The sequence below is a fragment of the Aliirhizobium sp. YIM B11859 genome, assembly GCF_057163345.1.
Window position 1 is genome coordinate 729,227 of sequence record NZ_JBXHAY010000003.1, and the last position, 106,124, is coordinate 835,350.

The 106,124-nt window shown below is 59.2% G+C and carries 126 protein-coding genes, 4 tRNA genes and 1 pseudogene (2 of these 131 running past the window's edge); 52 read left to right on the top strand and 79 right to left on the bottom strand.

Annotated features, from left to right (window positions below; translation table 11 throughout):
• From AC2GXZ_RS15755 to AC2GXZ_RS15780, 6 genes are all read left to right on the top strand, one after another.
• Window positions 1–137, top strand: partial view of a hypothetical protein gene (locus AC2GXZ_RS15755; RefSeq protein ID WP_483760097.1) — the 3' end only. Its footprint begins 172 nt before the window's first position; 137 of the gene's 309 nt are visible here — the last part of the coding sequence; the start codon falls outside the window, past its left edge; it ends in the stop codon at window positions 135–137.
• The gene (locus AC2GXZ_RS15760) at window positions 134–373 is read left to right on the top strand and encodes a hypothetical protein (RefSeq protein WP_483760098.1); all 240 of its coding nucleotides are present in this window, start codon (window positions 134–136) and stop codon (window positions 371–373) included. The genes AC2GXZ_RS15755 and AC2GXZ_RS15760 overlap by 4 nt, the downstream gene beginning before the upstream one ends.
• Window positions 374–731: 358 nt before the next feature.
• The gene (locus AC2GXZ_RS15765) at window positions 732–1,106 is read left to right on the top strand and encodes a hypothetical protein (RefSeq protein WP_483760099.1); all 375 of its coding nucleotides are present in this window, start codon (window positions 732–734) and stop codon (window positions 1,104–1,106) included.
• A gap of 6 nt (window positions 1,107–1,112) precedes the next feature.
• Window positions 1,113–1,964, top strand: coding sequence for a S1/P1 nuclease (locus AC2GXZ_RS15770; RefSeq protein ID WP_483760100.1), 852 nt, complete (start codon window positions 1,113–1,115; stop codon window positions 1,962–1,964).
• Window positions 1,965–1,970: 6 nt separating this feature from the next.
• The gene (locus tag AC2GXZ_RS15775) at window positions 1,971–2,846 is read left to right on the top strand and encodes a hypothetical protein (protein ID WP_483760101.1); all 876 of its coding nucleotides are present in this window, start codon (window positions 1,971–1,973) and stop codon (window positions 2,844–2,846) included.
• 95 nt (window positions 2,847–2,941) lie between these two features.
• Complete coding sequence (locus tag AC2GXZ_RS15780) at window positions 2,942–3,895, top strand: hypothetical protein (RefSeq protein WP_483760102.1); 954 nt, start codon at window positions 2,942–2,944, stop codon at window positions 3,893–3,895.
• A gap of 37 nt (window positions 3,896–3,932) precedes the next feature.
• On the opposite strand, the gene AC2GXZ_RS15785 is transcribed toward AC2GXZ_RS15780, so the two are convergent.
• Window positions 3,933–4,301 (bottom strand): hypothetical protein, encoded by a 369-nt coding sequence (locus AC2GXZ_RS15785; RefSeq protein WP_483760103.1) that lies wholly within the window; start codon window positions 4,299–4,301, stop codon window positions 3,933–3,935.
• A 134-nt stretch (window positions 4,302–4,435) separates the two neighbouring features.
• On the opposite strand from AC2GXZ_RS15785, the gene AC2GXZ_RS15790 reads away from it, so the two are divergent.
• The 3 genes from AC2GXZ_RS15790 to AC2GXZ_RS15800 are packed head-to-tail and all read left to right on the top strand — an operon-like array spanning window position 4,436 to window position 8,425.
• Window positions 4,436–5,383: a glycosyltransferase family 2 protein gene (locus AC2GXZ_RS15790; protein ID WP_483760104.1), complete on the top strand. Its 948-nt coding sequence runs from the start codon at window positions 4,436–4,438 to the stop codon at window positions 5,381–5,383.
• 22 nt (window positions 5,384–5,405) lie between these two features.
• Window positions 5,406–6,890: a stealth conserved region 3 domain-containing protein gene (locus tag AC2GXZ_RS15795; RefSeq protein WP_483760105.1), complete on the top strand. Its 1,485-nt coding sequence runs from the start codon at window positions 5,406–5,408 to the stop codon at window positions 6,888–6,890.
• Window positions 6,890–8,425: a hypothetical protein gene (locus AC2GXZ_RS15800; RefSeq protein WP_483760106.1), complete on the top strand. Its 1,536-nt coding sequence runs from the start codon at window positions 6,890–6,892 to the stop codon at window positions 8,423–8,425. Before AC2GXZ_RS15795 ends, AC2GXZ_RS15800 begins: the two co-directional genes overlap by 1 nt.
• A 969-nt stretch (window positions 8,426–9,394) precedes the next feature.
• Here AC2GXZ_RS15800 and AC2GXZ_RS15805 read toward each other — a convergent pair.
• A complete protein-coding gene (locus AC2GXZ_RS15805) occupies window positions 9,395–9,574 on the bottom strand; it encodes a hypothetical protein (RefSeq protein WP_483760107.1) in 180 nt (59 codons plus the stop codon).
• 530 nt (window positions 9,575–10,104) lie between these two features.
• Between AC2GXZ_RS15805 and AC2GXZ_RS15810 the strand changes: the two genes are divergently transcribed.
• Window positions 10,105–10,236, top strand: a complete 132-nt coding sequence (locus AC2GXZ_RS15810) for a hypothetical protein (protein ID WP_483760108.1) — start codon at window positions 10,105–10,107, stop codon at window positions 10,234–10,236.
• Window positions 10,237–10,261: 25 nt separating this feature from the next.
• Here the strand turns inward: AC2GXZ_RS15810 and AC2GXZ_RS15815 are convergent, their stop codons facing one another.
• The 11 genes from AC2GXZ_RS15815 to AC2GXZ_RS15865 form a co-directional block, all read right to left on the bottom strand.
• Window positions 10,262–11,626, bottom strand: a complete 1,365-nt coding sequence (locus AC2GXZ_RS15815) for an SGNH/GDSL hydrolase family protein (protein WP_483760109.1) — start codon at window positions 11,624–11,626, stop codon at window positions 10,262–10,264.
• Between the two features lie 225 nt (window positions 11,627–11,851).
• The gene (locus tag AC2GXZ_RS15820; RefSeq protein ID WP_483760110.1) at window positions 11,852–12,199 is read right to left on the bottom strand and encodes a hypothetical protein; all 348 of its coding nucleotides are present in this window, start codon (window positions 12,197–12,199) and stop codon (window positions 11,852–11,854) included.
• Between the two features lie 216 nt (window positions 12,200–12,415).
• On the bottom strand, window positions 12,416–12,799 hold the full coding sequence (locus AC2GXZ_RS15825) for a hypothetical protein (protein WP_483760111.1): 384 nt from the start codon (window positions 12,797–12,799) through the stop codon (window positions 12,416–12,418).
• Complete coding sequence (locus AC2GXZ_RS15830; protein WP_483760112.1) at window positions 12,796–13,413, bottom strand: lysozyme; 618 nt, start codon at window positions 13,411–13,413, stop codon at window positions 12,796–12,798. Before AC2GXZ_RS15830 ends, AC2GXZ_RS15825 begins: the two co-directional genes overlap by 4 nt.
• A complete protein-coding gene (locus tag AC2GXZ_RS15835) occupies window positions 13,349–13,582 on the bottom strand; it encodes a DUF7940 domain-containing protein (protein ID WP_483760113.1) in 234 nt (77 codons plus the stop codon). Before AC2GXZ_RS15835 ends, AC2GXZ_RS15830 begins: the two co-directional genes overlap by 65 nt.
• Before the next feature lie 195 nt (window positions 13,583–13,777).
• Window positions 13,778–16,366: an SGNH/GDSL hydrolase family protein gene (locus AC2GXZ_RS15840; RefSeq protein ID WP_483760114.1), complete on the bottom strand. Its 2,589-nt coding sequence runs from the start codon at window positions 16,364–16,366 to the stop codon at window positions 13,778–13,780.
• A 63-nt stretch (window positions 16,367–16,429) separates the two neighbouring features.
• Window positions 16,430–18,595, bottom strand: coding sequence for a phage tail protein (locus AC2GXZ_RS15845; protein WP_483760115.1), 2,166 nt, complete (start codon window positions 18,593–18,595; stop codon window positions 16,430–16,432).
• Entirely contained in the window at window positions 18,592–18,999 is a 408-nt protein-coding gene (locus tag AC2GXZ_RS15850; RefSeq protein ID WP_483760116.1) for a DUF6950 family protein, read from the bottom strand. The genes AC2GXZ_RS15845 and AC2GXZ_RS15850 overlap by 4 nt, the downstream gene beginning before the upstream one ends.
• Entirely contained in the window at window positions 19,000–19,599 is a 600-nt protein-coding gene (locus AC2GXZ_RS15855) for a hypothetical protein (protein WP_483760117.1), read from the bottom strand.
• Between the two features lie 15 nt (window positions 19,600–19,614).
• Window positions 19,615–20,331 (bottom strand): hypothetical protein, encoded by a 717-nt coding sequence (locus tag AC2GXZ_RS15860; RefSeq protein WP_483760118.1) that lies wholly within the window; start codon window positions 20,329–20,331, stop codon window positions 19,615–19,617.
• 2 nt (window positions 20,332–20,333) lie between these two features.
• Window positions 20,334–23,546: a phage tail length tape measure family protein gene (locus AC2GXZ_RS15865; RefSeq protein ID WP_483760119.1), complete on the bottom strand. Its 3,213-nt coding sequence runs from the start codon at window positions 23,544–23,546 to the stop codon at window positions 20,334–20,336.
• A gap of 54 nt (window positions 23,547–23,600) precedes the next feature.
• Here AC2GXZ_RS15865 and AC2GXZ_RS15870 point away from each other — a divergent pair, with 54 nt between their 5' ends.
• Window positions 23,601–23,795 (top strand): hypothetical protein, encoded by a 195-nt coding sequence (locus AC2GXZ_RS15870; RefSeq protein ID WP_483760120.1) that lies wholly within the window; start codon window positions 23,601–23,603, stop codon window positions 23,793–23,795.
• A gap of 4 nt (window positions 23,796–23,799) precedes the next feature.
• Here AC2GXZ_RS15870 and AC2GXZ_RS15875 read toward each other — a convergent pair.
• The 23 genes and pseudogenes from AC2GXZ_RS15875 to AC2GXZ_RS15985 all read right to left on the bottom strand — a co-directional run.
• A pseudogene (locus AC2GXZ_RS15875) lies at window positions 23,800–23,997 on the bottom strand (phage tail assembly chaperone); the annotation flags it as partial.
• A 26-nt stretch (window positions 23,998–24,023) separates the two neighbouring features.
• Window positions 24,024–24,383, bottom strand: coding sequence for a hypothetical protein (locus AC2GXZ_RS15880; protein ID WP_483760121.1), 360 nt, complete (start codon window positions 24,381–24,383; stop codon window positions 24,024–24,026).
• A 2-nt stretch (window positions 24,384–24,385) separates the two neighbouring features.
• Window positions 24,386–24,817 carry a phage tail tube protein gene (locus tag AC2GXZ_RS15885; RefSeq protein WP_483760122.1) on the bottom strand — a complete coding sequence of 144 codons (432 nt, stop codon included), beginning with the start codon at window positions 24,815–24,817 and terminating at the stop codon, window positions 24,386–24,388.
• A gap of 31 nt (window positions 24,818–24,848) precedes the next feature.
• Window positions 24,849–25,256: a DUF3168 domain-containing protein gene (locus tag AC2GXZ_RS15890; RefSeq protein ID WP_483760123.1), complete on the bottom strand. Its 408-nt coding sequence runs from the start codon at window positions 25,254–25,256 to the stop codon at window positions 24,849–24,851.
• Between the two features lie 7 nt (window positions 25,257–25,263).
• The gene (locus tag AC2GXZ_RS15895; RefSeq protein ID WP_483760124.1) at window positions 25,264–25,722 is read right to left on the bottom strand and encodes a hypothetical protein; all 459 of its coding nucleotides are present in this window, start codon (window positions 25,720–25,722) and stop codon (window positions 25,264–25,266) included.
• Between the two features lie 399 nt (window positions 25,723–26,121).
• Window positions 26,122–26,610 (bottom strand): HK97-gp10 family putative phage morphogenesis protein, encoded by a 489-nt coding sequence (locus tag AC2GXZ_RS15900; RefSeq protein WP_483760125.1) that lies wholly within the window; start codon window positions 26,608–26,610, stop codon window positions 26,122–26,124.
• On the bottom strand, window positions 26,607–26,951 hold the full coding sequence (locus AC2GXZ_RS15905; RefSeq protein ID WP_483760126.1) for a head-tail adaptor protein: 345 nt from the start codon (window positions 26,949–26,951) through the stop codon (window positions 26,607–26,609). The genes AC2GXZ_RS15900 and AC2GXZ_RS15905 overlap by 4 nt, the downstream gene beginning before the upstream one ends.
• Window positions 26,948–27,091 carry a hypothetical protein gene (locus tag AC2GXZ_RS15910; protein ID WP_483760127.1) on the bottom strand — a complete coding sequence of 48 codons (144 nt, stop codon included), beginning with the start codon at window positions 27,089–27,091 and terminating at the stop codon, window positions 26,948–26,950. The genes AC2GXZ_RS15905 and AC2GXZ_RS15910 overlap by 4 nt, the downstream gene beginning before the upstream one ends.
• A 175-nt stretch (window positions 27,092–27,266) precedes the next feature.
• Complete coding sequence (locus tag AC2GXZ_RS15915) at window positions 27,267–27,635, bottom strand: head-tail connector protein (RefSeq protein WP_483760128.1); 369 nt, start codon at window positions 27,633–27,635, stop codon at window positions 27,267–27,269.
• Window positions 27,635–27,973, bottom strand: coding sequence for a hypothetical protein (locus AC2GXZ_RS15920; RefSeq protein ID WP_483760129.1), 339 nt, complete (start codon window positions 27,971–27,973; stop codon window positions 27,635–27,637). The genes AC2GXZ_RS15915 and AC2GXZ_RS15920 overlap by 1 nt, the downstream gene beginning before the upstream one ends.
• Complete coding sequence (locus tag AC2GXZ_RS15925; RefSeq protein WP_483760130.1) at window positions 27,951–28,211, bottom strand: hypothetical protein; 261 nt, start codon at window positions 28,209–28,211, stop codon at window positions 27,951–27,953. The genes AC2GXZ_RS15920 and AC2GXZ_RS15925 overlap by 23 nt, the downstream gene beginning before the upstream one ends.
• 47 nt (window positions 28,212–28,258) lie before the next feature.
• Window positions 28,259–29,467, bottom strand: a complete 1,209-nt coding sequence (locus tag AC2GXZ_RS15930) for a phage major capsid protein (protein WP_483760131.1) — start codon at window positions 29,465–29,467, stop codon at window positions 28,259–28,261.
• A gap of 11 nt (window positions 29,468–29,478) precedes the next feature.
• Window positions 29,479–30,597, bottom strand: coding sequence for a S49 family peptidase (locus tag AC2GXZ_RS15935; RefSeq protein WP_483760132.1), 1,119 nt, complete (start codon window positions 30,595–30,597; stop codon window positions 29,479–29,481).
• A gap of 9 nt (window positions 30,598–30,606) precedes the next feature.
• Window positions 30,607–31,833, bottom strand: a complete 1,227-nt coding sequence (locus AC2GXZ_RS15940; protein WP_483760133.1) for a phage portal protein — start codon at window positions 31,831–31,833, stop codon at window positions 30,607–30,609.
• Between the two features lie 16 nt (window positions 31,834–31,849).
• On the bottom strand, window positions 31,850–33,439 hold the full coding sequence (locus tag AC2GXZ_RS15945) for a terminase large subunit (RefSeq protein ID WP_483760134.1): 1,590 nt from the start codon (window positions 33,437–33,439) through the stop codon (window positions 31,850–31,852).
• Between the two features lie 6 nt (window positions 33,440–33,445).
• A complete protein-coding gene (locus tag AC2GXZ_RS15950; RefSeq protein ID WP_483760135.1) occupies window positions 33,446–33,910 on the bottom strand; it encodes a terminase small subunit in 465 nt (154 codons plus the stop codon).
• A gap of 307 nt (window positions 33,911–34,217) precedes the next feature.
• Window positions 34,218–34,439: an HNH endonuclease gene (locus AC2GXZ_RS15955; RefSeq protein ID WP_483760136.1), complete on the bottom strand. Its 222-nt coding sequence runs from the start codon at window positions 34,437–34,439 to the stop codon at window positions 34,218–34,220.
• Between the two features lie 65 nt (window positions 34,440–34,504).
• A tRNA-Met gene (locus AC2GXZ_RS15960) sits at window positions 34,505–34,581 on the bottom strand.
• A 6-nt stretch (window positions 34,582–34,587) separates the two neighbouring features.
• Window positions 34,588–34,665: transfer RNA gene (locus AC2GXZ_RS15965), tRNA-Pro, on the bottom strand.
• A 5-nt stretch (window positions 34,666–34,670) separates the two neighbouring features.
• Window positions 34,671–34,746: transfer RNA gene (locus AC2GXZ_RS15970), tRNA-Thr, on the bottom strand.
• A 2-nt stretch (window positions 34,747–34,748) separates the two neighbouring features.
• Window positions 34,749–34,824 (bottom strand) — tRNA-Asn (locus tag AC2GXZ_RS15975).
• Between the two features lie 427 nt (window positions 34,825–35,251).
• The gene (locus AC2GXZ_RS15980; protein WP_483760137.1) at window positions 35,252–36,166 is read right to left on the bottom strand and encodes a hypothetical protein; all 915 of its coding nucleotides are present in this window, start codon (window positions 36,164–36,166) and stop codon (window positions 35,252–35,254) included.
• A gap of 37 nt (window positions 36,167–36,203) precedes the next feature.
• Window positions 36,204–36,674, bottom strand: a complete 471-nt coding sequence (locus AC2GXZ_RS15985; RefSeq protein ID WP_483760138.1) for a VRR-NUC domain-containing protein — start codon at window positions 36,672–36,674, stop codon at window positions 36,204–36,206.
• Window positions 36,675–37,027: 353 nt separating this feature from the next.
• Here AC2GXZ_RS15985 and AC2GXZ_RS15990 point away from each other — a divergent pair, with 353 nt between their 5' ends.
• Window positions 37,028–37,720, top strand: a complete 693-nt coding sequence (locus AC2GXZ_RS15990; protein WP_483760139.1) for an adenylate/guanylate cyclase domain-containing protein — start codon at window positions 37,028–37,030, stop codon at window positions 37,718–37,720.
• On the top strand, window positions 37,720–38,223 hold the full coding sequence (locus tag AC2GXZ_RS15995; protein ID WP_483760140.1) for a Pycsar system effector family protein: 504 nt from the start codon (window positions 37,720–37,722) through the stop codon (window positions 38,221–38,223). Before AC2GXZ_RS15990 ends, AC2GXZ_RS15995 begins: the two co-directional genes overlap by 1 nt.
• 113 nt (window positions 38,224–38,336) lie before the next feature.
• On the opposite strand, the gene AC2GXZ_RS16000 is transcribed toward AC2GXZ_RS15995, so the two are convergent.
• The 28 genes from AC2GXZ_RS16000 to AC2GXZ_RS16135 form a co-directional block, all read right to left on the bottom strand.
• Complete coding sequence (locus AC2GXZ_RS16000; protein WP_483760141.1) at window positions 38,337–38,804, bottom strand: PRC-barrel domain-containing protein; 468 nt, start codon at window positions 38,802–38,804, stop codon at window positions 38,337–38,339.
• Window positions 38,805–38,936: 132 nt separating this feature from the next.
• Window positions 38,937–39,140: a CsbD family protein gene (locus tag AC2GXZ_RS16005; RefSeq protein ID WP_483760142.1), complete on the bottom strand. Its 204-nt coding sequence runs from the start codon at window positions 39,138–39,140 to the stop codon at window positions 38,937–38,939.
• A 36-nt stretch (window positions 39,141–39,176) separates the two neighbouring features.
• Window positions 39,177–41,456: a bifunctional DNA primase/polymerase gene (locus AC2GXZ_RS16010; RefSeq protein WP_483760143.1), complete on the bottom strand. Its 2,280-nt coding sequence runs from the start codon at window positions 41,454–41,456 to the stop codon at window positions 39,177–39,179.
• A complete protein-coding gene (locus AC2GXZ_RS16015; RefSeq protein WP_483760144.1) occupies window positions 41,413–42,075 on the bottom strand; it encodes a hypothetical protein in 663 nt (220 codons plus the stop codon). The genes AC2GXZ_RS16010 and AC2GXZ_RS16015 overlap by 44 nt, the downstream gene beginning before the upstream one ends.
• 8 nt (window positions 42,076–42,083) lie before the next feature.
• Window positions 42,084–42,425 (bottom strand): DUF6511 domain-containing protein, encoded by a 342-nt coding sequence (locus tag AC2GXZ_RS16020; protein WP_483760145.1) that lies wholly within the window; start codon window positions 42,423–42,425, stop codon window positions 42,084–42,086.
• Entirely contained in the window at window positions 42,422–43,630 is a 1,209-nt protein-coding gene (locus tag AC2GXZ_RS16025) for a DNA-methyltransferase (protein ID WP_483760146.1), read from the bottom strand. The genes AC2GXZ_RS16020 and AC2GXZ_RS16025 overlap by 4 nt, the downstream gene beginning before the upstream one ends.
• 41 nt (window positions 43,631–43,671) lie before the next feature.
• Complete coding sequence (locus AC2GXZ_RS16030; RefSeq protein WP_483760147.1) at window positions 43,672–43,890, bottom strand: hypothetical protein; 219 nt, start codon at window positions 43,888–43,890, stop codon at window positions 43,672–43,674.
• Window positions 43,887–44,210: a hypothetical protein gene (locus AC2GXZ_RS16035; protein WP_483760148.1), complete on the bottom strand. Its 324-nt coding sequence runs from the start codon at window positions 44,208–44,210 to the stop codon at window positions 43,887–43,889. The genes AC2GXZ_RS16030 and AC2GXZ_RS16035 overlap by 4 nt, the downstream gene beginning before the upstream one ends.
• Entirely contained in the window at window positions 44,210–44,938 is a 729-nt protein-coding gene (locus tag AC2GXZ_RS16040; protein WP_483760149.1) for a hypothetical protein, read from the bottom strand. Before AC2GXZ_RS16040 ends, AC2GXZ_RS16035 begins: the two co-directional genes overlap by 1 nt.
• On the bottom strand, window positions 44,935–45,120 hold the full coding sequence (locus tag AC2GXZ_RS16045; protein ID WP_483760150.1) for a hypothetical protein: 186 nt from the start codon (window positions 45,118–45,120) through the stop codon (window positions 44,935–44,937). Before AC2GXZ_RS16045 ends, AC2GXZ_RS16040 begins: the two co-directional genes overlap by 4 nt.
• Window positions 45,121–45,193: 73 nt before the next feature.
• Window positions 45,194–46,597: a DEAD/DEAH box helicase gene (locus AC2GXZ_RS16050; RefSeq protein ID WP_483760151.1), complete on the bottom strand. Its 1,404-nt coding sequence runs from the start codon at window positions 46,595–46,597 to the stop codon at window positions 45,194–45,196.
• Window positions 46,598–46,653: 56 nt separating this feature from the next.
• On the bottom strand, window positions 46,654–46,971 hold the full coding sequence (locus AC2GXZ_RS16055; protein WP_483760152.1) for a DEAD/DEAH box helicase: 318 nt from the start codon (window positions 46,969–46,971) through the stop codon (window positions 46,654–46,656).
• The gene (locus AC2GXZ_RS16060) at window positions 46,971–47,513 is read right to left on the bottom strand and encodes a sigma-70 RNA polymerase sigma factor region 4 domain-containing protein (RefSeq protein ID WP_483760153.1); all 543 of its coding nucleotides are present in this window, start codon (window positions 47,511–47,513) and stop codon (window positions 46,971–46,973) included. The genes AC2GXZ_RS16055 and AC2GXZ_RS16060 overlap by 1 nt, the downstream gene beginning before the upstream one ends.
• A gap of 23 nt (window positions 47,514–47,536) precedes the next feature.
• A complete protein-coding gene (locus AC2GXZ_RS16065; protein ID WP_483760154.1) occupies window positions 47,537–48,466 on the bottom strand; it encodes a PDDEXK family nuclease in 930 nt (309 codons plus the stop codon).
• Window positions 48,466–48,762: a hypothetical protein gene (locus AC2GXZ_RS16070; protein ID WP_483760155.1), complete on the bottom strand. Its 297-nt coding sequence runs from the start codon at window positions 48,760–48,762 to the stop codon at window positions 48,466–48,468. Before AC2GXZ_RS16070 ends, AC2GXZ_RS16065 begins: the two co-directional genes overlap by 1 nt.
• 4 nt (window positions 48,763–48,766) lie before the next feature.
• Window positions 48,767–49,819, bottom strand: coding sequence for a DNA polymerase III subunit beta (gene dnaN / locus AC2GXZ_RS16075; RefSeq protein ID WP_483760156.1), 1,053 nt, complete (start codon window positions 49,817–49,819; stop codon window positions 48,767–48,769).
• A 58-nt stretch (window positions 49,820–49,877) separates the two neighbouring features.
• Entirely contained in the window at window positions 49,878–50,282 is a 405-nt protein-coding gene (locus tag AC2GXZ_RS16080) for a hypothetical protein (protein WP_483760157.1), read from the bottom strand.
• 57 nt (window positions 50,283–50,339) lie between these two features.
• The gene (locus AC2GXZ_RS16085) at window positions 50,340–50,909 is read right to left on the bottom strand and encodes a DUF669 domain-containing protein (protein ID WP_483760158.1); all 570 of its coding nucleotides are present in this window, start codon (window positions 50,907–50,909) and stop codon (window positions 50,340–50,342) included.
• 244 nt (window positions 50,910–51,153) lie between these two features.
• Window positions 51,154–51,927 (bottom strand): ATP-binding protein, encoded by a 774-nt coding sequence (locus AC2GXZ_RS16090; protein ID WP_483760159.1) that lies wholly within the window; start codon window positions 51,925–51,927, stop codon window positions 51,154–51,156.
• A 59-nt stretch (window positions 51,928–51,986) separates the two neighbouring features.
• Window positions 51,987–52,841 carry an SPFH domain-containing protein gene (locus AC2GXZ_RS16095; RefSeq protein WP_483760160.1) on the bottom strand — a complete coding sequence of 285 codons (855 nt, stop codon included), beginning with the start codon at window positions 52,839–52,841 and terminating at the stop codon, window positions 51,987–51,989.
• Between the two features lie 115 nt (window positions 52,842–52,956).
• Window positions 52,957–53,139 carry a hypothetical protein gene (locus tag AC2GXZ_RS16100; RefSeq protein WP_483760161.1) on the bottom strand — a complete coding sequence of 61 codons (183 nt, stop codon included), beginning with the start codon at window positions 53,137–53,139 and terminating at the stop codon, window positions 52,957–52,959.
• The gene (locus AC2GXZ_RS16105) at window positions 53,139–53,342 is read right to left on the bottom strand and encodes a hypothetical protein (RefSeq protein ID WP_483760162.1); all 204 of its coding nucleotides are present in this window, start codon (window positions 53,340–53,342) and stop codon (window positions 53,139–53,141) included. The genes AC2GXZ_RS16100 and AC2GXZ_RS16105 overlap by 1 nt, the downstream gene beginning before the upstream one ends.
• A complete protein-coding gene (locus AC2GXZ_RS16110) occupies window positions 53,339–53,479 on the bottom strand; it encodes a hypothetical protein (protein WP_483760163.1) in 141 nt (46 codons plus the stop codon). Before AC2GXZ_RS16110 ends, AC2GXZ_RS16105 begins: the two co-directional genes overlap by 4 nt.
• Window positions 53,476–53,784 (bottom strand): hypothetical protein, encoded by a 309-nt coding sequence (locus AC2GXZ_RS16115; protein WP_483760164.1) that lies wholly within the window; start codon window positions 53,782–53,784, stop codon window positions 53,476–53,478. The genes AC2GXZ_RS16110 and AC2GXZ_RS16115 overlap by 4 nt, the downstream gene beginning before the upstream one ends.
• Entirely contained in the window at window positions 53,781–53,984 is a 204-nt protein-coding gene (locus tag AC2GXZ_RS16120) for a hypothetical protein (protein WP_483760165.1), read from the bottom strand. The genes AC2GXZ_RS16115 and AC2GXZ_RS16120 overlap by 4 nt, the downstream gene beginning before the upstream one ends.
• A 61-nt stretch (window positions 53,985–54,045) precedes the next feature.
• On the bottom strand, window positions 54,046–55,224 hold the full coding sequence (locus AC2GXZ_RS16125; RefSeq protein WP_483760166.1) for a hypothetical protein: 1,179 nt from the start codon (window positions 55,222–55,224) through the stop codon (window positions 54,046–54,048).
• Window positions 55,221–55,505: a hypothetical protein gene (locus AC2GXZ_RS16130; protein ID WP_483760167.1), complete on the bottom strand. Its 285-nt coding sequence runs from the start codon at window positions 55,503–55,505 to the stop codon at window positions 55,221–55,223. Before AC2GXZ_RS16130 ends, AC2GXZ_RS16125 begins: the two co-directional genes overlap by 4 nt.
• Window positions 55,502–55,798, bottom strand: coding sequence for a hypothetical protein (locus AC2GXZ_RS16135; RefSeq protein WP_483760168.1), 297 nt, complete (start codon window positions 55,796–55,798; stop codon window positions 55,502–55,504). The genes AC2GXZ_RS16130 and AC2GXZ_RS16135 overlap by 4 nt, the downstream gene beginning before the upstream one ends.
• Before the next feature lie 683 nt (window positions 55,799–56,481).
• On the opposite strand from AC2GXZ_RS16135, the gene AC2GXZ_RS16140 reads away from it, so the two are divergent.
• The 13 genes from AC2GXZ_RS16140 to AC2GXZ_RS16200 all read left to right on the top strand — a co-directional run bounded on the left by AC2GXZ_RS16140 (window position 56,482) and on the right by AC2GXZ_RS16200 (window position 64,689).
• Window positions 56,482–57,261 carry a S24 family peptidase gene (locus AC2GXZ_RS16140; protein ID WP_483760169.1) on the top strand — a complete coding sequence of 260 codons (780 nt, stop codon included), beginning with the start codon at window positions 56,482–56,484 and terminating at the stop codon, window positions 57,259–57,261.
• 95 nt (window positions 57,262–57,356) lie between these two features.
• Window positions 57,357–57,686 (top strand): hypothetical protein, encoded by a 330-nt coding sequence (locus AC2GXZ_RS16145; RefSeq protein ID WP_483760170.1) that lies wholly within the window; start codon window positions 57,357–57,359, stop codon window positions 57,684–57,686.
• A 140-nt stretch (window positions 57,687–57,826) separates the two neighbouring features.
• A complete protein-coding gene (locus AC2GXZ_RS16150; RefSeq protein WP_483760171.1) occupies window positions 57,827–58,084 on the top strand; it encodes a hypothetical protein in 258 nt (85 codons plus the stop codon).
• 203 nt (window positions 58,085–58,287) lie between these two features.
• Entirely contained in the window at window positions 58,288–58,671 is a 384-nt protein-coding gene (locus AC2GXZ_RS16155; RefSeq protein ID WP_483760172.1) for a hypothetical protein, read from the top strand.
• Window positions 58,668–58,871: a hypothetical protein gene (locus tag AC2GXZ_RS16160; RefSeq protein ID WP_483760173.1), complete on the top strand. Its 204-nt coding sequence runs from the start codon at window positions 58,668–58,670 to the stop codon at window positions 58,869–58,871. Before AC2GXZ_RS16155 ends, AC2GXZ_RS16160 begins: the two co-directional genes overlap by 4 nt.
• A complete protein-coding gene (locus tag AC2GXZ_RS16165) occupies window positions 58,868–59,110 on the top strand; it encodes a helix-turn-helix transcriptional regulator (protein ID WP_483760174.1) in 243 nt (80 codons plus the stop codon). The genes AC2GXZ_RS16160 and AC2GXZ_RS16165 overlap by 4 nt, the downstream gene beginning before the upstream one ends.
• Window positions 59,100–60,173, top strand: coding sequence for a tyrosine-type recombinase/integrase (locus AC2GXZ_RS16170; RefSeq protein ID WP_483760175.1), 1,074 nt, complete (start codon window positions 59,100–59,102; stop codon window positions 60,171–60,173). Before AC2GXZ_RS16165 ends, AC2GXZ_RS16170 begins: the two co-directional genes overlap by 11 nt.
• On the top strand, window positions 60,170–60,430 hold the full coding sequence (locus AC2GXZ_RS16175; protein WP_483760176.1) for a hypothetical protein: 261 nt from the start codon (window positions 60,170–60,172) through the stop codon (window positions 60,428–60,430). The genes AC2GXZ_RS16170 and AC2GXZ_RS16175 overlap by 4 nt, the downstream gene beginning before the upstream one ends.
• A 426-nt stretch (window positions 60,431–60,856) precedes the next feature.
• The gene (locus AC2GXZ_RS16180) at window positions 60,857–60,982 is read left to right on the top strand and encodes a hypothetical protein (RefSeq protein ID WP_483760177.1); all 126 of its coding nucleotides are present in this window, start codon (window positions 60,857–60,859) and stop codon (window positions 60,980–60,982) included.
• Between the two features lie 82 nt (window positions 60,983–61,064).
• The gene (locus AC2GXZ_RS16185) at window positions 61,065–61,241 is read left to right on the top strand and encodes a hypothetical protein (protein WP_483760178.1); all 177 of its coding nucleotides are present in this window, start codon (window positions 61,065–61,067) and stop codon (window positions 61,239–61,241) included.
• A gap of 233 nt (window positions 61,242–61,474) precedes the next feature.
• A complete protein-coding gene (locus tag AC2GXZ_RS16190) occupies window positions 61,475–62,767 on the top strand; it encodes an efflux RND transporter periplasmic adaptor subunit (RefSeq protein WP_483760179.1) in 1,293 nt (430 codons plus the stop codon).
• Between the two features lie 10 nt (window positions 62,768–62,777).
• Window positions 62,778–63,494, top strand: a complete 717-nt coding sequence (locus AC2GXZ_RS16195) for an ABC transporter ATP-binding protein (protein WP_483760180.1) — start codon at window positions 62,778–62,780, stop codon at window positions 63,492–63,494.
• The gene (locus tag AC2GXZ_RS16200) at window positions 63,484–64,689 is read left to right on the top strand and encodes an ABC transporter permease (RefSeq protein WP_483760181.1); all 1,206 of its coding nucleotides are present in this window, start codon (window positions 63,484–63,486) and stop codon (window positions 64,687–64,689) included. Before AC2GXZ_RS16195 ends, AC2GXZ_RS16200 begins: the two co-directional genes overlap by 11 nt.
• Before the next feature lie 63 nt (window positions 64,690–64,752).
• Here AC2GXZ_RS16200 and AC2GXZ_RS16205 read toward each other — a convergent pair whose 3' ends face one another.
• Window positions 64,753–65,007 carry a DUF6074 family protein gene (locus AC2GXZ_RS16205; RefSeq protein ID WP_483760182.1) on the bottom strand — a complete coding sequence of 85 codons (255 nt, stop codon included), beginning with the start codon at window positions 65,005–65,007 and terminating at the stop codon, window positions 64,753–64,755.
• A 260-nt stretch (window positions 65,008–65,267) separates the two neighbouring features.
• Here AC2GXZ_RS16205 and AC2GXZ_RS16210 point away from each other — a divergent pair, with 260 nt between their 5' ends.
• The 10 genes from AC2GXZ_RS16210 (at window position 65,268) to AC2GXZ_RS16255 (ending at window position 74,652) form a co-directional block, all read left to right on the top strand.
• Entirely contained in the window at window positions 65,268–65,429 is a 162-nt protein-coding gene (locus AC2GXZ_RS16210) for a hypothetical protein (RefSeq protein ID WP_483760183.1), read from the top strand.
• A 29-nt stretch (window positions 65,430–65,458) separates the two neighbouring features.
• Window positions 65,459–65,671, top strand: a complete 213-nt coding sequence (locus AC2GXZ_RS16215; RefSeq protein ID WP_483760184.1) for a hypothetical protein — start codon at window positions 65,459–65,461, stop codon at window positions 65,669–65,671.
• Between the two features lie 65 nt (window positions 65,672–65,736).
• Window positions 65,737–66,084 carry a DMT family protein gene (locus AC2GXZ_RS16220; RefSeq protein WP_483760185.1) on the top strand — a complete coding sequence of 116 codons (348 nt, stop codon included), beginning with the start codon at window positions 65,737–65,739 and terminating at the stop codon, window positions 66,082–66,084.
• A 545-nt stretch (window positions 66,085–66,629) separates the two neighbouring features.
• A complete protein-coding gene (locus AC2GXZ_RS16225; RefSeq protein WP_483760186.1) occupies window positions 66,630–68,519 on the top strand; it encodes a peptidylprolyl isomerase in 1,890 nt (629 codons plus the stop codon).
• A 52-nt stretch (window positions 68,520–68,571) separates the two neighbouring features.
• Window positions 68,572–69,588, top strand: a complete 1,017-nt coding sequence (gene trpD / locus AC2GXZ_RS16230) for an anthranilate phosphoribosyltransferase (RefSeq protein ID WP_483760187.1) — start codon at window positions 68,572–68,574, stop codon at window positions 69,586–69,588.
• A 4-nt stretch (window positions 69,589–69,592) separates the two neighbouring features.
• A complete protein-coding gene (trpC, locus tag AC2GXZ_RS16235; protein WP_483760188.1) occupies window positions 69,593–70,423 on the top strand; it encodes an indole-3-glycerol phosphate synthase TrpC in 831 nt (276 codons plus the stop codon).
• Window positions 70,423–70,914: a cyclic pyranopterin monophosphate synthase MoaC gene (moaC, locus tag AC2GXZ_RS16240; RefSeq protein ID WP_483760189.1), complete on the top strand. Its 492-nt coding sequence runs from the start codon at window positions 70,423–70,425 to the stop codon at window positions 70,912–70,914. The genes trpC and moaC overlap by 1 nt, the downstream gene beginning before the upstream one ends.
• Before the next feature lie 11 nt (window positions 70,915–70,925).
• A complete protein-coding gene (locus tag AC2GXZ_RS16245) occupies window positions 70,926–72,146 on the top strand; it encodes a molybdopterin molybdotransferase MoeA (protein WP_483760190.1) in 1,221 nt (406 codons plus the stop codon).
• An 81-nt stretch (window positions 72,147–72,227) separates the two neighbouring features.
• Window positions 72,228–73,664, top strand: a complete 1,437-nt coding sequence (locus tag AC2GXZ_RS16250; RefSeq protein ID WP_483760191.1) for a cryptochrome/photolyase family protein — start codon at window positions 72,228–72,230, stop codon at window positions 73,662–73,664.
• Window positions 73,665–73,746: 82 nt separating this feature from the next.
• Complete coding sequence (locus AC2GXZ_RS16255) at window positions 73,747–74,652, top strand: 2-dehydropantoate 2-reductase (protein WP_483760192.1); 906 nt, start codon at window positions 73,747–73,749, stop codon at window positions 74,650–74,652.
• A gap of 108 nt (window positions 74,653–74,760) precedes the next feature.
• Here the strand turns inward: AC2GXZ_RS16255 and AC2GXZ_RS16260 are convergent, their stop codons facing one another.
• From AC2GXZ_RS16260 to AC2GXZ_RS16275, 4 genes are all read right to left on the bottom strand, one after another.
• Window positions 74,761–76,398, bottom strand: a complete 1,638-nt coding sequence (locus AC2GXZ_RS16260) for a CTP synthase (RefSeq protein WP_483760272.1) — start codon at window positions 76,396–76,398, stop codon at window positions 74,761–74,763.
• Window positions 76,399–76,525: 127 nt separating this feature from the next.
• Window positions 76,526–76,942: a preprotein translocase subunit SecG gene (gene secG, locus AC2GXZ_RS16265; protein ID WP_483760193.1), complete on the bottom strand. Its 417-nt coding sequence runs from the start codon at window positions 76,940–76,942 to the stop codon at window positions 76,526–76,528.
• Between the two features lie 83 nt (window positions 76,943–77,025).
• Entirely contained in the window at window positions 77,026–77,805 is a 780-nt protein-coding gene (gene tpiA, locus AC2GXZ_RS16270; protein WP_483760194.1) for a triose-phosphate isomerase, read from the bottom strand.
• 247 nt (window positions 77,806–78,052) lie between these two features.
• Window positions 78,053–78,952 (bottom strand): alpha/beta fold hydrolase, encoded by a 900-nt coding sequence (locus AC2GXZ_RS16275; protein ID WP_483760195.1) that lies wholly within the window; start codon window positions 78,950–78,952, stop codon window positions 78,053–78,055.
• A gap of 193 nt (window positions 78,953–79,145) precedes the next feature.
• On the opposite strand from AC2GXZ_RS16275, the gene parE reads away from it, so the two are divergent.
• Together parE and pdxY are read left to right on the top strand one after the other, a co-directional pair.
• A complete protein-coding gene (parE, locus tag AC2GXZ_RS16280; RefSeq protein ID WP_483760273.1) occupies window positions 79,146–81,248 on the top strand; it encodes a DNA topoisomerase IV subunit B in 2,103 nt (700 codons plus the stop codon).
• Between the two features lie 78 nt (window positions 81,249–81,326).
• Entirely contained in the window at window positions 81,327–82,193 is an 867-nt protein-coding gene (gene pdxY, locus AC2GXZ_RS16285) for a pyridoxal kinase PdxY (protein WP_483760196.1), read from the top strand.
• Here the strand turns inward: pdxY and AC2GXZ_RS16290 are convergent.
• On the bottom strand, window positions 82,190–84,736 hold the full coding sequence (locus AC2GXZ_RS16290; protein WP_483760197.1) for an HWE histidine kinase domain-containing protein: 2,547 nt from the start codon (window positions 84,734–84,736) through the stop codon (window positions 82,190–82,192). The genes pdxY and AC2GXZ_RS16290 overlap by 4 nt on opposite strands.
• 253 nt (window positions 84,737–84,989) lie before the next feature.
• Here AC2GXZ_RS16290 and AC2GXZ_RS16295 point away from each other — a divergent pair, with 253 nt between their 5' ends.
• The gene (locus AC2GXZ_RS16295; RefSeq protein ID WP_483760198.1) at window positions 84,990–86,195 is read left to right on the top strand and encodes an AI-2E family transporter; all 1,206 of its coding nucleotides are present in this window, start codon (window positions 84,990–84,992) and stop codon (window positions 86,193–86,195) included.
• 94 nt (window positions 86,196–86,289) lie between these two features.
• Window positions 86,290–86,745 (top strand): hypothetical protein, encoded by a 456-nt coding sequence (locus AC2GXZ_RS16300; protein WP_483760199.1) that lies wholly within the window; start codon window positions 86,290–86,292, stop codon window positions 86,743–86,745.
• Between the two features lie 62 nt (window positions 86,746–86,807).
• Here the strand turns inward: AC2GXZ_RS16300 and AC2GXZ_RS16305 are convergent, their stop codons facing one another.
• From AC2GXZ_RS16305 to AC2GXZ_RS16315, 3 genes are all read right to left on the bottom strand, one after another.
• The gene (locus tag AC2GXZ_RS16305) at window positions 86,808–87,935 is read right to left on the bottom strand and encodes a DUF2336 domain-containing protein (RefSeq protein ID WP_483760200.1); all 1,128 of its coding nucleotides are present in this window, start codon (window positions 87,933–87,935) and stop codon (window positions 86,808–86,810) included.
• A 117-nt stretch (window positions 87,936–88,052) separates the two neighbouring features.
• The gene (locus AC2GXZ_RS16310) at window positions 88,053–88,664 is read right to left on the bottom strand and encodes a flavin reductase family protein (protein ID WP_483760201.1); all 612 of its coding nucleotides are present in this window, start codon (window positions 88,662–88,664) and stop codon (window positions 88,053–88,055) included.
• A 13-nt stretch (window positions 88,665–88,677) separates the two neighbouring features.
• Window positions 88,678–89,250 carry a nitroreductase family protein gene (locus AC2GXZ_RS16315; protein WP_483760202.1) on the bottom strand — a complete coding sequence of 191 codons (573 nt, stop codon included), beginning with the start codon at window positions 89,248–89,250 and terminating at the stop codon, window positions 88,678–88,680.
• 117 nt (window positions 89,251–89,367) lie between these two features.
• Here AC2GXZ_RS16315 and AC2GXZ_RS16320 point away from each other — a divergent pair, with 117 nt between their 5' ends.
• The 3 genes from AC2GXZ_RS16320 to AC2GXZ_RS16330 all read left to right on the top strand — a co-directional run bounded on the left by AC2GXZ_RS16320 (window position 89,368) and on the right by AC2GXZ_RS16330 (window position 92,654).
• Entirely contained in the window at window positions 89,368–90,360 is a 993-nt protein-coding gene (locus AC2GXZ_RS16320; RefSeq protein ID WP_483760203.1) for a hypothetical protein, read from the top strand.
• A gap of 157 nt (window positions 90,361–90,517) precedes the next feature.
• Window positions 90,518–91,441, top strand: coding sequence for a DMT family transporter (locus tag AC2GXZ_RS16325; protein WP_483760204.1), 924 nt, complete (start codon window positions 90,518–90,520; stop codon window positions 91,439–91,441).
• A 160-nt stretch (window positions 91,442–91,601) separates the two neighbouring features.
• Window positions 91,602–92,654 (top strand): alpha/beta hydrolase family protein, encoded by a 1,053-nt coding sequence (locus AC2GXZ_RS16330; RefSeq protein WP_483760205.1) that lies wholly within the window; start codon window positions 91,602–91,604, stop codon window positions 92,652–92,654.
• Between the two features lie 6 nt (window positions 92,655–92,660).
• Here the strand turns inward: AC2GXZ_RS16330 and AC2GXZ_RS16335 are convergent, their stop codons facing one another.
• The 4 genes from AC2GXZ_RS16335 to AC2GXZ_RS16350 all read right to left on the bottom strand — a co-directional run bounded on the left by AC2GXZ_RS16335 (window position 92,661) and on the right by AC2GXZ_RS16350 (window position 96,852).
• Entirely contained in the window at window positions 92,661–93,521 is an 861-nt protein-coding gene (locus AC2GXZ_RS16335; protein WP_483760206.1) for a lysophospholipid acyltransferase family protein, read from the bottom strand.
• Between the two features lie 113 nt (window positions 93,522–93,634).
• Window positions 93,635–95,653, bottom strand: coding sequence for a threonine--tRNA ligase (gene thrS, locus AC2GXZ_RS16340; RefSeq protein ID WP_483760207.1), 2,019 nt, complete (start codon window positions 95,651–95,653; stop codon window positions 93,635–93,637).
• A gap of 122 nt (window positions 95,654–95,775) precedes the next feature.
• The gene (yidD, locus tag AC2GXZ_RS16345) at window positions 95,776–96,144 is read right to left on the bottom strand and encodes a membrane protein insertion efficiency factor YidD (RefSeq protein ID WP_483760208.1); all 369 of its coding nucleotides are present in this window, start codon (window positions 96,142–96,144) and stop codon (window positions 95,776–95,778) included.
• Between the two features lie 273 nt (window positions 96,145–96,417).
• Entirely contained in the window at window positions 96,418–96,852 is a 435-nt protein-coding gene (locus AC2GXZ_RS16350) for an iron-sulfur cluster assembly scaffold protein (protein WP_483760274.1), read from the bottom strand.
• A 325-nt stretch (window positions 96,853–97,177) separates the two neighbouring features.
• On the opposite strand from AC2GXZ_RS16350, the gene folE reads away from it, so the two are divergent.
• From folE to AC2GXZ_RS16365, 3 genes are all read left to right on the top strand, one after another.
• Window positions 97,178–97,816 carry a GTP cyclohydrolase I FolE gene (folE, locus tag AC2GXZ_RS16355; RefSeq protein WP_483760209.1) on the top strand — a complete coding sequence of 213 codons (639 nt, stop codon included), beginning with the start codon at window positions 97,178–97,180 and terminating at the stop codon, window positions 97,814–97,816.
• Window positions 97,817–97,825: 9 nt separating this feature from the next.
• Window positions 97,826–98,290: a phosphoribosyl-AMP cyclohydrolase gene (gene hisI / locus AC2GXZ_RS16360; RefSeq protein ID WP_483760210.1), complete on the top strand. Its 465-nt coding sequence runs from the start codon at window positions 97,826–97,828 to the stop codon at window positions 98,288–98,290.
• A 122-nt stretch (window positions 98,291–98,412) separates the two neighbouring features.
• Window positions 98,413–99,375 (top strand): patatin-like phospholipase family protein, encoded by a 963-nt coding sequence (locus AC2GXZ_RS16365; protein ID WP_483760211.1) that lies wholly within the window; start codon window positions 98,413–98,415, stop codon window positions 99,373–99,375.
• Between the two features lie 42 nt (window positions 99,376–99,417).
• Here the strand turns inward: AC2GXZ_RS16365 and AC2GXZ_RS16370 are convergent, their stop codons facing one another.
• Together AC2GXZ_RS16370 and AC2GXZ_RS16375 are read right to left on the bottom strand one after the other, a co-directional pair.
• Window positions 99,418–99,852, bottom strand: a complete 435-nt coding sequence (locus AC2GXZ_RS16370; RefSeq protein WP_483760212.1) for a CBS domain-containing protein — start codon at window positions 99,850–99,852, stop codon at window positions 99,418–99,420.
• 153 nt (window positions 99,853–100,005) lie between these two features.
• On the bottom strand, window positions 100,006–100,788 hold the full coding sequence (locus AC2GXZ_RS16375) for a rhomboid family intramembrane serine protease (RefSeq protein ID WP_483760213.1): 783 nt from the start codon (window positions 100,786–100,788) through the stop codon (window positions 100,006–100,008).
• 223 nt (window positions 100,789–101,011) lie between these two features.
• Between AC2GXZ_RS16375 and AC2GXZ_RS16380 the strand changes: the two genes are divergently transcribed.
• The 6 genes from AC2GXZ_RS16380 to AC2GXZ_RS16405 all read left to right on the top strand — a co-directional run.
• Complete coding sequence (locus AC2GXZ_RS16380; RefSeq protein ID WP_483760214.1) at window positions 101,012–101,605, top strand: PAS domain-containing protein; 594 nt, start codon at window positions 101,012–101,014, stop codon at window positions 101,603–101,605.
• A gap of 80 nt (window positions 101,606–101,685) precedes the next feature.
• Window positions 101,686–102,297, top strand: coding sequence for a PilZ domain-containing protein (locus tag AC2GXZ_RS16385; RefSeq protein WP_483760215.1), 612 nt, complete (start codon window positions 101,686–101,688; stop codon window positions 102,295–102,297).
• Window positions 102,298–102,886: 589 nt separating this feature from the next.
• On the top strand, window positions 102,887–103,501 hold the full coding sequence (locus tag AC2GXZ_RS16390; protein WP_483760216.1) for a transglutaminase-like cysteine peptidase: 615 nt from the start codon (window positions 102,887–102,889) through the stop codon (window positions 103,499–103,501).
• A 138-nt stretch (window positions 103,502–103,639) separates the two neighbouring features.
• On the top strand, window positions 103,640–104,401 hold the full coding sequence (locus tag AC2GXZ_RS16395) for a hypothetical protein (protein ID WP_483760217.1): 762 nt from the start codon (window positions 103,640–103,642) through the stop codon (window positions 104,399–104,401).
• A 112-nt stretch (window positions 104,402–104,513) separates the two neighbouring features.
• Window positions 104,514–106,028: a serine hydrolase gene (locus AC2GXZ_RS16400; protein WP_483760218.1), complete on the top strand. Its 1,515-nt coding sequence runs from the start codon at window positions 104,514–104,516 to the stop codon at window positions 106,026–106,028.
• A gap of 92 nt (window positions 106,029–106,120) precedes the next feature.
• Window positions 106,121–106,124, top strand: partial view of a hypothetical protein gene (locus AC2GXZ_RS16405; protein WP_483760219.1) — the start only. Its footprint extends 275 nt past the window's final position; 4 of the gene's 279 nt are visible here — the first part of the coding sequence; it begins with the start codon at window positions 106,121–106,123; its stop codon lies beyond the right edge, outside the window.

Below are 106,124 nucleotides of genomic sequence, written 5' to 3' on the forward strand. Positions count from 1 at the left end.
TAACGGCATCCAGCCGCGAAGACGCCAAGAGGAGGGCGGAGCAAGCCTTCAAGAAAAGACTGGCAGCTGCCGGCAAGCCCCTGCCCGCTGTAAGTTGGACTGCTCTCCTGGCGACCGAAGGGGCGACGGCGCGATGACGCCGGTCACGCTCCGCGAATTCCGAGGCAAGTCAATCGAGATCTCTTGCGCTCGATGCAACAAGTACTCAACCCTCGATCGCAAAGCGCTCGTGAAGAAGTTCGGCGCCGCCAGCAAGTTCATCGAGCTGCGCAGGATACTGGCAACCGGCTGCGATCGCCTCGGCACAGATGGCTGTGAGGCTTGCTTTCCCTGTCTCTTCACCGCCGACATTCTGATCGAGGAACACAAATGAGCGACGAAGGCCGAACAGCCAAACCTGGCGCGAGCATTCACGAAAATCACCTCTGCGATCACACCGACGCGAGCGGCGCGCGGTGCAAGTGCTGGGGTTGCTACGGCTTCGAAGAGAGCGGCGCCATCACACTTTGATACTGCTCCGAGCATCAGCCGCTTACTTACCGCGGCCTACGTCGTCACGGTGAAGCAAGGCTGGCGGCGGCCGAAATCGCTGACATGCTGACGTGAGATGATCCTCACCGTTTTTGGCCTCCTCAGTTGCTTCTTTAGATTATGACAGTTAGATGACAGGCCGTGCGTCGCTGCGCGGCATTGAGCGACGCTCGAAACACTGAACGAGGTCGCTCTGCATCATGAACATTAGCCTCGACGACGTAATCACGAGACTGGATAGAGCTCGGAGCCCTGATCGGGCAGTCGACTTCACCCTTGCTCGCGTAGTTGGCTGGAAGGTCCTTTCTGTTCCAGGCGACGACGGGAAGCGCAAGGATTTGTGGATCGTTCCTGGGAGTGATGAACCAGACAAGGTCCCCAAATACACGGCCAGTCTAGATGCCGCCAAACAATTTGCAGATCAGCTGGTGCCCAATAACGCCATGGCCGTCACGTTTGGTGATGAAATTGAAGCCATCGCGGAGGGCGGTGAGCGGGTGCGCTCCCGCGTCGGAGCGATCGCCATTTGCCTGGCTGCGCTTTCGGCTTATCAAGAGGCAATGAGGAAGGTCTAACAGAGGATGATTTCGTTCTCCAAGAACACATTGACGCGGTTTGCCGCTATCATGTTGATATCTCTTTGGCCGAGCGTATCGGCAGCCTGGAGCGGCGGGGGCCATTCGATAATTGCCTACATAGCTGAAAGTCACCTTTCGCCAGAGGCTCGACGGGGGGTGCAGGGTCTACTTAAAGAGGAAAACCTCAACTCACTTGAGAAGGTCGCAAACTGGGCAGACGCAATGCGATCGCTCAAGATTCCTCAACAACCATCACATGCTCTGCGGCTCCCGCTTGACGGTTCACCCTATGATCGAAAGCGTGACTGCGGCAACAACATGTGTGCGACATGGGCGATACAAGCGGCCATCAACTGCTTAGCCGATCCAAAGGCCACCTCAGAGGCTAAAATCACAGCGCTTAAATACCTCGTTCATCTTACGGGCGATATCCATCAACCTCTTCATGCGAGCAAAGATACGGGACAGCGCAAAGTACTGTTCGCGGGCGAACAGCTGTCATTGCATCAAGTGTGGGATGGCGGCATAACGCGGTCGCTGAAGATTGGGAACCGTAAGCTGGCGGAGATGGTAGACCAGCGTATACCCGACTCCACTGTCGACCTAGATCCTATTCATTGGGCATACGAGGGTCGAGACATAGCGCGGGACGAAATTTATCCAGAGCTACAAGGCCTGCCAACAAAGAACGGCGCTATCGTCCTTCCGGAGGACTATGCTGAGCGCCATTGGCCTACTGTTGAGAAGCGCTTGAAACTCGCAGGCTTGCGCCTCGCCGGCGTTCTGAACGCCATATACTCCGGCAATGCTTCGATGGTGAGCCAAGGTCAATCTCCAGATGACACTGAAGAATAAAACGGCATGAGAGATTTTGAGATAGTAAAGGTCCTTAAGGGCCACTCGGGTTGCCGCGTCGAGCTCTGCTCCGCCCAAGGGCAGTACTTCATCAATAAGACAGCTAAGGACGCCAGCTATGGACCACGTCTGGCCCGACAAATCGAAAAGCAGGTAAGACTGGCACGGCTAATCCCTCTGCCTGAGGTGATTGAGAAGTCGCTTGATGCGGTCCCAGTACAATATAAGATGGCCTACGTCAGCGGCATGGACTTCCGGCAGGTCTGCTTAAATAGGCCGATGTCTTGGATCGATTCGTTCGTAAACGTGCTTTTCGACACGATCGACAAGATGTACGACGCCAAAATCAATCTCAAGCTTGAACCGCTTTTCCAATCGAAAATCTGTTCGATTGAGCGAGCTCTTTACGAGAATGAGCTTTGCGACGTCGGCCGACTGAACCTCGCATTTACCGCTCTGAAAAATCATGACTTCGGAAGCGTGCCAGCTACGGAATCGCATGGTGATCTCACCATGGAAAACATCATATTTCAGGGCAATGACGCCATTACGTTTATTGATGTTCTGGATGGCGAACTCGAGTCAGTATGGCTAGACATCGCAAAATTACTCTATGATTTAGAGATTGGTTGGTCTCTACGCGAAAGCCTATGGCGTGATCATCACGCATCCGAGGAGCGATTGCTTTCTATGTTGAGCCGATACCTGCATGAGGAAATCTATCTGCGGGCATCGGCCCAATTCCCAGGCATCGTTGACCATATTACGGCTCTGAAGGCAGTCCAGGCACTCAGAGTTTTGCCGTATAGCCACGACAATCTTACTGCTGATCGCCTCACTCGATATGTTACCCAACTCTTCAAACCTACAGGTGCGCAATGACTAAAGGAACTCTAGTATTACCCATCGCAGGGAGATCCTCGCGGTTCCCTGGAACGCGTCCGAAGTGGCTCTTGACTGCGCCTACCGGTGAGCTGATGCTCGAGCACGCCCTTCGTTCATGCGGCGACTGGAAGGACCACCGCGTAGTGATCGGCGCCCTGAAGGAGCATCTCGTAGACTTGGGCGGCGAACAAGCGATTCGTCGCGCTTTCGGCGATCACCCGGAGTTGGTTGTATTTGATGAGGTTACACGTGGCCCTGCGGAAACGGTAGCAGAGATCATCCGGCGGGCTGACATAAGCGGTCCAATCTTCATTAAAGATTGCGATAGCTGGTTCGACGCGCCTTCCGAAGTGTTCGATAATCTTGTTTGCGTAGCCGACCTGCGGCAGAACCCGAATGTTAAGAACATCCCCGGCAAGAGTTTTGTACAGGTGAACGAGCACGACATTATCGACGGCATTTTGGAGAAATACGTTTGCTCACCGTTCATTTCAGTGGGCGGGTACGGTTTCCGGAGTGCGGAGGACTTCCTTGCCTCCTACGACAGAGTCCAGTCGGACATGACCGATGCTGAACCATTCGTTTCCCATGTTATCCTCGAGAGCATTCGCCGCGGCTCCGTTTATAAGAGCGTCAGCGTCACCGCATACAAAGATGTGGGAACGCTCGAAGCGTGGAACGAGTACCGCGAGTCTTCGGCGTTGTTCCTGATGGACATTGATGGCGTTGTCTTTAGAAATGCCGGTCAATACACCTCACCGCTTTGGGACGATGAGGATGTTCCTCTTGCAGCCAATGTGGAGAGACTACGTAAACTCATCTCCAACGGCGCACAGATAGTGTTCGTGACGTCTCGGCCAGAGCGCTATCGCGCAAAGACTGAGGAGTCGCTTCGCGCGGCCGGGCTGTCATGGCACGCCGCCATATTCGGCGTGTCACACAGTCGGCGAGTTCTGGTGAATGACTTCGCCCCTTCCAACCCTTACCCGTCAGCTGCGGCAGTAAACCTGATCCGCAACAGCGACGATCTCGCAAGGTACGTCTGATACCCTATGAACCTGCGGCGCTAACGGTGCCGCAGGCCTAAGCCTGCTGCCGCTTCATCTGGTTATGTATAGCGGCCATGCAAATAGCCAGCTCTGGCGTTGGTGCGACGACAAACGGTCCATCAGCTACCTTCGCAGAAGCCAGACCCTTTTCCCAACTAAAGCTGACCTTGGTCGATTCGCCCAACGCCGAACGAAGCTGACACGCTGCATCTAGCGATGTCGTGAAATCGGGTAGCTCGACAAAATCGCCGCCTGCTGGACCCACCCAGTTTTTCTCCGCGCCAGCGTCCGTTGCCATCTGGTCCCGCCTGTATCCGAAAGCCTCCGCCACTAAAGCGCTAAGCGCAACACTTCCCTGCGCAGCTGCCTTCAATTGTGACAGCGCGATCAAATTGCTATTCATAAATTCCTCTCTGCCACTGTCGCAAAACTGTCATATTCCCCTTAATCCGTTGTCCAGACTCTAGATTACTTGTCACAAAAGTGACATATAACTGTCACACAGAGATGGTGGCAACAGTACGGCGGCGGTAAACAATGCTTTTCAAATTTCGCAGGCACCCTAGACTCGTGCTCGAAAAAGAAACTCCGTCTTTGGTCCGAAAGCCAGTCGTCGCGCTTTACAACGCGGTTGATCGCAGCGGTTGGCTTTCTGACCTCATCGCCGACCCGCAGTCGATGTACGAAGACAGATTGCTTTACAAGAAGTTTCGCCGCAAAGCGCCATTGACGCCACGAGTGAGCGTAATAATCGCTACCCACAACGATCGATCTACCCTGCGCCAATCCGTGGCTTCGATACTCAATCAATCGATATCGAACGTTGAGGTTGTCATTGTCGATGACTGTAGCACGGACGGGGCTGCGGAACTGATTGGGGATCTTGCATCGAAGCACGATCAGATTCGTGTAGTTACTAATGAACGACGTCTCGGGACCGGCGCAAGCCGAAACGCAGGCATGCTCGCTGCAACTGGCGATTATGTGACGTTCCAGGACGGTGACGACACCAGTTCGCCTTATCGGTTGGAGCATCAACTGTTCGCTCTTACTGCCAACCCTAGCAAAAAGCTTGCTACCTGCAATTACGTGCGCGTCGACGAGCGCGGTCGGCGACTCGAAATCAATGAAAAAAGAGTAATGAAGTGCATCATTTCGATGATGTTTCCTCGTGAAGAGGTGTTAAACAAGGTAGGCTTCTTCATCGGAGAAAATGTCAGCGAGGACGCTGATTTCTACGAGCGGATAAAAATCGCTTTTGGCCCCTCTTGCGAAGCGCACGTTTTTCGGACGTTATATCTCGCTCTATTCCGCGAGGTATCGTCATTTTTTACTAGTTGCGAATCGATTGCTGTACAGGATCGCCGTGTGATATTCACTCGTAGCCAGCAGGCGCTCGCAGAGTGGGATGCCCTAAGGAAGCGGCACGAGGATATGAGGATGGGACTGCTAAGCCCGTACCATAACCCGGCGATCTCAGCTTAAGGCTGATAAGGGAAATTACGTAATGCTCCATCAACGACTATCGAAGATAGTCAGTAAGTACGCTATTCTTGCTCGAAATTATCTGAACGACAAATACCCCATCACCCATTTGATGCTTCCGGCCAAACAAGCCGAGAAATGGTCAACACTGTTCGAGCAGACGGTAAACGGCCGGGCTCCAACGTCCGTAGCCGAAGTATTGCGGAAACTGGACCTCGGCATCACTCGCCCCCACTCTGACAACCAACACGAAGTCGACCTATCGGCGTTTTCGATCCCCTTCGTTATGTCGTCGTTGGCAAAAGTTGCTGACAGCAGTGGCGCGCGCATTTTTGCGATGTCCAAAGAGGGAGCGTGGCGAAAGGTTGAGCCTCTGCGCTTTAAGGCGTCGGTACTGAACCCTACGAAGAACGGCCGCATCGAGCTAGCCGTCATTGACAGCCAGAACGCGATCCTAAGCCGCCATTCAATCACTCCTTGGAAGGAGCAGCGTGGAATAGCACTCGCGCCAGGCGAATACGCTCCTGTAAAGCGGGTGCTCTCCAGCAGCAAAATGACCAAATTGAGCACGGCGGTGACTCCGTTCTCATCCCCGGAGCCAATTGATGCTGTCTACACGTGGGTAGATAGCACGGCACCGTCATGGAGAGAGTTGATCAAGCCCTACAAGGATCCTGGCGCTATTGATCCTGATCGGTTTAGCCATAACGACGAGCTACGTCACTCAATCCGATCACTAGCAATGTACGCCCCTTGGATTAGAACGGTTTACGTCTTCTCCAACTGCCCGCCTCCAGATTGGTTCGTGCCATCGGATCGATATAGATGGGTCATGCACGACGAGGTGATGCCGCAAGAAGTTCTTCCTACGTTCAATTCCCACGTTATTGAGACCTACCTGCACCTCCTGCCCGGCTTGAGCGAAAACTTCATTTATTTGAATGATGATTTCTTCCTATCCAGCAATCTGAACAAGAACGATTTCTTCACGGCGTACGGGCAGACCGTGGCACGGCTCGAGCCTTATGGCGTGATCCCTTACCTTCGCCAGCTCTGCGAAAAAGAACGCGCGGAAGAATGGCAGCACGCGGCGGTCAACGGCGCCGATCTCCTGCAGTCAGTCACTGGTATGCTTCCCGTGCAGATGCACCGGCACGCACCATACGCGTTCAATAAAACGATCTTCGAAAGCTTGCTCGATGAATTCAGCGGGGCAGCGGCAGTGACTCGAGCTGCGCGTTTCAGAACGAAGGACGACGTATCTTTCGCATCATTCTTGTATCATCACTACGCCCTGAGCAAGGGTAAGTGCGTCGAGAGCAACGAGAATTCGATGATTGTACGCCACACCAATTACCGAGCGTTTGATAAAAGATCCGGCCATCTTGCTCTCAGGTTCTTCTGCCTAAATGACGGAGGTGGTAGCTCTTCTCACGCAGAGTTCGGGAAATTCAAGAGGTCGTTCCTGCCTAAGCTATATCCATTCAAGTCCGAAGCTGAGAAATAATGACCCAAAACAATGCCGCGTTCTCCTACGACGATGTGATCAAGCTTCATCAGCGATGGAGCACATCTGGCGGAAAGATCGATTCCAAGGATGAGGCTCGTGTCGCATACGCACTAACTGGACAGCATGAATTCGCGGACCATGCAGTAAGGATGTTCTACGCGGATCGGAACGCGTTCAAAGCTTTCCGGGACGTGGTTGGCCCATTTCTGCAAGTGATGGAAGCAAGCGGCTTTGCGCCATCCGACAACCACGTGGTGGCTGCCCTTATATGCTCGACAAAAGACAACGTGAAGAAATTCAAGCGTTGGTTCACTGATCGCATTTTTGGTATCCCAGTTGACCGCGTCCGCTTCGCCTGCCGGGTTATGAAGCGGGAACGGTCAATGGACCCATTGATTGGCTTGATGATAGACAATTTGGACGCGCCAGCCGTTCAACCTTCCCATCTTTTCATGCTGGACCAGTACCTCTGCGGGTTTCTACCAGAGGAGAGATCGGAACAAAGGGCTAGGGTCGATGCCCGGCTCGACCGGTTTATCGCTGACGAGTCCAGATTTGATCGTAGAGAGAGGGAGGTAATCGAGAGACTAGAACGCCGTCGACGCCTTCGGTCAAAAAAGCCAGATCTTTCTGCTACTGCTGTAGTATCGATTTTGCGCAAAAAGCCCTCGATCGCCCTCTGCATCAGCGGCCAGATGCGAGGGTTCCAACGCGCGCATGAAGTCATGAAGCCACTCTTCGATGAGTTCAACGTTGATCGTTTCGTACACACCTGGAGTGACGTTGGCCGCGGAATGCTGGTGCCGGACCGTGCTGATAGGTGGTTCGAGGGGCGCGTCCTGAATGAATTTCGCGCCCTATGCTTGGAAAACAAGATCACGGGCCGCTCGTTCCTAGATGCCCACCCCCGATTCTTGGATCAGGGCACGAAGGTTACCTCGGAGCAGTTGATCGAACATTACTCGGCGGTAGAGGCAGTCGTAGAAGATGACATAGATGTGCCTACCAACCACCACCGAATGTTCTACAAAATATGGTCTTGTCATGAGCTGATGATGAGCTCAGGCAAAGCTTACGACGTAGTCATCCGTATCCGTCCGGATCTCACCTTCGACGCAAATCCATCGCAATGGGGCTCCATCCTACATCGCGTGCAGAACGAGAAGCTAGTTTTTGTAGAAACGGAGTTCGGCATTAATCGCAAAAATGGATGGGTCGGTGATCAGTTCGCAATCGGAAGTATGGAAGCAATGACGAGATATGCGTCCGTATATCCATTGTCGACTATGGTAGCTGCGGCGGAACTGTCTTCGCCAATCGTGCACGCTCACGAAACGCTGGGCTACCATATGTGGAGCGGTGGCTATACCATGCCCAGAGCGCCAATTGACAATGCTAAGCTCGTCGAAATTTCGATTATCAAAGCGGCTGCGTTTCTTGAAAAGATGCAAGGTGCAAGCAAGCAGGACGAAGCAGCGCGCCGTTTGATCGCTGCTGCGCAAGCAGACGTCGCGCAGCTGGGCAAAAAGTGAGCGGGCCTAACGCCCCTTGGAGGACTAAGTCGGCGCCTAGACAACGCCGACTTCGGAGGGTTGGCTCATTGGCGTGCGCCAATCCTCCGAGCTCTTGGGCTATTTTTGTGTTTGCCGCCGATCACACCAGCGCGGCACTAGGATTCGGCTCGCGTTTCTTCGCATGCCGCCTCGCTTTTGATGTCAGGGTAGCAGCGGCCTGAATTGGCTTTACTAACCTAGTCAGCTCTGAGCAAGTCTCAGCATTTACCGATCGAGATGATTACTGAGCAAGGGGTTCGAGATGACTTGGCGACCTGTGTCTTCGTTAGCTGCCAACAAGCTAGTCTTTCTGAAGTTCGATCACCTGACGAGCGCACACTGGATAGGATACGTAAATCCCAATGGGATCTGCGAGTGGCCAGAGAAGGTTAAGGGCTATAGGCCGACGGGTTGGCAAGAAACGCTAACTGACATTTCCGCCGTCGCTGAATTCTGCAATTAAGTGGTGGGTTAGAGATACCAGCGATGATGTCTCCTAGGGTTCCGTATACTGAGCGCCAGCTCGATTATGCGCATGTCCCTGTAAACCGCGAAAGTTACTGGACGTTGGTCTTCAATCTGCTTCCGCAGTCTAGTCTTCAGATACGCCGAGATGGACGTCAATCTGTCACTGGAAATCCCTTTGTTTTGAGCAAGGCGCTCTGCTAATTCATTCATGAGCCACACCTTCGCTATCGACCCGGAAGTTTAAGAAGAGTCGAATGGATCAGCGCGATCAAGGCAGAATTTCCAGCTCGGTTAATTTCCTCTTAGTTGGGTCCAAAAGAGCGTGATTAACAAAATGATATTGGGTTGGTCTGGCACCGGAACTTTTAGCAACCCTACTGGTTTGACAGCCGCTTACCTTGTTTTGTCCATCTCAAGGTTTTCCTTGGCCTCGCTGCGATCCCAAAGCCGCAGCGGGGCTTTTGATGTCGGGGCGGTGGGTTAGTCCGAGCCTTCTACCAGCGTCGACTTGAGAAGCTCAGCAACCTCCAAGGCGTTCGCCAAACCGCGCTGAATTGCTTCCGCGTCATCACTGTCCTCGATTGACCCAGCCGCCATCTCGACGAGGCGCAGTTGGTCACGAAGGTTGTTGGTCAGGTCGATCAGATCGGTGCGGTTCATGGCAATGCCTCACATTGATGGAGGCCTTGCCTACATGTTTTTCCACGGATGCGATTTGATCTAGCTGATTGGCGACGGTTTAAGGGCGGTGGGGGTCTAGGGCGCGCTCGATAGATGATCTGCTAGCGCGCCGAAGAACCCACCACTCTCGTTTCTGGCTCTACGGCAATTCTCGCAGTGGCAACCGAGAAACCAACTACCCTTGCCTCGATATTCGTGCAACGCCTGACCCTCCTGCCACCCCTTGCAGTCGGTCTTCATGCAGATTTCGCATTTTGGCTTCTTCGCCATTTCAAACCTCGATGTTAGGGCGGAGGTTGACAGGGCCTCGACCACAAACCATCTTCACAACGCCCGCTGGTGTTTATGCAGAGACGGTCGGAACGGATTTAAGGGCAATACCTCAATCCAAAAGGAACCCGTTATGTTTTGCACCGAAGAACATCGTGAAGACGAATACGTCTCACTAAAAACAGTCTCCCCGAGTTGCCCGCATTGCAAAGCCAATCTTCCATGGGAGGCCGCCGAACATGAAGCCGGCGAACGGCTGCGATGCGGCAGCTGCGGCACCATTTTCGACCGTCGAGAGCTTGTTTTTTCCGACTGAGATAACACCCATCCAGCAGGTGCCGCTTGTCTGGATGGGCAGCCGTCTCGCCTAGACGCGACCTCCACTGAGATGGGTGCTTAGCCCCTTCCGAGGCTAAGCACGATTTCGCGGATCGCTGACGTATACCGTGCCGGGAGATACCGGTAATGGGCATATACTGTGGGATGTGTGCTGTCCGTGCCGGTGAGAATGTCAGAGTTACCCGACGAGTTCTCAGACCCCAGACGCCCGTTGCCATCGACCCAAGGTCCATCCGGGTCGGTCATCATTGGGATTTTGAACATCAACGGATCGTTCATCTCATCTACGCCCGAAAATACAGCATTCTCGGCGCTGATGAGGTTGGCGCTCGCCCCGCTGTCATCGTTCCAGCAACCCGACACGATGAACAGAGCGTTGGGATACTTGGTGCGGGCCTGCGCGAAAAGTATTTTCGCTTCAGCCTTTACAGCCGCGTGAGCATTCGCCACGTCGGTGGATTGGTCATTGTAGGGACCGCCGATGAAGACGACATCTGCCGTGTCCGGGGCATATCCAGTGAACATCTGACGGTAGGTCTGATCGCCCGAACCGACCGCAAGGTAGCCTGTGCCGCCTCGTGGGAAGATCGCCGGCATATTCCAGCCAAGACTATGGCAAACGCGGCGCATGTAAGCGTCAGAGTTTGTGAACGGTCCCTCAGCCGCGCCCGCTTCAATAGAGCTTCCCAACACAACCGCAACAACTTTATCGGCTGTGTCTGGCCTGATAATTCGCCCATAGGTCGGGACGGAAACACCGCTAAGATATGTGCTGTCGCTTTCGAAAGTGATCCGACGACGGCGATTGTCTGGGAACTGAATACGAGTATTCCACCCGTTGTTGCCAGAAGGGTTGTTTGTGATGCTACCCTCGATCATCTGACGCCCATCGACAATCAAGCGCCAGCCGACGTTTGAGTTATTTGTTTCGATCGACATCAGATCGCTGATAACGTCGAAGGACACAATATTCGGACCAAAGGCGTGACCAATCTGTCCGTTCCCGTTAATATCAGGCTTCTGCCCGGTATCAAACTTGCCTGAAGCGAACTGGAAAAACCGCGAGTATCGGAGCGAAGTGTTGCCGGAGCTCAGGATCACAGGAACATCAGGATCGTCAGTTGTCGTGCGAGCCTTACCAAGGTAGCGGAATGCTGCCGTGCCGTCCGTCTGAGAGACGCCGGTCTTAAGGCTCGGACCCGTACCTGTTGCAGCGGTGATCCCCGCCGCTGAACATACATAGAGATCACTACCGACCCGGATAACATTAGATCGGTAATACTGAGTTGAGTTCGCGTAAGCGGTCGGCGCCATCAGCGGATTCAGCGTCAGTGGGTTTGCTATCGCAGCCGCACGCGCATTGCGGCGCAGCTTCTCGAAGCGAGCAAACAGAGTAGATTTAATTGGGGTGTCAGTAGCCATTTATGCAGCCCTCTGAAGTTCGATGGCACGGCTGCCGTTCTCGACAACCCGGTTTCCATTTTCGATGACGAATGCCCACTGCCATCCGGCAGGAGCGGCATATGGCGGATTGGGAGCATCGACCCCACCGCCCTGTCCTGGGACGATGCCCTTGCCAATGTATGACGAGGTAGCGTGCATACGCGCCGCTCGCGCGGCGATAGAATTTCCAGATCTTGTCATTGATTAACCCCTGCTGGCCGTCGTGCGGCGCTGCGGTTGGTTTTCCACGATGCGATCGACGCGCACCGTCATATGATCGACAGCCTGCTTGACGCCACTAATGGCATCCATGATCTGCTCTGTCGTCTCGCGCATGCCGGCCTTGGTGATGTAGGTCTCGGCGACGTGGAGGCGGTGGGCTGCGAGTTCGCCTCTCGCCATCGCGGCAAGGGCCTGAGCAGCAGATGCTGACGCAACAGCCGCATCCTTGCCCTCCTTTACCTTTCCTTCGATCCGCCACCAGATACCCCAGAGGGTACTGCCGAGCATCACGAAGAAGCCGACCACGGCCATGATCTCAGGGCCGCTCATAAAGCGCCCCGCAGGGCATCGTCGCGGTTGACGATGTAATTCCGAAGCGCCAGCTGCTTGTGATAGCAGGCCAGGAGCGCAGACCGATCCGCAATCCAGTTCTCTTCGACTTGAGATTGGAGCATGGGCCCGTAAGGCAAGATAACCGGCCTATCGCATGCTTTGAGCAGCTTGCTGTCCGGCCGTGCGATCTGCGGCGGCTTGACCGGCGCGACGTTAACGGACTTGGTTGATACGCTGCACGCTGCTAGCGCCAAGGCTAGGCTCGTCAGCACGAGGATCTTGCCGAGCTTCACTGGTCAGCTTCCTTCTCAGTTCGAGGTTTTCGGCCTCTTGGGCCTCAAGCTGGGCGATGGCTTCGGCCTCGCGCGCCTTTGCCGCGTTGTTGGCGATCGTCTGCCCGCGCTGTTCGTCGGCATCGGCTTGGGCGTTTGCCGCATGTTCGGCGGCAATGATGGCGGTGTACTTGCTTTCGGCGTCGGCATAGCCGTCGTCATAGATCCGGCCATGGATCCACCATGCGCCGGCCATGAGCGTTAGAACGAGGATCAATGCCGCAAGGGCTTTTACGGCGGTCTTGTTGGCAAGGAGAGCGATCATGCCGGCAGCCCCGATACGCAAAGCTCGGCCTCGCCGATACGCTGGGCGTCACCCATCTCGCGTCGCAGTACCAGCCCGCGGACCACGCGGCCACCGGCCTTGTTCCATGCGGTCTGGGCTTCGCAGCCCTCGCGATATTTGCCCTCGCGATGAAGGCGCGCGGCTTTGGATCCGACCATGCCACCAACGCCGAAGTTGTAAGCACCGGAGATCATCGATGCCTGCACGCTGACAGGCATTGCCGTGAAACCTTTGATCTGCTTCGTGAGCGGCAGGTAATATTCATTGTATACGTCGTCGGCGAGGAAGGCGTCACACTCAGCTTTGGTGAACCGCATGCCAGCCTTCACCGGCTTGCCATTGAAGAGCGTCTTGCCGTAGCAAATATCGTAGATCTTCGCGAAAGGATCCCAGTGGGAAGTGAGAACGACGCCCTCCCACGGCTTGATCATATGATCCACAGCAAGCGTGACGGGCGCTGGCGTGCCTCCAGGAAGCATCGCGGCCGATCCGGCAATGACGGCCGCCATCACCGCGGCAATCGCGCTCTTAGCCCGCCTCGACGGCAGGATCTTGTTGATTGGCATCAGCCTTTTCCTTTTCAGGTTGGGCAATGAGACGTGAACCCCAAGCGCCGGCCAACAGCACAATGGTGAGCCACCACGGCAGATAGTCGGAGACGTAGGGGACGACGTTGAGGATGATGTCGACTAGCACGGCAAGCTCGATGCCGCGCAGCGACCAGGCGCGCCTTACAAGGCGTCGCCAGTCTGGGAGGAGCATTGGGAACTCCGATTGTGGGTAAAGACGACGCAAATTGCGATGGCCTGCAGATAGGCCTCTCATGGGAAGCAGGGCTCGCGTCCGCTCTGATCGAGGGACGGAAACCTGTTCAAGCCAGAAATTCAGCAATCGCCTTATGCTTAGCCGTTATCATCCATCGAGAACTCCAAGATCGTAGGCCGGAGTGTCGATGTATCACGGTGCAACTAGAGACGGCTCGGGCACTGCAACAGTCTGCGATTGCTGTTTCCCGAAGTAATCGAGGATCTTGGGATTGAAGAACGCCCCAGCCGACGCGGCAGTGTTGTTCACAAACAAGCCGCCCATGACAAAGCCAGCAAGTGGCGCCAGGTTGCCCGGCGTCACAGTTACCTGCATCAATTGCGCCGCCGCAAAGTCCCATCCTTCATAGAGGGTGAAGACTAGATTGTCGGAGTTGTAATTAAGGTAGATGACGTATCTCTCGGCCCCATCTGCGTCTGGCGTTTGAGATATCGTACCGTTGCTGCCCAGTTGGTTGAAGGTGATGACGCCGTTCTGGCGAGTTGCCAAGTATAGCTGCACGGTGCTGGCGCCAGTCCTGTAAAGGAACATGAACGATTTATCGTCCCTGGAACCAGCCGGATCGGTATAGCTTGGAATCCACCCCAGGATTACGCCAGTGCCTGGGGGGATGACCGCCCGAAGATATAGCCGCGCCCTGTCAGCATTCATCAGCCCGACTACGTTCGATAGATCATCGGCCTCCGGCATGAACGACGCGGTGTAACCCACCACAGACCGCTCGGTATCCATCATGAAGCGCCCATGGTTCTTGAGCGCATTAAGCGGCATGGAAGCCGCGAACGGGCTTGCGCCCGCGCCGCGCGGCTCTTCCTGCCACTCTCCCGTCGACCGGATCTCATAGTGACCGATGAAATAGAAGGGCAGGTTGCCCGTCCTGTAACGAACACGGTTCATGCCATAACCGAGCTTGCCCACCCGATATGGGACATCCACGCGACGGCCGTGGCCAGTCGCAAGAAAACCGATCCCGGCAGGTATACGGTTGCCACGAGCACCAAGGTTAGTCAGGTCGAAAATCTGATGATATGGCCGATCGTAAGCCGACAGATCGGCAGCCAGGACGTTTTCAGCCCCAGCGCCACGATAGACGATTTCCGCTTGCGGATCCTCGTTCCAGATCCATGCATCGATCGGTACGCCGTCCGGTGCCAAGACGCCAGTCGTGTGGCCGGTCGTATAAACAGCGCCATCGCGCGACTGCTTGATGGCAAACGCATCTGTCTGACCGAGGCTGTTCTGCATAGCGCTGTCGTTGGCCGAAATGCGCTGCGCGCCGATCGCGCCCGGGCGCGTCACGAAATCCCGCATGAAGTGGCGGGCGACGGCGGATCCTTTGAAAGCGCACCATATGTCGCCGCCGTGCAACGCATCGTTCTGGTTTTCGATCGCGTTGTGACGGTCCCGGTTGTTGGCCAGCCACTTCTTTAAATCAGCACCGATGTCCAGAACGGCGAGACCCAACTCCTGGGCTACGCCGACAACCGCAGCAGTTGCCATCTGTCCAATCTTGTAACTGTCATACCCAGCGGGATCACTTCGCCAATTCGGGTCAGCCGTCATCAAAGCCGGAACGATGCCTTTGGCCATCGCCAATCTCGCGAGGCGGCGAGTTTCGCTGATCCCCTTCGTGATCCACGCGGGGTCCGTGGAGCTAACCACCTCATCGTTGATCCAGAAGCCAATCAGCACCATATCGGGCGCCCGACCGGCAAAAGCGATCGAGTTCTGGACCACAGCCGGCTCGAAGTTATCGTAGGCCCACCCATCATAAATGCGTTTGCCGCTATAGCCGCAGTTCAGTACCTTCAGGTCTTCGTTCCGATAATACTGCGACAGATTGTAGGCTAGCCTCGCTGGCCAGGCATTCGGCGCGTCAAGCGAGTGATCGGTGCTTCCGAGCGCATTCTGCCCGGATGTCGGATTGGCCGTCCATCCCGACGTGTTGTTGCCATCGACAGTGCTGTCGCCGTAGCATGCGATGATGAAACGATCACCACGAGCTATCCTGGCGGCGCCCTTCTGGCATGCCTGGCGCATGTCGAACTTTTCTTTCCACTCCCACCAGCCGCCGTTGGCGGACGACGTGGAGCCATCCGGGAGGAAACGGTCAGCGGAGCGGAAGGCCAGTCCGGCGTATTCACCTGTGGGCTGCGCGGTGGCACGGACATACAGACCGCCGCCACCATCGCCAGCAGCCGTGAAGCCATTGACGCGGGCAGATATGATGCCCTGCGGGACGGACAGAGCGCCCATACCGGAAACCGTCGTATAGATCGGCACATTGCCTTGGCTGACGGCATCGGAGGCATACCCGGCGGCAATATTCTTCGCTGCTTCCGCCGCAACCTTAGCCGCGATGGAATCGAGACTGTAATCCAGCGCAAGATCGCGCGCCGCCACTGCTTGGCCAACGAGAAGCTGCGTTGCGTCCACAGGCAAGTCAAGCTTCTTCACCCAAGCCGAACCGGACCACACGTAGATGCCGCGCAAGTCTACATTGTCATCCGCCACGACGATGCCGACTGCACCTGTCGTTGCGCCCAATACAGCGTCGAGCTGAGACTTACTGCCACGAATATATGCTGCAGTGACAGCCATATTAATTGAACTGGTGAGGTTTTCGAGCCAAGTACCCCATGTGCGAAGGTCGCTCTTACGGGGTTCATGCGGCAGGCTGGTAGGGCCATCAGCCCAAATAATCTTGGCAGTCTCTACCATGGTTTCTCCATGCGGGAGCTCTCCGGCGGACGCCAGAGGCAGATCTTGATTTGCAGTTGGATGTCAGGGGACCGTTACAGTCGCCGATGCTTGCGTCGTGGAAGGGATTCCGGACGAGTTTTCAGCGCCGCACCAATATTTCCAAATCCCAGAGCCGGAAGGGTTGGTGAACGTAATGGTTTGGTTCGCTGAAACGCTGTAGCGAGCTATTTCCGTTGCCGCTGTGAATGACTGAGCAGATGTACCACGCTTAAAGACCAGGTACCGCGAGTTGTCATTGGCCGATCTCGCGCTCACCGTCACAGTTCCAGAGGCGTTGCTCGCCGTCATATTGGTAGGTACACCAGGCGCAGCAGGATCAACCGTAGACGTGACGTTAGCAGTTACCGACCAATCGCCATAATCGTCGTCCGAAGCGATGTAAGCCACTTGGATGTCTAGAAGCGCATCCGATGGCACGACATTAGTGCTCAGATTGATGAAACCGCCTGATGACGATGCGTTCGGGAAACGTTGTTCAACCCATGCGCCTGGATTTCCAGATCCGTCATCGGCAACACGATATTGCACGACCGGGGTGAGTGAATCGTCTTCCGGGTCGATAATGACGACGCGAATGTAAACGCTGGACCCACGAGGTTTAGCCTGCACAAGGTTGATAACCGGGATGACCACATTACCCTTGCCAGTCTTAGGCGGCACCGGCGGCATCTTCCCTTCGTCGGTGGTGGGGTTCCACGCATCGATGTTGTCGGGATGTTGCATGATGTCCATGCTGAAAGCGCCCTGCATCAGCGACAGCAAGGATTTCCGGTTCTCGACGATCTTGCCATTTAGACGAGGCAGTGACATCGGTGTATTGAGCCTAACCCATCGCGTGTAGACTGCATTGATGCCGGAAAGCCGCAAGCTCAGAGTGCCGCTGACCTTTTGCTGCAGTCTCAGCCAGTCGCGCTTGCCGAGGCGGCGAGCTTGCCTCCATTGCTGGACCCACTGATAAGTGGCTTCCTGCGCCAGCACTCGGCCGGCTGTGATCTGGGCCGCAGTATCCTCGAAGAAGTCCGTGTCCGACGTCGCATATCCTATTTCAGGATACGTGAACTTCGGCACCAGTCGGTTGCACTCATCTTCGAATAGAACGTCGTATTCGATCTGGTGGCCGGTAATGTCGGCATCGGTGATCGTGGTAACGTACTTCTCGCGGAACTTGCCGACGATGAAGAGCAATGCACCATCGCCGCGTTCGCAGATCCAGCCATCGCAGGCGGCAAGCAAGGCATTCGTACCGGCCTTGGGGTCGTTTTCCGTTGTGTCGAAGCCGTTGGACTCGTAGCGGCGCTCGTACCCGCCACCTGCGAGCGGCACGAGTTCGTCGCAAATGTCGGCTTCTTCCTGCCACATCTCCAACAGCGGAAGGATGGCTTTGCGGTAGTCGCGGCGATGGCCGAATTCGTTGAAGCACTGGTGCCAGCACATCTGGAGCGCAGTGTTCGTCGTCCATACCCACGTTTCCGGGTTTTCTGGATCCTGGAGTGGATCCCGAAAGTCCCAGCAAAGCGCCATGTCGGCTTCGACTGAGACCTGTGGCGGCCCGTACGGGAAGGCCTTGTTTTGCTTGGACGCTTTGGTGCTCTGGCAGACCATCGCAACCGATGCCTGACCGTCGCCCCTGTGGTTATTGGTCCAAATGCCCTCGGCGGAAAGGATGGAGACGATCTGAGAGTATGGCGTCTCCGGCACGACGCCGAGGCGGCTGTAAATCTGGACCTGATTGCCGTAGTTGGTCCCAGAATTGATGACGCCGCTTGAATTGAGCGTCACCTCATCGTCGTGAAGCCAGTAACGATTAATCGACTTGATCTTGTGGCCAGCCAGAGCTTGGACAGCCATCAGGGTCTTGCCCTTGGCCTCCCAAAGCATATAGGCGCCAGCAATCCGGTTCCGGCCAACTCCCCATTGGCGATACGGGATCGACTGCGTCTTCGGAACCTTGCCGTCCTCAGGCTTGGGCGGCTTGGGCGCCATCAGCGCCTGAAGCCCAATTGACATGGCAGTCGTTGCGATGGCGGCCGCAATAGACGCATAGGTGATGGTCGTGGCACCAATCGTGATGCCGCCCGTTCCCAGCACCGCCGTAAACAGCGGTGTAAAGATCGGATCCATCAGGAACTGGCTGTAAAGCGCCGTGCTGTTTTCCAGCATGCTCGGCAGGCTGTCGAATTGCCTCATTCGGGCGCTCTCCATGCTGCCACGAACTCGACCTTCTTGGCGCGCACGCCCGCGAGCGACATCGTCGCCCACAGCGGCCCGAAGCGGATGGCAGCCATCTCGCCGGCACGCCGGTCGGTTTCGGAAATTGCTTTGATGATGCCGACGTTGCCAGGCTGTGGGTCGGTCGTGCGAATGAAGCCGAGAGGCTCGATAAGACTGGCGGTCAGGGGCACGAGACCGCCAAAGCTGGCTATCAGTCGGCCAGCACCGAACTCGCTATGATAAGTGCCTCTGAACTCACGAGCCGGGTCGATGCCTGTCGTTGCGGCTATCCACGACGCGCAAAACGTCATGCAATCGTCGCCTTCGACGCCGCCCCAGCTAAACTCACGGGGCAGAGCCAAAAACTCATGGATGGTCATTCAGAAAATCGGCCATTTCGGCTGGATGCCACGAGCAAGACGTGCCGTTCCGTTGCAGAAGGCGTCTGTCGAGTAGAGAGAGCGCTGCATGGCATCAGACCACAGAGAGCGGGACGGCCGTGAGCGCGTGTTCTCACCCGCAACGACTGCGAGACTGAGCGCCAGCGTGGCGCCCGCATCGCCCTGCCCGTAAGAGCCTGATTCCTTCGGGTGAGAGGCAACACCAGTCCAAATCGGGATGATGTTGCTCATAGGCTGGTGATATTGGTCCAGCGTCGTAAGGCCGACCTGGACTTTCTTTCCGCGAACCGGCGGGATGCTCTCAAGCATCTTTGCGCCGGTTGCCGGGTCCACGCCACTGAGGGTGAAGTCGACGGCGTCAGATGTGCCGTTGACCAGTACCTCGAGTGAAGGAAGTCCGATAAGCTTGCCGCCACCGAGATAGACCGTTCCGTCGGGGTCGATGCTATCGAAGCCAATCGGCACATCGTTGACGCCGAACCAAATATGAAGGGCCGGATCTGTGTCTATGCGCAGAAAAAGGCCGAGCTGATGGCTTCCGCGCAACGCCTCAACGACGTTGTCGGGCACATAGGCCATGGGCACCTCGAGTGCTTAGAAAGCTTCTGAGAACTGGATTGTCTGCTGCGTCACGAAAAACGCCTCGACGATCGAAGGCAGCGTGAAGCCGTCCTTGAACTTTGCCACGAAGCGCGGACGGGCGAATTCAACCCGCTGGCCGACTGCAACGGCCTCGCGGAGAGGCGGCGATATGGCCAGTGTGTATATTGGGTTGGCCTCGTTGGTGACGTCCTGAACCTCCCAATAACGGTAGGCACGCCAACCCTTGGTCTCGTGATAAATTGAGAACCAATCTGACCAGCGCAGCGGCCGGGACAGCCCATAGACGCGCATCTTTATGATGCCTGCATTCAGGTTCGCCGCAGCGCCGATCTCGCCATATACGCTAGCTTGACTGTATCCGGACGTGTCGCTGAATAGCGCTCCGTCCGAATGCGGAATGCCGCCGATTATTGGCTTCTTGCTGGCAAACGGCCCCCACCAATCCGTAATGATCGGCACGTTGATGTAACGAAAACCTCCGTTTAGCCTGGCGCCTAGATGGTTGACGTACTCGTATTGCTCCGGCTCAGTCAGCTTGCAGTCGGTGTAGGTGGCGGTCAGAAGACCACCACCCGACATTTCGATTGTCTGGCTCTCGCCCTGCCCGTTCCGTCCACCAGAGATGGACGAACCAAGGACGTCGATCGACACGCTGGCCGGGGCTAGAAAGTTGGCTTCCAGCGTCGGCATGTTAGTGTAGATAGCCAAGGTCAGCCCTTCCGTTTGTTGAACTGGCCCTGAACCGTGCCGAAGCCGCCGCGTTCTTGCTGCTTGTTGAATTGGCCGAGGCCGTCGCTGACGGCCTGCTTGGCAAGCGCCATGACGTGCTCATCACCATTCGCGCCATCGATCTGGATGACCATCAGGCTAGGTGCGTTCTGACCTGCAGCGGTACGCGCACTTCGCAGTGTCGGCGCCACCGGCATCGCAACACCCCCACCGACCAGCCCGCCAGTGGCAAAGCGCCCAAGCGTGCCGTTGTTGATGGCGTGAAGCAGCGCGCGATGCTTTTTCGACTGCCTGGCGTTGACGATGAACTCTTCGTTCGACGCCATGATCGGAATGCTATCGCTTGTCCCGCTTCCGGGGCCACGGATGGTCCCACCGTCGGCAAAGAGGCCGACCATCGGCGTGTACTTGGCGATCTGCGCGGCACTCAGGCCACCTCCGAACAGGCCGGAGAAGATGCTACCGAAGCCACCGCCGCTAGGTGCGTTAGGCGCCGAGGGGAAGAAGCTCGTCGACAGCTGCCCCAGCTGGCCGAGGCCTTGCGTGGCAACCTTTGAACTATCAGCAACCTTGCTCAGCGCGCTCGCGGCCTCCGTGGCTCGCTTTGCCTGAATATCGGCAGCGCTGACCCAAGAAGTCGCAACGGAATTGCCGGAATTGCCCGATAGCATCTGCAATTGCAGACCGCTGTCCGTCATCCGGCTGGCGCCCGTGGCAAATCCAACGTGGCCGCCGGAGGCGCTCACGCCCAACCCGCGATCCTGCAAAAGGACATCGCCGCGCAAGACCTTCGAAGGATCGATCGATGTTCCCCAATTCTGGAAGGAATTGGCGACACTCGATCCGCTGCCTTTCACGCCGATCTGCGCCAAAGACGAATTCACAAAACCAGCACACCAGGCCTGCTGAGCCGCATCGAGGTCGACGCCACCGGCCTTGAGGAACGAATTGATCTCGCCGCGATTGGCGGTCTCGTTCTTGCCGAGAAGGCCGCCCGCGAGATCCACGGCACTGCCGCTGCTCTTACCAGAACCGCCTAGGACGGTTGACAGAAGGCCGCCGCCCAAGGTTGTTGCGCTGCCGCCGACTGGCGAGCCATTCCCGCCACCGGTGATCATGGCTTTGAACAGTTGGCTTAACACATTGGCCAGCTGCTTCTGCGCTGATTCCTGCAAGGCATTCAGGAAGGTTTGGCCAAACGCCTTGCCGACGTCACCGCCGCTTCTTACGATGCCGCTCGACAGGTTGGCCGCGAACTGGTCGATCGCTTCATTCTGAGACTGCAGCTGCTGCGACTGTCGGATCTGGCCAGCCTCCCGGCTGTTCAGGTCAGTCGACAGGCCGTATTGCTTCAGCGTCGTGTAGACTTGCTGGTCCTGCACCGACATCGAGTTGTAGCGGCGCTGTTCAAGCAGATCCTGCTGCAGCTTGGCTTTGGCGAGTTGCTCCGAATACTGACGATAGAGCTCGACCTTTTGGGCAAGCTCTTTTCGCTGAGCATCGCTGAGCGACCGTCCTTTGTCCTCGGACTGCTGCAGGAGATCCAGAGCGAACCGTGCAGCATCGGCTTCAACGCCAAACTTGCCGAGAAGCGCCGTTTCCATCTGCATCTGCGCGATGCGGTCGTCGGCCGACTTCTTCAGGTCTCGATAGGCGTTGGCAGCGCGTTGGGCAGCGGTTTCTGCCTTTTTCGTCTCGGCGTCCGGCTTGTCGCCGAGTGTAATCGGCTTCGGGCCAGGAATGGGAACGTTTGTGGTGTTGCCATCGGAATTTGTGACGGTAGGATTCTGATCGTAGATACGCTTCCGCGCTGCCTCGCGAGCGCGAAATGCATCGTCGCGATCCTCGCGAGTTGATGCGCTAGACACAGCCTGCTGGTATACGCGATCAATCTTGTCGAGATCCGTAAGCGCCGGCAAACCGATGTCGTTGAGGTCACGAAGCGCTTTTGTCAGCCGGCCGATAGCCAGGGCCTGCCGGTCAGACGTGCCCTCAATCAGGTCGATCTGCTGCACCATCCCAGGAATGGATCTGGCCAGCTTGACAACCTCTGGATCGAATTCGCGCATTTCCTGCGCCAATTCACGCACCCGCTTAGGCGCCTCCGGATTGTCCGCAATGCGAGCCATCGCCTCTCGGAATCTCAGAAGATCCGGCTCACCATCGCTGATGGACTTACGAAGTTCGATGAATGCGCCACGATAGTCGGAAACTATCTTCGGATTTGTCGAACCAGCGAACGGGTCGATGAAGTTGGAGTAAGTGCTGCGGTTACTCGCCGCATCGACAAGCGCCTCTCTGGCGTCCTTAAGGCGGTCCTTGATATCGACAACCGTGCCGGACATGCCTTCATTGACATATTCCCGCAGTCCAGTCGCCGCCTCGCCGTAGCGATCCTTGAGCAAGGAGATGGTCTCGGCGTGCCCTTTCAGGATTTCGTCGGCGGATTTAACCTTCGTAGCACTGGTAATGTATTGGATCAGTGCGGCACTGCCGGCAACCAAACCGATTGTTACGAGGGAAACTGGACCAAGGATGTTCGAAAAAGCGCCCACAAGCGCAGAGCCAACGCCTTGCCCGCCGGCCTTTAGGTCGTTAAAGACGGCCGAGAGCTGCGTACCCTGCTGGAGGGCGATAGTTAGCGGGTTCATTCCGCCGAATGCCGTCACCCCGATGTCTTGGAACTGCGCGGCAATATTTGAGGTGTAACCCGACGCGCCACTGTTGCGTGTTCCTGGCTGCTGTGAAAGGGCCGCGTTCCGCCCCTTGATCGCCGCGGTAGCCGCCAACGCGGCCTGCCGCTCTCGGCTAATAGCCGCAGCCATCTCGTTGGAAGAGATCGCCCCGACTGCGTGAGCGCGGCGGATATCTGCGACTGCGGCCTTGTAATTGTTGATCGTGCTGAACAGCGGCGAGTAGCGAGCACGCAAGCGCTCGAGTTCCTTACCCTGATCTGCCAGCGCCCCTGTCCACTCCTTTGCCGCACTCACGCCAATGCCGGTCATGGCATTGATGCGGTTCTGCAGTGAGGTGGTCAGAGAGCTGTCGACCGACTTCCCGACGGCATCAAACTGGCGCTTAATGACGGTAGCCATAGAGCCAACGTCGGCCTCGATACGCTTGATGCTGCGACGCAGCGTTGCCTGATCAGTCGAAATACTGATAATCAGGTCATCGGAATTGTCGACCGCCATGCGAGCATCCTGAAAATTAGGAAGCCCGCGCGTAGGCGGGCTTGGGAGATGGTGATGGAAGGATGGCTAAAGGCGTTGATCGCCTGCGCGTGCGCCGTGGTCATCACAGCTGGCGGCGTGGCCGCTTGGCATATGTGGTGGCAGGGAAAGCAGAGCCGAATTGGCAAAATCCTTGCGGACCATGAGCGCGCGACTGAGCGCTTCAATCGCGCGAATGGCACCAACGTAAAAGCATATGCTGACGAGTAGTCAGCTAGCCGTATCTGGCTAGCAGCGCGGTCATCTCACGTGAAGTGGGCGCCGCGCTCGGCGTGGGCGCCGGCTTTCCTCCCTCATCCCCGCCCTCTGCTTCGTTGTGGCCGTTGATGGCCTCGAAGAACTCAGTCAGGGTTGCCGACCAGAAATCGGCAGGCCTCCAATTGAGGCCGCCGATCCCAATCCGCATCCATTGTCGCCACGGGAACGGTTCATTTTCGCTTACGCCGCCTGATTGGCGGCTTCGACGTTTCCCTCGTCTTCCTCATCGAAGTGATGAGCGAGGATTGCCATAAACGCCGTCCTGCAGGCCCCGAAGTGCTTCAGCTTGACCTTCTGGATCGCCTCGAGCGCATTGCCCTTCACGGTCAAAAGTTCAATGCCGGCAATCGTGGCTGCCGCCTCAACGTCCGACAGGCGAAGGAAAAGGTCGTTCAGCGACTTGCACTGTAGTCGGCTGGAAACCGCTGACAGTCGAGCCATCTCGGCCGCGAGAACGAGCGGCACATCGCCAACCCATAGCGAAACTTCGCCGCGCGCCTCATTAACCGGAAGCGGAAAAGGCTTCTCCTCTGCAGCCATGATTAAGCCTCCGCCGTGTATTCGAGCGGCTGGGCTGCTTCGAACGTCGCAGAGAACTGCAGATCGTTTTCCATATCGCCGCTGGCCTGGAAGTTCGTCACGAAGAACGAGCCTTCGAACGTGCCGAGACCGGGAACGATGACCTGCGCGTTGAAGACGGTCGCGTTGATGACGTGGACCATAAACGCCTTCATGCTGGCGCTGGACACGAAAGTGCCGTTGCCCTGGAATGTGCGGTTGACGATGCCAGGCCGGCCCGTCTTCTGAACCGGGCCGCCAGGATTCGTGCAACTCGGTTTTGTCGTGTCGACCGAATTGGCCGAGAGGTCGAAACTGCGATCCTTGAGGCCGCAAAGATTGGAAAATACTTCGGGATCAAGGCCGTTACTGATCTTGATGAGCAGCAGTCTGCCCAGCTGTTCGCCGTCTGCCATGTGGCAACTCCAAATATTAGTGGGGAATCCGCTACGACAGCGGCTTGTGAACCGAGGCCACGAGTTCGATGACGGCGTGGCTGGTGAGACCGTCGGCATCACGAAACACGCGAGCCTGACGATGAATGATGGACACCAGCCGGTAACTCGGCAGGGTCAGGGGTGCGAGGTGAAGGCTTTCCTTCACTGCCGCAGAAATTCGTTTGACTTCCGGATACCCGACGGCCTGAGACCAAGCGTGCAAGGTCAGATAAATCTTCTCGCCGCTGACGCAGGTTGCATCATCCTGGATGCTTTGCGCCTCCCCGTTCGTCACGTATGGGTAAGTGACCGGCGTCGGTGGCTGATCGTAAACCCGCTGGCCGATGAGCGCAGATAGCGGCGCATCGGCGCGAAGGCGCGTGTTGATCGCGCCTTGCAATTCAAGTTCGGCGGACATGGGACTCCTAAAGCAAGAAGATCCGCTGATCGCTTTTCTTCAGGTTGTCGACAGCCCATAGCGGCCGCAGGTTAGTCAAAGCCCAAGCGGCCTTGAACTCAGGATCGTCGGCGCTCTCGAACAAGAACGACGCGAGAGGTTGGATGTGATCGATGTGCCATTCGGATCGGTTAGCCCAAGACATTTCCGGCAGGAACTGACGCTCTAAGTGAGCCATCAAGTCCGCGACCGAATAATCGACCAAATCTTCCCATGACAGGCCTCCCTTGCCGGTTGTGATTGACCTGGCAATGCCGGCACTCATGCGCCGATTTATAGCGAAGTCTGCCTCTTCGGCATACCTTCGCTTCAGTCGAGCAGAGCTTTTAGCTCGCTCTTCCAGCGTACGTCTCGCATCTAGGATTGCATCCCAATTTTTCGCTTTCCATGCCCGATCCAGATCTCGCACGCGCTCCGGATCCTGCATGCGACGTCGAGCAGCATGAACCCTAGAAGCGATGCGTATCACGTCAAGATTTGCGGCGCCGTATCTATCTGTGTACTGTGATCTAGCGATTTCACGGCAAGACATGCAGAATTTTTGCCGACCGCTCGATCGGACGAACTCTTTCTCGCAAATTTCGCAGATTGGCGCCGGAGGATTTGACCTGAGGCGACGCTTTCGCGACACTCGGCACTCTTCAGAACAATAATCTCTGGCCGACCTTCCTTCTCGCTCGAAGGAACTGCCGCACTCCTTACACAACAGGGAAAGCGGCGTGACACGCAAGGCGGATGAACTCATAACAACTCCCGATCGTCGTTAACAGTCGTAGAGCGCTCATCACCCATCGACCTGAGCTTATTCGCCGTTAGTGCCAAACGGTCAAGTTCGTCTGGCCTCGCGCACGGCCTTATTGACGGCAGCCAATATCATCCGGCGGATCCTGGGCTTTGACGCTCGGTACTGAGGAAAGATATGAGGCTGCGCCGGAGATCCGGGGTGCATGCCAGTGCCGCTGGCTGCGGCCTGCTTCTTACCAAGGACCGTCCCGCCACCTTTAACGGTGCTGTGTGGGGCGGTGCCCCACTCGAGGAATCTCCAATAAAAGCGTGCAAAAATGCCGGTCGCGCCAGGATCTTTGGTGGCGGTGATGTTCACGCGCTCCTGTGCAGGTCGGCTCGAAAGCAGATCGCCCTCGATGCTCTCCATGTACTCGAGCGTCGCGCCGGTTGGGGCTCGACTGCGGATCTCGTCGGCGAGCATTTCGGCCGCCTTCAACTTGGCATCAGCGGTGTATTTTTCGACATTCGGCGCCAGCTGGTTCAGCCTGCGCATCAGGGCGTCTCGGCCGCGCAGTTCCGCGGTCATCATGCCGCCTCTCCCAGCGTCGCAACGATGTCGATAGTCCGGTTCTTCTGGTCCATGTCGGCAACCGATGTGACGTTAAAGATCCGACGCGGATCTCGCGTGTCGACGATGCGCCAGGCTGTGCCGACGTCTCGCGCTGCCTCGCAACTAGGTATGCGGATCACATAAGGCTGTGTGCCGGTCATGCGTGCCGCGATCACTGGCTCGCTGCCCTTCATCGGGATGAATTCGGCCGTGGATTCGAAGACTGTCTCGAAGTCGCCGGCCTGCTCGTTGCCATAGCCATCATCGACCGTGCCGCGCTTTTGCATGAGCACCAGCTGCCGGCGTTTGCCGGCGCTCATGCCCTCGCGGTCTGCCAGCCCCAGATTTTCCAGGCGAAACTAACGGCAGATAACCAGCTATAGCCGAGATCGGCGCCTAGACGGACGTCGTAGACAAACTGATAGGCCGCGCTGGCCTGGCGCAGTGCGAACTCGATCATTTCTGCCTCTTCGGTGATGGGACTTCGACGGCCGCGCCCTTGGCTACGGCGTCATCGGCGCAGGCGCGCGTGACTGAGTACCGGCCATCCTTGAATGGTCCGCCATCAGGCCGGTAGACTTGCGAAACTGCCGGCGTGGCCTTCCAGACGTGGCGCCGCGTGAAGCGGACCCACATTAGCAAATACCATCAGGCAGCGTTCGCCACATCCGATATGGCGCTAAAAGTGCCCGCACGGCACGCGGCAAAACCGCAGCCCGATCCACAGTAAGATTGGATTCCGGATTGGCCTCTCGGACTTCGTAGAGGTCACCGACAACCAAGAGAATAGCGGCGATGATCGGCTTCGTGACATTGATAGCGTTCGGGTCGTAACCCTCCTCGCCTTCGGCCGGAAGCGCGGCATCCTCCGCAACAACGATGCGATCGAGATATTCGACAATGATTGCCTCAGCGGCGGCACCGTAAAGTTCGATCTCACCGTCTTCATCGTCGTGCAGCACGCGCAAGTGCGACTTGAGTGTGTCGAGATCGATGAAAACCATTAAGCCACCACTGCCGCCGTCGCGGCGCTCGTCATGACGATCCTTCCGGTCAAACTGGCGGCTTTCGTCTTCACGACGATGGTCTTTCCGATGTCCTGCGTGCGCGGAACAAAAGTAAGTCCAAATGCGCCAGGCACCTCGACGCCGCCGACAACCCACTGTCGATCGACAGCTGGTGTAGGCGTTCCAGTAAACGTTCCGGCACTAACCGTTAGCGTCGAGCCGACCTTGGCCGTACCCGTGATGGCGGGTGCGACAGTGTTGACCGGGGAGGCCGGGCCGACAACCGCGCCGAGATAGCTGGCAAATTTCCGCTTATTCGTCGTCGGGTTCGCCATTGGCTTTGTCTTTCTTCTTCGCGGTCTTGGTCACGCGCTCGGTCGAGATCGGATCAGGTGCAGCGACCGGCTCGGGCGCGTCCACTGTCTTGGCATCATCGTCGAAAGACACGAGGCCGAGAGCCTTGAGGGCGTTCGCCTCGCCGCGCTCTACCTTGAAAGGCTTGCTCTCCGCGGTCTTCAGGCCGGAGCCGTTGTCGAACGTCTTGAGCGGCTTCACTTCGATAAAATCAGTCATCATCGCCTCTTAGCGAATGAGGGGCGCCCGAAGACGCCCCAGATCAATTAGGCAGCAGCAACGGCGCCGGTGACGAATGCTTCGGGACGGTAAACAGCCAGAGCCAGGCGTTCTTCAGCGCGGATCGTGAACATGTTCTTCTCGAAGTCGTCGACGTTCTCGCTCGACAGCAGGACTTCGATGTCCATGCGGTCGAAGATCTGAGCAGCGTACGAGAATGCACCCGTAAGGAACTGGCCAGAGGCCATTGCCTGCGTCGAGACAACCGGGAGGTTCCAGAGGGTCGGCGTGAGCGAGCCCTGCGGATTGCCAATGATGTAGTTGTTGCCGGCGTCCTTGGTCAGCTCGATCTTAGCCCAGTCGATCGGGTTCAGAACGAATGCAGTCGCCGGATATTCAGCCAGCACGACCTGCAGCACAGCGAGACGCAGGCGGCCAATGCCGGTGGATGCAGTCGGCGTGAATGCCGGAGCAAAGGCACTAGCCTGCGGGACGAGGCCCGCGATGTTCTGGCCAGTTCCAGAGCCGTTCAGGAGCTGGTTTTCCTCGACGAAGCGCAGACCGTAACGGGCGCGACCGTCGATGTAGCTGCGGAGGGCCGGGGCGTCATCCAGGATCTGACGCGACGCCTTGAACAGGTGAGCCAGCGTGCGGACGGGCGCCGACGCCATGTCGAACGTGATGTCCGAGTAGGGCTTGGCAGTCGTTTCCGCGACCATTGCGGCGTTGTTCGTGTAGCCAGTTTCCTTGACGTACTCGACGTTGTTGGACGAAGTCTGACCTGGCAGAATGAGATCACGGATCGTCATCTGACGCTCAGGAAGACCAAAAATGCCAGCAACTCGGTGACCCGGGACAAGCGACGTACCCGGCGAGCGGCCCGTGCCGACGGTCGTATTCGCCGTTGTAATGGCTGCTCGGTCGGCCGATACCTTGATCGATGCGCGGCTGGATCCAGTCAGATTGCCTGCCTTATAGGCATCAGAATCGATAACCAGCTGGCCAAGCGACTTCTGTTCTTCTTCGCCCTGCTCCTTCTCACGAGCAGCGCGCTTCTCCAGATCGCCGAGGCGGGTGGAAACGTCGCCGAGTTCGGACAGAGCCTTGTCTGTCTTCTCCTTGAGCTCGGCGGAAACCTCGCCGTTTGCGGCAAGCTTGGACGTGAAGTCGGTGGCGAGATTGCCAACCTGCTCCTTGATGGAGGCAAGCGAAGTACCGAGCTCGCCGATCTTATCGGCAAGTTGATTGTCAGCCATGTGAGGCTCCTTTATCGAATGAGTGGTGATTTTGCTTCGGCCAAGAGCCGGTCTAGGGCTGCCAAAGCAGCAGCATCCGCATCGATGTCAGGAGCCCCCTGACCATCCTTGAGATAGAGCCGAGCGGCCCGCTCTGCCTCAGAGCCCGTCAAACCCATCAGTCCCCTGATGCCGTTCTCGAACTCGCGTTTCGTGATTGGTTCGCCCGCAGCCATTTTGGCGGCGAGCATGCTGGCGGAATCGGCACGTGCAGCGTTCGCCGACTTAATGCGGCGGATCGACGGAGGCTGAGTGTCCGCTCCGAAGCGTTCCAAGGTCTCGTCTAGCGTAGCAATCCGGTCGACCATGCCGCGATCCAGCAGCGCCTCGGCGTAAAACACCCTGCCCTGCCCGTATCCATCTTCGACTTTGCCAACCGTCGTGCCGCGCCCATCTGCGACGGCCGCCACAAACTTATTGTATGAGCGGTTGATGCCGTCCTGCAGATGCGCGAGCGTCTCTTTGCTCAGCGGCTCGGTCTCATTGCCTTCGACCTTGTGCTTGCCGGCAGAAATATACGTCCGCTTGATACCGCGCTGCTCAAGAGCAGCTGAAACGTCATCATGTGCGGTATAAACCCCGATCGATCCGGCGCGGCCAGATGGCGTGACGACGATTTCGTCGGCCGAGGACGCAATCCAGTAGGCTGCGCTCGCTGCAAGGCTGTTCACCTGCGCGATAATGGGCTTTTCGCCACCGCGTAGCTTCCGGATCTCGGTTGCAAGCTCATCAGTGCCGGGCACTGTGCCGCCTGGGCTGTCGACGTCGAGCACAACGGCCTTCACATCGTCGTTGGCGAGGGCAGAATGGAGTGCTTTCTTGATGCCGGCGTACGAAGTGCCGCCACTCATCGCTGAAAACAGGTCCATTTTCTGCGCCAGAACCCCAAAAACCGGGATAACGGCAACCTTGCCGCTGGTTTCAGCGATTTCCTTAGCTCGCGCCTCATCGATGGATGCAGCGAGCTCAGTGGAAACTAATTTTTCGCCTTCGGCGCGAGCGACTAATACATCGGCCAAAACACCGAGTTTCTCGCGCTGAATCGCCCAAGGCTCAGCCAAAAAGGCCGAGATAAGGTGTTCGAACTTCATGATTTGTCCTTACGCAGCGCGCGCTGCGGGCGTTGTAGGCTGCGCAACTGGCTCTTCGCCAAGTTTGTCGAGCGGCGTCATCGTGCCATTAACGATGGAGCGGTTTCCGCCAGGCGTTGGAGCTTTGTCCTCATACCCGCGTGCCTCATCGACATGATAGATACCGGCCTGAACCATCTTGGAAAGAAAATCGGCTCGCGCCTGACTATCACCGCGGAGTAGCTCTTCCATGTTGAACTTGACCTTGACTGTCTTGCGCGAGTTCGCATCAAGTAGATCGCGATAGATCGCTGCTTCAATGCGTTTCAGCATCGGCCGCATGCAGGTCTTGGTGAACTGGAGAATCAGCTGCTCAATGCCGCTGCCCCAAGTGGTCGTTCCGTTAGCCGCATGGCCAATCATGACCGGCGGAACGCCAAAGATGCGGCAAATCTGCTCGACGCTGTACTGCCGAGCCTCCAAGAACTGCGCATCCTTGGGGTTGATCGACATAGGATAGGGCTTGAAGCCAGCCTCCAACACCGTCACGCCGCCGGCTTTTTCCGCGCCGGCAAACTGCGTCAGCGTGTCCGAGATCTGCTTGCGCTGCTCGGGCTTGAGGATCTGGTCGGAGCTAACGATGAGCGACGAGAGGAGGCCGTTCTTGAACATCCGGCCGGCGACTTTCTCGCCGGAAAGAGCGTTCCCGACCGTGTTACGGACGACGCCAATCGGAGACATGCCGCGGTCACACCCAGGGAGGCGCGCCCCACGGACGTGGAACATCTTTCCCTCAGCGATCCGGCGCTTCTTGCCGTCCTCGGTCACCTCATAATAGCGGGTGTTACGGGTGTCACGGCAGACCTCGACGGTCAGAGGGTGAAGCGCGTTCAGCGCCACTAGGCGATCGCCGTTCATCTTCTTCTCGGCAAAAAAGTTGCCGTCCATCATGAGGCACAGCGCCGCCATCGACCAGAATTCCGGCGCGGTGTCATCGATGTTGGGCATGTCGTGCAGAATTTCGTAGAGCGGCGAGTTTTTGTCGATGGTCACACCATCGCCGCCGTAAACGATGCACGGCAGGGTGCCGGCGGCATTCTGGACGAGGTTGACGCACGCCCAAACGGCGTCCAGCGAAAGCGCGCTCTCGATCGTGACTTTCTCGCCTGAAGTTGTGCCCAGGCCGAAGAAACCGCGCCAAAACTCGCCGTCAGTCAGCTTGATAGGCGTACCGCGCCATCTCTCGAAGAGGCCCATGGCAATCCTTTACGGGTCACCATGTGACCGAAATCATGTTGTTTACGAAGTCGTCGAGGTTGCCTTCATCGCCACCCTCGTAGGTGCCGGCCATAGCCGTCGCCATCGTCAGCGCCACAGCGCCGTCGATACGGCCACGAGACTTCTGCTTGTCGAGCTTGCGATTGCCGCTCGGATCCTGCTTCACCGTGGCATTCATCATGCACATAGTGAGCACCGGATGGCCGGCGTGCGCCAGCTGCTTATTGAGAATGATATCTTCCAGCGATCGTAGCGCCGGCGACATTGAGGCGTAGCCCTGGCCGAACTGCTCGAAGATGGCAGCGTCGCCTTCTAGCTGCTCCTCAGTAAAACCAGCCTTTAGAAGCCAGGGCTTGAGGTGCCTCCAATTCCAGCGGTCGAAGCCGATTTTTCGGATATCCAGACGCTGCGACAACTCAAACAGATGGTGCGCAACGAACTCGTACTGGATTGTCGGCCCCGGCGTCGTCTCAAGAAATCTATGCCCATCGTCGTCCGGCTTATTCCAGATGTCGTACGGCACGCGGTCGGCTTTTGCCTTCTCACGAAGCGCGTCGCTCGGAAGCCAGAAGGTCGGCTTGACGTTCCATATCGTGCCTGCCTCCGTCTCTTTCGGAGCCATGAGCACCAGAGCCGTCAAGTCGGACACCTCGGACAAGTCTAGCCCGCCGAAAACAGGAAGGCCTTCGAACTCGTCGACGGGTCCGTCGCAAGCACGCCAGACGGCAGGAGCCACGAAAGGCGCCGATGCATCAATGCGTTGATTAAGGAACAGCCAGCGAAAACTGGCTTCCTTTGTCGGCATTCGCATCGCCAGCGCCGAGAAGTCCTCAACGTCCTTGGTCGAACGGAAGACACCTAGCGCGGGATTGGCTGCGGCCCATGCTGCGCGGTCATTGAGTTCGCTCTCGACCGGCGCAGTGTAGATGTGCGAGACAATGCGCGGATCCTTGGACGTCTCTGCGTCGTCGATCCATCGACTGAAAAGGTCGTTGTCGGTAGCAGCCTGCGTCGAAATGGCGAACAGCATCGCCCGGCCTTCGTAGGCGCCCTGCGACGTCTCGATCGCCTCAACGAAATCATCAGTGGGGCCTTTGATCTGGCCAACCTCGTCGAGGATGGCCAGGATCGGCGAGCCGCCGTGCGCGCTCTTGGCCTCTGCCGAACTAGCCTGATACTCGACGTTCATCGCCAAGCCGAGGATTGTCTTGCTCGACGGCGTTACGTGAGTGAGCTTCTTGAGCTCCGGGTTCATCAGGCACATTTTGCTGGCGTAGTTGAACACCTCAGCAGCCTGCTTGCGAGATCTTGCACCTGAAACGATGCGGCCGTTCTGATACGCCTCAGGACCGACAATGTGAGCCAGCAAGAGGCAAGCTATCAGGCCTGTCTTGCCGTTCTTACGGGCAATCGACAGGTAGGCACGAGAGGTGCCAACTGGATTATCGTAGACGGCAATGATGAATCGCTTCTGGAAGCCCAGCAGTTTCACCGGTTTGCCGAGCAGAGTCCCCTCAGGGACCAGGCAGTACCGCTCGATGAACGCGATCACGCGCTCGCCTCGGGTCATCGGCTTTTTTGCCATTCACTGTCAGCCCGGTCGCGCCAGCAAATCATCCTCTAATGGATTGTCACCCTCGATATCCTTCGCAGCGTCGCGCCTCTTGGCGGCGTCCCTCGCCTCGCCTTGAACAGCGCGGGCGTGGAGTGCGAGCGATCGACGGAATGACAGGATTGAACTGGCGTGCATCTGCACGATTGATTTGCGTGGATTAGCGACCGGCGTGCCTTTGTCGCTGTATGCAACGCCGCCCTCGTCACGAAGTAGCGACTGTTCGCGAACCAGGTCGGCCATCGTTCTGGCAAGCATGGCGGCAAGCTCTAGCTGATGGTCGGACCATTCCGACCTAGCGAACTCAGCAACCACATTTCGGAAGAATGGCAGGTCGACATCGTCGAGCTGCACGTTGATAGGCGGCTGGATCTCGGTAGCGGCCTTGGCCATGACGCGCACGGCTTCAGCTGCGCTGTCGATGCGCGCCTTCCTCTTCGCCATGTCGGGGATCCTCGCCGGACTGCCTCGCGCGCTTGCGCACGCGGGAGGGAAAAAACTGTATTAGCACTCATTGTTTTTGACACCGCCGGTAGGGCGGCCGAACGGGCCAGACTTTCGACCCACCCCCCTACCCGCCTCGGCGGCGCTAGATCATGGAACGCAGAGGCTTTCTGTCGGTTAGTCGTATAGGAGGAGCTTCTAATGCAAAGAAAACACCGACACGCACATGAACTGGCCCACTACGTGGGGCTCAATATCGCTCTCGCGCTGCTGATTGGCTCTCTTGCGTGGATGGCACACTAGCTCGTCACCCAATCTCGATCGGATAACCGTCGACCCCTATGACCGCGACCTTCTTGCCGCGCTCCATCATCTGCTTGGCGCTGTTGTGGTGGTGGGCGCAAAGGCTCTGCAGGTTGAGTGGGTCATGGAATAGTTCAAGGTCGCCTTTATGCGCCCTCTTATGGTCGACAACCTCGGCAGCTGTGACATCCTCGGTGATCAGACAGAACTCGCAGAGCGGCTGCATTGCAAGCTGATGCTCACGTAGCCGCTTCCATGCTGCTGTCTGGTAGAGGTGCCGCCAGGTAGACTTGGTTGCGGGGGCCGGACTTGAACCAGCGACCTCTTGGTTATGAGCCAAGCGAGCTACCATGCTGCTCTACCCCGCATTGAAATGGTCTGTGTGGCTGGATTTGAACCAATGGCTCCCGCAGTCCAAGTGCGGTACTCTGACCAGGCTGAGCTACACACAGGTGATTGGTGCCGGCAGCAGGTATCGAACCCACGACATCCTCGTTACAAATGAGGCGCTCTACCAACTGAGCTATGCCGGCATTGGCTGGAATGGCTGGGTTCGAACCAGCGACCAGGCGGTTAACAGCCGCCGACTCTAGCAACTGAGCTACATTCCAAGAAGACAAAAGCGCCGAGCTCGACCACGAAGGGAGCCCGGCGCAGGACTACCTGTCGCGAGAGGAGGCGCGCCAGGTAATGGGAGTGCAGCGCACGGCAAAGGCCATGTCGCGGGCCAAGCCCTAGACGCTGCGAATAGGTGCATCCAACCACCACTCGTCAGTGGCGCCCTCACGTTAATTCGTGACGTTAGGCATACGCTCGCTGTTGGACGGTACGAAACCCGGCACAACCGAAAGCGCAGAGGAACTAGGATGCTCATGAGTGCCGCCATGGTCCGATAAGGCTCGACATGGCAGGCTGTAGTTAGGCCCGGCTCATCGCTGGCCGAGCCTCCGTCGCAACATCGGTGCGCCCGGAAAGGTGTGGGGCACCTATCGGCAACCCCTTCACCTATACAGGTGGCAACTTCGCAGAAAGTCAGGTTTACGAAGCGGCATACTTCGCCAGATCGAGAGCCTCCGCGAAATCGTCGTTGGCGGCGATGAGAAGACGCCTGCCGGCTTCGATCGCATACTGGCCTTTGAATCCTCTGGCTTGCCCTATCTCCTTCAGGTTCCTCGCCTTGCTGGCTTGCGTCAGGACATCGAAATGCTCGTCGGCCATGTATCCTACTGCATCTCGCCATGACCTGCGCTGCTCTGTTTCAGACACAACATCTTGCCAAGCCATTGAGCCACCACCAGCACACGTCGTCTTTCGCATACCGAGGAAGCTGTCAGCTATCTTCTGCGAGCCGCATGGCAAGCCGTCTGGATAGCGTGTGATCAGTTTGCTGATGTCACCGGCCTTGGTGTAGGCGTCAGCTAGGATCCGCTTTGCCTCATCGCGGCTGATGTTCTGACGGGGCTGCCGCTTCTTGGTTGAGGTTAGATATCGGGGCTTCTTTGTGCCGAACATCTTGGCGAAATAATCGTTGCTGTCCGTGAGCTCCTGCGGGTTCTCATCACCTCCACGCTGCGCCCGCTCCTTGTCGACCGTGCCGAGCATAGCGCCGGTTGGCATCCGGTCCTGGAACGTGACAACCTTGCCGTCGATCGTGACCTTCATGGCCTGCTCGGTCTGCGTGCCGTCGGAAAAACGTAGGCGACCGATGCGAACTGTCTGACCAGCGTCATTGCGATGAACCGGGCCAGCCTTGACCTGCTTCATCATCTCCTCGACCGAGGGAGAAATATCCCATAGCTTCTCGGTCTTGAGATCGGCAACGTCTTCCGGATTGTTGTCGTTGGCCGGCGTGATTGTCCAGTTGGTCTGGATAGGTTCCGGCTCATGGTCCGGCGCTGTGGCGAAGATGAGCGTTGCGGCAAGCTGCTCGGCAAGTGATCCGTGTCTGGCCATTGGGTCTCCTCGTATGGTGGTACGGATTTATTCTCCGTCAGGCCGCAACGGGCAAGGTGATCCAAGAACGGACCAGATCAACGGCCTGCCTCGCAGCGTCTTCTCCGGTGACGGCTGAAACGACCTCGACATGGTGACCTAGCTTCGCGAGCGCAGCATGTCGAATATTTTGCTGCGGGCTGAGCCGGCCTTTGCCGACCTTGTTCTCGATCATCCGTATTTGACCGCCAACTAGGTAGATCCGCACATCCGGCTCTCCCGGCGTCATGCCAGCAGCAATCGCTTCCTGCTGGGCGCGTGGACCACGCTTGGCTGCGTTCTGGTCTCCGGCCAGGAGGAACTTCCTGCCGTACTCCGGCAGGGCACGTAGTGCGCGAACCTGAGCCGCTTGTAGTTCCCATTCCTTCGGTAGCGCCGCCTTGGTCGTAACCGTGCCGCTGGCCGATGTGCGGATTATGGTGCGGACGCCTTTGATGCGAACTGTCTGTTGAGTGGCTTTGGTTGCCATGAGAACCTCCATCTAGTGATGGGGGTTTATTCTCCTCGGCGCTACTTTGGTCAGGTTGTATTTCCTGCGCCCATCTGCACGGTGCACGGTGCCCGATTATATTTGTTGAGAACCGTGCGCGCGTCACACCGCCCTGCACGGTTGCACGGTAATGGGTATATATAAATATATACCCTTATGACCGTGCACTAACCGGGCAGCGTTGTGCAGGTGTCTCCGCCCGAATGTGCACTGATAATGCACGGTTTTTGAAACTGCATCTGTGCAGTATCAGGGGTTGTGGATATCGCAATGACACGGTTGTAATTTCGGCACCATTCTCATCATCCTGTAGCCTTGGATGGAGACCGATTATGGCGCTGAAGGAAGACCTAGTTGCTGACGTAGAGCATGTATTCAGATCGCGTTGGACAAAGCGTGATGGTACGGTAGTCCCGATAGACAGCAGCGTAACAATGAGCAATGACGCCGTAAATCTGGATGCTACGGTTCTCTATGCTGACCTATCGGACTCTACGAAACTAGTTGATAGCAGAACGCCAGACTTCTCAGCTGAAATCTACAAGACGTTCCTTCGATGCGCTTCGAAAATCATTATCGCAAACGGCGGAGTTATCACTGCCTACGACGGTGACCGCGTCATGGCAGTCTATATTGGCGGGTCCAAAAACACGAATGCTGTAAAAACGGCGCTTAAGATTAATTGGGCTTGCAAAAACATAATACAGCCCGCCAAAAACAAGATTTACCATGCAGACGATTACGTATTGAAGCACACGGTCGGAGTGGATACATCAAATCTAATGGTGGCAAAAACCGGTGTCCGTGGTAGCAACGATCTTGTATGGGTCGGGCGCGCAGCAAACTGGGCCGCTAAACTATGTTCCCTTGATCATGACTATCCCACTTGGATTACAAAAGCAGTATTCGACAACATGAACGACGAGGCGAAGTTCACTGGAGGGAAAGCCATGTGGGAAGCTCGCTTGTGGACCGCCATGAACAACGCTTCAATCTACCGTTCGAACTGGTCTTGGAAACTTTGATGATCTCAACCGAAGCACTGGAGCGACAACTAGACAGGGTACAAGCATTTGTTCCGCGAATAGATGCCCGTGTTTCAGCTATTTTCGCTGTCACGTCTGCCCAGCTTGCGATCTCAGTATTGAATGTCGGCTTAGACGACGTGAAAAAATGGTGGGTCGCAGTTCCACTTTCTATTTATACTATATTTGCAATGTTCAGTATTCGTTGCTTGTACCAATGCACACATCCGAATCTGCTTGGTGGGCAGAATTCGATCATATATTTCGCCGAGATAGCGAAGCTTCGCGAGATCGAGTTTCTTCGGAAGGTAGACACTTTAAGTGATGACGATTTCAGGAGGGACCTCATTTGTCAAATTTGGCGAAATTCCGAAATCGTGTCTGAGAAATATCGTTACGTTCGAAGAGCAAGTAGCTCAATGATGATCTCTACAATTCCGTGGCTGTTAGCGCTTCTCTCGTCATCGCTGTCGAATTGGAAGATGCCTATCATTGGCAACTAAGCCAGACGGGGCCGCCACGGCAAAAAACAGGAAAGGCCGGCACGATTTCTCGCGCCGACCTCGTGTTAGGTCCTGCCAGCCCCATTATGTCCGTGGTAGCCGGCAAGCCCAAATCACTTCTTGAACTTGTCGTAGTCCAGCTTCGGAGCCTTCGAGAGGTCGTCCTTGTTGGTGTCGACGTAGGCCTTCCAGGTGCCGTTATCGTTGTTGAGTGCAACGGAGGCCGGATCCAGCACGACATAGCTGGTGCCCATACCGAGGAAGCCCCCGACGCTAGCCACGATGCCGATGACCGACTTGCCGTTGCCGATCACGACATCGGAAATTTCGCCGATTTCTTCGTTCGCCTTATTGTAGATATCGACGCCGACCAGCTTGGACGTAACGATGTCGGCATCCTTGATCTCAACGTACTTGAGCGGCATGGTCGCAGCGGTACCCATGGTGATGCCAGGGCCGACGATCGTGGCATCTGAACCAGCGGCAGCCGGCGCGGATGCAGCGGGAGCAGCAGCCGTCTGAGCGTAGGCAGCGCCTGAGAGGCTTGCGATTGCGATCGCAGTAGCAAAAATTTTCTTCATGGGTATTTCCTCGTATGTCATTGTTGCCGCGAACATTTCGTGGCGGTGATAAACGGCAAGACCGAGGAATTGTTCCGGACCCATCTTGAATTGATCGCAACAAAAACACCGCCGAATCGGGTTCCGTTGTTTTCACCAAGTCTGGCGACCGTACCAGTCGTCGACATCGTTTTTGGTCTGATCCTTCGCGTGGCCGTAGCGCTCCTGGATCTTTCCTTCAAGCTGGTCACGCTTCCCAGCGATGACATCAAGGTCGTCGTCAGTGAGCTTGCCCCACTGTTCCTTGACCTTGCCCTTCATCTGCTTCCAGTTACCTTCGACGCGATTCCAGTCCATGATACCATACCACGACCATCTTCGTTCCGAAGACTTTCACGCCGCCCTGACAAACACCGCCATCTCTCGCCGGATCGGATCCCGCTCCTCGACCTCCACGAGCGCACCTTCCTTGAACAGAGCCGTGACGACAGTGCCGGCTTTCTTCCTCGCCGCAGCGTCCTCCATATCGAGCCCCATGGCATACGCCACCGCCGCACCGATCCAGTTCTTAGCCTTGGCGGACTTTTTGTAATCGGATCCCATCACGGCCGTCAGGATCGCCTGCCGCTGATCTGCAGTTAGCTCGCCTGCCACCTCTTCCGCGCTGGGCCACTGCCACTCCGTAACCACCGGCGCGAAGTCCTGCGGCTTCGACAGGCCGCGCCCGTTGCCCAGCGGTACGCCCTCAAGCTTGCGCCAATCCAGGCGCGACGACAGGGGCGTAAGGTTCGACTTGCCATATGTCACCGAGAAGTGACTCATGCGATCCTCCGGCTTCACGCCCGCCTCGGATGCCTGCTCCGGTGACATGCGGTTCAGCACGCGCACCGAGCGGGCCGCACCGATTAGTGAAACGGCACCTCGAGCGTCTTCCACCGTCGCCTCGCGATCCGCCACCTTCCGTAGATGGTGGACGATATCGATACTGCAGTTCGTGTAGTCGGCAATCTGAGCCCAAAGCTTCGCGACCTTGTCGATCGCGCCGTTGTCGTTCTCATTGACGCCGTGTGTGGAGACGAACGGGTCGACGATCATCACGTCGATTCCGTAGCGCTCGATCTGCTCCACCACTGCCTCAACGATCGGCTGCTGGATCCGTACGCCGGCCTTCTTGTCCTCGATGGCGACGCAAAGCTCCTGCTCGCGTCCGCTGTCCAGAAACAAATGGCCCTCGATATCCTCCGGCTTGAGATTGTAATGGATACACGCTGCCATGATGCGCCGCTCCATCTCGTCGCGCGGATCCTCGGCATTGAATACCCATACCTTGAGACGCTGCGGTGGCTTGGTGCCGAGCAGCGCCCTGCCCGACGTCATGGCCAGCGCCTCGGCGATGCTTGACGACGTCTTGCCAAGACCGCCCGGGCTGACCGTGACCGAGACGTATTTGCGGATGAAGTGCGAGCCATAGGCGAACTCGCGCCGTGGGATGGTGGCCGGGTCGATCCACTTGAAGGCCGTGGCGGTGATGGGCGAGGAAGGCGCGTTGTCGTTGGCGGGTTCGTTTCCGCTCGGGGCAATTTCAGGATTATTGGCGCCGATCGATACCTGTTCTTCCCGATCGGGGTTGTCGCCATGATCTGTCGAAGCATCCTCCCGAACAGTAAGGCTGGCGTCTTCCGCAACGCGTGCGCTGACCACCCTCGCCTTCTCTAGCCCGCGCTGGATCATCCGCGTCACGTCGCGCAGTGTGGTGTTGTCCTGCGGCTGGAAGTCCGGCTCCGGAATATGCCGCGGCTGTAAAATGCCGGACTTCAAGCCGTTCTCGATGGTCTTGACGCATCTCGACCAGTCCCTACCCCAGCCACGAGCTACATCCTGCAGCAATGCGCGCGCCTCAGCCTCCGGCAACGCACCGGCGCCGACGAACGTGCCGAGCGCAAATGCGGCGTCGTTGAGGTTGTTGTTGCGGTTTCCCATCGGCGCGCCGGCGAGGTCGGCAAGCTCTCGGTCGACGGCCGCATCGACGTAGGCGTTGTTGGTCGCGCTGGATACTGTGTAGTGACTATGCGTCGGCGCGGACTTCGGCAGCAGCAGATCGAGCAGCCACGCGGGCGCGTCCGCGATCTCCCGCACGTCGTCCACCCACTTGTACTGCCGACCGTTGGACATGGTGCTGCCAGCGGCGAGGACATAGCCGCCCTCAGACCGGATATCGACGCCAGCGCCAAGAGCACCGCGGTTCCTCGTGCCCACGACGTAATTGAAATAGATATGCATGCCGCCGTTTGGGCTGATGACACGTGCCGTGGTGGGAAGCGGGCCGTGCTCCGCCTCCATGTCGGAAAGCCAGTCGAAACCGTTGGCTCCACCTGGCTTGTTGTCGATATCAAGAGCGAAAAATCCAGTCGGAGATCCTGTAGGCAGGCCGACGGCCGCATCCGGCCAATCGGACCACCAACGATCTAGAATCCGAGCAAAGCGCGTCGCGGCCTTAAAGCCGTTCGTGGTGAGCGGCGTTTTTTCGCCGAGCGTGGTGATTTCTCCGTATTGGTCGACGCTTTCCTCGGCGTGCGAACGGCACGGAAAGACCGGCCACTGAGGGCCGGTCGTGTAATGCTGGGCTAGTTCAAGCGGCTGCAAAGAAGGCCTCCATGTTGTTGTCGTTGGCATAGGCCGGCAGACCACCGAAGAACGATCTCGGCCACTGATCCGCCATTGCATTGGCAATTCCGCTGAAAAACCTTGACCGCTCACGCCACCGGTCTGGGCCTGGTGGCATCTTGTGAACCCGAGCCTCACGCCCATCAACGATGTCCGTCGGCTCAAGCTTCGGTAGGTTTTTTAGCCATAGACAGGTTCGCTTCGTTTCCGGATGTCCATATTGCCAAGGCTGGACGGATTGCGCGAACTCTCGGTAGTTCACGATCCTCGCTTTGGCGTGTTTGTGCATCACTGGATTCTCGATTGCGATCCGCTCGATTGGCGCGTTCCAGAAAGCCGAAAAGAGGGCCGCGCCCTCGTCCAGTTCAGCCCATACCTGCTCCAATGTCTTGCTTGGCGGAGGCGTAGAAAGCCATCGAACACCGCTGTTGCAAAGCCGGGTGCATGGTGGATGTGCGACCATCAGAAGATCCCATCCGTCATTGAGCATATCGCGGGCGTCGCCTTGAATATGCCGGTTGCTGCCGTCTTCCGACGGCAATAGGTCGCAAGACCACGCATCGTGGCCTCGCGCCAAAAATGCATTGCGGACAGTTCCGGAAAACTCGCAGGCGACAAGCACCTTCATCGGTCTTGTCAAAACGGCGCCTCCCCTTTCCTGATCACTTCCCTCAGCCTGTCGGCGCAACCCTTCCAGATTGCGCCGCAGAACATGAGAACTTGCTCTTCGGACCACTCGGCCAGATCGCTGCCGAACTCGTCCACAAGTGGCCCCGCTGCCTCCATGCCGCCCATGCGAGCCTGCATTTCATAAGGATCGAACCTGCGGACTCGCTTGATCTGCTCGATGAGTAGGGCGCATTCCTGGCATAGGTATCTCGGGTCATCCTTGATGCCGATTCCGATGCCTATCGCGTGGCGGCCGCAGCAATTGCAGACCGCCGGCGTGTCTCCGACGGTGGTGGGTTGGAAGGTCATGCCGCCCCCTGCGCAAATAAGTCACCAACTGGTGCATTGTCATTGGCTGCGGGTCGATCTGCGCCTTTGTCTCGGTCGGACGCACCAATGGCCCACGCGATCCGAGCCGTGGCAATAGGCATGTACTCGTCCTCGCGCTCGCATCCGACGAACTGGAAACCCTCAAGTACCGCCGCTTTACCGGTAGAGCCGGAACCCATGAATGGATCCAGGACTATGCCGCCCGGCGGTGTGATGAGGCGGCAAAGCCACTGCATGAGGGTGGTTGGCTTTACGGTCGGGTGCGTGTTCGCACGCGGTACCGGCTCGTATCCCTCGTCGCGACGGGTGATGTGCTGGCCGCTGGTGTTGGATACCATGCCGCCAGCCTTCTTCGGGAGGTGGTCTAGCCCCGCATCTCTGTCGGCACGGCTGGCCTTAGCGCAGTAGAAGAAGCGCGCGGCTGATGTCTCTGACTCAATGCGTGCTAATGCCTGTCGAGCGGCGGGCATGTCTCCGAATATACCCCTGCTCTTCCGGTCTTTTGATTGACCATTTAGGTCACCCTGCTGACCTTTGGCAGCGGGAAACGCTGCAATGACTTCGTCGCTGCCATCGTGAAGGATGTTCGCGGGCCAGCGGCCTTGTATCCGCCAGTCGTCCGTCTCGAGTCGCGATGCATCCACATTGATTGCGCCGACGCCCCAAGCCTCAAGGTTCGCAGCCACCGTCCCAGCCAAAGGCTTACGGGCGAGACAGATCGGCTCCCATGCCGGCTTCAAAGCAGTGCCCCAGCCTTCCCATTCGCCGTGCTGATTATGCGACTTCGGAAAGCCGGAGCCATAAACCCAGCCCAGCTGGTCGCGTATCTCGAAACCTGCGTCCTCGATGGCAACAGCCATGCGATGATAGGTGCGCGTGCCGGAGAACGCTATGACGTGGCCACCCGGCTTGAGAACGCGCAGCACTTCAGCCCAGAACTCGTCGCTGAACGCGACTTCGCCTGTGTCCCACTGCTTGCCCATGAAGCCAGCCGCGCCGCGTCCATAGACGTCCTTTGCCGGAGCCGAGCCCGGCTTGCCGAAGCGCTTCTGGATCGAAACCAGCGCGTACGGCGGATCGGTTACGACACTGTCGATCGAGTTGTCGGCAATGCTTCGCAGCACATCGCGGCAGTCGGCCTGATGGAGCACGACTCTGCCGTCGTGCATCGTGGTTACGCCCATGCCTGTCTCCTCTTGTGGTGCTTTGCGCGGTGGTGGCGCGCTTATTGTTCGCGCAGCAAGCCGGTGGCCGCGAGCCGAAGGCCGGCAGCCGATGCGCCGTGGTGAATGGCGGCAACTGCGGCCTTGGCTCGGACGGCAGGTTCTATGCGAGGCTCATCTTTGGCAATATCCCGGCACGTGGCGGCCTGCTTGTCGTGCCAGTAGGCTGCAAGGAAATAGGCGTCGGCCAATTGGATGGGTGTGACGTTGCTTGGGGTCATGCTGCGGCTATCGCATCGATTGCGGCCTGTGCTTCTGCCCAGACGGAATGATCTTCGCCCATGTCCTCAAGCTCCATGTCGCATCGGTCTTCTTCTTCACGGCGAACATTCCAGATGGCACGAGCTACAGACTCCAGCTTTTTGCGGTCTTGCTCCTCATCGAAGCGATCAGTCATGTCTGTTGCTTCCGCCTCGTTCCATCCATCGAGCCAGTCGACGGCCTTGTACTGGTCATGATATGGATTGTGGTCGGCCGGATTGCCGCCACGGTAGAACGCAATCCGGCCTTCACGGCGCCGCCTAGAGGGTGTCTGTCCCATCACCGCGCCACCTTCTCTTCGGCGATCTTGAATCCCGGCAACTCACGCGCACCGCTGCGCACCTTCTCCTCAGCGAGTGACAAGGCAAGCGCCATGAACTCGCCCGGCGCCAACAGATAGGCCCACTCCAGAGCCTTCTCCTCGTCGGCGATGTCGACATTATAGACGGTACGAAGGCCGGTCCCTGTCGTTGCCGCCTTGTCGGCTCGCTTCGCAGTGCGCTCTAACTGCTTGGCGTCCGCGAGCAGCTCCTCGGCATATTCACGCGCTCCGAGGTTTCCGGATGACGAGCGGATGGCCTCCTCGGCGGCCTTCTTTGCTACTTCGGCTTCGGCTGCAATCTTGGCTGCGGCCGCAGCCTTCTCCGCCGCTACCTTGGTGCGCCAAGCTGCGAGCAGCGTGCCGAGCGATGACTTGGCGAGATCTACCTTGCCTTTCTTGGGCTGGACGTAGGGATTGTAGAGCTTTTGGATAGCGTCGATCTTGTCGTCGAGTGGCTTCTTGTCGGCTTTGCGCAGATCGTCGGCCTTTTTTCCGGCCTCGTGCAGTCCGTTGTAAAGCTTTTCGATTGAGTCGTGCATGTCCTGGCTGGCGATAGCCTCGCCGTCGGCCCAATTTTTGGCCTCGTCGTAGAGATCATCGATCTCGGTGAAGATGGCGATATAGGGCGGCTGGTTGTGCGACTTCGGCACGGAACCGGCGATGTCGATGGGGTTGAAATCGGTCATGCGGCCACCATGCGGTAAGATGCGACGTCACGGTCGTTGCGCGAGCTCCAGCGAATTTCGTCGCTGTATTCTTCGTAGCGCATGCCGTTCTTGAGAATCACCTCGAGCAGCACTTCGTCAACGACGGGTTGTTCACCGCCGTGCCATTCAATCCAGCCGTCGTCGGCCGTTCTCTCGCTCATCATCGTCTCCTCTTGTGGTGTGGTGGTAATCAGTCTCAGAAACAACGTCGTTCACATTAGCGGTAGTCAACCGCTAGAACGGGATATCGTCCCAATCCGGCTCCTGCATGTAAGCAGGCCGGTTATCGTTCGACGGTGCCTCATCATTGTCATTGGCCGCAGCATAGTCACCGACGACATAAGACACGACGTCCCAGTAACGGTCGCGCGGCTTCACCATGATTTCGGCCGTTTCTTTCAGCTCAGTCTGGCGTTCCAGCCATTCCAGAACCCCGCGCGGAAATGGCAAAGTCCCGCCGTGTTCCCGCCAGTACCGATCGGCTTTCGATTTCGGGAACCCCTTGTGTTCTGGGCAAAGCCACTCATTGATGGGCGTCATGCCAGACATATACGTGACCTTCACCGACGGCGGCTTGTCACCCTTACCTTCGTGGAACCGAAAAGACCTGCTGTGTACTTCGCGAGAATCCGGCTCTGCCATCGTCATGATGGGCACATCGGCAGCGTTGGCTGCAATCTTCGGACTGTCATCGATGTCGAACTCGAACCCGCAGCAGGTGCATATCCGCACCGACGCGTGCAGCTTCTCACCGCATCCAAAGTTGTCGTTTTTGTCCTGAGTATCTTGCGGGCAAATTTTCATCGGCGCCTCGCCGTCGCCGCTGCCAGGCTCTTTCGGCTGCACCATGTCGACTGGGCCATGCTTGTCGACGAGGCCGGCGAAGTCTAACACCAGGCAATTCGGCTTCGGGCCGGCAGCAATTGCCGATCGGCGCTCTTCCGGAGTTTCCAGAGACATCCCTGGCGCATAAAGCACGCGAGTGCCACGTCCCATCATCTGCAGGTAAAGGCTCGCGCTAAGCGTCGGCCGCAAGGCTGCGATCAGATCCACGCCCTTGTGATTGAAGCCAGTCGTCAGCACGCTATTGTTCGTCAGGGCGCGTATCCGGTAAGCCTTGAAGTCCTCGATGATGCGGCGGCGCTCTTCCTTCGGCGTGTCGCCGGTGATGGTCTCGCAACTGATGCCGCGCGAACGGATCTCATCTCGGACATGCTCGGCATGATCGACGCCGGAGCAGAAGCAAAGCCATGAACGTTTGTCGGTACCTTTGGCGACGATCTCGTCGACCGCAGCGCGGTTCACATCCAGCTTGTCGACGGCCGCTTGCATGGCTGACTGCTTGTAGTCGCCGCCAAGTCTGCCCACCCCCTTCATGTTCAATTCGAGCGCCGTGTGTTTTGACGACAGCGGCGCCAAGAAGCCGTCCCGCACGCCGTCAGCGATACCGTATGTATAGACGACGCGGTCAAACATTCGATCTTCGCCCTGGTCGAGACGACCGCTATCTAGCCGGAATGGCGTCGCCGTTAGGCCGACGATTTTCAAATCCGGGTTGACCTCACGCATCGCGCGAAAGAACTGGCCATATTGGGTGTCGCTGTTCTTTGGGATAAGATGGCACTCGTCGACTAACACGACGTCGATAGGCCGGTCGAAAACCTTCTCACCATCAACGATGCGAGCACCGCAGATCAGGTCGGCCTTGTACCGGCAAAAATGATCTGGCTGCGCGCATCACGCCGATTGAGGCCGGCTGAGAAGATTCCGGCTGGCGCACCTTTCCAGACTCCGATGAGCTCGAGGAAGTTTTGCTCAATCAGCTCTGCGACATGGGTGACTACCATGATGCGCATGTCAGGCCAACCTTCGCAGAGCTGCTGGATGACAGTCGCCATGACCATGCTTTTGCCCGTGCCGGTCGCCAGATCAATCAACGGATTGCCAGGCTCTTCAGACCAATAGTCAAACAACGCCGCGACTGCGTCTTCTTGATAATATCGCAGCCCCATTACGCGGCACGCCTTTGCATGCGACGATGCAGCATGGAGCGAGCCCGCTCTTCTTTCTGGCGAATGTTTTCTTTCGATGTGCCTGTTTCTTCGCCAATCTCACCCAACAGTTCACCTGTCGCACGACGAAGAAGAATGTCGCCATTCGGAATTTTGATGAGCTTTTTGATGACTTCCGCAAGATCTAACTTCGCAAATTGATCTGGCTGGACCCTGAGTTGGGCACATCTATTTTCAAGGGGTGTATCTACATCTCTTCGTATCGCGTTAATCGCGACTTCTGGAGATTTCCGCATTGCGGCGCGCGCTTTCTCCATCATTCCGCTCGATGCACTTTTCAAAGCGTATTGAGCCCATGTCCTAAACGTCTCCATCCTGCACGTGGATGCGCGCTGCAGCATATGCAAAACAGCCTCTTGCAGTAACTCCTCACCTGCCGCGCGGCCGCGAGCACGGTGGATCGCTTGCTTTCGCAATGAGGGTAGGTAAGCGACAAGCGCAGCGTCAAAGCCGGCCGGCCGATCGTCGTTGGCAGGTGTCACGATAGTCTCCTCTTGTGGTGTAGTCAGGCGTTGGTGGCGCCGTCGGTCCATGTGTCGCCGTTAGCGAGCTGATAGGTGATGGTCTCTGCTTCCTCGTCGACGTCGATCTGCTCTCCCGGCACCATGGCTGGAATCGTCAGGTGCGTCGGGCACGCCTCTTTCTGCTCGTCGAACGAGATCGGCTTTGCCCAACGGGCGCAAGACCAGTGCCCGTCTCCGCCCATCTCAGGCGTTGAATGGATGCAGGATCGACAAGTGACCCGTGGCCAGGCTTGCTGGTGACAAACGGGCTTATGCTTGCAGAACAGGCATTCGAACCATTCCGGATCCTCATTGATGCGCGATGGAGGCTCTGGCGAGTTGATGATGCGCTCAAGGCGCGCCAACAGTCGGAAGCAGAACTCTGCGTCGTATTCGATGCGCTCGGCATAGAGCGTGTCGTCGTCTTTGCAGCTGACGAGGTAGAGGCAGCGCGTTAGGCCAAAGGCATGCATCCCCAACTGGCACTGGCCGTAGTGAAGTGGCTTGGCCTTCTGGCAACCCTCCTTCACAATGAGCTTCATGCCCTTGGCATTGCTCGACTTGAACTCGAGCAGGTGTTCGGTCTTCGGTGCTTCGACCACGCCAATCGCCTTGCCGTCGCACTTGCCTCGCACATGGCTGCCGACGAGGCGGATGCGGTCCTGCTGGCCGTAGACATCGACGCCGATGCGCTCGAGGTCTGCAACGAGGCGGTCTTCCTCGATATTACCGGTTTCGAACAGGCGCAGCTGGCGGCCGTGATGTATCTCCAGCGGGCTAGCCCAGCGGAAGGCATACCAAAGCTGGCGATCGCAAGGCGCGTTCGCCTCGCCGACAGAAATGCCGAGACTATCCCAGGAGTTGGCCGCCGCTTCGTAGGCCTGGTAGATTGCTCTGACCGTGGACGATTCGGCCTTTGGGAGCGGGACCATTATGCCGACCCCAACAGCCGTTCGTCGGCCTCTGTCCGTGCCGCGGTCAGCGTCATAGTGCCATTGTCAAACACAACGGCCGACGGCTTGTGGCACTCCGTGCAATCCACCTCAAGATAGTCTCCCGAGTGAGCATATCCATCTTCACGCGTGTGAGTGAAGCCGCTATGCGGCCACCCAATGGCAATCCGCCCCAGCGTTGTTTTGGCTTCCCACATGTCCGAACCGCAGTTCGGGCAAGTGATGTCGCCGTTTGCATAGACGCTGAATTGCGTCGCCTTGGGTGGCATCTTCATGACGCTAAACCCGGACCGGCATCAAGACGCCGTCCCATCCATCGAGGCCACCGGTGATCATTGTCGGCGACCCTGCACCAGCGAGTTTCAATACAACATCACCAGCCGGCAGAACCGTGAACATGTCGCGGACGTAGGCGGCGTTGAACCCGATATCGAAAGGCTCGCCAGTATAGTCGGCTGCGACCTCGTCTTGTGCCTCACCTAAGTCAGATCGAACGGTCAAAGAGATGCCGCCAGGCGCGATTGAGAACTTCACCGCCCGGCCTTTTTCGGTCGATACCGACGCGACGCGGTCGGCTGCCTTCATTATCTCGTCTCGGTTGACAGTCACTACCCTGTCATCACCCGTCGGAATGACGCGCTTATAATCAGGGAACGTGCCGTCGATCAGCTTGGAAACAACCGTGAGGCCGGCGTTCTCTATCCGGATCTTTGTTTCAGAAACGGATACGTGCACGGTTCCTTTCGGCAGCAGGGCGACGGTTTTGCGTGGCACGATGATGCCGGCGAAATATTGGAGTTCCACTCCACGATTGCGAGCAAGACGATGGCCGTCGGTGGAGACTGCTGTGGCGAAGCCGTCATCAACGTGGAAAAAAACGCCATTGAGGTAATATCTGGTTTCCTCGGTCGAGATCGCGAATGAAACCGGAGCAAAAAGGCCGTCAAGGTCGATATCGAATTCGGCCGCGTACGTGCCGCCAGCGAGATCCGGATAGTCGGCGGCAGGCAGGGTCTCAAGCTTGAACTTGCTGCGACCGGATTTCACCTCAAGGCGGCCGTCCTTGAGTTCAAGCGAAATATCGCTGGTTGCCTTGCGCACGATATCGCCGAGCAGCTTGGCGCTGACGGTGATGCTGCCAGGCTTGGCAACGTCAGCGGTGGCTGTGGCCGTCGCCTGGATGTCGAGATCAGTGCCGGTGACGTTCAGCTGTCCTGGGATAGCGGACAGCAGGATATTGGATAGGATCGGGATGGTGTTTCTGTTTTCTACGACTTTGCCCACGGCGCCAACGACGCGCGCGAGTTCGGTGCGAGCTATGGAAAGCTGCATGATTGGTCTCCTCTTGTGGTGAATGCTGCACGGTGGTGAGGCGTGCAGCGGCTGGTGGTTAGGCGGTTTCCGAGACGGGAGTGATGGTCTCGCCGTTGCGCATGGTGCCGAAGCTCCACGTCCGGCCTGGGTGATCGGAAAGCCACGTCTCGACAGCCTTTTCGATGGCATTGCCGAGGGTCTGATGCGGCTTGGAGTAAGCGGCCCATGGATCGTCGGGGCCGTCCTCGCCGAAGCAGTCCTCATTGTTCTCGCAAAGTTCTTCCATAATGCGTTCGGCGATTGCCTCGCCATCGATGCTGGAAGTCATCACTGACTTGTCGGCTTCGACAATATGGAATTCCTCGCCGTCAAAATCGGTCGTGCCAACCTGGATTGCCTCGTCGCGGCTGTCGTATGGCCCTTGGTAGTAGTCGGCGTCTTCCGAACCAGCTGCCCACCATTTAAAATTCTTGTCGCCCATGCCTGTCTCCTCTTGTGGTGGAAAGGCGAGCCGCTGGTAAGGCGGCCCGCCCGACAGTTACTTGTTGCCCCAAGGACGGCGAGCGGCCGGCTTACCGTCGGCCTGCGAGGCCTGACGGTTGTCATTCGCTGCCGGACGGCGATTGTCATTCGCGGCGGCCGGGGCGGCCTTGGGCTGTACGGCATCGATCTCCGGCTCCGGCACGTTGCCCTCATCCGGAAAGTAATAGCGCTTGATTTCAGCCCGGGCCGGGTACTGTCCGTCCTTCGAAGGCTTGCCCATACCGATCTTCGCGGTGAAAGTCCGGAAGAGCAGCTCGTCGCTGTCGTCGACGGCGTCGATCCCCATAGCCCGGCAAAGGCTGGCGAACTGCTTCTGGCCGATTTCCTGAGCCTGAGAGTTCTGATTTTCGAGATTGTAGTTGTTGCCGAAGAGCTTCCGGCCAGCGAGTTCCGCCGGAGCAATCACGCGCGGGACGGTCTTGAGGATGGTGCCATTACCATTGGCGGTCTTAGCGACTTCGGCAGTCTCCAGTTCGAACTGGTAGATGCCGAGCGGCAGATCGGAAAAATCCGACTGCGTCGTATCGTGATCTTGGGCGTTGAATCTTTTGCCGAGTGCGGCCATGCTTAGTCTCCTGTGGTGATTGTGGTTGGTGCGCGGTACGTGAAGTCGATAGGCACGAACTTGAGGATCACGCCCTCCATGACGCCGGTTGCTTCTCTATCGACGTATTCAAGCCAACGGCAGTCATCCCTACCGACCCTGACAGGGAACCATGCGAACCACCGGTGCCACTTGCACCAGCGGTCTCGCGCCGCCTGTCTGTCAATTTTGTATTGTTCCTCGGCGCTCGGCCCGCAGTTGAACCTCACGCCGCAACCCCGACCGGTACAGGGAAGTATTTCGAAAGCTCAGTGAAACCCTGCCCTTTTTTATAAGGCACCGTGTCTGGCATGGAGTAGCGGTTCTTCGCGACGAACCCAGCGCCCTCGACGAGGTGGATCTGGCGTTCCTTACCGCCCTCCGCATGTGCGACTTTCACCTGGCGCGCCACTTCCTTCTCCTTGATGGAAACGCGATAATTGGCGAACGCGACGATGTCGGACTTCTCGCGAACAAGTGCATTGGCGCGTTTGTGAAGCTTGATCGTGTAGCGGCTGTAGGGATCAGTCACAGGACTGTCGAAGCGGATTATTTCCGGGTGAGCGAGCATGACAACGCAAATCCCGCGCTGCGCCAGCGCCGAGACGGCCGCCATGAACTCGTTCCATTCGGTATCTGCCTCGACATAGCCCTTGCCGAAGCCGGCCTCTTCAATGGTGCCGACACCGATGCGCTGGCATGTGGCCCGCCAGACGAGCGGCTCAAGCCCGTCAAGGCTATCGATGATCACAGTCTTTCGGTCATGATCTTCGGTCAACAGTTCGCCGAAGATGTCGAGCAGTTCGTCGAAGCTCTCGATCGTTCCGGGCGTCGCAAGTTCGACGTCGGACGGAGGTCGCTCGCCTTCGGTGGCCAGATAGATCGCATCCGGAAATTCAGCTGCAAGGCTGGTCTTCCCGATCCCGTCGACGCCGTAAAGCAGGATGACGGGCGGGTCCGATCTCTTGGTAGACTTCAGGCTTCCAAGCGAAATAGCCATGTATTCTCCTCTTGTGGTGGGTGGTGGTTGCGGCTGGTGGTGAGCCAGCCGCAGTGGGGTTACTTGATGCCGATGAAGGGCAGCGCCGAGCCTGGCACCATCGTGCCGGGGAGATCACCCTTCCACTTTTCGACGGCGGTGAGCTGCACCAGTCCCGGGTTGTCGCGCAGTGCATCACCGCGTGCCTTGATGGCAGCCGCTTCGGCGTCGCCGCGGATCCGAGTTGCCTTGGCTTCAGCTTCGGCAACTGCGAGATTGCTGTCTGCCTGAGCTTTCGCATTGGTGACGGTAATCTCGGCAGTCACCTTGGCAGCCTCTGCCTGCTGTCGGATGCGCTGTACCTCAACTTCCGCCTTCATGCGGGCTTCGATAGCGGCGGTGTATTCGCGACTGAACGAAATGTCCTCGAGCTGGACGCCTTCGATCGTGACCGGTCCTTGGACGACAGCCTGCAGCGCGGTACGCACTTCGTTGTTCAGCGCTTCGCGCTTGCTGATGGAGGTGCTTGCCGTGTATCGGCCGAAAACGTTCTTCAACTGCTGCATGAGACGCGGCTTGATGAGCCGGTCGGCAAGTGCGGCGGCTGAGCCATATTGCGAATATACCTCGCGAGCCTGAGTGCCGACGATCGAATAGTTGACCGACACGACCATCTGCGCCGCCTGCTGGTCCTGGCTGTATGCTTCCAGCCCTTTGTCCACCCGCATTATTTCAGTGCGGACAGTTATTTTCTCGACGTCGTCAATGATCGGCAGTTTGAAGCCGAGGCCCGGCGCAGCAACTCCGGTCACGGCGCCGTTGCGGGTCAGCACGCCGACCTCGCCCTCGTCGATCGTGTACCAGCTGCCGAAAACGACGCTGATGCCGGCAAGGAAGATGAAAAAGCCAACAACGGCTCCGAAAATGCGTCCCATTACTTAGGTCTCCTCTTGGTGGTGGTTTTGGTGGGTTTTGGGGCGACGTAGGTGACGACGCCCAATGCGGTGAAGGCTCCGAGCACGCAGCCTCCGACCATGGCCAGCAAGGCGATCAAAGCAGCGCCCCGACAGCGACGCCCAAGATCAGCGCGCCGAAGAAATAGGCGTAGCCCCAGAGCCGCGAGGGCCGCTCAGGCGTGTCTGGTGTGCTGTCAATTATGGGCGCGTCGATCGGCGTATAGTCGAGCGGAGATCCGGTGGTGGCGTAGGCGCCCCATAGAGATTTGGTGGTCATCAGAACACTCCGAGCCAAAGGCCAATTCCGTGGATCACGCCGACTGGTGCGACGATGCAGCCGAAGGCGAGCAGGATCCACGCGCCCGCTTTGATGCAGGCGACTACGTGGGTGATCCACGCTGCGATGGTGAAGGCAAAAGCCATGAGACCGGCTAGAACAGTGAGGAGGCCGGCGACTACTCCTGCGTCGGGCGATCTCATTCGAGATCCATCGCGCCGAGTTTGTTGAAGCAAGCGAGCGCCGTGAGATACGCAGCCAGATCGTACTGACGCGCAAAAGCGGCAAAGAGAGCCAGGATCAAGCAGATAGAAGCGACGATTAGGCAGGTCAACTTCATGCTGCCGCCCTCACATCTGCAGCCAAGGCACGCCGACGAGCCGCGCTGTTCATGTAGATGAAAGGCCGATCCTCGCTGACCTTCGCATTTGCCGCCTCACGCGCAACCTGCTTGCGCTGGCCGCGTGTCAGTCCCTGCGCGTTTTTCTTCGGCTCGCGCGCCGGCGTGCGCCAACCTCTGCCGCCGGCGAGCCTCTCCATCAGCGTCTTTCGACGTAGGAAGTGCTCAAGGCTAGTCGACGGCATGCCGAGCTTGGTGTCGTTCTCGTGCTCGCGGTTGGCGATATCGTTGAATACTTTGCTCATGCCGCCACCTGCTGCTTTGCCTGGCGGTGATAGCTGACCGGCGCCGACGACACGTAAGTGCCGTTGACCTTCGCGGCAATACGGCGTGCCTCTGCCTTTTGCGCCGCCGTCCGGAACGGCTTGCGGTTGGTCATGTCGAGCTTGCCGGTGCGGGTGAAGCTCGTGGCGTACGGGTTCGCTTTGGTACGATGTCTGGACATAGGTCTCCTCTCGCCGTGCGCTGGTGAGGCGCACGGCTGTTGCTGTGGTGATGGTTGGTGGTTAGGCGGCCTTTTCTACGAAGACTTCGACCGCCTTCTTTGCCGACAGGAGATCAAGGCTGGCGAATTCGCGCAGAGCTTTGATCGCCGAGATCTTCTCGCCCTTGACGGCGAGACGCTGCCATTCGTGGTCGTAGATCTTCTCTTCGCTGACTGTCTGCGTCAGGACGTAGACGCCGAACTTCTGGCCGTTGTGGATCGACGCCAGGCGAGACGCTTCCTTGCTGGCCGCACCTTCATCGGCGTGAACGTGGGGAAAAGTCGCTGGCTTTGGCTGTCCGTTCTCGATCAGGCAAACGATGGCGGATTTGTCGGGTTCGACGATCAGTTCGAGGTCGTCCACGCTATACTGATTGCGATCCAAGCCCGATGCCATCGGCGTATCGTAGCGGATCTCGATGGTGAGGTCTCCACCTCGGTAATTGTCGTTGATGACCATGCCAGTCTTGCCGAGCTGGCTTTCTCCGTGGCGACTTGTCGTGACATTCACCCGATCGCCCACCTTGAACTTCGGCTTGGCCGACTCGACGTTGTCGTTGCTGGCCTTGGCGAGCGGTGCAACAGGCTCGTCGACCCATTCGGCGACGAGGTCTTCACCAGCAGCCTTGTTGTGGCCGACGCCGTCGAGCGTCCAGTAACGACCATCACCGACTACTTCGCAGAGTTCATCTCGCAGGGCATGCCAAGTTTTGAGCGGCCCGACCTTCCGGCCGTCGCGCGTCTTGTAGAACTTGCCGGCCTCGATTGCGAGGGAGGTGACGAGTTCGAAATATGATGCCGGCGCATGTGTTTTGCTTCCGTCGCGACGCTTGAAGTTTACAACGTCGGGGAAGGTGCTGCCGGGTGCCACGGCTTCGAAAACTTCGCCGATATCACGAATGCCAGAAATCGGGCATTTAATGAGCCGGATCTTGTCGCCAACCTTGAATCCGCCGCCAGCGGAGACTGTTGGAATGGGATCAGCAAGCTTGAGCGTCGCCGGCGGCATGTAGAAGAATGCCGGACCAGCCTTGTTGCTAAGGCCAATGTTCGTGTCGTACACGCCTACAACGATGAGAGCACCGTCGATGATGTCTCCCTGAGTGCGGAGGAAATGCTTGTTCCAGTGCTGCTCGATGTCCACGTTGGACGCCGCATTGTGCGTTACTCTATCGCCTACATTAAACTTACCCATAATCACGCCCTCCCCGCGGGCTTCGCGCCGCGCAAATCTTGTTTCTTAGTGAAATCGACGTGGACGATGTTCTCCTTAAGTGGCTCTTCTGCCTTGGCCGGTGGCGTGGTCTCGTTTGCAATCGTCCGCAGTTCCCATTCGTGGAATGAGATCGTTTCCAATGTCGGACTGGTCCGAATGACTACCAAGCTGCCCATGAAGCCGATGACAATTCCGATGACATTGGTGTTCATCTTGTGCTCGACGACGTCGCCGACATCGAGAGCTCCGCATTCATCGCAGCTCATGCCGCCACCGCCATCTCGGCAAGGCCGTCAATCGTCGGAATTCGCACCAGCGTGACCGGCATCTTGCCGGAAGTCGTCGAGCAGCCGCCATTGCGGGCCGACATGCGGGTGACGCGATGGGGGTGGTTGTCGTTGGCCGGCGCCTGACGTGGCGGCTTGCGGCCATTCAGAGAGTAGAAAACCGTTGGAAGTCCGACAGCAAATCTGTCTGCCAGTTGTCTGTAGCTTGCGCCTTCGCGCTTGAGCTCACCCATCAACGCGATGGTGTGCTCGTCGATTACCTTGTTTCTCATGATACTCCTCTGTGGTGCCGGCAAAGCCGGTGCCCTGGTGGTGACAGGGTGATGTGAAACTGCTGTTCACATTGAGCGTGCGCAAGAGCGCTTCATACGAAAGATTGACAAGAAGCCGAGGAAGGCTTAACTCTCTCGCGTGGCCATGCGTTAAAACATGGTCTCCTCTTGAACTGAAGGAGCCCTGTGGTGGGGTTATGATCTCAGTTCTGAAACGGGGCGGGCTTACGGGTGGTGCCGGGTCATAACGCCCCGTTTTCGTTTTTGGCGAAGCGATGCTTCTACAAAGAGAAAAGCCGCCCTCATGGCGGCTTGTTGTACTTAAGGGCTCTTCTACGCCCTCCATGCTGTTCGATAATTCTTCTTCTGCCGCACAATTCATTCATCAAATCAGCCTCCATTTAATTTGGCCTTGTCTTTGGGTCTCTATCCCGTTGGGAGCGGGTCGCCCTGCTGGCTCTTGGTTGGCGGCCCTCGCTCATGCGCTGACCAAATTCTCTCAGTATCGTGGAGCTTTGCTCTTCTTATTGGGTGGGTGTCGTCGTGTTTCGCCATGTTGTGTCTCCTAGAAGGCCCCCGCCATCTGGTGACAATCACAAACTACAAACTAAACATTGTTACGTCAATCGGTTTGTTTGCGGAAAACAAAGATTTTTGTTAAACCGCGTCAAAAAGGAGCAATCATGAGCGAAGAAGACAAAAAAACGCGCGCGCTCAGCCCTCGTGACGAATTGCTGAACGCCGCGCTCGACCAACATTACGGCGGGAATCAAAGCGAGCTTGCTCGCGAACTAGATACGAGCCAGCAGAATATTCATAATTTTTTCAACGGCGCTGCACTCAGGCCGGCGTACCTCGCGAAAGCGTTGGGCGCCCTCGGTCTGACGGAATTCGACTACGATATGTCAATCAAGCAGTCGCGGGAAATTGGCTTCTATCCAACTGCATTTGAGGCCGCGCGACTCGCCGATCGCTCACATGGTCCGAATATCCGCAAGCGAACCCGCCCTCCCGGCGCCATCGCGATGGATCCACAGCCCGTTACGCTGCGCACAGCCACGTCTCGCATGCTTCCCGTCCTTGGTGAAGCGGTCGGCGGAGTTGACGGAAAGTATGTCTTCAACGGAAGCATTCTCGATTACGTCGCCTGCCCACCGTCCCTCGATAATGTCCAAAACGCCTATTGCGTCTACGTCGATGGCGAATCGATGTCGCCCCGATATAGGCCTGGTGAGGTTGTCTACGTCCACCCGAACAAGCCACCTCGGCGCGGTGATGACGTTATCGTTCAGGTTCACCCGCTCGACGATGACGGATCTCCTCCTTACGGCTACATCAAGGAGTTTGTTGGGTGGCAGGGAAACAAGCTGGTGCTTCAGCAGTACAACCCGAATCAAAAGGTGGAATTCAACAAGGATGAGGTTGTGAGCGTCCACCCAATCATCCTTTCTGGAAAATACTGACCGCAACAAACAAACTTGTTGACCTTGTTATTTTCTTATCTTAAGTTCTCCTCACTCGCCCTACCAAGGTGAGCTTCACCACAGAGGAGACCACTATGAGACCTGCACTCGACATCGATTTCGACCACGACTACGTGCCGCAGAACGCCGCAAGTTCTGCGGAACCCCTCAACAAGCCCGATCACAAGTCCAAGCGTCACCCGCGCCCGCGCCGCAATGAAAAGGTCGGCGGCGGGCATTTTGTTTTTCGCCGCGGTGGACGCACTGGCCGCATCAAGACCGGCCACATCAAGCACGGCGCCCTTCCCTTCGAACATCCGGACATCGACTCGGCTCGTACCGAGGCTGAACGCCTGCATAAGCTTCACGGCGGACGCTATGATGTGGTTTCCGTGTCGGCGATCGTCGACGGCGAAGCAGCCTGATCCCATGCGCTACTTCATTCAAGACTTTGCAGCGGCTCTGGCCGCCGGTAGCTGCGTGGCCGCAATCACGCTTTGGGGCAGCCACATGACGCTGCTCGTCAACTAACCCACCAGCACCACACCACAGAGGAGACCACACCATGCGCCAACAGGACGCCAGAAGACTTGCGGCCGAATTCCACGCGGACTTCGTGCCGACCCGCCAGACTGACAATCTCGAGATCATCGCCAACCTCAACGCCGACACCAACACGCCGAAGGTTCTCGGAGCTGTCGCCGGCTGGCACGAGCGTCGCCGCAACAGTCGCCACATGGCCATCGCCGCCGCGTTGCGTGAGGTCAGCGGCACCAAGCCGCGCCCGGCAAAAGACAACCGACAGCAGCGCCGCGCTGCGTAGGGTGGCCTTGTTGATCATCGCAGCGGCCCTCGCGGGCTGCTGCACTTCCACACTGCAGCGCGGCTGCGATCCTATGCCCAAGTGGCGAGGATATGCCCTGGAGTTGAACCAATGAACAATTGGCATGTCATTCTGATTTTCTGGACAGTCGTTGCGCCGATCGCCGCCGTCTCCATCGGCACGATTATCGATAGGATGGGCCGATGATCAATCAACAAATGATCGATGAAGGCGCGCGAGCCCTGGCAGATCGTGTCGGCAAAGGCACGCCAGATGCTTTCCGTGGCGCTTCGGAGGCCGTCCTTCGTGCTGCGCTTGCTGGCCGGTCGGCCCCCGCGCCCGTTTCGCGAACGATTGCGGTGAACTTAGGTGAAAACGAGCGCGAACTCCATGAGGTAGAAAAGCACGACAACAAATGCCACGAAACCGAGCACAGTCGGAATGTAAGACATGAGCACCCCTCAAACTTTGCTTTAGAGAAAGATAATACAACAAAAGATCGTGGCTTGATCGATGGAACGAGCGATGTAGTTAAGCCACCGTTTACGAACCCTTCGCACCTGCCGAGGGAGCGGGGTACTCCATGACCAAGCGCATCACCATCAAGACCGTCAACGGATGGCGAGCGCTCGTCGGCAAGATGCCGGTCAAGGATATCGCGGAGCAGTACGGCGTCGATACGGCCACGGTCTATTACCACACGAACAGGCGATATGCGACCAGTCGGCGCGAGACGTGGAAGCGCAGCCAGGCGAAGAGAAGATCAGAACGGAGGGCAGCGGCGTGAAAGCGGACAATGACAACGCGCCTCGCCTCATGGGGCGAAAGGAAGCCTCCGCCTATCTGGGTATCGCCGAATCCACATTCTCGATGTGGGTGGCAAACTTCAAAATGCCCCAGCCTGTCGCCGGCACAAGAAGATGGGACCGAAAGGCAATCGATGCCCGCCTTGACGAATTGAGCGGCTTGGCGGCCAATAGCAACGAAGATCCATACGAGAAGTGGATGAGGGAAAATGCGAGCTAAGCTCAAGGGGCTGATGAAGGTCAAAAAGACCCTCGCGACCGGAAAGACCATTTATTATTGCTATGCGTGGCGCGGCGGCCCGTTGCTCAAGACGAAGACTGGCGAGCCGATGCAGCCCGGTGATCCCATGATGGTGAAGACCTTCGCGGAGGCTACAAAGGACCGCCACGCGGACCCGAGCGAGACCATGAACGCGCTTATCACGGAATATCGGGCATCGTCCGATTTTCTCACAAAGGCCGAAAAGACGCGGAAAGAGTACGACCGCTACATCGACAAGATCCGAGATAAGTTTGGCAAAACACCTTTCTTCATGCTCGACGATCCGCGCTACCGAGGCGAACTCAAGAAGTGGCGAGATTCGATGGCTGACAAGCCCCGGACGGCGGATTACGCATGGACCACTCTCGCTCGCATTCTTTCGTTTGGAAAGGACCGCGGCAAGCTGAGGATCAACATCGCCGAAAAAGGCGGACGGCTCTATGAGGCGGATCGCGCCGACAAGATCTGGACGCCGGAATTGCTGGAGCGAATTCTGGCGGTACTGAGCCAAGAGATGAAGGCCGGCGTCATCATGGCTCTGTGGACTGGACAGCGAAAGAGCGACCTGCTGAAGGCGCCCGTGACGGACTACGACGGCACGTCAATCAAGGTGAAGCAGGGCAAGACCGGAGCTCGCGTAAAGATACCTGCGGGAAAGCCGTTGAGGGAGGCGCTAGACAATCTTCTGTCGGGACGATCGGCAGAACAGAAGATTGCCGCCACCACGCTACTGGTCAGTTCGCTTGGCACGCCATGGACATCTGACGGATTTGATACTGCCTGGCAGCGCGCTCTGGTCAAGGCCGACATCAAGGATGATCTCACCTTCCATGACTTGCGAGGCACCGCCGTCACTCGACTTGCCATAGCAGAATGCTCTATTCCCCAGATCGCATCCATCACAGGCCACAGCCTGCGTGACGTCGAGGCTATCCTTGATGCCCACTACCTTGGCGGCAAGGTCGAACTGGCCGAGCAGGCAATCGCCAAATTGGAGGATTATCAGGAGAAGAAAAAGTGAGCGAGATGGTGGAGCGTGTGGCGCGGGCGATATGGTCGATGCGTGCGGAGAGTTTCCCGCATGACAGCTTTGACGACCTGCCGGAACACGAAAAGAAGATGGCTAGGATTTATGCCCGTGCCGCCATCGAAGCGATGCGCGATATGACGCCGGACATGGTCGTCGCGATGCGGGACGCCAACATGAGAATTACGGGAGGATACGGTGGCCTCGGCGGATGGGAATCAGCGATAAATGCCGCACTCAAAGACGATTGACACAACTCAAGATGCAACGTTACTGTATAGGCGACTGAGAAATCAGTCGCCTTTTTAGTTTGCAAAGAGACCGTAAGTTATTGAAATGCGGTATGCGCCATTAGAAGCGGTTTGAAACTAAGGCAATAAAAATCATTACACAAAAGACTGACTTTTAATCAGTAGGTCCAGGGTTCGAATCCCTGTGCTCTCACCATAAGTCCAAAAATTAAGTCCAAAAATTCCCCGACATCAAAGACCGGCCATGCCGCAGCAACGGGTCCGACGATATCGCGCCCCGACTACAATCCCTCACCGACCGTTGATCCGGCACGTCGCCATCTTGCAATACCTGCGCTGCAAACCGACATCATGGCTTGCGCGCTTCCCAGTCACCCCTGGAACATCTTTCTGGCTTCGGTGTTATTTCCGGCTAAGGAGTATCCCATGCGAATTATCTTCGTCGTTCTTATCTGTTCGATCCTGAGCATTCTGGCATTCAAATACAGCGACCAGTCGCTGGGCAACAACCAGCTCATGGCATCGCCATCCCAACTCTCCGCCAAAAGCTGACCGGCCCGCACTTGGCCGGCATGAGGCCGTCCGGAACATTCGGGCGGCGCCGGGGTTTTCCCGTAAGACAAGGAGAACCCGAATGAACAGCACCAGCCTGACGATTGCCCTGGCCACGCTGATCGTCGGCGTTTTGGCCGCAACATCTGCGCTCACGCCGATGCATCAGACCTTGATCGCGAAATCCGATCGCCTCGACGGCCCTCAGACCGAAACAGCTTTCCTGCCGGAACGTTTCGGCGTGTCCAGCAGGCAGTAGCGATCACATCCCACGAGCGCAATTCCCCTTTCCGGTCCCGCCCGGCAGGCTGAAATTCCCGCGTTCTGCTCAACGGCGTCCCTTCGCGGAAACAACACCTTGTCATCTTACGGTTATTTAATTTCCCCCACCCGTCGTTTCATGGCATTCAGACACTTTATGGCTTCATCCGTGCGCCACGGCACAACTGCTGCGGCACAACGGAGCCGCCAGATGCCAAGATGAGGCCAACGTTGAACGCCCCAAACGATCCCGCCAACTCCGGCAAACCGGACGCTCCGGATCTCGCCGCCATTTTCGCCAGTACCAGCCGCCGGAACAAGCGCGGCCGCGGCAAATGGCTGGTGGCCGTCATTGCCGTGCTGGCCATCGCGGCGACCGGACTTTATGTGCTCATGTCGTCGGACGGCCAGCAGTTCGACTACACGACCCAGCCGGTCGGGACCGGTGATCTGCAGGTGATCGTCACGGCGACGGGCTCGATCGAGCCCACCGACAAGGTTGACATATCAAGCGAACTGTCCGGCACGGTGCGCAAGGTCAACGTCACCTATAACAGCCCGGTCAGGGCCGGCGACGTGCTGCTCGAACTCGACACCAGCAGCCGCGAGGCCGACGTCCAGAGCGCCCGTGCGCAATTGTCTTCCGCCAAGGCAAATGTGTTGAAGGCCGAGGCGGAAGCAGCTTCGGCCAAAATCAGTTTCGATCGCCTGACCTCGCTGGTCAGCAACCGCATTTCCAGCCAGCAGGATCTCGACGCCGCCCAATATGCCTATCAATCGGCACTCGCCACCAGAGACATCAACGAGGCGGCCGTACTTTCGGCGGAAGCAGCACTCCGGCTTGCCGAGGTAAACCTCGCCAAGATGAAGGTCATTTCGCCGATCGACGGCATCGTCCTGTCGCGCGATGTCGATCCAGGCGCCACCGTCGCCTCCTCGCTCAACGCCCCGACACTCTTCACCATTGCCGGCGATCTGAAGAAGATGGAGCTGCAGGTCTCGGTCGACGAGGCCGATGTCGGCCAGGTACGCGACGGCCAGCCGGCCAACTTCTCGGTCGATGCCTATCCGGACAGAAAATTCCCGGCGGCGATCACCACCGTGCGCTTCGTCTCCGAAACGGTCTCCAATGTGGTCACCTACAAGGCTATCCTGACCGTCGACAACCAGGATCTTCTTCTGCGGCCGGGCATGACGGCCACGGCCGACATAACGGTTCAATCGGTCAAGGGCTCAACGCTCATTCCGAACGCTGCGCTGCGTTATTCGCCCGCGGTCACCGCCCGGCCACGCGGCAGCTTCCTTTCCCGCCTGTTCGGTCCGCCGCGGCCGCCCCGCAACCGCGGCAATGGCGGCGACGAGACATCGAGAACCGGAAGAGCGGTCTGGATCCTGCGCGGCGGCATCCCCGAGCGGGTCGCGGTCGAAACCGGACCGACCGACGGCCAGTTCACCGTGCTGAAATCGACAGATCTCAAGGATGGTGACGAGCTGATCACCGATGCCGTCGCCCGCAGAAGCTGACGAGGAGAGCATGATCGCCGCCCCGCTCATCGCCTTCCGTGACGTCTCCAAGGCCTATGGCCGTGGCGAGGCGACCATACGCGCCCTCGATCGCATCAATCTGTCGATCACCGCTGGCGAATTCGTCTCGATCATGGGGCCATCAGGTTCCGGCAAATCCACCGCGATGAACATCATCGGCGGCCTCGATATCCCCTCGTCGGGTGAATATGTCTTTCAGGGCATTCCGACCAGCGGCTTCAGCCGTGCGCAGCTGACGCTTCTGCGGCGCCACATGCTCGGCTTCGTGTTTCAGGGTTTCAATCTTCTCGCCCGCACCTCGGCGGTGGAAAATGTCGAACTGCCGCTCGTCTATCGCGGCATGGAACACGCCGAGCGCCGCCGCCGCGCGCTTGCGGCACTCGAACAGGTCGGCTTGCGCGGCCGCGAGGGACACACGACCCAGGAGCTTTCCGGCGGCCAGCAGCAGCGTGTCGCGATTGCAAGAGCCATCGTCACCGATCCGGCGGTCCTTCTTGCCGACGAACCGACCGGCAATCTCGACACCAGGACCAGCATCGAGATCATGGACCTGATCGCCCGGCTGAACCGCGAAAACGGCATCACCGTCATCATGGTCACCCATGAAGAGGATATTGCCGCCTATGCAAGGCGCATGCTGCGCTTCGTCGATGGCCATCTCGTCAGCGACGAGACCCATGGGAAGGAAAAGGCCGATGTGGTTTGAGACGGTCAAGCTTGCCTGGCGCGCCATAAGCCGCAATATGCTGCGTTCCTTCCTCACCGTGCTCGGCGTCGTCATCGGTGTTGCGGCGGTCATTGCCATGGTCACGGTCGGCAATGGTACGACAGCCAAGGTTCGCGACGAACTCTCGCGGCTCGGCACCAACACGCTGTTCGTCCGCCCCGGCCAATGGGGACCCGGCCGCGCCGGCACCTCTGCGAAAAATTTCACCGACGGCGATATCGTCGCCATCCGCGATCAGGTTTCCGGCCTGCGCGCCGTTGCACCGATCAACCGCTCGACCGCGACCGTGATTGCCGGCGGCGCCAATCATTCGACGAGCGCGCTCGGCACCAACAACGATTATCTGATCGCCCAGGACTGGGATCTGGCGCTGGGCCGCGATTTCATCGCCACAGAAGACCGCGGCAGCCAGGCGGCCTGCATCATCGGCGAGACGGTCCGCAGGGAACTCTTCGGCGCCGCCAATCCGGTCGGTCAGCTGATCCGCGTCAGCAATATCGCCTGCCCTGTCGTCGGCGTGCTTGCCGTGAAGGGGCAGTCCGGCATGGGCGACGATCAGGACGACACGGTGATCATGCCGCTGAAGCTGCACCAGCGACGGATCGGCGGCACGACCACCATTTCCAGCATCATCCTGTCGGCGCAGGATGGCGTATCGACCGCCAAGGTCCAGGCCGATACCGAAAGCCTGCTGCGCGAGCGGCGCAAGATCGGCATCGGCCGCGATGATGATTTTTCGGTCAACGACATGTCGCAGATCGCCGCCGCCATGACCGGCACGACGGTGCTGCTGACCGGCCTGCTCGGCGCGGTCGCCGCCGTCAGCCTGCTCGTCGGCGGCATCGGCATCATGAATATCATGCTGGTATCGGTAACCGAGCGCACCCGCGAGATCGGCATAAGGCTGGCGATCGGTGCGCTGGAAAACCAGGTCCTGACCCAGTTTCTCGTCGAGGCGGTGATGTTGTCGATCTTCGGCGGCGTCACCGGCATTATTACCGGCCTCGTCCTCGCCTTCGGTGTCGTCAGCTTGCTGCAGGTGCCGTTTGTTGCAAGCCCGACGATCATCCTGCTCGCCTTTGTCTTTTCGGCGGCAATCGGCATGATCTTCGGTTATTTCCCGGCCCGCAGGGCAGCCCAGCTCAACCCGATCGATGCCCTTCGCCACGAATGAACCGGCAAACCGTCTTCGTCAGGCAAAAGGGATGCGACCCGACGGCCGCACCGGACCTTGAAATCAATAGGCTGAAGCGTCGCGCTCGTCCTGCGCAAAGGCCGATTGCAGTTCCATCTGTACCGCATGCATGAAAAGTGCTGCCTGCCTGCGGATCTCGTTTTCCTCGACACCCTGGGCCCGGAAGGCTCCGGCAAACTGTGCCATTTCAGAACGCCAGAAGCGGTTCGCCTCTTCGCCATGAAGGCGCTCGAGCGCCTCCGCGCATCGCCTTACATCGGCGGTCCGCCGGTCGGCGGGGAACTGCAACAGTGTCATGCCATCTCCATAATACGCGGGCCGAATCGCCCCGATATGAATGCACCTTCGTCGCTAGACCTTCACAAAGGGTGAACCCGGCAATTACCTTATGGTTCCGATTCAACATCTTGCCGTCCCATTTTCGGACAATATGTTAGGATCAGGTTAGGCCTAACGGGGAGCAAAACGGATCCCGCAACACCCGCTGGCCAGCCCGGCACAAGCCGAAGCATGCATCGATGTCCCACACGTCATGAGGACAAACGAAAGGGACATGAATGTCTAAGGAACTTGATCACGCCATCCAGCCGTCGGACCAGTCGATCGCACTCTTCCTGCAGGAAAACGATATCGACGGATTGACCGACATCCTCGTCGAGGCGCTTTTCCAGGCGCTGAACATCATGGATGACGACGTGGTTCTCGAAACCATCCACTGAGCCAATTCGCGCCAAACGGTGAAACGGTTTTGCGCCCCGACGTCTTGCGGGGCATGACCATCCCGAAACCGGCGGCGCTTTGTCGCCGGGCATCGTTCACAAAGAACAGGCCGAAGCGGTATCCCGGCAAGGGCAATGTCCTGCCGCTGATCGTCCGGAAGAACGATAACTGCATTTCCGACGTCTTCCGGGGTCTGGTCTTTACGGTCGCCGCCTATATCTTGCTGCTTCTGGCAAGCTGACGCCCCTGTCGGCCGCCATTTGCTCCATCCCGCGGCCCCATCGATCCTGTTCCGGAAACGACCGAATGACCTTTTCGCTGACACCCATCCTGACCATCGGCCTGCTTATCGTCTCGAACGTCTTCATGACCTTCGCCTGGTACGGCCACCTGAAATTCGAAAACAAGCCCGTCTACATCCTCATTCTGGTAAGCTGGGGCATCGCCTTTTTCGAATATTGTGCCCAGGTGCCGGCCAACCGCATCGGCTACGGCTATTTCAACGCCGCCCAGCTGAAGACCATCCAGGAAATCATCACCCTCAGCGTCTTCGTGATCTTCTCCGTCTTTTATCTCGGCGAGAGTTTTCACTGGAAACAGGCGATCGGTTTCGGCTTCATTGCCATCGGCGCTTTCTTCATCTTCACCAAATAGCGGTTCATCACATAAACGTCAGGACCGGGTTCGGCGGGGACGTTTTCGCCCCGCCGCAAAAATAAGTCCGTTTACCGCCAGTGGCTTGGTCCAGGCCTCCTTCCCCGTCCATCCCCGCCCGCCCCGTTCGCGTGACAATTCTCCTCGTCATCGGATGGGAACCGGGTTCGCGAACCGGCCTCCTCCACGGGTTCGACGAATTCGGTCTCCGGTGATGGTCGACAAATGCGGTTCAACGGGAACTGACACGTCCCTGAAGACCAAACGAGGCGGCCGGGGCAGGCAGACCAAGATCTACCTCATACCCCCATACCACTGCCTGCCCCATTCCCACCCCAGACATGCCGGCCCCACCGGCCTGGCCAAAGCCGCTTGCGCACGGTTTCCCGTGCCATCTCGGCCGGTGGCCACCATGCCCGCAGCGCCGGTTCGACCGCTCTCTTCCTTTTCATCGCCGATGCCTTCTATTCCGCCGCAGATTGTTCTAGAGACAGTGCTTCATCCGCCGGAACCGGGCGGCAGACTGTCTCTAGGTATGTTGATCGATGCTTGATTCTCTCAGAAACGCAGCCCGCTCCTGGGTGGCGAAATCTCTGCTTCTGCTCCTCGTTGCTTCCTTCGGCATCTGGGGCATTTCCCAGTCGCTGATCACCTCGACGTCCAGCACGGTCATGACCGTCGGCAGTCAGGAAATCTCCAACGAGCAGTTCAGGCTCGCCTACCAGCGCCAGATCGCCAATCTGAGCCGCCAGTTCGGTACCCAGCTGACACCCCAGCAGGCCCGTTCCTTCGGCATCGACCGCGAAGTGCTGAACCAGCTTGCCGCAGGGGCCGCACTCGACCAGCTTTCCGACGACATGAATCTCGGCCTTTCCGAAGACCGGCTCGCCAAGCTGATCGGCGAAGACCCGGCCTTCAAGGGCGTCAACGGCCAGTTCGACCACGACCTTTTCTCCTCGCGCCTGCGCAATGCCGGCCTGCGTGAAAACGACTATATCGCCGAACGCAGCAAGGTCGCCGTCCGCAGCCAGGTCGTCGAAGCGGTATCCGACGGCTTCAAGCCGCCGCAGGTCCTGCTCGATGCCCTCAAGCAGTATCGCGACGAGGCCCGCACCGTCGATTACCTGCTTCTGTCCAACGCCAATATCGACCCGGTCAAGGCACCGGCCAATGACGTGCTCTCGGTCTGGTTCGAAAAGAACAAGGCGAAATACCGCGCCCCGGAATTCCGCAGTTTCGCCTATGTGAAACTCGAGCCCGCCGACATTGCCGACGCCTCGTCGATCACCGACGACGAGCTGCGCGCCGAATACGACAAGCGCAAGGACGGCTACAAGACGCACGAGACACGCACGATCGAACAGCTGACCTTCCCCAACAAGGAAATGGCTGCCGCTGCGGCAAACCAGCTGCGCGAAGGCAACACCACCTTCGACCAGATCATCAAGGATCAGGGCAAGACCCCGGCAGACGTGCGCCTCGGCGACTTCACCAGGGGGACCGTGCCGGATCAGGCGCTGGCCGAGGCGGCCTTCAAGGTTTCCGCCAATGGCGGCACGACGCCGGTCACCCAGGGCACGTTCGGCCCGGTCATCATGCGCGTCAGCAATATCCGCCCGGAGACCACCCGCACCTTCGACGAGGTCAAGGATGATCTCCGCCAGCAGATAGCGGTCGCCGCCGCCGCGCGCGAGATCACCAGCACCCATGACCGTTTCGAGGACCTACGCAACGGTGGAGCAACGCTCGACGAAGCCGCCAAGCAGACCAACCTCAAGCTCGTCGCCGTTACCTCGGACGCCTCCGGCCAGGATGAGCAGGAACAGCCGATCGCCGATATCCCGGCACAGAGCAACCTGCTGATGGAAGTCTTCCGTGCAGAGCCGGGACAGGACACCATTCCCGTCGACCTCGGCAATACCGGTTATGTCTGGTTCGAGGTCCGCAACATTACGCCCGAGCGTGATCGCAAGCTCGACGAGGTAAAGGACAAGGTCGTCGCCGACTGGACCGCCGAACAGCAGCACGAAGCCCTGACCGCCAAGGCCGGCGAGCTCAAGGCCCGTCTCGACAAGGGCGATACGCTCGCCACCATTGCCGGCGAACTCGGCATTGCGGTGGAAACCAAGACCGGCCTTCGCCGCAATGCAGAAGACCCGATCTTCGGGCCCGATGCGACCGGTGTCGCTTTCTCCGGCCCCGTCGATACGACCGGCACGGCGCTTGCCGCCGACCGCGAAAGCCGGATGCTGCTGAAGGTCACCGCTGTCGAACAGGCGCCGGCCGACGCACTTGCCAATGACAAGCAGCTGGAGAGCCTGGCGCAGGCCGCCGGCGACGACATGCTCGACCAGATGGTCAACAGCCTGAAGGACCGCTACGGCGTCTCCATCAATCAGTCGGCACTGGAGCAGTCGGCCTCGACGATCCAGTAACAAGCCGATCCAGTAAGAGAAGACGATCCAGTAGAAGAAACGGATCCTGCGCATGCCTGACTTGAAGCCCCTCCTTGCCAAGGTCGCCAACGGCGAAAGCCTGACGCGCGAAGAAGCGCATGACGCCTTCGGTATCCTGATGTCCGGTGAGGCGACGCCCTCGCAGATCGGCGGCTTCCTGATGGCACTCAGAGTGCGCGGTGAAACGGTGGCGGAAATGACCGGCGCCGTCTCCACCATGCGGGCAAAGATGCTGCGCGTCGAGGCACCCGCCGATGCCGTCGACATCGTCGGCACCGGCGGCGATGGTGCCGGCACCTACAATATCTCAACGCTCGCCTCGATCATCGCGGCCGGCGCCGGCGTACCCGTCGCCAAACACGGCAACCGCGCGCTCTCGTCCAAATCCGGCACGGCCGACGCTTTGTCATCGCTTGGCGTCAATCTCGAAATCGGCCCGGACCTGATCGCCCGCTGCATCCGCGAGGCCGGTATCGGCTTCATGTTCGCCTCGATGCATCATGCCGCCATGCGCCATGTCGGCCCGAGCCGAGTCGAGCTTGGCACCCGCACGATCTTCAACCTGCTTGGACCGCTGTCCAATCCGGCCGGCGCGAAACGTCAGCTTCTCGGCGTCTATTCGCCGCAATGGCTGATGCCGATTGCCGAGACGCTGCGCGAAATGGGCTCTGAAACCGTCTGGGTCGTCCATGGCGAAGGCCTCGACGAGATCACCACGACCGGCACGACGCAAGTCGTGGCGCTGGAAGACGGCAAGATCCGTTCCTTCGAACTGACACCCGCCGATTTCGACGTCGCCCCGGCAACACTTGCCGACCTCAAGGGCGGTGAGGGCGTTTATAATGCAGCGGCACTGCGTGCCGTGCTGGGAGGCGCGAAAAACGCCTATCGCGACATTTCGCTCTGCAACGCGGCGGCCGCCCTCGTCGTCGCCGGCAAGGCTGAAAACGTGAAAGACGGCATGGCACTTGCCACGGCTTCGCTTGAAGACGGCAAGGCAGCACTGGCGCTGGACCGCCTGGTCGCGGTCTCCAACGAAAAGGACTAGTCAGATGGCCGATATCCTGAAGAAGATCGAAGCCTATAAGCGCGAGGAAATCGAAGCCGCCAAGGCAAGCGTTTCCGTCGAGGACCTCAAGGCACGCGCCAGCGACCAGTCCGCCCCGCGCGGCTTCCTCAAGGCATTGCGCGCCAAAAAGCAGGCAGGCCAGTTCGGCCTGATCGCCGAGATCAAGAAGGCAAGCCCGTCCAAGGGTCTCATCCGCCCGGATTTCGATCCGCCGGCTTTGGCTGCCGCCTATGAGGCCGGCGGCGCTGCCTGCCTTTCCGTGCTGACCGACAAGCCGAGCTTCCAGGGCGCACCCGAATTTCTGGTCCAGGCCCGCGCCGCCTGCTCGCTGCCGGCCCTGCGCAAGGATTTCATGTTCGAGCCCTATCAGGTCTACGAGGCGCGTGCCTGGGGTGCCGATTGCATCCTGATCATCATGGCCTCGCTCTCGGACGACGAGGCGCTGGCGATCTACGAGACCGCGAGCGAACTCGGCATGGACAGCCTGATCGAGGTGCATGACGAGGCGGAGATGGAACGGGCCTTGAGGCTGCCCTCGCCGCTTCTCGGCGTCAACAACCGCAATCTTCGCACCTTCGAGGTCGATCTCGCCAACAGCGAACGGCTTGCCTCCATGGTGCCCGCCAGCGCCGGCGATGACGGTTACCTTCTGGTCGGCGAAAGCGGCGTCTTCACCCATGAGGATTGCCAGCGTCTGGCAAAGGTCGACATCAGCACGTTCCTCGTCGGCGAAAGCCTGATGCGCAAGGACGATGTCGCCGCAGCGACACGGCTCCTCCTGACCGGCAAGGCAGACACGCTGGCGGCCGAGTGATGGCGAAAGAACCGCAGGGCCTTACCCATATCGATCAGGCGGGCGAAGCGCATATGGTCGATGTCGGTGACAAGGCCGAGACCAGCCGTTCGGCAACAGCCGAGGGTTTTGTCCGGATGAAGTCGGAAACGCTGGCGCTGATTCGCGAAGGCAATGCCAAGAAGGGCGATGTCATCGGTACCGCACGCCTTGCCGGCATCATGGCCGCCAAGAAGACCTCCGATCTCATCCCGCTCTGCCACCCGCTGATGCTGACCAAAGTGTCGGTCGAGATCTCCGAGGACGAGACGCTGCCCGGCCTACGCGTCAGCGCCACGGCGAAACTCACCGGCAGGACCGGCGTCGAGATGGAAGCGCTGACTGCCGTCTCCGTCTGTTGCCTGACGATCTACGACATGGCCAAGGCGGCCGACAAGGGCATGGAGATCGGCGGCATCAGGCTGATCGAAAAGACCGGCGGCAAGTCCGGTCATTACCAGGCAAACGCCTGAGGAGAACCGTGATGGCGCTTCTGCCCGTATCCGACGCCAGGTCCCGGCTCCTGTCCCGCGCCCGGCCGATCGAACTTCTGCAAACGGTGCCGCTCGCAGAGGCCTGTGGCCGTGTTCTCGGCCGTGATCTCGCCGCCGCCTTGACCCAGCCGCCTTTCGACGCCTCGGCGATGGACGGTTACGCGCTGGCCGCAGCCGACGCTCCGGAGGTTGGCGCCGAACTGACGGTGATCGGTAGCGCTGCAGCCGGCCACGCCTTCGAGGGCAGACTTGAGCCCGGTCAGGCGATCCGCATCTTCACCGGCGCGCCGGTGCCGGAAGGCGCCGACACGATCCTCATCCAGGAGGATGCCGAAAAGCGCGACGACAATCGCATCCGCACGACATTTGCCGTCACCAAAGGTCGCCACATCCGCCCGCGCGGACAGGATTTCACTGAGGGCGAAACCGTCCTCAAGGCCGGCACGCTGATCGACTTTTCGCATCTGACTGTCGCAGCCGCGATGAACCACGCGACGCTTGCCGTCCTTCGCAAACCGATCGTCGCGGTCCTTGCCACCGGCGACGAGCTTTTAGCCCCGGGCACGAAGCCCGGCCCGGCGCAGATCATCGCATCGAGCACTTTCGGCATTGCCGCCCTCGTCCGCGACAATGGCGGCGAGGTCCTCGATCTCGGCATCGTGCGTGATGACCCGGCACAGATCGAGGCGGCGGTATCGACCGCGCGCCTGGCCGGTGCCGATATCCTCGTCACCCTCGGAGGCGCTTCGGTCGGCGATCACGATCTCGTCCAGTCGACGCTCAAATCCGTCGGCATGGAACTCGATTTCTGGCGGATCGCCATGCGCCCGGGCAAGCCGCTGATGGTCGGTTCGCTGGGCGACATGCATGTGCTCGGCCTGCCCGGAAACCCGGTCGCCAGCATGGTGACAGGCATGCTGTTTCTCGAACCGCTCATTCGTCGCCTCGCGGGCCTGCCGGAGCGCCGGCGCGAGGTGCAGGGCATCACCGCAAGCACGCTTGCCGCCAACGATCATCGTCAGGATTACCTGCGCTCGAAAATCACCCGCGATGCCGACGGCAATCTCGTCGCCGATGCCAATCCGAAACAGGATTCGTCGATGATGAAGATTTTTGCCCATGCCGATGGCCTGATCGTGCGCGCCCCGCACGCTCCGCAACTGGCCGAAGGCGCGCCCTGCTCCATCCTGCTGATCCGCCCTTTCGACTGACCGAAATCGGCCAAAGCCACTGATCCGAATCGAAACCTTATCCGTAGCCTTGGGCATTGATGCCCAAACGGAGTTGACCCCGTGTCCGACAAAGCCTCCCCGCCCGCCATCCTGTGGTTTCGCAAGGACCTGCGCCTCGATGACAACGCAGCGCTTCATGCGGTCCTTGATGCCGGCGGCCCGGTCATTCCCGTTTATATCCGCGAACCGGACGACTTGAATATCGGCCCGCTGGGCGGCGCCCAGACATGGTGGCTGCACCATTCGCTCGATACATTAAAAAACGCCCTCAAGTCCCTGGGCAGTGACCTCATCCTCGCTTCGGGCCGTGCCGACGCGGTGATTACCGAAATCGCGGCAAAAACCGGCGCCCACACCGTCTACGTCAACCGGGCCTATGAGCGCACAGGCTATGACCGCGAAATCGCCATCGCGCTGAAAGAACACGGCATCGCCATCCGCGCCTTCCACGGCCAGTTGCTGCACGACCCAAAGACCATCCGCACCGGCTCGGGCAATGCCTTCAAGGTGTTCACGCCCTTCTGGAACGCCATGCAGAAGCTCCACGAGCCGCATGAGCCGGTCGATGCGCCATCTGCCATTCCCGCGCCGGAGCATTTTCCTCGTTCTGAAAGCCTCGGCAGCTGGGATCTTTTGCCAACGAAACCGGACTGGGCAAAGGACTTTTCAACCCTGTGGACGCCCGGCGAGGCCGGCGCGCTTGAGAAGCTGGAGGACCTTGTCGACCGCGAACTGCATGACTACAGGCGCGGCCGCGACCTGCCTTCGGTCGATGCAACATCCAACCTGTCTCCGCATCTGGTGATGGGCGAAATTTCGCCGGCGCGCGTCTGGCATGCGGTGCGCGGCCTACCTGCCAAGGCATCAGAAGACGTCTCGCATTTCCGCCGCGAACTCGCCTGGCGCGATTTCTGCCACAGCCTGCTGATCGAATTCCCAGGCCTCGACCGAGACAACTGGGACGAAAAATTCGATCCCTTCGAATGGCATTACGACGCGAAGGAATTTCGCGCCTGGAAGACCGGCATGACCGGTTACCCGATCGTCGATGCCGGCATGCGGCAATTGTGGAAATATGGCTTCATGCACAATCGCGTCCGCATGATCACCGCCTCCTTCCTGATCAAGGACCTGATGATCGACTGGCGCAAGGGCGAGCAGTGGTTCCGCGACACGCTGGTCGATGCCTGCCCGGCCAACAACCCGGCCAACTGGCAATGGGTGGCCGGCTCCGGCGCCGATGCCTCACCCTTCTTCCGCATCTTCAACCCGATCCTGCAGGGCGAAAAATTCGATCCGGACGGCGACTATGTCCGCGAACATGTGCCGGAACTGGCAAAGCTTGAGACGAAATATATCCATAAGCCGTTTTCAGCCCCAGCCCATGTGCTGGAAAAAGCCGGCATCGAACTCGGAAGCACCTACCCGAAACCGGTCATCGACCACGCATTCGCGCGCGACCGGGCACTCGCGGCCTATAAGGCCCTGAAGGGCTGAACCGTACCATCCCGGGCATGGTTGGCGTTTCCATCGACATCATCTCGAACTAGTCTGTCTCTTCTGAACGAGGAGGACAGCGATGACCGGGAGAAAAATTGCGGTGGTCGGGCTTGGTGGCATTGGTGGCGTTGCAGCCGCCTGTCTCAACCTGTCACCGGAAAACGACGTGACGGCATGCGCCCGCAGGCCGATCGGCACGCTCACCTTCGACCACCACGACGACAGGACCCACATCCCCCTGAAGACGGTAATCGAGCCCATCCATGTCGAACCGGTCGACTGGGTTCTGCTCTCTACCAAGGCGCAGGACACCGAATCGGCGGCCCCATGGCTCGCCAATCTCTGCACGCCCGAGACGACGATTGTCGTGCTGCAGAACGGCATCGGCCACGCGGAACGCGTCGCCCCGTTTGCGCAAGGAGCAACCATCCTTCCGGCGATCGTCTATTACAATGGCGAGCGGCTGGCCCATGATCATGTGCGGCTCCGCCATATCCGCGGCCACGATCTTTTGGTTCCCGCCGGCCCGAAGGCGAACGAATTTGCCGCACTGTTCGAAGGCACGCCGATCGATGTCGGCATAAGCGGGGAATTCGTCACCTATCAGTGGCGCAAATTGCTGATCAACGTCATCGCCAATCCGATTACAGCCCTGACCCGCCAAAGGCTCGGCATATTCCACCGCGACGACATACAGCAACTCTCGCTGGACATCCTCAAGGAAGCCGTCGCCGTCGGTCGCGCCGAGGGGGCGCAGTTGAATGAAGATGAGGCCGAGACGATCATGGCCCTGTTCCTCAACTATCCGCCGGAGGCCGGCACATCGATGTATTTCGATTGCCTCGCCGAAAGACCGCTGGAGATCGAGGCCTTGAACGGTGCGGTGGTCGACGCCGCCCGCCGCCACGGTCTCACAACACCGCTCAACAGCGCCATGCTGACTTTGCTCAAGGCGGTCAGCGATGCGAATGCGGCACGCGCTTGAGGCCGACGACACACGTTCCGTCATGCTTGGGCTTGTGCCGAGGATGGAACCGCGAAGAGTAAAAGGCTCAACGAAAAAACCCGGCCGAAGCCGGGTCTTTCATAAGTCTCACACGAGGCGGTTCTGTTCCAGCGCCGCTTCGATGAAGCTTGCAAACAGCGGATGCGGATCGAGCGGACGGCTCTTCAGTTCCGGATGGTATTGCACACCGATGAACCACGGATGATCCGGATATTCGACCGTTTCCGGCAGAACGCCGTCAGGCGACATGCCGGAGAAGACCAGGCCGCAGCTTTCCAGCCGCTCCTTGTAGTCGACATTCACCTCGTAGCGGTGGCGGTGACGTTCGGAAATATCGGTGGAACCGTAGATCTCGGCGATCTTGGTATCCTTCTTCAGGCTTGCGGCATAAGCGCCGAGACGCATCGTGCCGCCCAGATCGCCGGCCGCCGCGCGCTTCTCCAGCGCGTTGCCCTTGACCCATTCGGTCATCAGGCCAACAACCGGTTCTGTCGTCGGGCCGAATTCGGTCGACGATGCCTTGTCGATACCGGCGAGATTGCGCGCCGCTTCGACCACCGCCATCTGCATGCCGAAGCAGATGCCGAAATAGGGCACGTTACGCTCACGGGCAAACTGCGCCGCCTTGATCTTGCCTTCCGAACCGCGCTCGCCGAAACCGCCCGGAACCAGGATGCCGTTGACCTTTTCGAGATAGGGCGCCGGATCTTCCTTTTCGAAGACTTCCGATTCGATCCATTCGAGCTTGACCTTCACCTGATTGGCGATGCCGCCATGGTGAAGCGCCTCGATCAGCGACTTGTAGGCATCCTTGAGGCCCGTATATTTGCCGACGATCGCGATCGTCACTTCGCCTTCCGGCTGCTTGATACGGCTGGAAACCTCTTCCCAGGCATCCAGACGCGGCTTCGGCGCCGGTTCGATGCCGAAGGCGGCCAGAACCTCGTTGTCGAGGCCTTCCTTGTGATAGGCGACCGGAACGTCGTAGATATTGGCAACGTCGAGCGCCTGGATGACGGCGGACGGACGCACGTTGCAGAACAGCGACAGCTTGCGGCGTTCGGCTTCCGGGATCTCGCGATCCGCGCGCACCAGCAGGATGTCGGGATGGATACCGAGCGCCTGCAACTCCTTGACCGAATGCTGCGTCGGCTTGGTCTTCAACTCGCCGGCAGCCGAAATATACGGCATCAGCGTCAGGTGGACATAGATCACGGTACCGCGCGGCAGGTCGTTATTGACCTGGCGGATCGCCTCCATGAACGGCATCGCCTCGATATCGCCGACCGTGCCGCCGACTTCGCAGAGCACGAAATCATAGTCGTCATTGCCCTCGGTGACGAAATCCTTGATCTCGTTCGTCACATGCGGAATGACCTGAACGGTTGCGCCGAGATAATCGCCGCGGCGTTCCTTGTCGATGATGTTCTTGTAGATTCGGCCGGTGGTGATGTTGTCGGTTTTGGTCGCCGAACGGCCGGTAAACCGCTCGTAGTGACCGAGATCCAGATCCGTCTCCGCACCGTCGTCGGTGACGAACACCTCGCCGTGCTGGGTCGGGCTCATCGTGCCCGGATCTACGTTGAGATAAGGATCGAGCTTCCTCAGCCGAACCCGGTAACCCCTCGCCTGGAGCAGAGCTCCGAGGGCCGCGGCCGCAATTCCTTTTCCGAGGGAAGAAACCACGCCGCCTGTGATGAATACATATCGCGCCATGGGAGTCACCGGATACCTTGTCATTGTCGATTCCGCCAGCAGAAATTTCGCCATTCGCTAAAACGGCTGTGGAATGTTCGCAAAAGAAAACCGGCAGGCTTTTGGCCTGCCGGAGATTGAAGTCGAGATCCGAACCTCAGTTGTTCGGAACGCCGTTCGACGGCGCAGCGGGAGCGGCCGGCTGGGCAGGCGCCGGAGCGGCTGCACCGGCTTCGGACGGCACGCCGTTGCCGGCAGGTGCCTGTGCCGGAGCCGGGCCGAGCTGGTCGAGAATGCCGGCACCGGTGCCCTGCTGGCTCTGCGGAATGCGGTTCAGGATGTCGGTCGGCTGCGCCTGGTAGCGGCTCAGGATGCCGAGACCAAGCGATGTGACGAAGAACAGCGCCGCAAGGATTGCCGTGGTGCGCGTCAGCGCATTGGCTGTGCCGCGTGCAGACATGAAGCCCGAACCGCCGCCGATGCCGAGACCACCGCCTTCCGAGCGCTGGATAAGCACCACGCCGACAAGCGCGAGCACGATCATGAGATGGATGACGATCAAAACGGTCTGCATGTATCAGGTCCCTGCCCTCTGGCGGGCAATAGATAAGAGTTTGCGGCTCTTTACATGAGGCATTCACGCTTTCCAAGCCTTGATTACAAGGTTTCGACGTTCAGCCCCTCATAGACCGAATAGATGGCGAGGAAATCCTCGGCTTTCAAGCTCGCCCCGCCGATCAATGCGCCATCGACATTGGCGATGCTCATCAGCTTCTCGGCATTGCCCGGCTTAACCGATCCGCCATAGAGGAGCCTCATCAGGCGGCCCTCCTCGCCGAAACGCCGCACCAGCTCGGTGCGCATGAACTGATGCGCCACGGCAATGTCCTCGCTCGTCGGCGTAGCGCCCGATCCGATGGCCCAGACGGGCTCATAGGCAATCACGGTATTGGAAGCTGTTGCACCATCGGGGACCGACCCCCGCAATTGCCGCCGCAGCACGTCGAGCGTCGAATAGCTGTCGCGTTCGTCTTCGGTCTCGCCGATGCAGATGATTGCCGTCAGTTCCGCCTGGAACGCCGCCGCCACCTTGTCACGGACGATGTGGTCGGTCTCGCCATGATCGATGCGACGCTCGGAATGGCCGAGAATGACATGTGTACCGAAGCAGTCGGCAATCATTTCTGCTGAAATATCGCCGGTATGCGGGCCGGACACGTTTCGGTGACAATCCTGGCCTCCCACCATCAGCGGGCTGTCGGTGCAGAGCGCGGTGGCGACATAGAGCAATGTCGCCGGCGGGCAGATAAGGGCATCGACCCTGTCCGACAGCGGGCCGTTGACGCCTTCCGCCATCGCCTTGATCTCGCCGAGTGCCTGGCGCGTGCCGTTCATCTTCCAGTTTCCCGCAACGAGCGGGCGGACATCTGGGCTCATCGGCAGTTGCATCCTCTCTGTGTCACGATCTTTCGGCAAAATCGCAATTGCTGCGTGCATCCCCCGGTCGACCGGCAGTGCCCGCAGCCCTTCGTACGCCGAAAAACAAACGTTATTCAAGAGCTTACTTGCAAGTCGCAGCGCCGGCGCATCCGCCCGGCACGTCCATTTTCATGCTTTTCTGACGCAATCTGCGGATTTAATCGGTTTGAGATGCCATGCAGATCGATTTAAGTCCCCATCTCGGCTATTTTTGCGATATTAACACGAAATTGAGCACATCGCGCCAATCAACCATTCGGATCGGTGTTCCATGGCCGCCCGTCTGGAACAAAGTGAAGCGTGCCGGATATCCCGCAGCCTGCAATCCACGGTAGATTTTGACCTGCTCTTCGGCCTTGTAGACGCTGTCGGCACTCCCATGGGCAAAATAGAGCGGCAGCTTCAACTTGGCAAATGGCGTTGTGACAAGTCCCGGATCGGGCGGTCCGCCGAGCAGCACCATGCCGCCGAGATACCGCACCGCCTCCTTGTCGCGGACGATATGCTGGCAGATGATGCCGCCCATCGAGGCGCAGGCAAGGATTACCGGCCGCCCAGCCGCCTGCTCGAAGGCATAACGGACGAGGGCCGCGACATCGGCCGATCCGGCATCGTCGAATGCCCGCACGCTGACCGAATAATAGCTCCCGCCACTCCGCGTCACGAGGTTCTTCAGCCGGTTGAAATTGCCGCCAAACGTATAGTCGTTGACACCAAGCCGGCGGTCGCCGCCACGCCCGTGAATGAAGATCACCGCAAACCGTTCGCCCGATTCCGGCCCGACCCGTGTCACATCCACCCGGCGATCGCCGAGCGTCAGCGTCTCGTCCTCCTGCAGACGGCGGGGCGACAGATCCACATAGGCGCTTTTGACGCGATGTTCCGGATCCTGGTCACGCTGATTGATGTCGCGCAGCTCCTGATAGTCGATCACCCGGTAGGCGCCGCCATCGGCCTTTTCCAGCACGCCCTGTCGCGAAAACAGCTCGTCCTTGAAAGCGGCAATCGGCCCCTGCGCGACGGCTTGCTGCGCCATTGCGCGACCATCCGGCAGGACTGCCACAGTGGCAAGAACCATGCCAAAGATGAAATGAATTGTGGACATAGGGGATTTCACGGGCTTCCTGCACTCTCTATGCTTGCCAATGACAAGCGGGAACAGCATGTCTCAGCGTGGTGATTTGCCTTCGGCATCGCGAAAATTCCGATCTTTTGGCAGAATCGCAAGTGATTCGAAACGGTATGAGATGGGCATGGCTTCCTCTTCGGTACCTCGGCAGGCAGCGGCGAAAGACCAGATGGACGATAACAGCAACGATCTTTTCGGCGAACTTGCGGCAAATGCCCAACCCGCCAGCGCCCAGCCGACCGCAGCGAAGCCGGCAGCAGTGGAGCCCGTCGCGGCTCCTGCGACGGCGGCCGTATCTGCTGCACCGTCCGCGCCCCGCCCTGCTCCGCCGGCAAATGCCGGCGGTGACGATTACGGCGCCTCCTCGATCCGCGTTCTCGAAGGTCTTGAGCCGGTGCGCATGCGGCCCGGCATGTATATCGGCGGCACCGACGAAAAGGCGCTGCACCACCTGTTTGCCGAAGTCATCGACAACTCGATGGACGAAGCAGTGGCCGGCCACGCCAATTTCATCGAGGTCCATCTAGATCTTCAAGGCTGCCTGACCGTCACCGACAATGGCCGCGGCATTCCTGTGGAAAACCATCCGCAGGTGCCCGGCAAGTCGACGCTCGAAGTCATCATGACCAAGCTCCATGCCGGCGGCAAGTTCGACGGCAAGGCCTATGAGACGTCGGGCGGTCTGCACGGCGTCGGCATCTCGGTCGTCAACGCGCTTTCGGACATTCTCGAAGTCGAAGTTGCCAGAAACAGAAAACTCTACCGCCAGACGTTTTCCCGCGGCATTCCCCAGGGCGGGCTGCAGGAACTCGGCGATGTCCATAACCGCCGCGGCACCCGCGTCCGTTTCCACCCGGACGCGCAGATTTTCGGCGAGCATGCAAAATTCGACGCCGGCCGCATCTTCCGCATGGCCCGCTCCAAGGCCTATCTCTTCGGCGGCGTCGAAATCCGCTGGAGTTGCGAACCGGGTGTCGTGCCGGAAGGTGGCGAGATCCCGGAAAAGGCCGTCTTCCATTTCCCCGGCGGGCTGAAGGACTATCTTGGCGCAACGCTCGGCAAGGAATTCACCGTCACCCGCGAGATCTTTGCCGGCAAGACCGAAAAGACCGGCGGCCATGGCGCACTCGAATGGGCGGTCACGTGGTATGGCGGCGATCCGCAGGTTCATTCCTATTGCAACACCATTCCGACCCAGGAAGGCGGCACCCACGAAGCCGGCCTGCGCATCGCGCTGACCAAGGGCCTGAAGAACTATGCCGAACTGACGCAGAACAAGCGTGCCAAGGAGATCAGCACCGACGACGTGATGATTTCTGCCGTTGGCATGCTGTCGGTATTCATCCGCGAGCCTGAATTCGTCGGCCAGACCAAAGACCGGCTTGCGACCGTCGAAGCCCAGCGCCTCGTCGAAAACGCCCTGCGTGATCCCTTCGACCAATATCTGGCCGGCAATCCCAACGAGGCGGCAAAACTGCTCGAATGGGTGATCGAACGCGCCGAGGAGCGCCTTCGCCGCCGCAAGGAAAAGGAAGTCAACCGCAAGACCGCGGTACGCAAGCTGCGCCTGCCCGGCAAGCTGGCCGACTGCTCGCAGAACACCGCAGAAGGCGCCGAACTGTTCATCGTCGAGGGCGATTCGGCAGGTGGCTCGGCCAAGCAGGGCCGCAACCGAACCAATCAGGCGATCCTTCCGCTACGCGGAAAAATCCTCAATGTCGGCTCCGCCAGCCGCGAAAAGCTGTCCGCCAACCAGCAGATCGCCGATCTGGTGCAGGCGCTCGGCTGCGGCACGCGGACGAAATACCGCGAGGAAGACCTGCGTTACGAACGCATCATCATCATGACCGATGCCGATGTCGACGGCGCCCATATCGCCTCGCTGCTGATCACCTTCTTCTATCAGGAAATGCCCGAACTGATCCGCGGCAACCATCTCTTCCTCGCCGTGCCGCCACTCTATGTCATCCGTCAGGGTGGCAAGACGGTCTATGCCCGCGACGACGCCCACCGCGCCGAGCTGATGGAAACCGTCTTCAAGGGCAAGAAGGTCGAAATCGGCCGTTTCAAGGGTCTCGGCGAGATGATGGCGGCGCAGCTGAAGGAAACCACGATGGATCCGCAAAAGCGCACGCTGCTGCGGATCGGCATCGACGAGGTGGATTTCGAAGGCACCCGCGAGGCGGTCGACAACCTGATGGGGACCAAGGCCGACGCCCGTTTCCGCTTCATCCAGGAACGCGCCGCCTTCGCCGAAAATCTCGATATCTAGACCCGATCGGACAATGAGAGGATTGCGCAGGACCGCGTTGCATGCTTCACGCATGGGATCGCCTTATCGATCACCGGAATGAAGCATCCCGCGGCCATGAAGCAGATCCTCTCCATCCAGTCCCACGTTGCCTATGGTTATGTCGGAAACCGTGCGGCCACGCTGCCGCTGCAGCGCCTCGGCCACGAGGTCACCGTCATCAACACGGTACAGTTTTCCAACCATACCGGTTATGCGAAATGGACCGGCGAGGTGTTCAGCCCCGCCCATATCGAGGATGTCCTCGACGGGCTGGAAAGCCTCGGCGCCCTTCAAAACATGGACGCGCTGCTAACCGGTTATCTCGGTGATCCGGCAATCGGCGACATCATTCTGCAACTGCTCGACCGCCTGCCGAAGGACATTACCTGGCTCTGCGATCCGGTGATGGGCGATGTCGGCCGCGGCTTTTTCGTCCGGCCGGGCATTCCCGACTATTTCCGCCAGAAGGCGCTTGCCCGCGCCTCGATCATCACGCCGAACCAGTTCGAACTCGAATATCTCGCCGGCCGGCAGATCCTGACCCTCGATGATGCCCGCAAGGCCTGTCGGATGATCCACCAGGCCGGCCCTGAGATCGTGCTTTTGACCTCGCTCATCCATGACGGCACAAGCGACGACGAGATCCAGATGCTGGCCTCGTCGAAATCCGGAGAACAGGTTCTGGCGACAACCAGGCGCCTGCCCCTCGACCCAGCGCCGAACGGTGCCGGAGACTGTACCGCGGCGCTGTTTCTCGGCCATATCCTGGCGGGCAAGAGCCTTGACGAAGCACTGTCCAACACCGCCTCCAGCATTTTCGCGCTGTTTGAAAAGACGCTCGCCGCCGGTCGCCGCGAGCTTCACATGATCGCCGCGCAAGACGATTTTGCCCGTCCCGCACCGCTGACGGTCATCAGGCTCTAACGGGTTTCGAACAGGCTCGTCACCGCAGAGATCAGCGCTGCGGCCTCATAGGGCTTGCGCACCATCGGTGCAGCCAGATGCGCCGGGATGATCGACCGGTCGCTATACCCGGTGGCGAAGATATAGGGCACGTTGCGGCGCGCCAGTTCCTCGGCGATCGGCAACGATGTGCCCGAACCGAGATTGACGTCGAGGATCGCCACATCCGGCGTGAAACCCTTGAGACGTCGCAGCGCTTCGGCGACCGACGGTGCCGTCGTCACCTTGGCGATACCGTGCTCGGCAAGCATCGCCTCGACATCGGCAGCAATCAGCATCTGGTCCTCGACCAGCAGGAATTCCATCTTCCCGAGTTCCGGCGTGGCCACCCGGTCGGTCGTCGAAACATCCGCCTCGCCGAGCCGCACCGCTGTCGCGTCGTCATCGGCATGAAGATGTTGCGGCGGCACCATGAACCGGGCTGTGACACCGGTTTCCGGATAGGCAACCTCGGCCTCGCCGTCGAGTTCGTAAGGAATGCTGCGGCCGATCAGCACGCTGCCGAAGCCGCTGCGGACAGGTGGCGTCGCCGACGGGCCGCCGCTTTCGCTCCAACTGATCTCGCAGGCGCCGGAGGAAAGTCGGGTCCACCTGACGTCCAGCCGGCCGCCGGGAACCGAAAGCGAGCCGTATTTTGCCGCATTGGTCGACATTTCGTGCAACACCAGCGCCATCACCGAAAAAGCCCGGCTGTCCAGCCAGACCCGCGGCCCTTCGAGCACGACTGACCGCGTACCCTCCATATAGGGCCGCAATTCCGCCTCCAGGAGGTCGAGCAGCGAGCCGCCGTCACCGCCACGCACCACCTGGTCATGGGCAAAGGCAAGTGCCTGGATGCGGCCTTTCAGCGAACCGACATAATCGCCAAGGCTGCGACCGCTGTCGACCGGATGGCCGACCAGCGCCTTGATGATCGACAGGATGTTTTTGACCCGGTGGTTCAGTTCCTCGTTGAGCATCCGCTGGCGGACATCAGCCTTGCCGCGCTCGTCGGCCATCATCTCGTTGTGGTGAAGCACGATCTCGACCAGCACCGCACGGATCGCTTCCGCCGTCTCGCGGTCGGCATCGGTCCAGGGCTGGGCCTGCAGCCTCACCGTTTCTTTCCAGATCGCAAAGCTCTTGCGCGGCGTCAGCCGGTCGCCCATCGGTCCGGTCGTGTAGGATTTATCCGGATTGCCGGCCCAGTCGAGCGTCTGCACCACTTCCTTGCGGAAGAAGAAGAGATAATCCCGTGGCCGCTGCGACAACGGGATAGCCAGCACGCCGCAGGCATCGTCCGGCGATATCCCTGATCCCGGCAGCGAGGTCGACAGCTGGAATGTCGACCATACGCGGCCGCCGGACACGTTTCCGACGTCGTCGGCCAGTTCGCCGACCAGTTCCCGCGGCGGTGTCGTGCCGTGGTTCGTCCATGCGCCGTCGAGCCAGAGACCGACGCCGTCGCATGGCATCATCCCCGAAAAATCCTCGAGCGAGCGTCTGAGCAGCGCGCTGATATCGCGATGGTGGGACGCCTCCTGCACGAACCGGTCGAGCGACCGCCGCGCCTGCCGTGCCGTCTCGTGCAACTCCTTTTGCCGAAGCGACGACAGATGCAGCGAGAAAAATTCGCCGAATGTTTCCGCCGCCACACGCTGCGGCATGGAAAGCACCTTGGGCGAATAATGATGGCAGGCGATCAGCCCCCAGAGCTCGCCATCGAGCACGATCGAGATCGACATCGATGCCGCCACGCCCATGTTGCGCAGATATTCGCAATGGATCGGCGAGACGCTCCGCAGATGCGCAAAAGAAAGATCGAGCGGCTGCCTGTCTTCATCCAGTTCCGGCACCACCGGCACGCGATTGTAGTCGGCGTCGCAGATCACCCTTATCGTGTTGCGGATATAGAGAGTTCGCGCCTGGGCCGGGATGTCGCCTGCCGGAAAATACTGGCCGCGAAAACTTTCCAGATCGCGTCGTTTATATTCGCTGATGACCTTGCCCGACCCGTCCTGTTCGAATCGGTAGACCATCACCCGGTCGTAACCGAGCATCGCATACATCAGCCGCGTCGCACTCTCGACCAGCCGGTCGATGCTCGCTACGTTGCGGATCCGGCTGACCAGCATCCGGGCGACTTCCAGCGGCTGGTCGGTATCGGTCGATGCCGGTTCGAATTCGAGGATGACCTTGGAACCGTTGCGATGCAGCGCCGCGTCGACCGTCCTGCCAGAAGCCAGCTTCAGGCCGTGGCGCAGCGCCGGCCGCGCCGGATCGTCGGACGTGGCAAGCGCATTTCTCAGCGTATGCGCAACCTCGCCGCCCAGCACTTCCTCCAGCCTCCGGCCAAGGATTTCCTCGCCAATACCGAGCATCTCGGAGAGATTGGCGGAATGCTGCACGATCACGGCACCGCCACCATCACAGACGATCATGCAACCGTGAGGCTGGATCGTGCCGGGGATGTGAATGGGTTCACGGTCACAATTGGTAAGGTTGACCGCTTCAGTCTGACACATCAATCTGTCCTTGCAGCTCATGCCATGCGGATGGCAAAAAGAGCTTATTTCCCGCGCTCCGTGCAAAGAGCTGCAGAATGTTTGAAACATGCCCGTGTTAAATGGAGCAAAATTGCCAAATGGCAATTTCATATTTCTATCGCATCCAAGCGTTACCGCAAGTACGGAAGTTCCGTCTTAAGGAATAGATGCGAAGCTTGTTTTCACGACATGCGCTGGCCATATAGGGGCGAGCGAGAAACAGGAATGTGTAGTGAACCGCAGCAGCAATCGTAAGGGCAGTAACGAGCCCCGCTGGCTAGGCCCGGTGACCCCCAACAGGATTGCCCTGATCTCGCCGATCTCGGCGGCCCGCTGGTTGTTGATCATCATTGCCGCCGCCGCCGTCTATTTCTTTTATGGCTTTCTCGTCCCGGTTCTTGCAGCGCTGGTGATCGGCTTCGCCAGCTGGCCGCTCTATCGCCGTCTCCTCCGGCAGGTCGGCGGCAATACGACGATCGGCGCAACGCTTGCGATCATCTTCATCGTCATCTTCATCGTCGTCCCCGTGTCGATCGGCGCCACCTATGCGGCACGCGAAGTGGCCGAATGGTTCCGCTGGGCGATCGACGTCAACCGCAACGGTGCGCCGCCGCCGGTCTGGATCACCGGCCTGCCCTTTGTCGGCGAATGGCTGAGCATCCAGTGGACACGCCATATCGGCTCGCCCGGCGCCGTCGGCGAAGTGGTGCAGCTGATCAGCGGCGCCAATATAGGCGCGATCTATCACGCCATACTCGCCGCCAGCAACAGCGCCTTCCACATCGTCCTGACCCTGCTCTTCATGCTGATCGCGCTGTTTTTCGTCTATCGCGACGGCGCCTCGTTCAGCACCCAGATCGACCTTCTCGGCGAACGGATCTTCCCCACCCGCTGGGAGCGGATTTCCCGCGTCGTGCCTGCAACGATCAGTTCGACCGTAACGGGGATGACGCTGATCGCCATCGGTGAAGGCTTCGTGCTCGGCATCGCCTACTGGATCGCCGGCGTCCCCTCGCCCGTCACTTTCGGCGTCCTGACCGGCGTCATGGCCCTCATTCCCGGCGGCGCGCCGCTGTCGTTTACCCTCGTCTCCGCCTATCTGGTCGCCAACGGTTCCTATATATCCGGCGTAGGATTGCTGGTCTGGGGCAGTGTCGAACTGTTCATCGTCGACAAGACATTGCGGCCGCGGCTTGTCGGCGGGCCAATCAAGCTTCCCTTCCTGCCGACCTTTTTCGGCCTTGTCGGCGGTGTCAAGACGATGGGTTTTCTCGGCCTGTTCATCGGCCCGGTGCTGATGGCACTGATGGTATCGATCTGGCGTGAATGGATCCGCGAGATAAAGATTGCCGATGCGGCCGAACCGGACCCGGTTACCGAACCGGATATCGATCCGCTCGATACCGACCTTCCTCCGGTGCGCAAGGCGGCTCCCTGACCGATCGGGCGTGGTTCGCCTTCATCGGGCCACGATCCTCGCCATAAGCCTTGGGTCTCAATGAACCTGACCGGTGAATCGACTGGAGACCGACATGAACGCTGCCCTTGTCGTGATGACCATTCTCGGCTGTAACGACGCCGGCACGGATTGCCATTACATCGCCACCGCCGAAGAGCGCTGGCCGACTGTGGCAATGTGCGACACGGTGTCTGAAGAGCATCTTCCCACCTATACCAACCAGCCCTATCCGGTGCTGATCGCCGTTTGCCAGGATCCGACCGTCGCCGGCATTCCGCTGCCACGACCTGAGACCCAGCCCGCAACCGACCAGACGGCAAAGGTCGACACGCCGGCAATCGGCGCAACGCAGCAGACGGCTGAGGCCGAACCGGTATCGGAGGAAGAGGCCGCAACCCTTGCAGGGCGCGCCATCCAGCGCGTCCGCAACGTGCTTCCGACCACCGAGGGCGTCAAAACCCTGATGGCAAAACCGGTCAGACTGGTGGAAGGCGGTTATTCATGGGTTGCGCGCAGGTTCGACCGCTAGCCGCAATCGAATTTTGAGAACTGCAGCCGGCCCTGGCCGATATCCAGCCGCAAAAAGCGTGATCACGCGACCAGCGAAATATCCGAGGCGTAACTTCTGGCATTGCGGCGCAACTCGCCGCGATGCAGCAGATCGACCATGTCGAGCAACTCGCCGATCGGCCCGCCATCGCCGCGCGCACCGTCGAAATGCTCGAGCAGACCGAAATAGCAGGTATCGAGACCGCCGGCTGCCGACGCACGCCGCCAGAGGAAAACCGCCTCGACGAAGACCGCCGCAATATCCTTGCCGATTCCGGCCGCATCGAACAGCGCCCTGACCGCATGTGTCCGTCCGGTCGCAAGGATTGCCCGGACGCGCTTTTCGTCGAGAGTGACGAGCGAGACGATCGCCGACGCGAAAAAGTCCACCTTGCCGCTGCACAGCGCATGAATGAGAAGCGCCGGCGTCAACCGTCCGGCTGTCCGCAAATGTTCGACCAGCGACGGTATCTCGTCCTGTGAAAGGGAAGCGGCGATGGCGACGACCGCCTCGTCTCCGGCTTCCCGCGTCATGATTTCTATTCTCCTCGCCCCCATCGTCTTCGTCACCAGATCGGACGCGGCAAGCGCTGAAGCCACATGGCCGACCAGCATATGCCTTGTATCGCCGGTAAGCCCGTCGCGATCGAGGAGAAGATGGCGCACGGCAGTCAGATGACCGTAACGCTCCGCCATGCGGCGCAGCGAAATGCGGCTGACCGAGGCCGTGTCGTTTTCGAGAAGAAGCAGGATATCGCTTGCCTCGCCGACCTCGGCGATTGCCGCAGCCACACTGAAACCAAGTTTCGGCCGCGACGCGACCAGTCCGCGGGTAAACGCGTCGCCGCGCCCGACAAGTTCGACCAGATCCGCATCGCGCAGGACCGGCGAACAGGCGATCACGGTGCAGGCGATCTCCGCCTGGTCTTCGCAAAGAGACATGATGATCGCACGCGGCGCTTCGTCGGACACCGCCAGCGCCTCGGCAAGCGCCAGCCGCACTTTCGGCGAGGCATCGTCGAGCAGATAGGTCATCGCCATGATCGCGGCGCGATGTTCTTCGGGGCCGAGCTTGGACTGGATGAACGCCTTGGCCAGCGCGCTCGCTGCCCTTGCACGTTCACCGGCTCTTGCCGTCTCAGCCCAGCGTAGGAATGCCTGTACGATCACGATATGCCCCGATACCAAGCCGGCGCCTCGAGGCCCGACAGCGGGAACATTAGGATGCAAAGGTTAACATTGGTTCACCACGTTTCTTAACCATGGCGATGCCGTTCACCTTTTCGTTCAGGCAGGTTTTGTCGGCCTTTTGAGCTGGAACACGTCGACGCCTCCGTCGGCATAATCCATGTAGCCCATCCGCGCGATCGGCCGTGCGAGCTCCATGGCGATTCGCCCGTCGCGGATGATCTCCTCGCTGATATGGATGCCGACAACCTCGCCGAACACCATGAACTGCTGGGCAGAGCGGCCCGCAATCCCCATCGGCTGGACGATCTCGGTCAGCCGGCATTCGAGCGCCGTATAGGCTTCCCCGACATAGGGTGCATCGACCAGTTCGCCCATCCGTGCCGAAAGCCCGGCAAGCGCGAACTCGTCGACCCCGTATTCGACCGGTGCCGACGAGGCATTCATCTGGTCGCCGAGATGGCGACTGGCAAGGCTTGCCGTAAAGACGCCCGTCTCCTCGGCATTAAGCAGGCTGTGCTTGCGGCCCGATGAGGAAAACATCACGATCTTCGGATTGTCCGAGACGATGTTGAAGAAGGAATAGGGCGACAGGTTAAGAGACCCGTCACGGCCCTTGGTGCCGATCCAGCCGATCGGCCGGGGCGCCACGATCGCCTTGAAGGGATCGTGCGCCATGCCGTGCTCGTTGCTATCCGTGCGGTAGAACATTCAGAGCACGCCCTTACGCATAAGTGAGAATGTCGGAAAGCTGCGGACGCGGCCGGTCCGGCGTCGGAAAGTCGCTGGAACCGATATGGATGAAGCCGGCGACCTTCTCGCCCTCCCTGACGCCGAGAGCCGCCAGCGCCTTGTCGTCATAGGCGATCCATTCGGTACGCCAGTTGGCGACATAACCGCGCGCCTCGCAGGCCATCAGCATGTTGAGGCAGACGGCACCGGCGGAAAGCACCTGCTCCCATTCCGGGATCTTGGCATGTGGAGCAGCCGTACTGATCACTCCGACGACGATCGGCGCGCGAGTGAAGCGGATCCGTTCAGCCTCTTTCGCCGCATCGGTCATCTCGCCGTTCTGGGCCAGCGCGATGTCGAGGAATGTCTCGCCGAGAGAGATGCAGGCGTCGCCGCGATAAACGACCAGCCGCCATGGCGCGATCTTGCCATGATCCGGCACGCGCACCGCAGACGTCAGGATTTCTTCAAGTTCGGCCGTTTCCGGCCCCGGTCCCTTGATCTGCGCGACCGGCGTCGAGTGGCGTTCGCGCAGGTAATCGATCAGCTTTACGTCAACATTCATGTCGGAAACTTCCATTCGCTGGGGTGTGGTAGCCTGTTGGTAGAATGAGGCCTTGAAAATGCCTTTGCCATGGGTTTCAAGTGGCTAGTCACAAAACAAGAGTCAACCGGTCATCGAATGTCAGGCATTTCCCTTGCTCGTCTTATGCTCGCCGCTAAGGCGCTGCTCCTATTGACGGCTTCAGGCGCCCTTGCCCAGGATGGCGACGCATTCAAGAGCTTCAAACAGCTCGACAGCTCGACCAAGATGCCCAAGCTCAACGCCTTTTCTCCGGCCACAATCGTGCCGAAGGGCGAACTGGCAAAGGACGTCCGCTTCAACGCCCGGCTGACCAAGGACGGCGACGTGATGCAAGACGGCCTCGCATGGCGGGTGTTCAGCCCGATCGCAGGCGAAGACGGCAAGTTGCCGCTTGTCGCCAGCTCTGACGGCGGCTCTGCTGATTTCCAGCTCGCGCCCGGCGAATATTTCGTCAACGTCGCCTTCGGCCGCGCCGGCGTTACCAAAAAACTGACGGTTCCCGAGGATGGCAGCGTTTCCGAACAGACCCTGGTTCTCGATGCCGGCGGCTTTGTCCTCAACGCCGTGGCCGGCGCCGACCAGCGCATTCCGGCAAACCAGCTGAGCTTTTCCATCTATTCTTCCGACGTGCGCGAAAACGGCGACCGGGCGCTGGTCATGTCCGATGTCAAGCCGAACACGATCGTCAGGCTGAATGCCGGGACCTATCACGTCGTCTCCGAATATGGCGACGTCAACGCCGTCGTGCGTGCCGATATCCAGGTCGAGGCCGGCAAGCTCACCCAGGCGGTGCTGCAGCACAAGGCGGCCCAGATCACCCTCAAGCTGGTCTCCCAGCCCGGCGGCGAGGCGATTGCCGATACCGCCTGGTCGGTGCTGACGGCTGCCGGCGACGTCGTCAACGAAAGCGTCAGCGCCTTTTCCACCATGGTCCTGTCGGAAGGCGATTATCTCGCCGTCGCCCGCAACAAGGACAAGATCTACCAGCGCGAATTCAATGTCAGCGCCGGCCGCAATGCCGATGTCGAGGTTCTGCTGCGCAATCCACGCAATATCGGCCAGCAGGCGACGGTCGAATCGCAGGATTGACCAGTTGGAGGCGCATGAAAACGCGCCGCCGCCTTTCAGTTTGGCGCGCCATGCGTTAGCTCCTGTTCGGTACATGTCCTGATCCCGAAACCGCTGACCACTTTCGGCAGGCATGTTGTGCGCAACGCCGGCGAAAAGACAGAAGCAGGATCAGGTTATGCAGAATACCAAGGTGATGGGCCTGTTCGAATGGGGCCTTCTTTTCGCCCTGTCCGTCCTGTGGGGCGGCTCGTTTTTCTTTTCCAAATTCGCGCTTGCCGAACTGCCGCCGCTGGTGATCGTTCTGGCCCGCGTCGCGATCGCCGCCATTGCGCTGTTCGTTTACCTGAGGGCCACCCGCCAGGTCATTCCGAAAACCGCCGCCATCTGGATAGCCTTTTTCGGCATGGGCCTGTTGAACAACCTTATCCCGTTCAGCCTGCTCTTCTGGGGACAGACCCAGATTGCCAGCGGCCTCGCCTCGATCCTCAATGCGACAACACCGGTCTTTTCGATCATCGTCGCGCATTTCCTAACCGCCGACGAACGGCTGACCGCCAACAAGATCGCCGGCGTGGCGCTTGGCTTTGCCGGTGTTGCGGTGTTGATGGCCGGCAATGCCGTCTCACCGCAGGCAGTCCCCTATCTCGCCCTGATCGCCTGCCTGACGGCTGCCCTCTCCTATGGTTTCGCCGGCGTCTTCGGCCGCCGTTTCCGCCGTATGGGCATTGCCCCGGCCATCGGTGCCTTCGGCCAGACGGCGGCAACCACCGTGATGATGCTGCCGATCGTGCTTGTCTTCGATGCCCCGTGGACGCTTGCCATGCCCGGCGGCCTGACGATCGCGGCAGTGCTGGCGCTCGGGCTGTTCTCGACGGCGCTCGCCTATATCATCTTTTTCCACATCCTCGCAGTCGGCGGCGCCATCAACAGTTCGCTCGTCACCTTGCTTGTGCCTGTCAGCGCCATCATCCTCGGCAGCCTGTTTCTGGGCGAGCGGTTGGCCGTCAATCATCTCGCCGGCATGGCGCTGATCTCGCTCGGCCTGCTGTCGATCGACGGCCGCCTGTTTCGCCTATGGCGCAGGGACCGCGCCGGTTAGGGCAGCACCCGCGCCTCACCCGGCAGCAAACCACATCAGAAAACGACCTCGATCATGTTCGAGGTCGCACCCGTCCCGATTTTAGCCAAGCCTGTGCTCGGACATAGGCCCTTCCCGTCACGCATCATGCCTGACGATGGAATGGCTCGGGAGAAACGGGATGAATTTTGCAATCACCATTCTTGCGGCGGCAGCGGTTTCGACCGTGATGGCGCAACGGCCCGTTCTGGCGGCCGAGACCGTCGGCATGCGCCAGATCACGGCCCATTCCAGGGAACGCGGTGCAGATCTCCCGGTAACCGTCTGGTATCCGGCAGACCCGGGCGGCACGCCCGTCACATTGGGCGAAAGCGTGTTTTTCGTCGGCACGCCGGTGATGCGCGACGCGCCGATCACGGCTGGCCACTATCCTGTCGTGTTGCTGTCCCATGGAGCGGGCCTTGCCGGCAACCCGGACGCAATAAGCTGGCTCGCGACGCCATTGGCGAAACGTGGTTTCGTCGTCGCAGCCCCGACCCACCCGGGAAATACGGGGCCGAACCGTTCCGCGGCGGAAACGATGAAACTCTGGCTGCGCCCTCAGGACATCTCGGCGGCGCTCGATGCCTTGAGTGAGGATGCAATATTTGCCGAGCATATCGAACGTCGCGACATCGGCATGCTCGGCCTTTCCATGGGCGGCAGCACGGCACTGGCGATCGCTGGCGCCCGGATTGATCCGCAACGTCTGGCGAGTTACTGCGACGACGACACGCGGAACCCATCCTTATGCGGATGGATCCGGCAAAGCGGCGTTGATCTCCATGCCATGGATCTGAGCCCGGCCGGCCGCAGCGGAGAGGATCACCGTATCGGTTTCGCCATGGCGATCGATCCCGCACCGGTCGACGCTTTCGCGCATGAAAGCTTCCGGGGCATTGCGATCCCGATCGAACTCATCAATCTCGGCAGGCCCGGCACAATTACGCCGGCGACCGACGCCGGTGAGATTGCAAGAACCATCCCGAAAGCGACCTATTCGACAATCGACGATGCCAGCCATTACAGCATGTTTGCAGAATGCAAACCGGGAGCAGCGGAGATCGCGGAGAAGGAAGATATCGGTGACCCGATATGCAGGGACGGCGAAGGGCGAAGCCGTGGCGAACTTCACCGGCAGATGATCGATATGGTCGTCACCGCTTTCGATCGCGCCCTGAAGCAAAGCCCCTGAACGAGATCAGGCCGCGAGGCGCCGCTTTTCCTGCATCCGGGCAAGCCGTGACCGCCGGACCGGCCGCAATGAAAACACCGCGTGATGCAAGACGCCGAGCAGGTCCTTGCGTTCGCGGCTGGCGGAAAGCTCTTCCCAACTCATCATCGACCCCACATGGGCGCGGATCGTCGAACCGGACAGCCGCTTGAACTCGCGGATCAAAAGCGACAGGCGCAGCGTCAGCGACAGCTTGCTGGCAATGTGGAAGAGCGGCCCGTTCTGGCCCTCGAAATAGATCGGCACGACATCGGCCTTGGCAGCCTGCACCAGCTTTGCCGGAAAGATCTTCCACGGCAGATCTTCCGCCGCTCCGAAACCTTTTTTCGCCGTGGCAACACCACCGGCCGGAAAGATGATGATCGTCACCCCTTCCTTCAAAAGCCTCAGCGCCTCGTGACGGGTCTTCATGTTGATCGCCAGCGCCTCCTTGGTTTCCTCGAAGGAGACGGGCAACGAATAGGGCGCGATTTCCGGCACTTTCATCAATTCGTCATTGATCAGCACCCGGAACGGCCGACCGAGCTGTTCGGCCATGGCGAGAACCGCAATTCCGTCGCCGATGCCGAACGGATGATTGGCGACGATGACGAGCGGACGGCCCTCTTCCACCCGCGGCAGCCACTCGCCCTTGACGTCGAGTTCGACATCGATCAGGTCGAGCATCTTGCCGAACACCCGGTCGGTCTTGCCGACAATGTCCTTGCGCCAGATGTCATAGAGACGGGCGTAGCGGTCGCGACCGGACAAGCCCTCGATCGAGCGGATGAACCAGCGTTTCAGCTTGGGGTCACGCTCGTTGGCGTAGGAAAGTTCCTTGAAGCGCATTCTGTCTCCGCGGACTGTCCGCCATTGATGAGGGATATAGAATATTTCAGATCAATGTCAGTTTTCTGACAGCACCCGTGGATCACGGGCGCTGTCACCATTCAGGGACGAAGTCAGGCCAGCTTGGCGCGTGCAGCCTTGCGGCGCTTGACATCCGGCGGAGTCGCTTCGTCGACAAGCGAGACCAGCGCCTCGTCGAGCGACATCGACGTCTGTGCCTGCGAGCCGAGGCGACGGATATTGACCGACCGCTGCTCGGCTTCCTGACGACCGCAGACGATGATCACCGGCACCTTGGCGACCGAATGTTCACGGACCTTGTAGTTGATCTTCTCGTTGCGGAAATCGGTCTCGACCTGCAACCCGGCATCGCGCAGCTGTTCGGCGACTTCACGACCGTAATCGTCGGCATCCGAGGTGATCGTAGCAACGACGACCTGCGTCGGCGCGAACCACAAGGGCATATGGCCGGCGAAGTTTTCGATCAGGATGCCGAGGAAACGTTCCATCGAGCCGCAGATGGCGCGGTGGATCATCACCGGCTGCGTCTTTTCCGAATTGGCGTCGATATAGAAGGCACCAAAACGTTCCGGCAGGTTGAAATCGACCTGCGTCGTGCCGCACTGCCATTCACGGCCAATCGCATCCTTCAGCGTATATTCGAACTTCGGACCGTAGAACGCGCCCTCGCCTTCCAAAATGCCCGTTTTGATATGACCTTCAGAAGAAAGTTTGATCTCGGTGAGGACTTCGCCCATGATTTTTTCAGCACGATCCCACAGAGCGTCAGAACCGACACGTTTCTCCGGCCGTGTCGACAGTTTGACGACGACCTCGGTAAATCCAAAATCCTCATAAACGGAAAGAATTAGATCGTTGATGCGAAGGCACTCTTCTCGCAGCTGTTCGTCGGTGCAGAACACATGTGCATCGTCCTGCGTGAAACCGCGCACGCGCATCAGGCCGTGAAGAGCGCCCGAAGCTTCATAGCGATGCACGAGACCGAATTCGGCAAGCCGGATCGGCAGTTCGCGGTAGGATTTCAGGCCATGCTTGAAGATCTGTACGTGGCCCGGGCAGTTCATCGGCTTCAGCGCGAAAACACGGTTATCCGCTTCCTCGTCCTTCGGATGGGTGAAGGCGTAAGCCGATTTAACCGCGAACATGTTCTCCTGGTACCAGCCCCAGTGACCCGACGTTTCCCACAACGAGGCGTCAAGCACCTGCGGTGCATTGACCTCTTCATAGGTGCCGGCCAGACGACGGCGCATATAGGCCGTCAGCGTCTGGAACATCCGCCAGCCCTTGCCGTGCCAGAACACCACGCCCGGACCTTCTTCCTGGAAATGGAAAAGATCCATCTCGCGGCCGAGTTTGCGGTGGTCGCGCTTTTCGGCTTCCGCCAGGATATGCAGATACTGGTCTAGCTCCTCCTGGGTCGCCCAGGCCGTACCGTAGATGCGCGTCAGCATCGGCTTGGTCGAATCGCCACGCCAATAGGCACCGGCGACCTTCATCAGCTTGAACGCCGTGCCGATCTGGCCGGTCGAGGCCATGTGCGGACCGCGGCAAAGGTCGAACCAGCCGCCCTGATTGTAGATCTTCAGGTCCTGGCCTTCCGGGATCATATCGACCAGCTCGACCTTGTAGGCCTCGCCCTTGTCGGCAAACACGTCCTTGGCCTTTTCGCGGGTCCAGATTTCCTTGGTGAAGGCGGCGTTTTTCTGGATGATTTCCTTCATCTTCTTTTCGATCTTCGGCAGATCGTCAGGCGTGAAGGGCCAGTCCTCGCGGCTGTCCGGATGGATGCGCTTGAAGTCGTAATAGAAGCCGTTTTCGATCACCGGGCCGATCGTCACCTGCGTGCCGGGCCACAGATCCTGCACGGCCTCGGCCATCACATGGGCTGCATCGTGGCGGATCAGTTCGAGCGCACGCGGATCAGTACGGGTGACGATCTCGATCCGTCCGTCAACGACGGGATCGGAGAGATCGCGCAGCTCGCCGTCGAGCGCAATGGCCACGGCCTTCTTGGCCAGCGACTTGGAAATCGATTCGGCAACGGCAAAGCCGGTCGTGCCGGCGTCGAACGCGCGGACGGAGCCATCGGGAAATGTAAGGGAAACGGACATCAAAATTCTCCTGTCCAGTCCCGCCAACGAATGCGGGTGGTCAACAAAGGGCCGCGAGCGCAAAAGGCCGGCGGCAACGAACGCCGGGGTGATAGTCAAAAATCGCGGCGGAGTAAAGGTTTTCAGCCGGTATGACGGCGCATCCAGTAGCGCCACGGCGTCCACCAATGCTGCCGCGCAGACATCGCCTCCGGCACCGGATCGAGCCCGCCGGTTCCGCCCGGTCCGCAGCGGGCGACACGAAACAGGGTCATCCATCCGCCCGGCCAGATCCCGTGCCGGGCAATCGCCTCATAGCCATATTCCGAACAGGTGGGGATATGGCGGCAGGAATTGCCGATGAAGCCGGAGAGTGTCAGCTGATAGAGGCGGATAAAGCCCATTCCGAGCAGGCGCCCGGGCGTCTTGGAAAACGGGCCGCGCCAGTTGCGGGAACGGTTTGTGCCGGGCTTGCGGTCATCGTCGCCGGAAGGTGAACATAGCTGGCACATCAGCGCAAACCGTAATGGGAAGCGTGTCTGGCATGCCTTGGCGCGTGCCCCTCATCCGGCTGCCGCCACCTTCTCCCCGCAAGCGGGGCGAAGGCATATGCCGCACCGGCCTGCCGACCCGCGACCACAACGGGGAAGAACGGTACGGTTCGCAAGGGACGACGAAGCAAGCCCCACCCGTCCTTCTCCCCGTCAGAACGGGGAGAAGGTGCCGGCAGGCGGATGAGGGGCAGCGCCGACGCCGATCGTTCCCGCAACAATAGCTCCCCCAAATCAAGCCTCCTGCTTGGCTTCCACCTGGTCGATCGCATCGACCACCGCATCGAAGGTGAGCATGGTCGAGGCGTGCCGCGCCTTGTAGTCCTTGACCGGCTTCAGGTAGCGCATCTCCTCGAAACGGCCGGACGGTCCCTCGCCGCCCTCCTTCAGCATGGCCAGCATATCCGCGCGTGCCTGGCGAAGCTCGCCCGCCGTAGCCCCGATCACATGCCGTGCCATGATCGACGACGATGCCTGGCCGAGCGCACAGGCCCTGACTTCGTGGGAAAACGCCGAGACCACGTCGCCGTCCATTTTCACATAGACCTTCACCTTCGATCCGCAGAGCTTCGAATGTTTTTCCGAACTTGCATCCGCATCCTCAATCCTGCCGGCAAGCCCGATATTACCGGCGAATTCCAGGATCTTGCTGTTGTAGATATCGTCCATATCGTTGATCCATTGCCTGGTGATGCGGTCGGCGTGATCCGTTGAACGCATCGTAACGTATCATGACCTATCGAAAACGGTCTTGACCCCTTATATGTGATGCCGTGCCGCGACGATCAATAAAGCAGGTTTTTGCCGAATTCGATCGTCAGCGAAACAGAATGCCTTGTCAAAAGCCATGCCAGCGATCAGATAACGGCACAAAGGCGGGCCTTCAGGCGTTTCCGGATATCTGGGCGTTTCCAGACGATGGAGACGGCTTCGGCCCGAAAAGACGAACGAATGTATGTCGGATACGGCCTTGAACCGTATCGGGAGACAATAGATGGATGCGATTGTGAAGAATTTTCCGGCCTCGAGCCAGGACCAGAAGCCGGTTCAGGACCAGGCAGCGGCACGCCCGACGCAACAAGAAGCCGAGGATGCCGTCCGCGTCCTCTTGCGCTGGGCAGGTGATGATCCGACCCGCGAAGGCCTTCTCGACACTCCGACGCGCGTCGCAAGGTCCTACCGCGAACTGTTTTCCGGCTACGAGCAGTCCCATGAGGAAGTGCTCGGCCGCACCTTCGAGGAAATGTCCGGTTTCGACGACATCGTGCTTGTCCGCGAGATCCCGTTCTTTTCTCATTGCGAGCACCACATGCTGCCGATCAAGGGCATGGCGACTGTCGCCTACCTGCCCAACGGCCCGGTTCTCGGCCTCTCCAAGATCGCCCGCGTGGTGGAAATCTTCGGCCGCCGGCTGCAGACCCAGGAAAACCTGACGGCGCAGATCGCCCACTCGATCCAGGACACGCTGAAGCCCCGCGGCGTCGCCGTGCTGATCGAGGCCGAGCACATGTGCATGGAAATGCGCGGCGTGCAGAAGCAGGGTTCGCGCACGCTGACAACCACCTTTACCGGTGAGTTCAAGACGAACGCCACCGAGCAGGCGCGTTTCTTCACGCTTGCCCGCAACAGGTAATTGCCGCGCATGAGCACCGAATTTTTCCCCGCCCCCTCCTCCGACAAGTCGGAACTGGAGGGTGCGGGCGCCTTCACCCCGCGCTTCGACGCCAATGGACTGATCACCGCCGTCGTCACCGATATTCGCGACGGCGAGATCCTGATGCTTGCCCATATGAATGCCGAGGCTTTGAAGCTGACCGTCGAGACCGGCATCGCCCATTATTACAGCCGCTCGCGTTCGGCACTTTGGAAGAAGGGCGAGACCTCGGGAAATCTGCAGACGGTGCACGAGATCCGCACCGATTGTGATCAGGATGCGATCCTCTTGAAGGTCTCTGTTGCCGGTCATGACGCCACCTGCCACACCGGTCGGCGCTCCTGTTTCTATCGGGCCGTAACAAAAGATGACAACGGGATCCTCCTTGAAATAAAGGACGATGCGCGTCATTTTGATCCCGAAGCCGTCTATTCCAGCAAGCCTGCCAACTAGGCCCGATCCGATCACCGCACGCCTCGTTCCGTAACAGCCGCCGCCAGAGTAAACGCTTTCGAAACCATCCGGTGCGTTAAATTACCGATTACGCAAGTCGTCGGCCGCGGAGTTGTAAAACGATGCTGAATTGGAGTTGGAACCGTCACGACCGTCAGGCCGCGTCACAGGATAGCGGCCTCGTGGCGACGGATCATCCGGCGCCTCCGGTGGCCATCGCCCCGCCCCGCAAAGCCAAGCTTGCGCTTGCGCTCGGTGGCGGTGCCGCCCGCGGCTGGGCCCATATAGGTGTTCTGCGTGCACTGGACGAGGCAGGTATCGAAGTCGGCATGATTGCCGGCACATCGATCGGCGCGCTTGTCGGCGGGTGTTACCTCTCCAGCAAGCTCGACGAACTGGAAACCTTCGCAAGATCCCTCACAATGCGCCGCATCGCAGCCCTTCTCGACCTGACCATCGGTGGTGGCGGGCTTCTGGGCGGCATGCGGCTGACCAAACGGATGCAGGAACATCTCGAAGGCCTGACGATCGAGGATCTCGATCGTCCCTTCGTCGCCGTCGCCACCGAGTTGATGACCGGCCACGAGATATGGATATCCAGCGGTTCGCTGATCACCGGGCTGCGCGCCTCTTATGCGCTGCCCGGCATTTTCGAGCCGGTCAAATACAACAACCGCACCCTGGTCGATGGCGCGCTGGTCAATCCGGTACCGACCTCCGTCTGCCGCGCTTATGAGCAACCGCTCGTCGTCGCCGTCAACCTGAATTACGATATTTTCGGCCGTTCCGCCGTGGTCAAGCACAATGCCAGTGTCCAGACGGTCGACGAGGCGGTCCGCGAAAAGACCGACGAGGTACGGGTCAGCGTCACCGGCACCATGGTTCAGGCCTTCAACATCATCCAGGAGCGCATTTCGCGTGCAAGGCTTGCCGGCGAGCCGCCGGATCTGTCGCTCCATCCGCGCCTCAGCGATATCGGGCTTTCCGAATTCCACCGTGCCGGTGAAGCAATCGAGCGCGGTTACGAGGAAACAATGGCGCAGATCGGCGCCTTGAAGCGGATGCAGGATGTGTTCGCCCGCTGATACGGGCGAACCTGTTTCCATCCGAAAGCTGTGAAGGCAGCCTTAGCTGGCGATATAGGCCTTCATCTGCTCGGCCTCGTGCTCGACCTCGCGCATGCGGGCCTTCACCACGTCGCCGATCGAAATGATCCCGGCAAGCTTGCCGTCGGTTTCGACGGGAACGTGACGGAAACGGCCGGCCGTCATCATTTCCATGACTTCCTCGACCGTCTGCTCCTCGCGACAGCGCGTCACGCCGGTCGTCATCATCGTCTGGACCGTTTTTTCAAGCGCCGCGACCCCATGCGTGGCGATCGTCCGGACCAGGTCGCGCTCGGTGAAGATCCCGGCGATCCGTCCCTCCAGGCCGGCAACCACGACGGCACCGATCTTCCTCTCATTGAGTACCGTTGCCACATCCAGCAGCTTTCGGTCCGGCTCCACCGTCTCGACAGCGCGTCCCTTGGCTTCAAGCATCATCTTCACGGTAGTCGACATGCTATCTCCTTACCCATCCATCTGGCCAAGTCGCTTGGCCAATCCAATCGACCGATTGGCGTTGCGCAACTCCCCTCCTCCGGAAATTTCGCACCGCCGTCCCATACATCGGCGATTGTAGATCGGCCCAGACGCGAGTTCAAGCGCGCCGACTTACACCTCACGGTAGCGAATGGGATCAAAGAAACCGAACAGAAGGAAGCCGAACAGGAAGCCGCCGATATGGGCATCCCAGGCAATTTCGCCGGCATCGCTGCCGATCAGCGGCAGGCCGACGGCGATCAGGATGTTTCCGAAGAACCACATGGCAGTGAAAATCACCACCGTGCGATTGGAAAACGCGCCGATGATCGACTGGCGCGGATAAAGATGACCGTGGGTGCGGTCATAACCACCACCTTCCGGAAAGGCAAAACGGCAGGCCGCGCCCATCAGCGCGGAAACCACGCCGGACGCACCGATCAGCAATGTCTCCTCCTGCCAGTGAAGCGCCGCATGAAAAAATGCCGCCGCCGCCGCCGACAATATCCAGAAGACGATGTAGCGGAATGCACCAATCCGGCGCACGACCGGCGTTCCGAAGGCGGCGAGCCACAAACCGTTAAAGGCGATATGCTCGACACTGCCATGCAGCAGCGAATAGGTCACCGGCGTCCATAGCCACTCAAGCCCCTGATCGGAGAGCGGAAAGGCGTATCTGACCGGGGTGAACGCCAGCGTGATGATGAAGGCGGCACGCGCATCGTCACCCAGCACATATTCCTGCACGACATAGAGCAGAACCAGAAGACCGAGCGTGGCGAGCAGGATTGTCGGCACGTTGAAGACCGGCTGGCGCTCGTGCCTGTCATCGCTCCACCGCCCTTCGTCATCGTGCGGCACGCCGTCTTCGGGGATCACACCATCCTCGGGGGCCTTCGGGGGCCGGTCGTCCATGGCCAATCCTTCCTTCTGTAATGACCCTTTGCCATACATGAGCGATACCGGCTTGGAAAGAAGGCCCCGGCGGTCCGCCGGCACCATCCTCACCCACCCCAATGCGTCTCCATCCGCCCCGGATCGCTGCCCACAACGTCAACTGGCACGGTTTTCGCTGGGTATAGACCGACAGCAGGATTTTATGGGGTGACGTGGCTCATAATCGAACAGGATGGCATGCATGCACAACACGGCAATACAAGAGATCTTTAACTATTGGAACGACTTAAGAGGTAGCCGGCCGACGCCGCTCCGCTCCGAGATCGATCCCGTAGCATTGCGCCGTTTCCTGCCACATCTGTTCATCGTCAGCACCGCCGAGCAGGAAAAGCCATGTTTCGCACTGGCCGGCACGCGCATCTGCGAAATCTTCGACCGCGAGCTTCGCGGCAGCGACTATGCCTCCATCTGGATGGGCGCCAATGACGACCGGCCGGCGGCAGTCCTCCAGAACGTCCTCTTCTACGAAAGACCGGCACTGGTCGACGCCCGGACCCCGGTCGATGGCGAGGACTATCCGCACGACCTCCTGCTGATGCCCGTCCGCTCCTATGGCCAGCGCAGCGACCGGGTTCTCGGTGCCCTTGTGCCGCGGCAGACGGCGCTTCCGCCACTGGCGCTTCCGGTGGCCGGTCTCATGCTCGAAAGCTGGGGCTTCCTGCAGCCCGATGGTACCCGCCCGACCATCAGCAGCGATGCGGATGTCTCGACCTCGGTCCCCGTCACCTTCTTTCGTCGCCTGATCGGTGCACGCCATGCCCAACCCGGGCGTTAGCCGCGGAGCCTGAAACAACCATCTGTTAACTGCCTAATGTTATCTCTGCTCTGTAAATTCAGACCAGAGTCGTGACACCGATGTTTTCCTTCCAGCAGGCACAGGCGCAACCGATGCAGACGATCGCGGCCCAGCGTTCGTTTCAGCGCGTCACTGTCAATGTCGAAGGACGGCTGATGCTGGCCGATCACGAAGAATATCCCTGCAGCGTCATCGACATGTCGCCAGGCGACGTGGCTTTGGTCTGCGCCGGCCAGCCGCGCGTCAACGAGCGCGTCATCGCCTATCTCGATCACCTCGGCCGCATTGAGGGCAATGTGCTCAGCCTCTCGGGTGACGGCTTCGTGATGTCGATCAATGCGACCGACCGCAAGCGGGAAAAGCTTGCCGCGCAATTGACCTGGATCGCCAACAAGCACGAACTCGGCCTGCCGGAAGACCGGCGCCACGACCGACTGACGCCGCGCGATACGTTGACCGAACTGACGCTCGAAGACGGTAGCCGTTATGCCTGCCGCCTGATGGACTTGTCCCTCTCCGGCGCCGCAGTCGATATCGAGATCCGCCCGGCGATCGGCACGCCGGTCAGGCTCGGCAACATGCGTGGCCGCGTCGTCCGCCACTTCATGGAAGGCGTCGCAATCGAGTTCGCCTCGGTCCAGTCGCGCGAAGCCCTGACCTCTTTCCTCTAAGAACCAGTCCGCCCAAGACCCGAATTCCCGTACAGCCACCGGCAGGCGGGACACCAGCTCTGCGCGACTGATCGACGGCCGGCGCGCTCGAGGCATTTCGCCACAAAACCCCACAAAGCCCGCATCGAACCGCCTCGATTTTCGACGCGCATAAAGCTTTGACAGCGCGCGCAAGACGCAAATCCGTCCAAAAATCATCCACCTCAGAAAAAAATGTGCCTTTTCGGGATTTTTTTCGCAGCCGTTTCGACCCCGATTCAACCGGGTTTCGAAGTGTTTTCCGCCGCTCCGATGCGGCAGCAGCAGTCATTTTCGAGATGAAAAATCCGCGCCGCCCGGCAATCCTCCGGGCCGGCCCGCCACCAGACCCATCGAAAAATCAGTCACTTGGCAAAGACCGGATAAACTTTGGTTCTAATTTTAATCGAATTCGGCGCGAATTTTATCTGCATTCGAGTCAAATACGCTGCGTGTTTTATCCGTGTTTTCGTCAATCTCTATTAGAATAAGCGATTGATTTTACGACGCTATTTTGCAGTCGATCAAAGGCTGTTTGGCAATGTCACCTCAACGAACGGGGTGACAGAAAATGATGCTTGCGAAAAGACTTGCACAAATACTCATGACCGCCGCCATCGCCATGGCTGCCGCGGCTCCATCTTTCGCCATGCCGGCAGGTGCCATGCGCGTGATCGGCAAGGCCAGCCCGCCGATCGGCCATTACGAGTTCTGCCAGACCTATGTCAGCGAATGCCGGCCGCTTGCCGGTGGCGACAAGGGCCCCCTGGCGCTGACGGAAGACAAGTGGCGCACGCTGCTCGACGTCAACTACACCGTCAACACCACGATCACCCCGATGACCGACATGGAAATCTATGGTGTCGAAGAGCGTTGGGCCTACCCGACCACCGTTGGTGACTGCGAGGATTTCGTTCTCCTCAAGCGCCGGATGCTGATGCAGAAGGGCTTTGATGCCTCCGACCTGCTGATCACCGTTGTCCTGCAGCCGAGTGGCGAAGGCCATGCAGTGCTGACCGTGCGCACCGATCGCGGCGACTACGTCCTCGACAACATGCGCAACAAGGTCCTGCTCTGGACCGACACCGAATACACCTATCTGAAGCGCCAGGAAGCAGCCGATCCGGGCCGCTGGGTCAAGCTTCAGGACGGCCGCGCCGTCGCCGTCGGCAGCGTCAGCCAGTAATCGTCCTCCGGCCATCGGCCGGAGCCTTCGGTTTACACAAAATTAACCCTGCCCGCGCGACAGTAGCGGGCAGAGGCGATTGGACCCCGTATCCCTGTTCAGGTCCCGCATAACGACATCTGGACACGGGGCCATATCATGACACGCCGCGCATCCGCGCCGCCGCAGCAAGAACTGCCGCTGATCTCCCAACGTTTTCTTATGAGGCTGGCGCTCGTCACCGTCATTCTTGTGGCCGCGACGCTTGCGATCAGCATCGGCGGCCGCTGGCTGGGCCAGCGCATGGCGCTTGGTGGCCACTCCGAAAGCAGTCAGAGCCTTGCGGTCGCGATCGGCGAAGACACGCTGCAGATCCCGGAAAATACGATCCGCTTCGAGGAGCAGCGCCATGCCGGGAAGGCCGAACGGGTGGATCTCTACCTGACATGGCCGGGCCTGGAGGGCTACAGCCAGCAGCGTCGCGACAGTTTCGACAATGTCGACCGCCCGGATCTCCTGCTCTTCCTGCAGATCTCCCAAAGCACCATGTCGAGGGACATGTCTGGCCGACTCGAACCGATCTATGCGCAGCTTTTCGACGGACGACCGGTTGCCTTCGACCACGGCCTGACGCTGCACCGCCTGCGCGCCACGAGCGGCTACGGCCAGGAAGTGCTCCTGACCGCCCAGCGGCCCGGCCAGCCGGACTACGCCGTCCGCTGCCTCCTCCCCACAGCCGGTGAAAAACCGACGGGCGGTGATTGCCAGCGCGACATCCATATCGGCCACGACCTGAGCGTGCTTTACCGATTCTCTTCGAGCCTGCTGAAGGACTGGGACCATATTGATGCCGCAGTTGGCGGTTTTGTCGGCGCGCGGCTGGCCGCGGCCGGTGAGGTATCTGGCCTGAAAGACAACTAAAATGCCTCAAATCGACGAAGGCAGCCGTTCATCATAAACCTCTTGGTAACGCTGATCTCCTAGATTGATCCTCAACGTTCCGGGGTGGGGGCACGTCCGGATCACCTGAGAAATGACCAAATCAATGAGTGCGGCAGTGTTGAAAACCATCTTCTCGGCGTCCATCCCCAAGGACGCAGCGAAAGCACAGGCAAAACGCCTGGGATATCTTTTTGCAATCGCGTTATCGTTGTCTGCCGTGGCGCAGACTGCGCATGCCGAGCCGAAATATGCCGGCATCGTTGTCGACGCAAAGACCGGCAAGGTCCTCTATGGCGAAGATCCGGACGGACTGCGTTATCCTGCTTCGCTGACCAAGATGATGACCCTCTATCTCACCTTCGAGGCGCTTGAAGCCGGTCGTTTCTCGCTCGACTCGAAGGTTCCGGTCTCCGCACATGCAGCATCCGAGCCTCCGTCCAAGCTTGGCGTTCGCCCCGGCGGCATCATCACCGTCGATCAGGCCATCCGTGCGCTTGTGACCCGTTCCGCCAACGACATGGCGACAGCTCTCGGCGAATATGTCGGCGGCAACGAATCGCGTTTCGCCCAGATGATGACGAGCAAGGCCCGTGCGCTCGGCATGACCCGCACCACTTATCGCAATGCCAACGGCCTGCCGAACACCGCGCAGATGACCACCGCACGCGACCAGGCTCGCCTTGGCATCGCACTGCGCCAGCATTTCCCGCAATATTACGGCTATTTCTCGATCCGCTCCTTCCAGTACGGCAAGCAGGTGATCGGCAACCACAACCGTCTCGTTGGCAATGTCCCGGGCGTCGACGGCCTGAAGACCGGTTACACCCGCGCCGCCGGCAGCAACCTTGCGACATCTGCACAGCTCGACGGCCGTTCGATCGTTGCGGTCATCCTCGGCGGACGCTCCAGTGCGGCCCGTGATGCCACGATGCGCAAGCTGGTTGCCGAATACATGCCCAAGGCATCGCGGGGCAATACGTCCAACCTGATCGCCCAGGCAGCACCGTCAGCACCTGCAACGCCCGTGCCACGCACGCCAGCGGTTGCTACGGAAGCCTCCGAAGGCCGCCAGGTCGCAGCCTTCGACCTGCCCAATAGCGGCCCGGTTCCCGACACCCGTTATACGGAACAGGCAAAGCCTGCCATGGAAGTTGCCACCGCCTATGCAGGCGAAAGTGCCCGCAGCCGCTCGGCAAGCCAGGCACTGGCCGCCATCGCTCCTCCGGCATCCGTGCCCTCGGCCTCGTCCGAAACCGTGTCGAAGCGCCAGGCCGCCTCGACCCGCCGCGACCTTGCCGAGGAAACCGTCGACGACGTGACCACGGCATCGACGAAGACAAGTTCCAGATCCTCCGCCATGTCAGGCTGGGTCATTCAGATCGGCGTCTCTCCAAGCGAGAAGATGGCCCTCGATCTCCTGCAGAATGCGCAGGATAAAGGCGGCAAGGTATTGCGTTCCGCCAAACCATTCACGGTCGCCTTCAACAACAAGGGCGAACAGATCTACCGTGCCCGATTTGGTGGTTTCGACGACCAGAAGACGGCAATCGACGCCTGCACCGTTCTGAAGAAAAAGGGCGTAAGCTGCTGGGCGTCGGCTCAGTGAGGAAAGAGGCCTGAAACACCTCTCCCTCAACACCACGCCGCATGTGGCGGCGTGGAGAAATCTCGAATTGTAATGCGTAAGCGGGGTTTCCGATGG

What these genes read in the sequence shown, in the direction of transcription:
- AC2GXZ_RS15760 (WP_483760098.1), top strand. Translation starts at nt 134, where the DNA reads ATGACGCCGGTCACGCTCCGCGAATTCCGAGGCAAGTCAATCGAGATC.
- AC2GXZ_RS15765 (WP_483760099.1), top strand. Translation starts at nt 732, where the DNA reads ATGAACATTAGCCTCGACGACGTAATCACGAGACTGGATAGAGCTCGG.
- AC2GXZ_RS15770 (WP_483760100.1), top strand. Translation starts at nt 1,113, where the DNA reads ATGATTTCGTTCTCCAAGAACACATTGACGCGGTTTGCCGCTATCATG.
- AC2GXZ_RS15775 (WP_483760101.1), top strand. Translation starts at nt 1,971, where the DNA reads ATGAGAGATTTTGAGATAGTAAAGGTCCTTAAGGGCCACTCGGGTTGC.
- AC2GXZ_RS15780 (WP_483760102.1), top strand. Translation starts at nt 2,942, where the DNA reads ATGCTCGAGCACGCCCTTCGTTCATGCGGCGACTGGAAGGACCACCGC.
- AC2GXZ_RS15785 (WP_483760103.1), bottom strand. Translation starts at nt 4,301, where the DNA reads ATGAATAGCAATTTGATCGCGCTGTCACAATTGAAGGCAGCTGCGCAG.
- AC2GXZ_RS15790 (WP_483760104.1), top strand. Translation starts at nt 4,436, where the DNA reads ATGCTTTTCAAATTTCGCAGGCACCCTAGACTCGTGCTCGAAAAAGAA.
- AC2GXZ_RS15795 (WP_483760105.1), top strand. Translation starts at nt 5,406, where the DNA reads ATGCTCCATCAACGACTATCGAAGATAGTCAGTAAGTACGCTATTCTT.
- AC2GXZ_RS15800 (WP_483760106.1), top strand. Translation starts at nt 6,890, where the DNA reads ATGACCCAAAACAATGCCGCGTTCTCCTACGACGATGTGATCAAGCTT.
- AC2GXZ_RS15805 (WP_483760107.1), bottom strand. Translation starts at nt 9,574, where the DNA reads ATGAACCGCACCGATCTGATCGACCTGACCAACAACCTTCGTGACCAA.
- AC2GXZ_RS15810 (WP_483760108.1), top strand. Translation starts at nt 10,105, where the DNA reads ATGAAGCCGGCGAACGGCTGCGATGCGGCAGCTGCGGCACCATTTTCG.
- AC2GXZ_RS15815 (WP_483760109.1), bottom strand. Translation starts at nt 11,626, where the DNA reads ATGGCTACTGACACCCCAATTAAATCTACTCTGTTTGCTCGCTTCGAG.
- AC2GXZ_RS15820 (WP_483760110.1), bottom strand. Translation starts at nt 12,199, where the DNA reads ATGAGCGGCCCTGAGATCATGGCCGTGGTCGGCTTCTTCGTGATGCTC.
- AC2GXZ_RS15825 (WP_483760111.1), bottom strand. Translation starts at nt 12,799, where the DNA reads ATGATCGCTCTCCTTGCCAACAAGACCGCCGTAAAAGCCCTTGCGGCA.
- AC2GXZ_RS15835 (WP_483760113.1), bottom strand. Translation starts at nt 13,582, where the DNA reads ATGCTCCTCCCAGACTGGCGACGCCTTGTAAGGCGCGCCTGGTCGCTG.
- AC2GXZ_RS15840 (WP_483760114.1), bottom strand. Translation starts at nt 16,366, where the DNA reads ATGGTAGAGACTGCCAAGATTATTTGGGCTGATGGCCCTACCAGCCTG.
- AC2GXZ_RS15845 (WP_483760115.1), bottom strand. Translation starts at nt 18,595, where the DNA reads ATGAGGCAATTCGACAGCCTGCCGAGCATGCTGGAAAACAGCACGGCG.
- AC2GXZ_RS15850 (WP_483760116.1), bottom strand. Translation starts at nt 18,999, where the DNA reads ATGACCATCCATGAGTTTTTGGCTCTGCCCCGTGAGTTTAGCTGGGGC.
- AC2GXZ_RS15855 (WP_483760117.1), bottom strand. Translation starts at nt 19,599, where the DNA reads ATGGCCTATGTGCCCGACAACGTCGTTGAGGCGTTGCGCGGAAGCCAT.
- AC2GXZ_RS15865 (WP_483760119.1), bottom strand. Translation starts at nt 23,546, where the DNA reads ATGGCGGTCGACAATTCCGATGACCTGATTATCAGTATTTCGACTGAT.
- AC2GXZ_RS15870 (WP_483760120.1), top strand. Translation starts at nt 23,601, where the DNA reads ATGGAAGGATGGCTAAAGGCGTTGATCGCCTGCGCGTGCGCCGTGGTC.
- AC2GXZ_RS15880 (WP_483760121.1), bottom strand. Translation starts at nt 24,383, where the DNA reads ATGGCTGCAGAGGAGAAGCCTTTTCCGCTTCCGGTTAATGAGGCGCGC.
- AC2GXZ_RS15885 (WP_483760122.1), bottom strand. Translation starts at nt 24,817, where the DNA reads ATGGCAGACGGCGAACAGCTGGGCAGACTGCTGCTCATCAAGATCAGT.
- AC2GXZ_RS15890 (WP_483760123.1), bottom strand. Translation starts at nt 25,256, where the DNA reads ATGTCCGCCGAACTTGAATTGCAAGGCGCGATCAACACGCGCCTTCGC.
- AC2GXZ_RS15895 (WP_483760124.1), bottom strand. Translation starts at nt 25,722, where the DNA reads ATGCAGGATCCGGAGCGCGTGCGAGATCTGGATCGGGCATGGAAAGCG.
- AC2GXZ_RS15900 (WP_483760125.1), bottom strand. Translation starts at nt 26,610, where the DNA reads ATGATGACCGCGGAACTGCGCGGCCGAGACGCCCTGATGCGCAGGCTG.
- AC2GXZ_RS15905 (WP_483760126.1), bottom strand. Translation starts at nt 26,951, where the DNA reads ATGAGCGCCGGCAAACGCCGGCAGCTGGTGCTCATGCAAAAGCGCGGC.
- AC2GXZ_RS15910 (WP_483760127.1), bottom strand. Translation starts at nt 27,091, where the DNA reads ATGATCGAGTTCGCACTGCGCCAGGCCAGCGCGGCCTATCAGTTTGTC.
- AC2GXZ_RS15915 (WP_483760128.1), bottom strand. Translation starts at nt 27,635, where the DNA reads ATGGTTTTCATCGATCTCGACACACTCAAGTCGCACTTGCGCGTGCTG.
- AC2GXZ_RS15920 (WP_483760129.1), bottom strand. Translation starts at nt 27,973, where the DNA reads ATGGCGAACCCGACGACGAATAAGCGGAAATTTGCCAGCTATCTCGGC.
- AC2GXZ_RS15925 (WP_483760130.1), bottom strand. Translation starts at nt 28,211, where the DNA reads ATGACTGATTTTATCGAAGTGAAGCCGCTCAAGACGTTCGACAACGGC.
- AC2GXZ_RS15930 (WP_483760131.1), bottom strand. Translation starts at nt 29,467, where the DNA reads ATGGCTGACAATCAACTTGCCGATAAGATCGGCGAGCTCGGTACTTCG.
- AC2GXZ_RS15935 (WP_483760132.1), bottom strand. Translation starts at nt 30,597, where the DNA reads ATGAAGTTCGAACACCTTATCTCGGCCTTTTTGGCTGAGCCTTGGGCG.
- AC2GXZ_RS15940 (WP_483760133.1), bottom strand. Translation starts at nt 31,833, where the DNA reads ATGGGCCTCTTCGAGAGATGGCGCGGTACGCCTATCAAGCTGACTGAC.
- AC2GXZ_RS15945 (WP_483760134.1), bottom strand. Translation starts at nt 33,439, where the DNA reads ATGGCAAAAAAGCCGATGACCCGAGGCGAGCGCGTGATCGCGTTCATC.
- AC2GXZ_RS15950 (WP_483760135.1), bottom strand. Translation starts at nt 33,910, where the DNA reads ATGGCGAAGAGGAAGGCGCGCATCGACAGCGCAGCTGAAGCCGTGCGC.
- AC2GXZ_RS15955 (WP_483760136.1), bottom strand. Translation starts at nt 34,439, where the DNA reads ATGCAGCCGCTCTGCGAGTTCTGTCTGATCACCGAGGATGTCACAGCT.
- AC2GXZ_RS15980 (WP_483760137.1), bottom strand. Translation starts at nt 36,166, where the DNA reads ATGGCCAGACACGGATCACTTGCCGAGCAGCTTGCCGCAACGCTCATC.
- AC2GXZ_RS15985 (WP_483760138.1), bottom strand. Translation starts at nt 36,674, where the DNA reads ATGGCAACCAAAGCCACTCAACAGACAGTTCGCATCAAAGGCGTCCGC.
- AC2GXZ_RS15990 (WP_483760139.1), top strand. Translation starts at nt 37,028, where the DNA reads ATGGCGCTGAAGGAAGACCTAGTTGCTGACGTAGAGCATGTATTCAGA.
- AC2GXZ_RS15995 (WP_483760140.1), top strand. Translation starts at nt 37,720, where the DNA reads ATGATCTCAACCGAAGCACTGGAGCGACAACTAGACAGGGTACAAGCA.
- AC2GXZ_RS16000 (WP_483760141.1), bottom strand. Translation starts at nt 38,804, where the DNA reads ATGAAGAAAATTTTTGCTACTGCGATCGCAATCGCAAGCCTCTCAGGC.
- AC2GXZ_RS16005 (WP_483760142.1), bottom strand. Translation starts at nt 39,140, where the DNA reads ATGGACTGGAATCGCGTCGAAGGTAACTGGAAGCAGATGAAGGGCAAG.
- AC2GXZ_RS16010 (WP_483760143.1), bottom strand. Translation starts at nt 41,456, where the DNA reads ATGCCAACGACAACAACATGGAGGCCTTCTTTGCAGCCGCTTGAACTA.
- AC2GXZ_RS16015 (WP_483760144.1), bottom strand. Translation starts at nt 42,075, where the DNA reads ATGAAGGTGCTTGTCGCCTGCGAGTTTTCCGGAACTGTCCGCAATGCA.
- AC2GXZ_RS16020 (WP_483760145.1), bottom strand. Translation starts at nt 42,425, where the DNA reads ATGACCTTCCAACCCACCACCGTCGGAGACACGCCGGCGGTCTGCAAT.
- AC2GXZ_RS16025 (WP_483760146.1), bottom strand. Translation starts at nt 43,630, where the DNA reads ATGGGCGTAACCACGATGCACGACGGCAGAGTCGTGCTCCATCAGGCC.
- AC2GXZ_RS16030 (WP_483760147.1), bottom strand. Translation starts at nt 43,890, where the DNA reads ATGACCCCAAGCAACGTCACACCCATCCAATTGGCCGACGCCTATTTC.
- AC2GXZ_RS16035 (WP_483760148.1), bottom strand. Translation starts at nt 44,210, where the DNA reads ATGGGACAGACACCCTCTAGGCGGCGCCGTGAAGGCCGGATTGCGTTC.
- AC2GXZ_RS16040 (WP_483760149.1), bottom strand. Translation starts at nt 44,938, where the DNA reads ATGACCGATTTCAACCCCATCGACATCGCCGGTTCCGTGCCGAAGTCG.
- AC2GXZ_RS16045 (WP_483760150.1), bottom strand. Translation starts at nt 45,120, where the DNA reads ATGAGCGAGAGAACGGCCGACGACGGCTGGATTGAATGGCACGGCGGT.
- AC2GXZ_RS16055 (WP_483760152.1), bottom strand. Translation starts at nt 46,971, where the DNA reads ATGGGGCTGCGATATTATCAAGAAGACGCAGTCGCGGCGTTGTTTGAC.
- AC2GXZ_RS16065 (WP_483760154.1), bottom strand. Translation starts at nt 48,466, where the DNA reads ATGGTCCCGCTCCCAAAGGCCGAATCGTCCACGGTCAGAGCAATCTAC.
- AC2GXZ_RS16070 (WP_483760155.1), bottom strand. Translation starts at nt 48,762, where the DNA reads ATGAAGATGCCACCCAAGGCGACGCAATTCAGCGTCTATGCAAACGGC.
- dnaN (WP_483760156.1), bottom strand. Translation starts at nt 49,819, where the DNA reads ATGCAGCTTTCCATAGCTCGCACCGAACTCGCGCGCGTCGTTGGCGCC.
- AC2GXZ_RS16080 (WP_483760157.1), bottom strand. Translation starts at nt 50,282, where the DNA reads ATGGGCGACAAGAATTTTAAATGGTGGGCAGCTGGTTCGGAAGACGCC.
- AC2GXZ_RS16085 (WP_483760158.1), bottom strand. Translation starts at nt 50,909, where the DNA reads ATGGCCGCACTCGGCAAAAGATTCAACGCCCAAGATCACGATACGACG.
- AC2GXZ_RS16090 (WP_483760159.1), bottom strand. Translation starts at nt 51,927, where the DNA reads ATGGCTATTTCGCTTGGAAGCCTGAAGTCTACCAAGAGATCGGACCCG.
- AC2GXZ_RS16095 (WP_483760160.1), bottom strand. Translation starts at nt 52,841, where the DNA reads ATGGGACGCATTTTCGGAGCCGTTGTTGGCTTTTTCATCTTCCTTGCC.
- AC2GXZ_RS16100 (WP_483760161.1), bottom strand. Translation starts at nt 53,139, where the DNA reads ATGACCACCAAATCTCTATGGGGCGCCTACGCCACCACCGGATCTCCG.
- AC2GXZ_RS16105 (WP_483760162.1), bottom strand. Translation starts at nt 53,342, where the DNA reads ATGAGATCGCCCGACGCAGGAGTAGTCGCCGGCCTCCTCACTGTTCTA.
- AC2GXZ_RS16110 (WP_483760163.1), bottom strand. Translation starts at nt 53,479, where the DNA reads ATGAAGTTGACCTGCCTAATCGTCGCTTCTATCTGCTTGATCCTGGCT.
- AC2GXZ_RS16115 (WP_483760164.1), bottom strand. Translation starts at nt 53,784, where the DNA reads ATGAGCAAAGTATTCAACGATATCGCCAACCGCGAGCACGAGAACGAC.
- AC2GXZ_RS16120 (WP_483760165.1), bottom strand. Translation starts at nt 53,984, where the DNA reads ATGTCCAGACATCGTACCAAAGCGAACCCGTACGCCACGAGCTTCACC.
- AC2GXZ_RS16130 (WP_483760167.1), bottom strand. Translation starts at nt 55,505, where the DNA reads ATGAGCTGCGATGAATGCGGAGCTCTCGATGTCGGCGACGTCGTCGAG.
- AC2GXZ_RS16135 (WP_483760168.1), bottom strand. Translation starts at nt 55,798, where the DNA reads ATGAGAAACAAGGTAATCGACGAGCACACCATCGCGTTGATGGGTGAG.
- AC2GXZ_RS16140 (WP_483760169.1), top strand. Translation starts at nt 56,482, where the DNA reads ATGAGCGAAGAAGACAAAAAAACGCGCGCGCTCAGCCCTCGTGACGAA.
- AC2GXZ_RS16145 (WP_483760170.1), top strand. Translation starts at nt 57,357, where the DNA reads ATGAGACCTGCACTCGACATCGATTTCGACCACGACTACGTGCCGCAG.
- AC2GXZ_RS16150 (WP_483760171.1), top strand. Translation starts at nt 57,827, where the DNA reads ATGCGCCAACAGGACGCCAGAAGACTTGCGGCCGAATTCCACGCGGAC.
- AC2GXZ_RS16155 (WP_483760172.1), top strand. Translation starts at nt 58,288, where the DNA reads ATGATCAATCAACAAATGATCGATGAAGGCGCGCGAGCCCTGGCAGAT.
- AC2GXZ_RS16160 (WP_483760173.1), top strand. Translation starts at nt 58,668, where the DNA reads ATGACCAAGCGCATCACCATCAAGACCGTCAACGGATGGCGAGCGCTC.
- AC2GXZ_RS16170 (WP_483760175.1), top strand. Translation starts at nt 59,100, where the DNA reads ATGCGAGCTAAGCTCAAGGGGCTGATGAAGGTCAAAAAGACCCTCGCG.
- AC2GXZ_RS16180 (WP_483760177.1), top strand. Translation starts at nt 60,857, where the DNA reads ATGCGAATTATCTTCGTCGTTCTTATCTGTTCGATCCTGAGCATTCTG.
- AC2GXZ_RS16185 (WP_483760178.1), top strand. Translation starts at nt 61,065, where the DNA reads ATGAACAGCACCAGCCTGACGATTGCCCTGGCCACGCTGATCGTCGGC.
- AC2GXZ_RS16195 (WP_483760180.1), top strand. Translation starts at nt 62,778, where the DNA reads ATGATCGCCGCCCCGCTCATCGCCTTCCGTGACGTCTCCAAGGCCTAT.
- AC2GXZ_RS16200 (WP_483760181.1), top strand. Translation starts at nt 63,484, where the DNA reads ATGTGGTTTGAGACGGTCAAGCTTGCCTGGCGCGCCATAAGCCGCAAT.
- AC2GXZ_RS16205 (WP_483760182.1), bottom strand. Translation starts at nt 65,007, where the DNA reads ATGACACTGTTGCAGTTCCCCGCCGACCGGCGGACCGCCGATGTAAGG.
- AC2GXZ_RS16210 (WP_483760183.1), top strand. Translation starts at nt 65,268, where the DNA reads ATGTCTAAGGAACTTGATCACGCCATCCAGCCGTCGGACCAGTCGATC.
- AC2GXZ_RS16220 (WP_483760185.1), top strand. Translation starts at nt 65,737, where the DNA reads ATGACCTTTTCGCTGACACCCATCCTGACCATCGGCCTGCTTATCGTC.
- AC2GXZ_RS16225 (WP_483760186.1), top strand. Translation starts at nt 66,630, where the DNA reads ATGCTTGATTCTCTCAGAAACGCAGCCCGCTCCTGGGTGGCGAAATCT.
- trpD (WP_483760187.1), top strand. Translation starts at nt 68,572, where the DNA reads ATGCCTGACTTGAAGCCCCTCCTTGCCAAGGTCGCCAACGGCGAAAGC.
- trpC (WP_483760188.1), top strand. Translation starts at nt 69,593, where the DNA reads ATGGCCGATATCCTGAAGAAGATCGAAGCCTATAAGCGCGAGGAAATC.
- moaC (WP_483760189.1), top strand. Translation starts at nt 70,423, where the DNA reads ATGGCGAAAGAACCGCAGGGCCTTACCCATATCGATCAGGCGGGCGAA.
- AC2GXZ_RS16245 (WP_483760190.1), top strand. Translation starts at nt 70,926, where the DNA reads ATGGCGCTTCTGCCCGTATCCGACGCCAGGTCCCGGCTCCTGTCCCGC.
- AC2GXZ_RS16255 (WP_483760192.1), top strand. Translation starts at nt 73,747, where the DNA reads ATGACCGGGAGAAAAATTGCGGTGGTCGGGCTTGGTGGCATTGGTGGC.
- secG (WP_483760193.1), bottom strand. Translation starts at nt 76,942, where the DNA reads ATGCAGACCGTTTTGATCGTCATCCATCTCATGATCGTGCTCGCGCTT.
- tpiA (WP_483760194.1), bottom strand. Translation starts at nt 77,805, where the DNA reads ATGAGCCCAGATGTCCGCCCGCTCGTTGCGGGAAACTGGAAGATGAAC.
- AC2GXZ_RS16275 (WP_483760195.1), bottom strand. Translation starts at nt 78,952, where the DNA reads ATGTCCACAATTCATTTCATCTTTGGCATGGTTCTTGCCACTGTGGCA.
- parE (WP_483760273.1), top strand. Translation starts at nt 79,146, where the DNA reads ATGGACGATAACAGCAACGATCTTTTCGGCGAACTTGCGGCAAATGCC.
- pdxY (WP_483760196.1), top strand. Translation starts at nt 81,327, where the DNA reads ATGAAGCATCCCGCGGCCATGAAGCAGATCCTCTCCATCCAGTCCCAC.
- AC2GXZ_RS16290 (WP_483760197.1), bottom strand. Translation starts at nt 84,736, where the DNA reads ATGTGTCAGACTGAAGCGGTCAACCTTACCAATTGTGACCGTGAACCC.
- AC2GXZ_RS16300 (WP_483760199.1), top strand. Translation starts at nt 86,290, where the DNA reads ATGAACGCTGCCCTTGTCGTGATGACCATTCTCGGCTGTAACGACGCC.
- AC2GXZ_RS16310 (WP_483760201.1), bottom strand. Translation starts at nt 88,664, where the DNA reads ATGTTCTACCGCACGGATAGCAACGAGCACGGCATGGCGCACGATCCC.
- AC2GXZ_RS16315 (WP_483760202.1), bottom strand. Translation starts at nt 89,250, where the DNA reads ATGAATGTTGACGTAAAGCTGATCGATTACCTGCGCGAACGCCACTCG.
- AC2GXZ_RS16320 (WP_483760203.1), top strand. Translation starts at nt 89,368, where the DNA reads ATGTCAGGCATTTCCCTTGCTCGTCTTATGCTCGCCGCTAAGGCGCTG.
- AC2GXZ_RS16325 (WP_483760204.1), top strand. Translation starts at nt 90,518, where the DNA reads ATGCAGAATACCAAGGTGATGGGCCTGTTCGAATGGGGCCTTCTTTTC.
- AC2GXZ_RS16330 (WP_483760205.1), top strand. Translation starts at nt 91,602, where the DNA reads ATGAATTTTGCAATCACCATTCTTGCGGCGGCAGCGGTTTCGACCGTG.
- AC2GXZ_RS16335 (WP_483760206.1), bottom strand. Translation starts at nt 93,521, where the DNA reads ATGCGCTTCAAGGAACTTTCCTACGCCAACGAGCGTGACCCCAAGCTG.
- thrS (WP_483760207.1), bottom strand. Translation starts at nt 95,653, where the DNA reads ATGTCCGTTTCCCTTACATTTCCCGATGGCTCCGTCCGCGCGTTCGAC.
- yidD (WP_483760208.1), bottom strand. Translation starts at nt 96,144, where the DNA reads ATGTGCCAGCTATGTTCACCTTCCGGCGACGATGACCGCAAGCCCGGC.
- AC2GXZ_RS16350 (WP_483760274.1), bottom strand. Translation starts at nt 96,852, where the DNA reads ATGGACGATATCTACAACAGCAAGATCCTGGAATTCGCCGGTAATATC.
- folE (WP_483760209.1), top strand. Translation starts at nt 97,178, where the DNA reads ATGGATGCGATTGTGAAGAATTTTCCGGCCTCGAGCCAGGACCAGAAG.
- hisI (WP_483760210.1), top strand. Translation starts at nt 97,826, where the DNA reads ATGAGCACCGAATTTTTCCCCGCCCCCTCCTCCGACAAGTCGGAACTG.
- AC2GXZ_RS16365 (WP_483760211.1), top strand. Translation starts at nt 98,413, where the DNA reads ATGCTGAATTGGAGTTGGAACCGTCACGACCGTCAGGCCGCGTCACAG.
- AC2GXZ_RS16370 (WP_483760212.1), bottom strand. Translation starts at nt 99,852, where the DNA reads ATGTCGACTACCGTGAAGATGATGCTTGAAGCCAAGGGACGCGCTGTC.
- AC2GXZ_RS16375 (WP_483760213.1), bottom strand. Translation starts at nt 100,788, where the DNA reads ATGGACGACCGGCCCCCGAAGGCCCCCGAGGATGGTGTGATCCCCGAA.
- AC2GXZ_RS16380 (WP_483760214.1), top strand. Translation starts at nt 101,012, where the DNA reads ATGCACAACACGGCAATACAAGAGATCTTTAACTATTGGAACGACTTA.
- AC2GXZ_RS16385 (WP_483760215.1), top strand. Translation starts at nt 101,686, where the DNA reads ATGTTTTCCTTCCAGCAGGCACAGGCGCAACCGATGCAGACGATCGCG.
- AC2GXZ_RS16390 (WP_483760216.1), top strand. Translation starts at nt 102,887, where the DNA reads ATGATGCTTGCGAAAAGACTTGCACAAATACTCATGACCGCCGCCATC.
- AC2GXZ_RS16395 (WP_483760217.1), top strand. Translation starts at nt 103,640, where the DNA reads ATGACACGCCGCGCATCCGCGCCGCCGCAGCAAGAACTGCCGCTGATC.
- AC2GXZ_RS16400 (WP_483760218.1), top strand. Translation starts at nt 104,514, where the DNA reads ATGACCAAATCAATGAGTGCGGCAGTGTTGAAAACCATCTTCTCGGCG.